The organism is Tropicimonas sp. IMCC34011, assembly GCF_003390865.1.
GTDB lineage: Bacteria > Pseudomonadota > Alphaproteobacteria > Rhodobacterales > Rhodobacteraceae > Tropicimonas_B.
On the sequence record NZ_QMEJ01000003.1, the window covers coordinates 168,168 to 277,910 of the forward strand.

Annotated in this window: 117 protein-coding genes (2 of these 117 running past the window's edge); 65 read left to right on the forward strand and 52 right to left on the reverse strand. The window is 68.5% G+C overall.

Annotated elements, in window-relative coordinates:
* The 5 genes from DQG15_RS10210 to uvrC all read left to right on the forward strand — a co-directional run.
* Positions 1-254, forward strand: partial view of a S49 family peptidase gene (locus DQG15_RS10210; protein WP_116084990.1) — the 3' portion only. It extends 550 nt beyond the left edge of the window; 254 of the gene's 804 nt are visible here — the last part of the coding sequence; its start codon lies off the left edge, out of view; the stop codon is at positions 252-254.
* A gap of 1 nt (position 255) precedes the next feature.
* Positions 256-435 carry a hypothetical protein gene (locus tag DQG15_RS10215; RefSeq protein WP_116084991.1) on the forward strand — a complete coding sequence of 60 codons (180 nt, stop codon included), beginning with the start codon at positions 256-258 and terminating at the stop codon, positions 433-435.
* Between the two features lies 1 nt (position 436).
* The gene (locus DQG15_RS10220; protein ID WP_116084993.1) at positions 437-1,390 is read left to right on the forward strand and encodes a calcium/sodium antiporter; all 954 of its coding nucleotides are present in this window, start codon (positions 437-439) and stop codon (positions 1,388-1,390) included.
* Positions 1,387-2,166, forward strand: a complete 780-nt coding sequence (locus DQG15_RS10225) for an SDR family oxidoreductase (protein WP_116084994.1) — start codon at positions 1,387-1,389, stop codon at positions 2,164-2,166. Before DQG15_RS10220 ends, DQG15_RS10225 begins: the two co-directional genes overlap by 4 nt.
* Positions 2,167-2,493: 327 nt before the next feature.
* Positions 2,494-4,371, forward strand: a complete 1,878-nt coding sequence (gene uvrC / locus DQG15_RS10230) for an excinuclease ABC subunit UvrC (RefSeq protein ID WP_116085572.1) — start codon at positions 2,494-2,496, stop codon at positions 4,369-4,371.
* A 67-nt stretch (positions 4,372-4,438) separates the two neighbouring features.
* Here uvrC and DQG15_RS10235 read toward each other — a convergent pair whose 3' ends face one another.
* From DQG15_RS10235 to ilvD, 3 genes are all read right to left on the reverse strand, one after another.
* Positions 4,439-4,816 carry a hypothetical protein gene (locus DQG15_RS10235; protein ID WP_116084996.1) on the reverse strand — a complete coding sequence of 126 codons (378 nt, stop codon included), beginning with the start codon at positions 4,814-4,816 and terminating at the stop codon, positions 4,439-4,441.
* Positions 4,817-4,827: 11 nt separating this feature from the next.
* Positions 4,828-5,601 carry a DUF6478 family protein gene (locus DQG15_RS10240; RefSeq protein ID WP_116084998.1) on the reverse strand — a complete coding sequence of 258 codons (774 nt, stop codon included), beginning with the start codon at positions 5,599-5,601 and terminating at the stop codon, positions 4,828-4,830.
* A gap of 84 nt (positions 5,602-5,685) precedes the next feature.
* Positions 5,686-7,449, reverse strand: coding sequence for a dihydroxy-acid dehydratase (gene ilvD / locus DQG15_RS10245; RefSeq protein ID WP_116084999.1), 1,764 nt, complete (start codon positions 7,447-7,449; stop codon positions 5,686-5,688).
* Positions 7,450-7,718: 269 nt separating this feature from the next.
* Between ilvD and DQG15_RS10250 the strand changes: the two genes are divergently transcribed.
* On the forward strand, positions 7,719-8,585 hold the full coding sequence (locus tag DQG15_RS10250; protein WP_116085001.1) for a type II CAAX prenyl endopeptidase Rce1 family protein: 867 nt from the start codon (positions 7,719-7,721) through the stop codon (positions 8,583-8,585).
* Between the two features lie 2 nt (positions 8,586-8,587).
* Here DQG15_RS10250 and DQG15_RS10255 read toward each other — a convergent pair whose 3' ends face one another.
* On the reverse strand, positions 8,588-9,949 hold the full coding sequence (locus DQG15_RS10255) for a mechanosensitive ion channel family protein (RefSeq protein WP_232830799.1): 1,362 nt from the start codon (positions 9,947-9,949) through the stop codon (positions 8,588-8,590).
* 91 nt (positions 9,950-10,040) lie between these two features.
* The gene (locus DQG15_RS10260) at positions 10,041-10,223 is read right to left on the reverse strand and encodes a hypothetical protein (protein ID WP_116085004.1); all 183 of its coding nucleotides are present in this window, start codon (positions 10,221-10,223) and stop codon (positions 10,041-10,043) included.
* Positions 10,224-10,569: 346 nt separating this feature from the next.
* On the opposite strand from DQG15_RS10260, the gene leuC reads away from it, so the two are divergent.
* From leuC to DQG15_RS10325, 12 genes are all read left to right on the forward strand, one after another.
* The gene (gene leuC / locus DQG15_RS10270; RefSeq protein WP_116085007.1) at positions 10,570-11,973 is read left to right on the forward strand and encodes a 3-isopropylmalate dehydratase large subunit; all 1,404 of its coding nucleotides are present in this window, start codon (positions 10,570-10,572) and stop codon (positions 11,971-11,973) included.
* A 181-nt stretch (positions 11,974-12,154) separates the two neighbouring features.
* Positions 12,155-12,670, forward strand: coding sequence for an HdeD family acid-resistance protein (locus DQG15_RS10275; RefSeq protein WP_116085009.1), 516 nt, complete (start codon positions 12,155-12,157; stop codon positions 12,668-12,670).
* Between the two features lie 64 nt (positions 12,671-12,734).
* A complete protein-coding gene (locus DQG15_RS10280) occupies positions 12,735-13,652 on the forward strand; it encodes a Gfo/Idh/MocA family protein (protein WP_116085011.1) in 918 nt (305 codons plus the stop codon).
* A 74-nt stretch (positions 13,653-13,726) separates the two neighbouring features.
* A complete protein-coding gene (gene truB / locus DQG15_RS10285) occupies positions 13,727-14,632 on the forward strand; it encodes a tRNA pseudouridine(55) synthase TruB (protein ID WP_116085013.1) in 906 nt (301 codons plus the stop codon).
* Positions 14,629-15,147: a DUF1643 domain-containing protein gene (locus DQG15_RS10290; protein WP_116085014.1), complete on the forward strand. Its 519-nt coding sequence runs from the start codon at positions 14,629-14,631 to the stop codon at positions 15,145-15,147. The genes truB and DQG15_RS10290 overlap by 4 nt, the downstream gene beginning before the upstream one ends.
* Before the next feature lie 124 nt (positions 15,148-15,271).
* The gene (locus DQG15_RS10295) at positions 15,272-16,522 is read left to right on the forward strand and encodes a calcium-binding protein (RefSeq protein WP_116085016.1); all 1,251 of its coding nucleotides are present in this window, start codon (positions 15,272-15,274) and stop codon (positions 16,520-16,522) included.
* A gap of 242 nt (positions 16,523-16,764) precedes the next feature.
* On the forward strand, positions 16,765-17,034 hold the full coding sequence (gene rpsO / locus DQG15_RS10300) for a 30S ribosomal protein S15 (protein WP_116085017.1): 270 nt from the start codon (positions 16,765-16,767) through the stop codon (positions 17,032-17,034).
* A 268-nt stretch (positions 17,035-17,302) separates the two neighbouring features.
* The gene (gene pnp / locus DQG15_RS10305; protein ID WP_116085019.1) at positions 17,303-19,435 is read left to right on the forward strand and encodes a polyribonucleotide nucleotidyltransferase; all 2,133 of its coding nucleotides are present in this window, start codon (positions 17,303-17,305) and stop codon (positions 19,433-19,435) included.
* 225 nt (positions 19,436-19,660) lie between these two features.
* Positions 19,661-21,235: an alkaline phosphatase gene (locus DQG15_RS10310; protein ID WP_116085021.1), complete on the forward strand. Its 1,575-nt coding sequence runs from the start codon at positions 19,661-19,663 to the stop codon at positions 21,233-21,235.
* Positions 21,236-21,339: 104 nt separating this feature from the next.
* Entirely contained in the window at positions 21,340-21,759 is a 420-nt protein-coding gene (locus DQG15_RS10315; protein WP_116085022.1) for a hypothetical protein, read from the forward strand.
* 4 nt (positions 21,760-21,763) lie between these two features.
* Positions 21,764-22,441, forward strand: coding sequence for an ABC transporter ATP-binding protein (locus DQG15_RS10320; RefSeq protein ID WP_232830800.1), 678 nt, complete (start codon positions 21,764-21,766; stop codon positions 22,439-22,441).
* Positions 22,438-23,751, forward strand: coding sequence for an FtsX-like permease family protein (locus tag DQG15_RS10325; RefSeq protein WP_116085026.1), 1,314 nt, complete (start codon positions 22,438-22,440; stop codon positions 23,749-23,751). Before DQG15_RS10320 ends, DQG15_RS10325 begins: the two co-directional genes overlap by 4 nt.
* On the opposite strand, the gene DQG15_RS10330 is transcribed toward DQG15_RS10325, so the two are convergent.
* On the reverse strand, positions 23,748-24,968 hold the full coding sequence (locus DQG15_RS10330) for a UbiH/UbiF/VisC/COQ6 family ubiquinone biosynthesis hydroxylase (RefSeq protein ID WP_116085027.1): 1,221 nt from the start codon (positions 24,966-24,968) through the stop codon (positions 23,748-23,750). The genes DQG15_RS10325 and DQG15_RS10330 overlap by 4 nt on opposite strands.
* 96 nt (positions 24,969-25,064) lie before the next feature.
* Here DQG15_RS10330 and DQG15_RS10335 point away from each other — a divergent pair, with 96 nt between their 5' ends.
* The 5 genes from DQG15_RS10335 to DQG15_RS10355 all read left to right on the forward strand — a co-directional run bounded on the left by DQG15_RS10335 (position 25,065) and on the right by DQG15_RS10355 (position 32,604).
* Positions 25,065-26,402, forward strand: a complete 1,338-nt coding sequence (locus DQG15_RS10335) for an amidase (RefSeq protein ID WP_116085029.1) — start codon at positions 25,065-25,067, stop codon at positions 26,400-26,402.
* 153 nt (positions 26,403-26,555) lie between these two features.
* Positions 26,556-27,740 (forward strand): aminotransferase class I/II-fold pyridoxal phosphate-dependent enzyme, encoded by a 1,185-nt coding sequence (locus DQG15_RS10340; protein WP_116085031.1) that lies wholly within the window; start codon positions 26,556-26,558, stop codon positions 27,738-27,740.
* Between the two features lie 14 nt (positions 27,741-27,754).
* Complete coding sequence (locus DQG15_RS10345) at positions 27,755-30,676, forward strand: DNA translocase FtsK (RefSeq protein WP_116085032.1); 2,922 nt, start codon at positions 27,755-27,757, stop codon at positions 30,674-30,676.
* A 116-nt stretch (positions 30,677-30,792) separates the two neighbouring features.
* Positions 30,793-31,407: an outer membrane lipoprotein carrier protein LolA gene (locus tag DQG15_RS10350; protein WP_116085034.1), complete on the forward strand. Its 615-nt coding sequence runs from the start codon at positions 30,793-30,795 to the stop codon at positions 31,405-31,407.
* 174 nt (positions 31,408-31,581) lie between these two features.
* The gene (locus tag DQG15_RS10355) at positions 31,582-32,604 is read left to right on the forward strand and encodes a TRAP transporter substrate-binding protein (protein WP_116085035.1); all 1,023 of its coding nucleotides are present in this window, start codon (positions 31,582-31,584) and stop codon (positions 32,602-32,604) included.
* Between the two features lie 12 nt (positions 32,605-32,616).
* On the opposite strand, the gene DQG15_RS10360 is transcribed toward DQG15_RS10355, so the two are convergent.
* Both DQG15_RS10360 and DQG15_RS10365 read right to left on the reverse strand, forming a co-directional pair.
* Positions 32,617-33,186, reverse strand: a complete 570-nt coding sequence (locus DQG15_RS10360) for an RsmD family RNA methyltransferase (protein WP_116085037.1) — start codon at positions 33,184-33,186, stop codon at positions 32,617-32,619.
* A gap of 4 nt (positions 33,187-33,190) precedes the next feature.
* Positions 33,191-34,414 carry an NAD(P)/FAD-dependent oxidoreductase gene (locus DQG15_RS10365; RefSeq protein ID WP_116085038.1) on the reverse strand — a complete coding sequence of 408 codons (1,224 nt, stop codon included), beginning with the start codon at positions 34,412-34,414 and terminating at the stop codon, positions 33,191-33,193.
* Positions 34,415-34,494: 80 nt separating this feature from the next.
* Here DQG15_RS10365 and DQG15_RS10370 point away from each other — a divergent pair, with 80 nt between their 5' ends.
* Complete coding sequence (locus DQG15_RS10370) at positions 34,495-34,983, forward strand: peroxiredoxin (protein ID WP_116085573.1); 489 nt, start codon at positions 34,495-34,497, stop codon at positions 34,981-34,983.
* Between the two features lie 51 nt (positions 34,984-35,034).
* Here DQG15_RS10370 and DQG15_RS10375 read toward each other — a convergent pair whose 3' ends face one another.
* Together DQG15_RS10375 and DQG15_RS10380 are read right to left on the reverse strand one after the other, a co-directional pair.
* Positions 35,035-35,544: an ATP-binding protein gene (locus DQG15_RS10375; RefSeq protein WP_116085040.1), complete on the reverse strand. Its 510-nt coding sequence runs from the start codon at positions 35,542-35,544 to the stop codon at positions 35,035-35,037.
* Positions 35,545-35,548: 4 nt separating this feature from the next.
* A complete protein-coding gene (locus tag DQG15_RS10380) occupies positions 35,549-35,908 on the reverse strand; it encodes an STAS domain-containing protein (protein ID WP_116085041.1) in 360 nt (119 codons plus the stop codon).
* 79 nt (positions 35,909-35,987) lie between these two features.
* Here DQG15_RS10380 and DQG15_RS10385 point away from each other — a divergent pair, with 79 nt between their 5' ends.
* The gene (locus tag DQG15_RS10385) at positions 35,988-36,458 is read left to right on the forward strand and encodes a GAF domain-containing protein (RefSeq protein ID WP_116085043.1); all 471 of its coding nucleotides are present in this window, start codon (positions 35,988-35,990) and stop codon (positions 36,456-36,458) included.
* A 37-nt stretch (positions 36,459-36,495) separates the two neighbouring features.
* On the opposite strand, the gene DQG15_RS10390 is transcribed toward DQG15_RS10385, so the two are convergent.
* On the reverse strand, positions 36,496-38,088 hold the full coding sequence (locus tag DQG15_RS10390; protein WP_116085044.1) for an alpha-amylase family glycosyl hydrolase: 1,593 nt from the start codon (positions 38,086-38,088) through the stop codon (positions 36,496-36,498).
* Positions 38,089-38,389: 301 nt separating this feature from the next.
* Here DQG15_RS10390 and DQG15_RS10395 point away from each other — a divergent pair, with 301 nt between their 5' ends.
* Positions 38,390-39,061, forward strand: a complete 672-nt coding sequence (locus tag DQG15_RS10395) for an RluA family pseudouridine synthase (RefSeq protein WP_116085046.1) — start codon at positions 38,390-38,392, stop codon at positions 39,059-39,061.
* Positions 39,062-39,299: 238 nt separating this feature from the next.
* Positions 39,300-39,956, forward strand: coding sequence for a peroxiredoxin (locus DQG15_RS10400; protein ID WP_116085047.1), 657 nt, complete (start codon positions 39,300-39,302; stop codon positions 39,954-39,956).
* A gap of 37 nt (positions 39,957-39,993) precedes the next feature.
* Here the strand turns inward: DQG15_RS10400 and DQG15_RS10405 are convergent, their stop codons facing one another.
* Entirely contained in the window at positions 39,994-40,626 is a 633-nt protein-coding gene (locus tag DQG15_RS10405; RefSeq protein WP_116085049.1) for a DedA family protein, read from the reverse strand.
* Between the two features lie 162 nt (positions 40,627-40,788).
* On the opposite strand from DQG15_RS10405, the gene DQG15_RS10410 reads away from it, so the two are divergent.
* From DQG15_RS10410 to DQG15_RS10425, 4 genes are all read left to right on the forward strand, one after another.
* Positions 40,789-41,274 (forward strand): RimK/LysX family protein, encoded by a 486-nt coding sequence (locus tag DQG15_RS10410; RefSeq protein ID WP_116085051.1) that lies wholly within the window; start codon positions 40,789-40,791, stop codon positions 41,272-41,274.
* Positions 41,271-42,176 (forward strand): 30S ribosomal protein S6--L-glutamate ligase, encoded by a 906-nt coding sequence (gene rimK / locus DQG15_RS10415; RefSeq protein WP_116085052.1) that lies wholly within the window; start codon positions 41,271-41,273, stop codon positions 42,174-42,176. The genes DQG15_RS10410 and rimK overlap by 4 nt, the downstream gene beginning before the upstream one ends.
* On the forward strand, positions 42,176-43,219 hold the full coding sequence (locus tag DQG15_RS10420; protein ID WP_116085575.1) for a succinylglutamate desuccinylase/aspartoacylase family protein: 1,044 nt from the start codon (positions 42,176-42,178) through the stop codon (positions 43,217-43,219). The genes rimK and DQG15_RS10420 overlap by 1 nt, the downstream gene beginning before the upstream one ends.
* A gap of 123 nt (positions 43,220-43,342) precedes the next feature.
* Complete coding sequence (locus tag DQG15_RS10425) at positions 43,343-43,909, forward strand: L,D-transpeptidase (RefSeq protein WP_116085054.1); 567 nt, start codon at positions 43,343-43,345, stop codon at positions 43,907-43,909.
* Positions 43,910-44,021: 112 nt separating this feature from the next.
* On the opposite strand, the gene DQG15_RS18605 is transcribed toward DQG15_RS10425, so the two are convergent.
* The 5 genes from DQG15_RS18605 to DQG15_RS10450 all read right to left on the reverse strand — a co-directional run bounded on the left by DQG15_RS18605 (position 44,022) and on the right by DQG15_RS10450 (position 47,635).
* Positions 44,022-44,177: a Trm112 family protein gene (locus DQG15_RS18605; protein WP_232830824.1), complete on the reverse strand. Its 156-nt coding sequence runs from the start codon at positions 44,175-44,177 to the stop codon at positions 44,022-44,024.
* 86 nt (positions 44,178-44,263) lie between these two features.
* A complete protein-coding gene (locus DQG15_RS10435; RefSeq protein ID WP_116085058.1) occupies positions 44,264-44,911 on the reverse strand; it encodes an LON peptidase substrate-binding domain-containing protein in 648 nt (215 codons plus the stop codon).
* Between the two features lie 26 nt (positions 44,912-44,937).
* The gene (trxA, locus tag DQG15_RS10440) at positions 44,938-45,864 is read right to left on the reverse strand and encodes a thioredoxin (protein WP_116085059.1); all 927 of its coding nucleotides are present in this window, start codon (positions 45,862-45,864) and stop codon (positions 44,938-44,940) included.
* Between the two features lie 86 nt (positions 45,865-45,950).
* Entirely contained in the window at positions 45,951-46,739 is a 789-nt protein-coding gene (locus DQG15_RS10445) for an exodeoxyribonuclease III (RefSeq protein WP_116085061.1), read from the reverse strand.
* A gap of 209 nt (positions 46,740-46,948) precedes the next feature.
* The gene (locus DQG15_RS10450) at positions 46,949-47,635 is read right to left on the reverse strand and encodes a response regulator transcription factor (RefSeq protein ID WP_116085063.1); all 687 of its coding nucleotides are present in this window, start codon (positions 47,633-47,635) and stop codon (positions 46,949-46,951) included.
* Positions 47,636-47,808: 173 nt separating this feature from the next.
* Here DQG15_RS10450 and ribA point away from each other — a divergent pair, with 173 nt between their 5' ends.
* Together ribA and DQG15_RS10460 are read left to right on the forward strand one after the other, a co-directional pair.
* Positions 47,809-48,882 (forward strand): GTP cyclohydrolase II, encoded by a 1,074-nt coding sequence (ribA, locus tag DQG15_RS10455; RefSeq protein WP_116085064.1) that lies wholly within the window; start codon positions 47,809-47,811, stop codon positions 48,880-48,882.
* A complete protein-coding gene (locus DQG15_RS10460; protein ID WP_116085066.1) occupies positions 48,879-49,373 on the forward strand; it encodes a L,D-transpeptidase in 495 nt (164 codons plus the stop codon). The genes ribA and DQG15_RS10460 overlap by 4 nt, the downstream gene beginning before the upstream one ends.
* Here the strand turns inward: DQG15_RS10460 and DQG15_RS10465 are convergent.
* On the reverse strand, positions 49,370-49,903 hold the full coding sequence (locus tag DQG15_RS10465) for an acyl-CoA thioesterase (RefSeq protein WP_116085068.1): 534 nt from the start codon (positions 49,901-49,903) through the stop codon (positions 49,370-49,372). The two genes, DQG15_RS10460 and DQG15_RS10465, sit on opposite strands and share 4 nt — an antisense overlap.
* Positions 49,904-50,045: 142 nt before the next feature.
* Between DQG15_RS10465 and DQG15_RS10470 the strand changes: the two genes are divergently transcribed.
* The 3 genes from DQG15_RS10470 to DQG15_RS10480 all read left to right on the forward strand — a co-directional run bounded on the left by DQG15_RS10470 (position 50,046) and on the right by DQG15_RS10480 (position 53,757).
* On the forward strand, positions 50,046-50,333 hold the full coding sequence (locus DQG15_RS10470) for a YggT family protein (protein WP_116085070.1): 288 nt from the start codon (positions 50,046-50,048) through the stop codon (positions 50,331-50,333).
* A 122-nt stretch (positions 50,334-50,455) separates the two neighbouring features.
* On the forward strand, positions 50,456-52,510 hold the full coding sequence (gene recQ / locus DQG15_RS10475; RefSeq protein ID WP_116085071.1) for a DNA helicase RecQ: 2,055 nt from the start codon (positions 50,456-50,458) through the stop codon (positions 52,508-52,510).
* A 77-nt stretch (positions 52,511-52,587) separates the two neighbouring features.
* Entirely contained in the window at positions 52,588-53,757 is a 1,170-nt protein-coding gene (locus DQG15_RS10480; protein ID WP_116085073.1) for a MalY/PatB family protein, read from the forward strand.
* A 3-nt stretch (positions 53,758-53,760) separates the two neighbouring features.
* On the opposite strand, the gene DQG15_RS10485 is transcribed toward DQG15_RS10480, so the two are convergent.
* The 4 genes from DQG15_RS10485 to hspQ all read right to left on the reverse strand — a co-directional run bounded on the left by DQG15_RS10485 (position 53,761) and on the right by hspQ (position 56,643).
* The gene (locus tag DQG15_RS10485; protein ID WP_116085074.1) at positions 53,761-54,111 is read right to left on the reverse strand and encodes a hypothetical protein; all 351 of its coding nucleotides are present in this window, start codon (positions 54,109-54,111) and stop codon (positions 53,761-53,763) included.
* 143 nt (positions 54,112-54,254) lie between these two features.
* Positions 54,255-54,812 carry a precorrin-8X methylmutase gene (locus tag DQG15_RS18610; protein WP_232830825.1) on the reverse strand — a complete coding sequence of 186 codons (558 nt, stop codon included), beginning with the start codon at positions 54,810-54,812 and terminating at the stop codon, positions 54,255-54,257.
* A 977-nt stretch (positions 54,813-55,789) separates the two neighbouring features.
* A complete protein-coding gene (locus DQG15_RS10495; RefSeq protein WP_116085076.1) occupies positions 55,790-56,020 on the reverse strand; it encodes a DUF6732 family protein in 231 nt (76 codons plus the stop codon).
* 296 nt (positions 56,021-56,316) lie between these two features.
* Positions 56,317-56,643 (reverse strand): heat shock protein HspQ, encoded by a 327-nt coding sequence (hspQ, locus tag DQG15_RS10500; RefSeq protein ID WP_116085078.1) that lies wholly within the window; start codon positions 56,641-56,643, stop codon positions 56,317-56,319.
* A gap of 235 nt (positions 56,644-56,878) precedes the next feature.
* Between hspQ and DQG15_RS10505 the strand changes: the two genes are divergently transcribed.
* The gene (locus DQG15_RS10505) at positions 56,879-57,448 is read left to right on the forward strand and encodes a transglycosylase SLT domain-containing protein (protein ID WP_116085578.1); all 570 of its coding nucleotides are present in this window, start codon (positions 56,879-56,881) and stop codon (positions 57,446-57,448) included.
* A gap of 78 nt (positions 57,449-57,526) precedes the next feature.
* On the opposite strand, the gene map is transcribed toward DQG15_RS10505, so the two are convergent.
* On the reverse strand, positions 57,527-58,339 hold the full coding sequence (map, locus tag DQG15_RS10510) for a type I methionyl aminopeptidase (RefSeq protein WP_116085079.1): 813 nt from the start codon (positions 58,337-58,339) through the stop codon (positions 57,527-57,529).
* A gap of 78 nt (positions 58,340-58,417) precedes the next feature.
* On the reverse strand, positions 58,418-59,125 hold the full coding sequence (gene sfsA / locus DQG15_RS10515; RefSeq protein ID WP_116085081.1) for a DNA/RNA nuclease SfsA: 708 nt from the start codon (positions 59,123-59,125) through the stop codon (positions 58,418-58,420).
* A 68-nt stretch (positions 59,126-59,193) separates the two neighbouring features.
* Here sfsA and DQG15_RS10520 point away from each other — a divergent pair, with 68 nt between their 5' ends.
* Together DQG15_RS10520 and DQG15_RS10525 are read left to right on the forward strand one after the other, a co-directional pair.
* Positions 59,194-59,925 carry a molybdopterin-binding protein gene (locus tag DQG15_RS10520; protein WP_116085083.1) on the forward strand — a complete coding sequence of 244 codons (732 nt, stop codon included), beginning with the start codon at positions 59,194-59,196 and terminating at the stop codon, positions 59,923-59,925.
* The gene (locus tag DQG15_RS10525) at positions 59,922-60,641 is read left to right on the forward strand and encodes an N-acetyltransferase (RefSeq protein WP_116085085.1); all 720 of its coding nucleotides are present in this window, start codon (positions 59,922-59,924) and stop codon (positions 60,639-60,641) included. The genes DQG15_RS10520 and DQG15_RS10525 overlap by 4 nt, the downstream gene beginning before the upstream one ends.
* A 76-nt stretch (positions 60,642-60,717) precedes the next feature.
* On the opposite strand, the gene DQG15_RS10530 is transcribed toward DQG15_RS10525, so the two are convergent.
* The 7 genes from DQG15_RS10530 to DQG15_RS10560 all read right to left on the reverse strand — a co-directional run bounded on the left by DQG15_RS10530 (position 60,718) and on the right by DQG15_RS10560 (position 68,325).
* On the reverse strand, positions 60,718-61,761 hold the full coding sequence (locus tag DQG15_RS10530) for a 3-carboxy-cis,cis-muconate cycloisomerase (RefSeq protein WP_116085087.1): 1,044 nt from the start codon (positions 61,759-61,761) through the stop codon (positions 60,718-60,720).
* Positions 61,758-62,537, reverse strand: coding sequence for a 3-oxoadipate enol-lactonase (gene pcaD / locus DQG15_RS10535; protein ID WP_116085088.1), 780 nt, complete (start codon positions 62,535-62,537; stop codon positions 61,758-61,760). The genes DQG15_RS10530 and pcaD overlap by 4 nt, the downstream gene beginning before the upstream one ends.
* A complete protein-coding gene (locus tag DQG15_RS10540) occupies positions 62,534-63,373 on the reverse strand; it encodes a 3-keto-5-aminohexanoate cleavage protein (protein ID WP_116085090.1) in 840 nt (279 codons plus the stop codon). The genes pcaD and DQG15_RS10540 overlap by 4 nt, the downstream gene beginning before the upstream one ends.
* Positions 63,370-63,750, reverse strand: a complete 381-nt coding sequence (pcaC, locus tag DQG15_RS10545; protein WP_116085092.1) for a 4-carboxymuconolactone decarboxylase — start codon at positions 63,748-63,750, stop codon at positions 63,370-63,372. Before pcaC ends, DQG15_RS10540 begins: the two co-directional genes overlap by 4 nt.
* A gap of 184 nt (positions 63,751-63,934) precedes the next feature.
* Positions 63,935-64,780 (reverse strand): 4-(cytidine 5'-diphospho)-2-C-methyl-D-erythritol kinase, encoded by an 846-nt coding sequence (locus DQG15_RS10550; protein ID WP_116085094.1) that lies wholly within the window; start codon positions 64,778-64,780, stop codon positions 63,935-63,937.
* The gene (locus tag DQG15_RS10555; protein ID WP_116085096.1) at positions 64,767-66,479 is read right to left on the reverse strand and encodes a tetratricopeptide repeat protein; all 1,713 of its coding nucleotides are present in this window, start codon (positions 66,477-66,479) and stop codon (positions 64,767-64,769) included. Before DQG15_RS10555 ends, DQG15_RS10550 begins: the two co-directional genes overlap by 14 nt.
* A gap of 193 nt (positions 66,480-66,672) precedes the next feature.
* Positions 66,673-68,325: an electron transfer flavoprotein-ubiquinone oxidoreductase gene (locus DQG15_RS10560; protein WP_116085097.1), complete on the reverse strand. Its 1,653-nt coding sequence runs from the start codon at positions 68,323-68,325 to the stop codon at positions 66,673-66,675.
* A 204-nt stretch (positions 68,326-68,529) separates the two neighbouring features.
* On the opposite strand from DQG15_RS10560, the gene greA reads away from it, so the two are divergent.
* Together greA and DQG15_RS10570 are read left to right on the forward strand one after the other, a co-directional pair.
* Entirely contained in the window at positions 68,530-69,000 is a 471-nt protein-coding gene (greA, locus tag DQG15_RS10565) for a transcription elongation factor GreA (RefSeq protein WP_116085580.1), read from the forward strand.
* A gap of 51 nt (positions 69,001-69,051) precedes the next feature.
* Positions 69,052-70,173 carry a hypothetical protein gene (locus DQG15_RS10570; RefSeq protein ID WP_116085099.1) on the forward strand — a complete coding sequence of 374 codons (1,122 nt, stop codon included), beginning with the start codon at positions 69,052-69,054 and terminating at the stop codon, positions 70,171-70,173.
* Here DQG15_RS10570 and DQG15_RS10575 read toward each other — a convergent pair.
* On the reverse strand, positions 70,170-70,751 hold the full coding sequence (locus DQG15_RS10575) for an N-acetyltransferase (protein ID WP_116085100.1): 582 nt from the start codon (positions 70,749-70,751) through the stop codon (positions 70,170-70,172). The two genes, DQG15_RS10570 and DQG15_RS10575, sit on opposite strands and share 4 nt — an antisense overlap.
* Positions 70,748-71,335: a molybdenum cofactor guanylyltransferase MobA gene (mobA, locus tag DQG15_RS10580; RefSeq protein WP_116085102.1), complete on the reverse strand. Its 588-nt coding sequence runs from the start codon at positions 71,333-71,335 to the stop codon at positions 70,748-70,750. The genes DQG15_RS10575 and mobA overlap by 4 nt, the downstream gene beginning before the upstream one ends.
* A gap of 48 nt (positions 71,336-71,383) precedes the next feature.
* Here mobA and DQG15_RS10585 point away from each other — a divergent pair, with 48 nt between their 5' ends.
* Positions 71,384-72,103 carry an AzlC family ABC transporter permease gene (locus DQG15_RS10585; protein ID WP_116085104.1) on the forward strand — a complete coding sequence of 240 codons (720 nt, stop codon included), beginning with the start codon at positions 71,384-71,386 and terminating at the stop codon, positions 72,101-72,103.
* Positions 72,100-72,447 (forward strand): AzlD domain-containing protein, encoded by a 348-nt coding sequence (locus tag DQG15_RS10590; protein WP_370454178.1) that lies wholly within the window; start codon positions 72,100-72,102, stop codon positions 72,445-72,447. Before DQG15_RS10585 ends, DQG15_RS10590 begins: the two co-directional genes overlap by 4 nt.
* Before the next feature lie 26 nt (positions 72,448-72,473).
* Here DQG15_RS10590 and DQG15_RS10595 read toward each other — a convergent pair whose 3' ends face one another.
* From DQG15_RS10595 to DQG15_RS10615, 5 genes are all read right to left on the reverse strand, one after another.
* Complete coding sequence (locus DQG15_RS10595) at positions 72,474-73,088, reverse strand: hypothetical protein (RefSeq protein ID WP_116085583.1); 615 nt, start codon at positions 73,086-73,088, stop codon at positions 72,474-72,476.
* Between the two features lie 11 nt (positions 73,089-73,099).
* On the reverse strand, positions 73,100-73,240 hold the full coding sequence (locus DQG15_RS10600) for an aa3-type cytochrome c oxidase subunit IV (RefSeq protein ID WP_116085105.1): 141 nt from the start codon (positions 73,238-73,240) through the stop codon (positions 73,100-73,102).
* Positions 73,241-73,365: 125 nt separating this feature from the next.
* The gene (locus tag DQG15_RS10605; protein ID WP_116085107.1) at positions 73,366-73,860 is read right to left on the reverse strand and encodes a DUF6173 family protein; all 495 of its coding nucleotides are present in this window, start codon (positions 73,858-73,860) and stop codon (positions 73,366-73,368) included.
* Positions 73,857-74,909: an MBL fold metallo-hydrolase gene (locus tag DQG15_RS10610; RefSeq protein WP_198665144.1), complete on the reverse strand. Its 1,053-nt coding sequence runs from the start codon at positions 74,907-74,909 to the stop codon at positions 73,857-73,859. Before DQG15_RS10610 ends, DQG15_RS10605 begins: the two co-directional genes overlap by 4 nt.
* Positions 74,899-76,596: an acyl-CoA dehydrogenase gene (locus DQG15_RS10615; RefSeq protein WP_116085110.1), complete on the reverse strand. Its 1,698-nt coding sequence runs from the start codon at positions 76,594-76,596 to the stop codon at positions 74,899-74,901. Before DQG15_RS10615 ends, DQG15_RS10610 begins: the two co-directional genes overlap by 11 nt.
* Positions 76,597-76,754: 158 nt before the next feature.
* Between DQG15_RS10615 and DQG15_RS10620 the strand changes: the two genes are divergently transcribed.
* The gene (locus DQG15_RS10620; RefSeq protein WP_116085111.1) at positions 76,755-77,699 is read left to right on the forward strand and encodes an L-threonylcarbamoyladenylate synthase; all 945 of its coding nucleotides are present in this window, start codon (positions 76,755-76,757) and stop codon (positions 77,697-77,699) included.
* Between the two features lie 26 nt (positions 77,700-77,725).
* Here the strand turns inward: DQG15_RS10620 and DQG15_RS10625 are convergent, their stop codons facing one another.
* Positions 77,726-78,292, reverse strand: a complete 567-nt coding sequence (locus DQG15_RS10625) for a YqgE/AlgH family protein (protein WP_116085113.1) — start codon at positions 78,290-78,292, stop codon at positions 77,726-77,728.
* Between the two features lie 116 nt (positions 78,293-78,408).
* On the opposite strand from DQG15_RS10625, the gene DQG15_RS10630 reads away from it, so the two are divergent.
* Positions 78,409-79,215, forward strand: coding sequence for a protein-disulfide reductase DsbD domain-containing protein (locus DQG15_RS10630; RefSeq protein ID WP_116085115.1), 807 nt, complete (start codon positions 78,409-78,411; stop codon positions 79,213-79,215).
* Between the two features lie 3 nt (positions 79,216-79,218).
* On the opposite strand, the gene DQG15_RS10635 is transcribed toward DQG15_RS10630, so the two are convergent.
* From DQG15_RS10635 to DQG15_RS10655, 5 genes are all read right to left on the reverse strand, one after another.
* Entirely contained in the window at positions 79,219-82,608 is a 3,390-nt protein-coding gene (locus DQG15_RS10635; RefSeq protein WP_116085116.1) for an efflux RND transporter permease subunit, read from the reverse strand.
* A 5-nt stretch (positions 82,609-82,613) separates the two neighbouring features.
* Complete coding sequence (locus DQG15_RS10640) at positions 82,614-84,128, reverse strand: efflux RND transporter periplasmic adaptor subunit (RefSeq protein WP_116085118.1); 1,515 nt, start codon at positions 84,126-84,128, stop codon at positions 82,614-82,616.
* Between the two features lie 119 nt (positions 84,129-84,247).
* Complete coding sequence (gene moaB, locus DQG15_RS10645) at positions 84,248-84,790, reverse strand: molybdenum cofactor biosynthesis protein B (RefSeq protein ID WP_116085120.1); 543 nt, start codon at positions 84,788-84,790, stop codon at positions 84,248-84,250.
* Positions 84,775-85,365 carry a metallophosphoesterase gene (locus tag DQG15_RS10650; RefSeq protein WP_116085121.1) on the reverse strand — a complete coding sequence of 197 codons (591 nt, stop codon included), beginning with the start codon at positions 85,363-85,365 and terminating at the stop codon, positions 84,775-84,777. The genes moaB and DQG15_RS10650 overlap by 16 nt, the downstream gene beginning before the upstream one ends.
* Before the next feature lie 79 nt (positions 85,366-85,444).
* A complete protein-coding gene (locus DQG15_RS10655; protein ID WP_116085123.1) occupies positions 85,445-86,245 on the reverse strand; it encodes a uracil-DNA glycosylase in 801 nt (266 codons plus the stop codon).
* Between the two features lie 104 nt (positions 86,246-86,349).
* Between DQG15_RS10655 and DQG15_RS10660 the strand changes: the two genes are divergently transcribed.
* Genes DQG15_RS10660 through DQG15_RS10680 form a run of 5 tightly spaced genes read left to right on the forward strand, consistent with a single transcriptional unit; the run spans position 86,350 to position 90,176 of the window.
* Positions 86,350-87,297, forward strand: coding sequence for an aspartate carbamoyltransferase catalytic subunit (locus DQG15_RS10660; protein WP_116085125.1), 948 nt, complete (start codon positions 86,350-86,352; stop codon positions 87,295-87,297).
* Positions 87,294-87,812, forward strand: a complete 519-nt coding sequence (locus tag DQG15_RS10665) for a hypothetical protein (RefSeq protein ID WP_116085127.1) — start codon at positions 87,294-87,296, stop codon at positions 87,810-87,812. The genes DQG15_RS10660 and DQG15_RS10665 overlap by 4 nt, the downstream gene beginning before the upstream one ends.
* Complete coding sequence (pyrC, locus tag DQG15_RS10670; RefSeq protein ID WP_116085128.1) at positions 87,812-89,095, forward strand: dihydroorotase; 1,284 nt, start codon at positions 87,812-87,814, stop codon at positions 89,093-89,095. Before DQG15_RS10665 ends, pyrC begins: the two co-directional genes overlap by 1 nt.
* A 32-nt stretch (positions 89,096-89,127) precedes the next feature.
* Positions 89,128-89,787: a glycerol-3-phosphate 1-O-acyltransferase PlsY gene (gene plsY / locus DQG15_RS10675; protein ID WP_116085130.1), complete on the forward strand. Its 660-nt coding sequence runs from the start codon at positions 89,128-89,130 to the stop codon at positions 89,785-89,787.
* The gene (locus DQG15_RS10680) at positions 89,787-90,176 is read left to right on the forward strand and encodes a DUF805 domain-containing protein (RefSeq protein ID WP_116085585.1); all 390 of its coding nucleotides are present in this window, start codon (positions 89,787-89,789) and stop codon (positions 90,174-90,176) included. Before plsY ends, DQG15_RS10680 begins: the two co-directional genes overlap by 1 nt.
* A 17-nt stretch (positions 90,177-90,193) precedes the next feature.
* On the opposite strand, the gene DQG15_RS10685 is transcribed toward DQG15_RS10680, so the two are convergent.
* Positions 90,194-91,177 carry an asparaginase gene (locus DQG15_RS10685; RefSeq protein WP_116085132.1) on the reverse strand — a complete coding sequence of 328 codons (984 nt, stop codon included), beginning with the start codon at positions 91,175-91,177 and terminating at the stop codon, positions 90,194-90,196.
* 189 nt (positions 91,178-91,366) lie between these two features.
* Here DQG15_RS10685 and DQG15_RS10690 point away from each other — a divergent pair, with 189 nt between their 5' ends.
* The 3 genes from DQG15_RS10690 (at position 91,367) to DQG15_RS10700 (ending at position 94,310) form a co-directional block, all read left to right on the forward strand.
* Entirely contained in the window at positions 91,367-91,891 is a 525-nt protein-coding gene (locus tag DQG15_RS10690) for an invasion associated locus B family protein (RefSeq protein ID WP_116085133.1), read from the forward strand.
* A gap of 161 nt (positions 91,892-92,052) precedes the next feature.
* The gene (rlmN, locus tag DQG15_RS10695; RefSeq protein ID WP_116085135.1) at positions 92,053-93,231 is read left to right on the forward strand and encodes a 23S rRNA (adenine(2503)-C(2))-methyltransferase RlmN; all 1,179 of its coding nucleotides are present in this window, start codon (positions 92,053-92,055) and stop codon (positions 93,229-93,231) included.
* 11 nt (positions 93,232-93,242) lie between these two features.
* Complete coding sequence (locus DQG15_RS10700) at positions 93,243-94,310, forward strand: transporter substrate-binding domain-containing protein (RefSeq protein ID WP_116085137.1); 1,068 nt, start codon at positions 93,243-93,245, stop codon at positions 94,308-94,310.
* A 116-nt stretch (positions 94,311-94,426) separates the two neighbouring features.
* On the opposite strand, the gene DQG15_RS10705 is transcribed toward DQG15_RS10700, so the two are convergent.
* On the reverse strand, positions 94,427-95,275 hold the full coding sequence (locus DQG15_RS10705) for an LOG family protein (RefSeq protein ID WP_116085138.1): 849 nt from the start codon (positions 95,273-95,275) through the stop codon (positions 94,427-94,429).
* Positions 95,276-95,378: 103 nt separating this feature from the next.
* Between DQG15_RS10705 and dapD the strand changes: the two genes are divergently transcribed.
* The 7 genes from dapD to DQG15_RS10740 all read left to right on the forward strand — a co-directional run bounded on the left by dapD (position 95,379) and on the right by DQG15_RS10740 (position 100,819).
* Positions 95,379-96,206 carry a 2,3,4,5-tetrahydropyridine-2,6-dicarboxylate N-succinyltransferase gene (dapD, locus tag DQG15_RS10710; protein ID WP_116085140.1) on the forward strand — a complete coding sequence of 276 codons (828 nt, stop codon included), beginning with the start codon at positions 95,379-95,381 and terminating at the stop codon, positions 96,204-96,206.
* A 7-nt stretch (positions 96,207-96,213) separates the two neighbouring features.
* The gene (locus DQG15_RS10715) at positions 96,214-97,050 is read left to right on the forward strand and encodes a hypothetical protein (protein ID WP_116085141.1); all 837 of its coding nucleotides are present in this window, start codon (positions 96,214-96,216) and stop codon (positions 97,048-97,050) included.
* A gap of 159 nt (positions 97,051-97,209) precedes the next feature.
* Positions 97,210-97,536: a hypothetical protein gene (locus DQG15_RS10720; RefSeq protein WP_116085143.1), complete on the forward strand. Its 327-nt coding sequence runs from the start codon at positions 97,210-97,212 to the stop codon at positions 97,534-97,536.
* A gap of 4 nt (positions 97,537-97,540) precedes the next feature.
* Positions 97,541-98,593 carry a TIGR00341 family protein gene (locus tag DQG15_RS10725; protein WP_116085144.1) on the forward strand — a complete coding sequence of 351 codons (1,053 nt, stop codon included), beginning with the start codon at positions 97,541-97,543 and terminating at the stop codon, positions 98,591-98,593.
* 50 nt (positions 98,594-98,643) lie between these two features.
* Positions 98,644-99,792 (forward strand): succinyl-diaminopimelate desuccinylase, encoded by a 1,149-nt coding sequence (gene dapE, locus DQG15_RS10730; RefSeq protein ID WP_116085146.1) that lies wholly within the window; start codon positions 98,644-98,646, stop codon positions 99,790-99,792.
* Positions 99,789-100,220 carry a GNAT family N-acetyltransferase gene (locus DQG15_RS10735; RefSeq protein ID WP_116085147.1) on the forward strand — a complete coding sequence of 144 codons (432 nt, stop codon included), beginning with the start codon at positions 99,789-99,791 and terminating at the stop codon, positions 100,218-100,220. Before dapE ends, DQG15_RS10735 begins: the two co-directional genes overlap by 4 nt.
* A 23-nt stretch (positions 100,221-100,243) precedes the next feature.
* Positions 100,244-100,819 carry a TIGR04282 family arsenosugar biosynthesis glycosyltransferase gene (locus DQG15_RS10740; protein WP_116085586.1) on the forward strand — a complete coding sequence of 192 codons (576 nt, stop codon included), beginning with the start codon at positions 100,244-100,246 and terminating at the stop codon, positions 100,817-100,819.
* 34 nt (positions 100,820-100,853) lie between these two features.
* Here DQG15_RS10740 and DQG15_RS10745 read toward each other — a convergent pair whose 3' ends face one another.
* From DQG15_RS10745 to DQG15_RS10755, 3 genes are all read right to left on the reverse strand, one after another.
* The gene (locus tag DQG15_RS10745; RefSeq protein ID WP_116085149.1) at positions 100,854-101,300 is read right to left on the reverse strand and encodes a TspO/MBR family protein; all 447 of its coding nucleotides are present in this window, start codon (positions 101,298-101,300) and stop codon (positions 100,854-100,856) included.
* Complete coding sequence (locus DQG15_RS10750) at positions 101,301-101,765, reverse strand: cytochrome c family protein (protein WP_116085150.1); 465 nt, start codon at positions 101,763-101,765, stop codon at positions 101,301-101,303.
* Between the two features lie 114 nt (positions 101,766-101,879).
* Complete coding sequence (locus tag DQG15_RS10755) at positions 101,880-102,920, reverse strand: Ldh family oxidoreductase (RefSeq protein ID WP_116085152.1); 1,041 nt, start codon at positions 102,918-102,920, stop codon at positions 101,880-101,882.
* 245 nt (positions 102,921-103,165) lie between these two features.
* On the opposite strand from DQG15_RS10755, the gene DQG15_RS10760 reads away from it, so the two are divergent.
* Together DQG15_RS10760 and DQG15_RS10765 are read left to right on the forward strand one after the other, a co-directional pair.
* Entirely contained in the window at positions 103,166-103,867 is a 702-nt protein-coding gene (locus DQG15_RS10760) for a cytochrome c oxidase assembly protein (RefSeq protein WP_116085154.1), read from the forward strand.
* Positions 103,861-104,373, forward strand: a complete 513-nt coding sequence (locus DQG15_RS10765; RefSeq protein WP_116085155.1) for a CopD family protein — start codon at positions 103,861-103,863, stop codon at positions 104,371-104,373. Before DQG15_RS10760 ends, DQG15_RS10765 begins: the two co-directional genes overlap by 7 nt.
* Here DQG15_RS10765 and DQG15_RS10770 read toward each other — a convergent pair.
* Positions 104,343-104,867, reverse strand: coding sequence for a DUF2231 domain-containing protein (locus DQG15_RS10770; protein ID WP_116085588.1), 525 nt, complete (start codon positions 104,865-104,867; stop codon positions 104,343-104,345). The two genes, DQG15_RS10765 and DQG15_RS10770, sit on opposite strands and share 31 nt — an antisense overlap.
* 129 nt (positions 104,868-104,996) lie before the next feature.
* On the opposite strand from DQG15_RS10770, the gene DQG15_RS10775 reads away from it, so the two are divergent.
* From DQG15_RS10775 to DQG15_RS10785, 3 genes are read left to right on the forward strand one after another with little or no spacing between them, the layout of a single operon-like run.
* Positions 104,997-105,554 carry a cytochrome c oxidase subunit II gene (locus DQG15_RS10775; RefSeq protein ID WP_232830801.1) on the forward strand — a complete coding sequence of 186 codons (558 nt, stop codon included), beginning with the start codon at positions 104,997-104,999 and terminating at the stop codon, positions 105,552-105,554.
* Complete coding sequence (ctaD, locus tag DQG15_RS10780) at positions 105,551-108,022, forward strand: cytochrome c oxidase subunit I (RefSeq protein WP_116085157.1); 2,472 nt, start codon at positions 105,551-105,553, stop codon at positions 108,020-108,022. The genes DQG15_RS10775 and ctaD overlap by 4 nt, the downstream gene beginning before the upstream one ends.
* Entirely contained in the window at positions 108,019-108,339 is a 321-nt protein-coding gene (locus tag DQG15_RS10785; protein WP_116085159.1) for a hypothetical protein, read from the forward strand. The genes ctaD and DQG15_RS10785 overlap by 4 nt, the downstream gene beginning before the upstream one ends.
* Positions 108,340-108,352: 13 nt before the next feature.
* Here DQG15_RS10785 and DQG15_RS10790 read toward each other — a convergent pair whose 3' ends face one another.
* A complete protein-coding gene (locus DQG15_RS10790; RefSeq protein WP_232830802.1) occupies positions 108,353-109,243 on the reverse strand; it encodes a DMT family transporter in 891 nt (296 codons plus the stop codon).
* Positions 109,244-109,743 carry the 3' portion of a PIG-L family deacetylase gene (locus DQG15_RS10795; RefSeq protein WP_116085160.1) on the reverse strand. 1,882 nt of this gene lie beyond the right edge of the window, so only the last 500 of its 2,382 coding nucleotides appear in the window; its start codon lies off the right edge, out of view; it ends in the stop codon at positions 109,244-109,246.

The window sequence follows — 109,743 nt, forward strand, 5'->3', positions numbered from 1 at the left end:
TGACCAGCGACGAGGACCTGTTCACAGGTGAGTTCTGGACCGGCAAACGTGCCGTCGAGCTCGGCCTCGCCGACGGGGTGGGGCACCTCGTGCCGGAGATGAAGCGTCGTTTCGGCGACAAGGTCCGGTTCAACGTGCAGGCGCCCAAGCGCAGTCTCTTCCGGCGGATCGGCCTCGGTGCGGCGACGGAGCTGCTGTCCGCTGCCGGCGACCACGTGGAGGAGCGGGCCCAGTGGGCGCGCCTCGGCCTCTGAGATGATCGTCAAGATCGTCACCATCTTCCTCGTCGCGATGATCGTCCTTGCGATGTTCGGTCGCCTGCGCTGGCCCGGCCATGCGCATCGCAGCGCCCGAAAGCCCGCGCGCCCGCCGAAATGCCGCGCTTGCGGCGCGCCCCGCATCGGCACCGGCCCGTGCCCCTGCGGAGAAAAGTGACATGATCGTCGATATCCTCCTCGTCCTCGTCGGGCTGGCGGTGCTCCTCTTCGCGGGCGACGCGCTCGTGAAGGGCGCCGTCAATCTCGCGCTCAGGATCGGCATTCCTGCGCTGATCGTCTCCCTCACCGTCGTCGCCTTCGGCACATCGGCGCCGGAGCTTCTGATCTCCGTCGCCGCGGTTCTCGACGATGCGGCCGGACTGGCGCTCGGCAATGTCGTCGGCTCCAACATCGCCAATGTGCTCCTTGTGGTCGGCGTGCCGGCGCTCGTCTTCGGGATGAGCTCCATGGGGCCAGACTCGAAGCGGTCGTTCGTCGTGATGCTGGGGGCGACGGCGATCTTCATCGCGATGGCCTTCACTGGGCCGTTCACCTGGATCCACGGCCTGATCCTTCTGGCGCTCCTCGCAGCGGTGCTGACCGACTCCGCGCTCGATGCGCGGCGCCACCGGAAGGCAAGTAAGGCGAAGGCCCCCGAGGAGGATCTTGAAGGTGCCGATGCGTCGATGTCCGGCAAGAAAATCGCGCTCTACCTCGTCATCGGCCTCGTCGGCCTTCCCATAGGCGCGCAGATCCTCGTGACATCCGCCGTCTCCATCGCCGAGACGCTGAATATCCCGGACACGGTGATCGGCCTCACGCTCGTTGCCATCGGCACGTCGCTGCCGGAGCTCGCGACGACCTTCTCCGCGGTGAAACAGCGGCAGGCGGACGTGGCGATCGGCAACGTGATCGGCTCGAACATCTTCAACCTGCTCGGCATCATCGGCGTCGCGGCTCTCGTCGGCCCGATCCCCGTCGACCCCCAGATGCTGCGGGTGGACCTCTGGGTCATGGCGGCCGCCGCGCTCCTGCTCCTGCCGGCCGTGATGTGGCAGAAACGCATGGGCCGCGTCTTCGGCGGCGTGCTCCTCGTTCTCTACGCCGCCTATCTCGTGGCCGTCGTGGCATGAAGCGCGCGCTTGTCACAGGCGCCGGCCAGCGGCTCGGCCGGGCGATGGCGCTCTACCTCGCGGGGCGGGGCCTCGACGTTGCTGTTCACTACAACGGCTCCGGGCAGGAAGCGGAGGCCGTGGCGGGCGAGATCCGCGCAATGGGGCTGACGGCCGTGACCGTCCAGGCGGACTTCCTCGATCGCGCAGCCGTCCGCGGCCTCGTTCCGGATGCCGCCGACGCCCTTGGGGGGCCGCTCGATCTTCTGGTGAACAACGCCTCGATCTTCGAGTATGACCGCCTTGCAAGCGCGACGCCCGAGAGCTGGGACCGGCACATGCGCTCCAACCTCGAAGCACCTTTCTGGCTTCTGCAATCCTTCGCGGAGCGTGCTTCCAAGGCGGAAACGGATGCGGCCGGCGAGCCCGTCTCCCGCGCGCTATGCGTGAACATGGTGGACCAGCGCGTCCGCAAGCTGACGCCGCATTTCGCGACCTACACCCTCGCCAAGGACGCACTCTGGACGCTGACCCGAACGGCCGCGCGGGACCTCGCGCCGGATATCCGCGTCAACGCCATCGGCCCCGGGCCGACGATGAAGGCCGCCGGCCAGTCCGAGGAGCACTACCGCCGTCAGCGGGCTGCCACGATCCTCGGGCGCGGGGCCGATCCGGACGATATCTGCGCGGCGCTGGGGTATTTTTTGGACGCCAAGGCGGTGACCGGCCAGCTTCTCTGCGTCGACGGGGGACAGCATCTCAACTGGCGAACGCCGGACATGGCTGGCGGCGACTAGCCGGTATCCGCTGCCCCGACGGCAAGAAGTTGCCAAGACGGCAGAAGGGCGTCCTCGCGGACCCGTTTATTGGCAAATCTTTACAATAGGTTAACGCCAACTGGATAATAAATGACATGGAATCAATGACTTGTGTTTGGACCATCTGTCACAGAACCGTCACTTAGCGCTTGACCCGGGCGGCGCGATGAGGCTGGGGCGGGCGTTATCCCCCGGCTTATCCACAGAATCTGTGGGTGGCTTCCAGACTTGTCCCCCGGCCTTTGATCTGGCCCTTCAGGATTGGAGCACGCGATGACGGATCCCCGCGCCACCGGCGAAGCGCCCATGACCGAGGACAGCCGCCCGGCGCCCGACGGCCCGCGTGGGTATGAGTGCGTCAAAAGCTATCTCAGGACGCTGGACAGCTCTCCCGGCGTCTACCGCATGCTCGATTCCGAAAGCCGCGTTCTCTATGTCGGGAAGGCGCGGAACCTCAAGGCGCGGGTCTCCAGCTACTCACGCCCCTCACCGCAGCACTCTCCCCGGATCTCCCGCATGATCCTGGACACCGCCGCGATGATGTTCCTCACGACGCGGACGGAGGTGGAGGCGCTGCTGCTCGAGCAGAACCTCATCAAGCAGCTCAAGCCCCGTTACAACGTGCTGATGCGGGACGACAAATCGTTCCCGAACATCCTCGTCTCGAAGGACCATGCCTTTCCGCAGATCAAGAAGCATCGCGGCGCGCGGACGGAAAAGGGCTCGTATTACGGCCCCTTCGCGAGCGCCGGCGCCGTGAACCGCACGCTGAACCAGCTGCAGAAGGTCTTCCTGCTCCGCAACTGTTCGGATTCGGTGTTCGAGAGCCGCACGCGTCCATGCCTGCTGCACCAGATCAAGCGCTGCAGCGCTCCCTGTACCGGTCATATCGACGCCGAAAGCTATACCGGCCTCGTCCGCGATGCGGAGCGCTTCCTTCAAGGCAAGAGCACCGACGTGCAGGGCCAGCTCGCGAAGGAGATGGCGGAGGCATCCGAGGCGATGGAGTTCGAGCGCGCAGCCGCGATCCGGGACCGGATCCGCGCGCTCACGCAGGTGCAGGGCGTTCAGGGGATCAATCCAAGGGGCGTCGCTGAGGCCGATATCGTCGCGCTGCACATGGAGGGAGGGCAGGCCTGCGTGCAGGTCTTCTTCATCCGTGCGCACCAGAACTGGGGCAACCGGGACTACTATCCCCGTCTCGGCGGCGTGGAGAGTCCGACAGAGGTCCTCGAAGCGTTCCTCGGCCAGTTCTATTCCGGCAAGGAGCCGCCCCGGCAACTCCTGCTGTCGCACGACATCGAGGAGCGGGAGCTGATGGAGACGGCGCTTGGGGAGAAGGCCGGCCGCAAGGTCTCCATCCTCGTGCCGCAGCGCGGTGAAAAGGCGGAGCTCGTCGAGAGCGCGTCCCGCAACGCCCGCGAGAGCCTGGCTCGGCGCATGTCCGAAAGCGCGGCGCAGACGAAGCTTCTCGCCGGGCTGGCGGAGGCGCTGGACCTGCCGGCGCCGCCCTCCCGCATCGAGGTCTACGACAACTCTCACATTCAGGGCACGAACGCCGTCGGCGGCATGATCGTCGCGGGGCCGGAGGGCTTCCTGAAGAGCCAGTACCGCAAGTTCAACATCAAGGGCACCGAGCTGACCCCCGGAGACGATTTCGGGATGATGAAGGAAGTCCTGACACGTCGGTTCCAGCGCCTCCTGAAGGAGGACCCGGACCGGCAGGGCGAGACCTGGCCGGATCTTCTGCTGATCGATGGCGGCGCGGGGCAGGTCTCTGCAGTGGCCGAGATCATGGCCGACCTCGGTGTCGAGGATGTGCCCTTCGTCGGCGTGGCCAAGGGCATCGACCGCGATGCCGGCAAGGAGGAGTTCCACCGGCCGAGGGGCCGACCCTTCGCGCTCCGCCACAACGATCCGGTGCTCTACTTCGTGCAGCGGATGAGGGACGAGGCCCACCGCTTCGCCATCGGTGCGCACAGGCAGAAGCGGGCCAAGGGCGTCGGCGCGACCCCGCTCGACGATATCCCGGGCGTCGGCGCGGGCCGCAAGCGCGCGCTGCTGACGCATTTCGGATCGGCGAAGGCTGTCTCCCGCGCGGACCTTGCCGATCTGAAAGCGGTGGACGGGATCAGCGCTGGCCTCGCGGAGAAGATCTACGACTTCTTCCACGAGCGCGGCTGATCAGGCAGCGCGCCTGCTTCGTCATGCGGAGCGAAAGACGCTCGCCGACGGCACGAAAGAGGCGCGCCTAGTCCGTGCTCTCGAGGCAATGCCGGCGGAAGGCCCGCTTCAGCATGTCCAGTTCCGCGCGCAGAAGATCGATCTCGGCGCGCAGGTCCTCGTCGAGCGGCGCGCCGGCGACTATGGCGAAGCTTGCGAGCATGTCACCCGTCTCCTCGTCCCGCACGACGATGGTTCGCACGCCGTCCGACAGCAACTCGGCGGGGATGGCCAGCCGCGCCTCCCAGGTGCCGGGGCGGCCGGGATCCGCGGTCACGTCCGGTGCGGGCAGCGCGTCGCCGGCGCTTTTAGCGGCGAGGCGCGGCGGATCGGTGCGGCCGTTCCCCTCGAGGGTCGCGATCCAGGTTCCGGCGCGGAGGGCGGACGCGCCCAGCGTGAGGGTCATGGCAGGTCCTTTCAGAGCTCGGCGCGGCGGCGACGGGTGAAGGTCAGGTCCCGGATCAGGATCTGGTTCAGTTCCGGCCCCTCGAAGATCAGATCGATCCAGGCCTGCTCCACCCTTTTCTCGTTCAGGTCGGAATATGCGAGGTCGAACTCCACCATCGCCTCGTCCCGGCCGAGCGGAATCTCCCGTACGAGCTGCTCGGTGTTGGGCCCGTGGCGCACGTTGAGGCGCGCGAACAGCTCGAGCGGCTTCTCCGTCTCGGCCGCGATGCGAAGACCGAGGAGGTGGCGGCGGGTGAGGCCGCTGGCGGCGTCTCGAGGCAGGTTCAGGACGAGGCTGAGGAAGGAGCCGTCGAAGGCGAAGACGTCCATCCTCAGACCGAACCGCGCGAGGTCGAGAGCGCCGGTATTGCGGACCTGACGCAGGCTGAGCTCGCTGACGCGGCAGTCGTGGAAGACCGTGAGTTCGGAGCCGACCGCCTGCCGGCTCTCGATGGCGGCGAGGCCGGGCGGATGGACCGGCCCGGTCCAGAGTTCGGGGCGCCAGGCCCAGTCCGTTCCGAGCGGCTTTTGGATCGCACCGTGCGCTTGCCCGCTGAGGCCCAGCCGTCCCTCGGCTGCGTGCAGGACGCGGTCGAGCTCGCGGCGCAGGACCCGCGCTTCGCTGCGCGCCCGTTTGAGCTCGGCGGGCTCCATGGTCGGGGCGGTCTCGGCGGCCCGGCGCCAGCGCCTGAGAGCGCGCTGTCCCGCGATCCGGTCGAGTCCTGAGCCGAACCTGCCTGCCATGCCGCCGCGCCTTCACCGCATTGAGACCGATCTTGCGCGGGTGCCTCGCAGAGCCGCGCAAGATCGGAGGGTAACGTGAGCCTCTTAAAGGTCCATGTAAACGTGGGTCTCGGCGGACGCGCCGGGATGCGTGACCGCGCCGTACCGCGCTCCGCCGACGAGCTGGGCGAACTTGAAGAGCGCGCCGGAGGCGTAGTTGGTCGGCTTCGGCCCGGCCCACTCGTCCTTCCGCGCGGCGAGGTCGGCCTCGGAGAGGTCGACGTCGATCTTCCCGGTCACCGCGTCGATGGTGATCATGTCACCTGTCTTCAGCAGAGCGATGGGGCCGCCATGGGCCGCTTCGGGTCCGACGTGACCGACGCAGAAGCCGCGCGTGGCGCCCGAGAAGCGGCCATCGGTGATGAGCGCGACCTTCTTGCCCATGCCCTGCCCGGAGAGGGCGGCGGTGGTGGACAGCATCTCGCGCATGCCGGGGCCGCCGGCGGGGCCCTCGTTGCGGATCACGATGACCTCGCCTTCCTCGTACTCGCGGTTCTGCACGGCCTCGAACGCCTCTTCCTCGCATTCGAAGACGCGGGCGGGGCCGGTGAAGACCTGCTCTTCGGCGGACATGCCGGCCACCTTCACGATCGCCCCGTCGGGAGCGATATTGCCGCGCAGCCCGACGACGCCGCCGGTCTTCGTGATCGGGGTCTCGATCGGGTAGATCACCTTGCGGTCGGGCTCGCCGGCGGTGCGGTCCAGCTCTTCGCCGATGCTCAGGCCGGAGGCGGTGATGCAATCCTCGTGGATGAGGCCGGCCTTGCGCAGCTCCTTCATGACGACCGGAATGCCGCCGGCATTGTAGAGATCCTTCGCGACGTACTGGCCGCCGGGCTTGAGATCCACGAAGTAGGGGGTGTCGTGGAAGATCTCGCAGACGTCGAAGAGGTCGAAGTCGATCCCGGCCTCGTTGGCGATGGCCGGCAGGTGCAGGCCGGCATTCGTCGATCCGCCGGTGCAGGCGACGACGCGGGCGGCGTTTTCCAGGCTCTTGCGGGTGACGATGTCGCGGGCGCGGATGTTCTTCTCGATGAGGGACATCACCGCTTCGCCCGAGGCGGTCGCATACTGGTCCCGGCTCTCGTAGGGCGCGGGCGTGCCCGAGGAGTTGAAGAGCGCGAGGCCGATGGCCTCGGAGACACACGCCATCGTGTTCGCGGTGAACTGTCCGCCACAGGCGCCGGCCGACGGGCAGGCGACCCGCTCGAGGATGGCGAGAGCGGCGTCCGACAGGGTGCCGTTCTGGTGACGGCCGACCGCCTCGAACATGTCCTGCACGGTCAGGTCGCGGGTCGCGAAATCCTCGGGCACGTCGGCGCCGGCGGGGACTTTCCCGGGCAGGATCGAGCCGCCGTAGATGAAGACCGAGGGAACGTTCAGGCGGACCATCGCCATCATCATTCCGGGCAGGGACTTGTCGCAGCCGGCGAGGCCGACGAGCGCATCGTAGCAATGCCCGCGCATGGTCAGCTCGACCGTGTCGGCGATGGCCTCGCGGGAGGCGAGCGAGGAGCGCATGCCCTCATGGCCCATCGCGATGCCATCGGTGACGGTGATCGTGGTGAACTCGCGCGGCGTGCCGGCGGCGGCCTTGACGCCGAGCTTCACTGCCTGCGCCTGACGCGACAGGGAGATGTTGCAGGGCGCGGCTTCGTTCCAGCAGGTGGCGACGCCGACGAAGGGACGGTCGATCTCCTCCTCGCTGAGACCCATCGCGTAGTAATAGGAGCGGTGTGGGGCGCGGGACGGTCCTTCCGTCACATGCCGGCTGGGCAGTTTGGACTTGTCGCTCTTGCTCTTCAGCATGGCTCGGCTCCCCGGGGTCTGACGCTCTCGTATGATCCCGCGTGGCATAGACCCGGCCTCCAAGCGGAGCAAGCGCGAAGGGGGGAGGGCAGGGGCGATCCGGCCGGACGGCGGCCCGATGGCCCGTCCGGACGACCGCGATGCGACATGCGGACGGCAGGCCGGGATCGGATCGCCCGCGGTTCAGGCGGAGGCCGCGCCCCGGCTGACATGTCCCGGCCGCCAAAGGCCCGTTGCCGCGCCGGCGCCGCTCGCCTAGGCATCGGCGGATGAGACACCGCCGCCTTCGAGATTTCGCCGCACCTGCGCGCCAGGCCTGCGCGCCGTGGCAGACGGTGGCCGGCGCGCTGATTGCGATCCTGTCGGGAATCGCGCTCGTCCAGCTTCTGATCATGACGCTGACGTCCCTGACGGCCGGCTCGGCGCAGGGCTGGTTCACCGGGCCGGGACCGATGCCGGCTGTCATCAATATTTCGCTCTTCGGTCTCTTCGCGGCCGGGCTCGCGATTTCGCTCCGCGCGATCCACGACCGGGGGCTGCTCTCCGCCGCCGGCTCCCTGCCCGACGCGCTCGACGATGCCCGGCGGGTTGCCGTGCCGGTGGCGTTTCTCGTGGGGCTGGTGCTGCTCCTGCCGCAGGCGGGCGGAACGGCGCGCACGCCGCTTCCCTTCGGGGCCTGGCTCCTGCTTCTGCCGCTGTCCCTCGCCGCCGTGATGCTGCAGGCCGCGACGATGGAGATCTTTTTCCGTGGCTACCTCGCGCAGCAGATCGCCGCGCGCTGGCCCGAAGGTCCGTGGTGGGCCGTGGTGCCCGCGGCGATCTCCGCGCTGGCCTATCTGCCCTCCGGCGGGCCGCCCGAGGCGGCGTGGCTGGGACTGATCTGGGGCGGCGCCTTCGGCCTTGCCGCGGCGGATCTGACCGGGCGGACGGGGACGATCGGGGCGGCCGTGGCGCTGACCGCGGTGGTGAACGCGGCGGGACTGGTCTTCGTGACGTCGGGCGCGTCGATGTCCCCCCTCGCGCTCTGGCATGCGGGGTCCGCGCTTCAGGAGGCCGGTGTGGTCCTGACGGCGGCGACGGACCTCACGCTCCTTCTCGTGCTGTGGCTGGCGGCGCGGCTGGCCCTTCGGGTCTGAGCCTAGTCGAGCGCTCCCCCGCGGGCCGGCCCCACGCCGTCGCTTGTCCCGTCGCCCGCTTCCGTCCGGAGCGTGGAGCCTTCGAGCACGCGGACCTCCCGCTGCGGGAAGGGAATGGTGATGCCGTTGTCCTTGAAGGCGTCCCAGAGTGCCAGGAAGACGTTGCCGCGGATGTTCGTCAGACCGCCGGTCGGATCCATGATCCAGAAGCGCAGGATGTAGTCCACGCTCGAATCGCCGAAGCCGACGATGTGGCAGACGGGCGGGCGCGCGGAGATCACCCGCTCCGTCCGTGAGGCGGCCTCGATGGCGAGGCGACGCACCAGATGCGGATCGTCCCCGTAGGAGACGCCGAAATAGACGTCGAGCCGGACGAAGTTGTTGGTATGGGACCAGTTCACCACCTGCTGGGTGATCAGGTCCTCGTTGGGAATGAGGTATTCCTTTCCGTCCCGCGTGGTGATCGAGACGTAGCGGGCGCCGAGAGAGTTGATCCAGCCGAAGGTGTTGCCGACGGTGATGACGTCCCCCGGCTTGATCGACTTGTCGAGCAGGATGATGATGCCGGAGACAAGGTTGGAGACGACCTTCTGCAGGCCGAAGCCGAGACCGACGCCGATGGCGCCGGACAGGACGGCAAGGCCGGTGAGGTCGAACCCGACGGCCTTGAGCCCGATGAAGAGCGCCGCGCCATAGAGCGCGACCTGCAGGAACTTCACCGCCAGAACCTGCATCGAGGGGCTGATCTCCTCGTTGCGACGGATCCGGCCCGAGATGGCGCCGGCTATGAACCGCGCGGCCGCGATCAGCAGGCCGACAATCGCCACCGCCTTCACGATCATCAGAAGGGAGAGGCGGAACTGCCCGAATTCCAGCGCCATCCCGTCCAGTACGCTGGACGCGATGTCGAGCAGGCCGAGGTAATAGAGCGTCACGACGATCCACGCGCCCCACGCCACCAGCCGCCGCAGCACCACGTTGCGGATGAGCCGCGCGGCGAAGCCGACGACGAGCCAGGCGGTCGCGATGGAGGCGGTGAGCTCCAGCAGGTAGCGGGAGGACGGCCAGGGGCTGATCTCCGCGACGACGAGGTTTGCGACATAGATCATCGCGACGAAGGAGATGATCCGGATTCGCTGCTGGATCGTGAGGAGGACGCGCAGGCGCCACTTGGTTTCGCCCTCGAGGGTGCGCATCCAGGACCGCATCCTGGGCGAGAGCCACATGCGGATCAGCTGCGCGATCAGCGCGAGGACGGCGATTACGCCGATCTGGTAGAGCTGCTTTCGCCCCGTGAGCGTGCCGGCGAAGCCCGAGATGTCGGACCACGCGCTCAGAAGGAGCCTGGAGAAGTCGCTGTCCATCTGAGGTCCGGCTCCCCGCATTCCACATGTCGAGCGCTCTGCGGAGTTAGCCTGCCACGAGCGGCGCGCAATGCTCAAGCGCGGGAACGGATCAGCGGGGAGCTTGCTCGGGCGCCGTGACCGTGCTGTCGGCGGGAAGCGGCGCCAGCGCCTCCGGACCCTGCACCGGGCCGCGGCGCTGCCACGCCCCGTTCGTCACCGCCACGACGCAGGCGCCCGCGACGAGACCCGCGATCAGCACGACATGCGTGAGGTTGTAGACGTGCCTCGTCATGGGGGCGGGCTCCGGTGCGCTCGTGTCCTTCTGAAGACGCAGTCTAGCCGACGGGCGCGCCTGTGCGCCAGCGCGCGGCCCTGCGGCGGGCTGTCCTCCGCCCGCCGGCGCCCTTGCTCGCGGGCGTTTTGCCGCCGGTCGCGGGACGCCCCTTGATGATGAGGGGCGAAGGGCGTATTTCCGCCGGCCATGACACGCGTCTTCGACATGGATGACCGCGCGCGCCTGCCTTGGCGCTTCTACGGCGCGCGCCTGACGATCCTCGCGCACCTATGAGACAGGTGCGGCCCCTCGCGTGCCGCCCGATCGCCTTAGCCCAAAGCCAGCCAATTCCGGGAGAGGACCGATGTCCCCCAAGACGCTCTATGACAAGATCTGGGATGCCCATGTCGTCGACGAAGCCGAAGACGGCACCTGCCTGCTCTACATCGACCGCCATCTCGTCCACGAAGTGACGAGCCCGCAGGCCTTCGAAGGCCTGCGCATGGCGAACCGCAAGGTGCGCGCGCCCGAGAAGACGATCGCCGTGCCGGACCACAACGTCCCCACGACGCTGGACCGCGCCGGCGGCATCCAGAACGAGGAGAGCCGCATCCAGGTCGATGCGCTCGACCGCAATGCCCGCGACTTCGGGGTGAACTACTATCCCGTCAGCGACGTGCGGCAGGGCATCGTGCACATCGTCGGCCCCGAACAGGGCTGGACGCTGCCGGGCATGACCGTCGTCTGCGGCGACAGCCATACCGCGACGCACGGGGCCTTCGGCGCGCTGGCGCACGGGATCGGCACCTCCGAGGTGGAGCACGTCCTGGCGACCCAGACGCTCATCCAGCAGAAATCCAAGAACATGAAGGTCGAGATCACCGGGAAGCTCGCGCCGGGCGTCACGGCCAAGGACATCACCCTGTCCGTGATCGGCGAGACCGGCACCGCTGGCGGCACCGGGCACGTCATCGAGTATTGCGGCGAGGCGATCCGCTCGCTCTCCATGGAAGGGCGGATGACCGTCTGCAACATGGCGATCGAGGGCGGCGCCCGCGCCGGCCTGATCGCGCCGGACGAGACCACCTACGCGTATGTCGAAGGTCGCACCCACGCGCCGAAGGGCGCCCAGTGGGACGCCGCGCTCGCCTGGTGGAAGACGCTCTATTCCGACGACGACGCGCACTGGGACAAGGTCGTGACGATCCGTGGCGAGGACATCGCCCCCGTCGTGACCTGGGGCACCAGCCCCGAGGACGTGCTGCCGATCACCTCCACCGTGCCGGACCCGTCGAGCTTCGAGGGCGGCAAGGTCTCCGCCGCGCAGCGCGCGCTCGACTACATGGGGCTGAAGGCCGGCCAGAAGCTGAGCGACATCGAGATCGACACGGTCTTCATCGGCTCCTGCACCAATGGCCGGATCGAGGATCTGCGCGCCGCGGCCGCGATCCTGAAGGGCAAGAAGGTGAAGGACGGGCTACGCGCCATGATCGTTCCCGGCTCCGGGCTCGTGCGCGCCCAAGCGGAGGAAGAGGGCCTCGCGGACATCTTCACCGAGGCGGGCTTCGAATGGCGCCTCGCCGGCTGTTCGATGTGCCTCGCGATGAACCCCGACCAGCTCTCCCCCGGCGAGCGGTGCGCGGCGACGTCCAACCGCAACTTCGAGGGTCGACAGGGCCGCGGGGGTCGGACGCACCTGATGTCGCCCCAGATGGCTGCGGCCGCCGCGCTCACCGGGCGTCTGACAGACGTGCGCGATCTGATGTGATCAGATGACAGCGGGCGCGTCCGGCGCGCCTTCCTCATCAAGAGGGCCGGTCCGTTGCCGCGGACCGGCCCTTTTCATTGGGCGTCCCCCTCGGAGCCGGTCGCGGTCCACTGCGTCACGTGGAGATGGCCATTGGCCGCTTCCCTCCGAGGCCTAGGTATCGCGGCAAAGGAGACGTCCCATGCTGTCCTGGAAACGCTGGCTGTTCGCGGGCATCCTGTCCTCGGCGTTCGGCATCGTTGCCCTCGCGAACGTGATGGCGGCCGCCATCGCCGCAGTCACGCTGACGGGCGTCCTTCTGATGCTCGCGGGCGCGGCGCAGATCTATGCCGCCTTGGCAGGCAACGACAACCGGGCCGTCTCCCTCATCCTGGGAAGTCTGACCTTCTGTCTCGGCGCTCTGCTCATCGCCGATCCCTTCGCCGGCACGTTCACGCTCGCGCTTCTGTTGACGGCGATCCTCGGGGTTGCGGGGGGCGTGCGCCTCCTCCTCGCGTGGAGCATGCGGCGTACCCGGATCTTCTGGATCTTCCTGCTGACCGGTGCCGCCTCCGTCCTGATCGCGGGCGTGATCCTGGCCAATTTCGCTGAGGTCTCTCCGATCCTCGTCGGCATCCTCTTCGGCGTCGAGCTTCTGGGCAACGGAATCGCGCTGATCGCGCTGTCGCTGTTCCTGAGATTGGGCGGTTCGCGCTGATCGCGGGGAACCCGCCGCGCGCGCTTCGGTTGATCGCCGGTTCCAGAACAAACAGGCGCAGCACATGACGGATCTCATTCTCGTCGGGATCGGCGATATCGCGAAGAGCAAGCACGAGCCGGCCATCGCGGCCTCCGAGGACTTCACCCTGCGCGCCGCCGTCTCCCGTCATCACACCGTCGAGGGCGTGGAGAACTGGAGCGATTACGACGACTTCCTGGTCGATGGCCCGGAGGGCGCCCTCTCTCTGACCGCTCCGCCCGAGGCGCGCCTCGCGATGACGCGCAAGGCCATTGCCGCAGGGCGGGACGTGATGATGGAAAAGCCCCCGGCGCCGACCGTCTCGGCCGCGCTCGATCTGGCGCAGCGCGCCCGGAAGGCGGGAACGGCGCTCCTCGGGAGCTGGCACATGCGCCACGGTATCGCCGTGCTCGAGGCGCAGCGCTGGCTCTCCGGACGGCGGATCCGGCGCGTCGACGTCGAGTGGTCCGAAGACGTGCGCAAGACCCATCCGGGGCAGGACTGGGTGTTCGAGGCGGGCGGCTTCGGGATCTACGACAACGTGACCAACGCGTTCTCACTGATGACCATCCTGCTGCCGGATGCCCTTTGCGTCACGTCCGCGACGCACGAGATCCCCGAGAACCGCTCGCAGCCGATCCGCACCGACCTCGAGATGGAAGCGGGGGATGCCCCGGTTGCGCTGAAGGCAGACTGGCGACACGAGGGCGAGCGCATCTTCCGGATCGAGATCGAGACCGACCGCGGCACGCTCGTTCTGCCCGATGGCGGTCACGCGCTTCAGGCGGACGGAAAGACGTTGGTCGAGAAGGGAGAGGATCGGGAGTATCAGGCGCTCTACGCATCCTTCGCCGGCGTCCTTGCCGAACGCCGCGTGGACGTGGACGTCCGCCCGCTTCAGCTCGCCGCCGACGCGTTCCTTCTCGCGGCCGCGACCCGGACCGACGCCTTCGACTTCTGAACCTTCGGCCGGAGATTGACCACGTACCGCCCGCCGCGCTATCGCCGCCGCTCCGATCTGCAAGGGAAGGTGTCATGGCACGTCGACGCAAGGGACGCGATATCTCCGGTTGGCTGGTGGTGGACAAGCCCGCCGGCCCCACCTCGACGGACGTGACGAACCGTCTGCGCCGCCGTCTCGACGCGAAGAAGGCCGGACATGCCGGTACGCTCGATCCCGCCGCGACCGGGATCCAGGCGATCGCGTTCGGCGAAGCGACGAAGACGCTGCCCTTCGTGGCCGATGCGGACAAGACCTACCGCTTCTGCGTCCGCTTCGGGGCGCGGACCGAGACCGACGATGCGGAAGGCCGGATCATCGAGAGCTCCTCCTCGCGCCCTTCCATCGAGGCCATCGCCGAGGCCCTGAAGGGCTACGAGGGGGAGATCATGCAGATCCCGCCCGCCTATTCCGCGGTGAAGGTCGAGGGCGAGCGTGCCTATGCCGTCGCCCGCGGCGGCGGTGAGGTGGACCTCGCGGCGCGCCCCCTGTGGATTGAGGAGATGTCCCTTCTCGAGCGGCCCGATCCGGATCATGTCATTCTGCGCATGGTCTGCGGCAAGGGCGGCTACGTCCGCGCCATCGCCCGCGACCTTGGACAGGATCTCGGCTGCCTTGGCCATGTCCTGTGGCTCCGTCGGGAGGAGGCCGGACCCTTCGCCGAGGAGGACGCCCTGACGATGGAGGAGATTGAGGCGGCGGAGGATCCCGCGTCCCTTCTCCTGCCGCCCGAAGCGGCGCTGGACGGCATTCCCGAACTCCGGGCGACGGCCGAAGGCGCGGTTCGGCTGCGCAACGGCAATCCCGGTGCCGTCCTTCCGGGCGATGCGGAGTACGGGGATACCGCCTGGGCCTCTTATGACGGTCGCTGCCTGGCCATCGGCGAGTTTCGGGGCGGGATGCTGCATCCCACGCGCGTTCTCAACCAGCCCGGAGAATGAGCGGCGTCGTTCTCAGGCGCTTCGTCTCGGATGGTGTCGAGAGCGAGGCCTCCTATTCCCCCTGCGAGCTCTACCGCTACCACCTGGAGCGGCGCTGGGCGGAGGGGCGGCGGCTCTGCGCCGTCCTGCTGAACCCCTCGACCGCGACCGAAACGAAGAACGACCCGACCATCGAGCGCTGTGTCCGCCGGGCGCGGAGTCTTGGCTATGGCGCGATCCGCATCTGCAATCTCTTCGCCCTGCGCGCCACCCGGCCGCAGGATCTCAAGGCGCACGGCGATCCCGTCGGCGGCGCGGCTGCGGATTCGGCACTGCGAGCGGGAGCGGCTTGGGCGGACGACGTGCTGTGCGGCTGGGGCGCGCATGGCGCCCATCTGGGGCGCGGGGAAGAGGTCGCGCAGCTCCTCGCGACATGCGGCCGACCGCTTCTCGCCCTCGGTGAGACCAAGGCAGGCGCGCCGAGGCACCCGCTCTACGTGGCCTATTCGGTCCACCCCGCGCCCTGGCGCCGTTAACTATCTGTCCCGAATAGAGCGGATGTCGGAGGGGAACGGCGCCATAGTCCCGTAAGCGGCAACATCGAATTCAGATTCGTCTGCGGATGGTTGTCGAGGGGGCTACTGCAGAGGGAGCGGGCAGATGCTGGCGCTATTCGGTGCAATGAGCGCGCTCGTCGCGGGGGCTTTCATCCCACTGACGTTCGGCGGAAATGATGATGAGGACGAACCCGACACCGATGAGGTGCAGGTGCGGACCGGCGGCATTCCGGGCAATGAGACGGATGGCGGGTCCGGCGGCGGTGACCTTCTGGACAGCCTCGAAGGCCCGGACGCGCCGGGCGATGTTGCGGCAGACCCTGCAGGAGCGGACGACGATCTCGACATGCTCGGGGAGGACCTCGACGTCGCCAGTCTCGACCCGACCGCGGCGGCGGAGGACGGGCCCGTTTCCGGTGTCATCTCCATCGGTACGACAGATCCGGATGGTGACGCCGACGAAGACATTCCGGTCGGTCTCGATCCGACCTTGTTCGAGGATGCGGCGTCGGTCGACACCGGTGATAGCTCCGATAGCGACAGCGGAAGCATCGACCCCGAGGCCGTTCTCGATCCGATCTGGGACGAGGACGGCGCGCCTGAGGATCCCGGAACGGCCGATACCTTGGGGGGCACGGACGGTGCGGACAGCATCGATGGCGGCAAGGGAGCGGACGACATCCGTGGCGGCGCCGGCCGCGATTCGCTCCGCGGTGGCGAGGGCGACGACACGATCCGCGGCGATGAGGGGGACGATTATCTCGACGGCGGCCACGGCGACGATACGCTCACCGGCGGAGCCGGGAGGGACTCGCTCAAGGGCGGGTTCGGGGACGACCACCTCGACGGCGGCGCGGGTGCGGATACCATGAGGGGCGGCGCCGGTGACGATCGGCTGGACGGTGGCGACGGCAACGATGCTCTGTCCGGCAATCATGGGGATGACGTTCTAGACGGCGGCGCCGGGATGGACGTGATCTCCGGCGGCGACGGGGATGACGTGCTCATGGGCGAGGAAACCGGGAGCACCCAGATTGTGGACTTCCTGAACGGCGGGGCGGGGAACGATACCCTTGTCCTCGGCGCTGGGGATGTCGCGACCGGCGGCGACGGTGCCGATGTCTTCGAGATGGCAGCGGAATCGGACGGCGACGTGATGGAGATCATCGACTGGACGCCGGGCGAGGACAGCATCGTCGTGGTCTACGACGTCATGGGTGGCACCCTGCCGGAACTGAGCCTTTCGGAAGACGGCACTGCAACCTTCGTGGAGGCGGATGGCGTACCTCTCGCCCGCGTCGAAGGCGGGGCGCTCTCGCTGGAGGACATCATGCTCGTCGGCACCGTAAGCTGACACGGGGGTGCGTTGCCCCGAGCGCCACATCGGCTCTCTGACCCTACGCCGGTCCGGTCATCCTCGGGCCGGCGCATCGCGTTTCAAGTCATGGCGATCCCGCTTTCCTTTTCGCCAATTTTCCCCTATACGCCCCCATCCGCCGCGCTCCCGGTTCGCGGGATCGGCGGTCACTCTCCATGGGCCTTGCTGGACGACATCCCGGCTCGCGCCATCCACACGAACTCACGAAGGAGCCCCCGATGTCGATTACTGTCGAAGAAAAGCAGCGCGTCATGACCGAATATGCGACCAAGGAGGGCGACACCGGCTCTCCCGAGGTCCAGGTCGCGATCCTCACCAGCCGTATCGTTACGCTGACCGAGCACTTCAAGACGCACAAGAAGGACAACCACTCGCGTCGTGGTCTTCTGAAGCTCGTGGCCCAGCGCCGCAAGCTCCTGGACTACCTGAACGCGAAGAGCCCCGAGCGCTATCAGGACCTGATCAAGCGCCTCGGACTGCGCCGCTGATGGCCAGCGGGGCGACCGGTATGGCAGGGCCGCTGAGCGGCCGGGCCTTGCGCCGCCCCACGTGATATTCTGGTGTCGGGCGCCCCGCGGGGCGCCCGTGCCGTATGAGCGCCCCTTTTGCTGGGGAGCCGAACGACACACCCAGCCGCCGGGCCCCGCGGCGCGGGTGCCACGAGGAGGGGGCCTCGCGCGATCCGCAAGGTGCGGCGCGCGGACGTGATACGGCCGCGGCGGGGATACGCCCCGGCGGCCGGAACAAGGATACGAGATGTTTAACGTTAGCAAGAAATCCATGCAGTGGGGCGACGAGACCCTCACGCTCGAGACGGGCAAGGTCGCCCGCCAGGCCGACGGCTCCGTCATCGCGACGCTGGGCGAGACCTCCGTCATGGCGAACGTCACGTTCGCCAAGGAGCCGAAGCCCGGTCAGGACTTCTTCCCCCTGACCGTGCACTACCAGGAAAAGTACTACGCCGCCGGCAAGGTCCCCGGTGGTTTCTTCAAGCGCGAGGCCCGGCCGACCGAGAAGGAAACGCTGACCTCCCGCCTGATCGACCGTCCGATCCGGCCGCTGTTCGTGTCGGGCTTCAAGCACGAAGTTCTGGTCATCTGCACCGTGCTCAGCCATGATCTCGTCAACGATCCCGACATCGTCGCCATGATCGCGGCCTCCGCGGCCCTGACGATCTCCGGTGCGCCGTTCCTCGGCCCGATCGCCGCGGCCCGCGTCGGCTTCTCGAACGGCAACTACGTTCTGAATCCCGACGTCGCCGACATGGACCAGCTGCGCAACAATCCCGAGCAGCGGCTCGACCTCGTGGTCGCCGGTACGAAGGATGCGGTGATGATGGTCGAATCGGAGGCCTACGAGCTTTCCGAGGACGAGATGCTGGGCGCCGTGACCTTCGCGCACGAGCAGATCCAGCCGGTCATCGACCTTATCGTGGACCTCGCCGAGGATGCCGCGAAAGAGCCGTTCGACTTCCAGCCGCCCGAATACGGCGCGCTCTACGAGACCGTCCGGGCCGCTGGCGAAGACAAGATGCGCGCAGCCTACGGGATCACGGACAAGCAGCAACGCGTGGCCGCCGTGTCCGCCGCGCGCGAAGATATCCGTGCGGGTCTCACGGAAGAGCAGCTCGAGGATCCGAACCTCGGCTCCGCCCTGAAGAAGCTCGAATCCGCTGTCCTGCGCGGCGACGTCGTCCGCAACGGTCGCCGGATCGACGGCCGGGCCCTCGACGAGGTGCGCCCGATCGTCTCCGAGACAGGCTTCCTTCCGCGCACCCATGGCTCCGCCCTCTTCACCCGCGGCGAGACGCAGGCCCTCGTGGTCTCGACCCTCGGCACCGGCGAAGACGAGCAGATCATCGACGCGCTGCACGCCAATTACCGCTCGAACTTCCTGCTGCACTACAACTTCCCCCCCTACTCGGTGGGTGAGGTCGGCCGGTTCGGCCCTCCGGGACGCCGCGAGATCGGCCACGGCAAGCTGGCCTGGCGCGCGCTTCAGGCGGTTCTCCCCGCGGCGACGGATTTCCCCTACACGATCCGTCTCGTCTCCGAGATCACCGAGTCGAACGGCTCCTCCTCGATGGCCTCCGTCTGCGGCGGTTCGCTGTCGATGATGGATGCGGGCGTTCCGCTCAAGGCGCCGGTCGCCGGTGTCGCGATGGGTCTCGTGCTCGAGGATGACGGCGAATACGCGATCCTGACGGACATCCTCGGTGACGAGGATCACCTCGGCGACATGGACTTCAAGGTCGCCGGGACCGAGAGCGGCATCACCTCGCTGCAGATGGACATCAAGGTCGCGGGCATCACGCCCGAGATCATGAAGGCCGCCCTTGCCCAGGCGAAGGCCGGTCGCATGCACATCCTCGGCGAGATGGCCAAGGCCCTGACCGAAGCGCAGGACTTCTCCGTCCACGCGCCGCGCATCGAGACGATGCAGGTCCCGACCGACAAGATCCGTGAAGTGATCGGCTCGGGCGGCAAGGTCATCCGGGAGATCGTCGAAGTCTCCGGCGCCAAGGTCGACATCAACGATGACGGCATCGTCAAGATCGCGTCCCCGAACGGCGAGGCCATCAAGAAGGCCTACGACATGATCTATTCGATCGTGGCGGAGCCGGAAGAGGGCAAGGTCTACAAGGGCAAGGTCGTGAAGATCGTCGACTTCGGCGCCTTCGTGAACTTCTTCGGCAAGCGCGACGGGCTCGTGCATGTCAGCCAGATCGAGAACCGCCGCCTGAACCACCCCTCCGACGTTCTGAAAGAGGGTCAGGAAGTCTGGGTCAAGCTGCTCGGCTTCGACGATCGCGGCAAGGTCCGCCTGTCGATGAAGATGATCGATCAGGAGACCGGCGAAGAAACGAAGAGCGAGGAGACCGCCGAGTAAGGCGTTCTCTTCCTATCGGATCGAGGAAGGCCCCGGCAGAAATGCCGGGGCCTTTTTCGTTTGCTGGTCCAAAGAGGACTATCGTTAAAAAACCGTTACGATATACAGTAACTTATTGAGTGCATTGGAAAAAGGTCACCCGGTCTTTCCCTCGTTCACGGCAGTGTCACATCGCGGCCCTATCCCGGCGCCGATAACAATCGCCGCATATCCGGGGGACTTCCGATGAAAGCGACACTCACCGCCATGGCTACCGTCCTGGCCGCCACCGCTGCCGGCGCGCAGGACCTGCCGCAGGCCGACAGCCAGTGGTACACCGATGCCCAAGGCGTCCTGAACGACATGATCGAGCGCCAGCAGAACACGAACCGCGCGCTCAACGTGATCCTCTTCGTCGCGGACGGCAACGGTGTCGGCACCAACTACGCCACGCGCATCTTCGCCGGCCAGGCAGAAGGCAAGCTCGGCGAGGAGCACGTCCTCCCCTACGAGACCTACCCGAACCTCGCCCTCGCCAAGACCTACAACATCAACGCCCAGACGCCCGATTCCGCGCCGACCGCCGGCGCGATGAACACCGGCGTCAAGCAGGTCTTCAACACGATCAACCTCAGCGAAGAGGGCATTCACGACCAGTGCGAGTCCGAAGAGGGCAACAAGCTGACGACCTTCGCCGAGCTGGCCTCGGACGCCGGCAAGTCCGTCGGCATCGTGACCTCGGCGCGCATCACGCACGCGACCCCCGCCGCGGTCTTCGCCAAGACGGCGAACCGCAACTGGGAAGGCGAGGCCCCCGAGGGCTGCTCCGACATCGCGACGCAGCTCCTCGAATCCATGCAGTCCGGCGTGGTCGACATCGCGCTCGGTGGTGGTGCCCGCGCCTTCGCCCCCGAGGGAACGGATCTCGGTGACGGCATGATGGGCAGCCGCGCGGACGACGTCGATCTCGTCGCGATGGCGAAGGAAGCCGGTGCGGCTTTCGCTTACAATCTCGAGACGCTTCAGGCGATCAACCTCGAAGAGGGCGCCCCTGTCCTCGGCCTGTTCGGCGCTTCCCACATGTCCTACGAAGTGGACCGCCCCGAAAGCGAGCCGTCCCTCGTGAACATGGTCGAAACCGCGATCGAGTACCTCTCGAATAATGAAGACGGCTTCTACCTCGAGATCGAATCGGGCCGCGTCGACCATGCCAACCATGCCGGCAATGCCTATCGCGCGCTGACGGACGGCGTCGAATTCGCGAATGCCGTGGCGCTGGCCGACGAGATGACGGACGACTCCGACACGCTCATCATCGTCACCGCCGACCACGAGCACTCCATCGCATTCAACGGCTATTGCGGCCGCGGTACGCCGATCCTCGGCCTCTGCATGGACATCGCGGCGGGCCAGGTCGAGCATTCGGGTGAGCCCGTGCTGGCCGATGACGGCCTGCCCTACACGGTCATCGGCTACCTCAACGGCCCGGGCTCCGTGCTGAAGCCGGAGATGGACGCCGATGCCGGCTCCGAGGCCGAGACCGCCGCTGACGTTCAGGCGAGCCAGCCCACCGACGAAGCCGAGGCCGAAGAGCCGCAGGTTCCGGTCTTCTCCGGCTCCCGCGGTGAGCTGACGCAGGAGGATGCGACGGATATCGACTACCTCCAGCAGGCGCTGATCCCCAAATCCTCCGAGAGCCACTCGGGCGAGGACGTGGCGATCTACGCCAAGGGCCCCTGGGCGCACCTGATCGACGGCACCGTGGAGCAGAACTACATCTTCCACGTCATGCATCACGCCGCGATGGGCGCTGACCAGTAACCACGCCGCTTCGGCGTGACGACACCGGGGGAGGGGCGCCGCGCGCGGTCCTCCTCCGCTTCCGTTCCGGGCAGATGCCTCCCGCACCCCAAGAGGATCCCGACATGTATCGCAGAACCCTCCTTGCCAGCGGCATCGCGACCCTCGCCATGCCACGCCTCGCCCGTGCCGCCGAGACCGTGAAGCTGAGGGATCTCTACCGAAAGGACGGCAGTTTCACGGATCTCGCCCTGTCCCACGAGGGGAAGCGCGTGACGGTCGAGGGGTTCATGGCCCCGCCCCTCAAGGCCAACTCGCAGTTCTTCGTCCTGACCAAGCGGCCGATGGCGGTTTGTCCGTTCTGCGAAAGCGAGGCGGAATGGCCGGACGACATTCTCGCCGTCTATACCAAGCGCATCGTGAACCCGGTCTATTTCACAGTGGACATCGCGGCGACCGGTGTGCTCGAACTCGGCGCGATGACGGATGAGGAGACCGGCTTCGTCAGCCGCGTCCGTCTTGCAGATGCTGCGTGGAGCGCCTGATCCCGTGCCACTTTCCCTCGAGATCAATGACCTTGTCGTCCGGGGGCGACGCGGCGGTCGCGAACTGGTCCACGTGCCTCGCCTCGTCATCGCCGCCGGTGAAGCGGTCGGGGTGCGCGGGCCGTCCGGCGCCGGGAAGTCATCGCTTCTGTTCGCGCTCGCCGGGCTTTCACCGTTCGTCGAGGGGGAGGTGCGCTGGGGCACCGAGAACATCGCCGCGATGAGTTCCGCCCGCACCGCCGCGTTCCGGCGAAGCCATGTCGGCATGATTTTCCAGGATCACCTTCTCTTCGAGGAGCTGGGGCCGGAGGCGAACGCCTCCATTGCCGGGGCCTTTGCGCGGCGAGCGGAAAGGGCAGGGCGCCGCGAGCGCGCGGCCGCGGCCCTCCGTCGCCTCGCCGTTCCGGAGGGCGCGCGCAACGTGGAGACGTTCTCGGGCGGCGAGCGTCAGCGCGTGGCCGTGGCCCGCGCCCTCGCCGGGGCGCCGTCGATCCTGCTTGCGGACGAGCCGACCGCCAGCCTGCCGCGGGAGGCCTCGGTGAAGCTGACCGAAGATCTTCTCCATGCCGCGCGGGACAGGGGGGCGACTCTGATCGCCGTGTCCCATGATCTCGCTCTTCTCGATGCGATGGACCGTGTGATCACGATCGAGCACGGCCGGATCCTGGAGACGGCGCAATGACCGATCTATGGTTTTCCCTTCCTGCCTTTGCGCAGGATCTGTTGATCCTCGTAGCGCTCCTCCTGCCGGCGATTCTCACGGGCGCCGTCCTCTGCGTCGGCTTCGCCCCCGGTCCCCTTGTGCGGGCGATGATCGGGCGGTTCCGCTGGGTGTCCCTCGCCTTCGTCCTGCTCATCGCGGTCTCGGTCGGGATGGGCACCGGCCTGACCTCGCAGGAGCGCAGCCTCCGCACCGGCCTCGCCGCCGCGGCCGACAAGTTCGACATCATCGTCGCGCGCCCCGGCAGCGACATCACGGCGCTTCTCGCCGCCGTCTATCTTCAGCCGTCCGATATCGGCCTGATCGGCGGGGAGGCGTATGACCGCGTCGCCAGTCATCCGAGGGCCGAGATCGCCGCGCCGCTGGCCTTCGGCGACAGTTTCAAGGGCGCGCCCATCGTTGGCACGACGGAGGATTTCGCTCTTTACCTTGCGGACGGCGCGCTGGCCGAGGGGCGGATGTGGGAAGATGTGCCCGAAGCGCTGGCGGGGGCCCGCTCGGGCTTGGCGATCGGCGATATCATCGTGCCGTCCCACGGCCACGGTGCCGCGGCCGATTCGGAGGCCCACGCAGCCGTCGAGATCGTCGTGACCGGGCTGCTGCCGCCCTCCGGCTCCCCGTGGGATACCGCGATTCTGGTGCCCGTGGAGCAGGTCTGGGAGACGCACGGTCTCGTCAACGGACACGCCATCGGGGAAACGCATCTGGGCCCGCCCTTCGACCCCGCGAGCTTTCCCGGAACGCCGGCCATCGTCGTTCATGCCGCGGACCTGGCCTCCGCCTACGGACTGCGGCAGACCTTCGACAATCAGGACGAGACGATGGCGTTCTTCCCGGGCGCGGTGCTGACCCGGCTCTATGCGATCATGGGGGACGTGCGGCAGGCGATGTCCCTGATGGCCGTGACGACGCAGGCGCTCGTCGCGGCGTCGATCCTCCTCGGGCTCTTCATCCTGTCGCGGCTCTTCCGGCGGCAGGTCGCGCTCCTCAGGGCGCTCGGTGCGCCGTCCCGGTTCATCCTCGCGGTGGTCTGGTGCTTCGGTGCAGCGCTCATCCTTGCGGGAGCGCTCATAGGGTTGGCCCTGGGCGTCGGTGCGGCGCAGGTGCTCTCCGCCATCGTCGCGGCGCGCACGGATGTCGCGATGGCGGCTGGGATCGGCTGGCCGGAGCTGCACCTCGTTGCGGGCTTCCTTTCGCTGGTCTCGCTCGTGGCGCTCCTGCCCGCATGGGCGGTGCTGCGCCAGCCCATTGCCGCATCCCTCAGGGGCTAGGCGGAGAGGCCCTGCATCAGGCGGGGTCGGTCGCCCGAGAGGCCGGCCGCCTCCCGCATCACCGCGCGGCGCAGGCCCGGCACCCGCGTGACCGCTTCCATGCCGAGGTCCCGGAACGCGCGCAGGAACGGATCGTCGTTGGAGAACAGGCGCACGAAGGCGTCGGTGGCCGTCGCGAGCGCCGCCCGGTCGAAGGAGCGCCAGCGGCGGTGCCGTTCCAGCACGTCCGCCGCGCCGATATCCTCGCCGCGCCTGCGCGCCTCCGCGATCACCTCGACCAGCGTGGCCACGTCCCGCAGGCCCTGGTTCAGGCCCTGTCCGGCAATGGGGTGAACCGATTGCGCGGCTTCCCCGACAAGCGCCAGCCGCGGCTCAACGATCCGGTTCGCCAGCGACAGCGCCAGCGGGAACGCGGCCCGCGCGCCTTCGATCGAAAGCTCGCCGAGGAACCCGCCGACGCGGGGGCGAAGGGCGGCGAGAAAACCCGGGTCGTCCAGCGAGGCGAAATGCTTCGCGATCCCCTCCGCCTCCGACCAGACGATGGCGCTCCGCCGTCCCGTCAGGGGCAGGATCGCGAGCGGCCCGCCGGGCATGAAGAACTGGTGCGCGATGCCCTCGTGGTCCCTCTCGTGGGAGATGGTGGCGACGAGGGCCATCTGGCGATAGCGCCAGCCGGTGCGGCTGATCTTCGCGCGCGAGGCGACACCGCTTTTGCCGCCATCGGCGCCGACGAGAAGGGCGGATGAGAGCGTCCGTCCGTCCGCGAGCGTCACTGTGGCGCGGGAGCCGTCCGTCGACTGGGAGCTGATCTCGACGCCGGTGATGACCTCAATGCCCTCTGCCGCGTCGATGGTCTCCCAGAGCGCCCGGCGCAGGACCGCATCCTCCACCATGGCGCCGAAGGGACCCTCCTCCAGCTCTCCCGAATCGAGGATGAGCGCGAGGGGAGAGGCGCCTTCGCCGGCGCGCCCGTCGCTGGCGCGGACGCCGAGGATGGGCTGCTGGCCGTCGCCGGTGCGGGACCAGACGCCGGTGGCGCGCAGCACGTTCACCGATCCATGCGCGAGCGCGTAGGCACGTGGGTTCTCCCCGGCCTGCCGGGGGTTCGCCTCCCGGTCGATCAGGGTGACGGTCAGCCCCGCATCGGCGGCGGCGAGGGCGAGGGCGGGACCGTTCAGGCCACCGCCGACGATGATGAGATCCGAGTCGGTTTTCATGGCGGTGATACCTACGCCGGGTGCCGGGATTGTCCATGCACCCGTGCGCCGGTACCGTCAGACCCTCGTGAACAGAAGCAGGGAGAACACGGGCGCATGGCGGCGAACTGGCAGGACATGACCGCATCAGGGCTCGGACGCGGGATCGAGGCGGGCCAGATCGATCCGGTGGAGCTGACGGAGATGTACCTGTCCACCATCGAATCGCATCCCGAAGGGGCGCGCATCTACGCCCGCCTCACGCCGGAGCGCGCCCGCGCCGAAGCGGAGGCCGCAAGCCTGCGGGCGCGACAGGGGGTCAGGCGGCACTTCCTCGACGGCGTCCCGCTGAGTTGGAAGGACCTGTTCGACAGTGCGGGGACGGCCACGGAAGGCGGAAGCGCGCTTCTGAAAGGCCGCGTGCCGGAGCGGGATGCGCAAGTTCTGGCCACGGCAACGGCAGGTGGGTCCGTCTGCCTCGGCAAGACCCACCAAACCGAACTCGCCTTTTCCGGGCTCGGCGTGAACCCCTCGACGGCGTCCCCGCCGAATGCGCTCGATCCAGGCCGTGTCTCCGGCGGGTCGTCCTCCGGCGCGGCCGTGTCGGTGGCGCTGGGGCTCGCGCCGGGCGCCATCGGCTCCGATACCGGCGGCTCGGTTCGCGCGCCGGCGGCGTTCAACGGCCTCGTTGGGCTGAAGACGTCCGTGGGCGCGCTGCCCATGGAGGGCGTCCTGCCCCTCGCGCCCCGGTTCGACAGCATCGGTCCGCTCGCCCGGTCGGTGGAGGATGCGGCCGCGATCCTGTCGCTTCTCTCCGGCCGCAGGGCGCCGGATCTTTGCGGGGCGAGCCTTTCGGGCATGCGCCTCCTGATCTGCAGAGAGGTGGCCTTCGACGGGATCGAGGACGGACCGGCGGAGGGATTCGATCATGCGCGGCGCGCCTTCGAGGCCGCCGGAGCCCGGGTCGAGGAGGGAGAGCTGCCCTTCGTGCGAGACGCTGCCGGACTTTCGCCGAAGCTGTTCGCGCCGGAGGCCTACGGTGTCTGGAAAGACGCGATCGAGGCCGATCCGGAGGCAATGTACCCGCCGATCCTCGAGCGCTTCCGCGGCGGGCGGGACCTTCCGGCGGCGGAGTACGTGGCCGCCTGGCGGGAGCTGGACCGGATTCGCGCCGAATGGACGGCCGCGACGGCCGGATACGACGCCGTGATCCTGCCCACCGTTCCGATTCTGCCGCCCCTGCTGAAGGACATGCTCGCCGATGAGGAGGCTTTCGCGGAACGCAACCAGCTGAGCCTCAGAAATACCCGGATCGGCAACCTGATGGGATCCTGCAGCCTCACCCTGCCGGCGGGCCCAGCGATGACCGGCGTCTCGCTCCTGATGCCGCCGGGCAGCGAAGCGCGGCTCCTGAGGCTCGGTGCCGCGGCGGAGCGGGCCATCGGCGCGCGCTGATCCGGACCCCGGCCTGTCGGCCCGAAAGCAACAATCTTATCGCGGGGGGTGCCACAATTCTGGACCGGCGCCCCGCGCCCGGTTACTTTCCTCACAAAGAGCGGGGCGCAAACGATCCCGCATGAGGCAGACAGCAGTGACGCAGTATAGCGCATGACCTTCCCCGGGCGCTTCTCAAGCTTGCCGGATTACGTGTTTCCGCGGTTGCGGAAGCTCCTCGACGGACGTGCGCCCGGCGCCGAGCCGTTCGACATGACCATCGGCGAGCCGCGCCACGGGATGCCCGATTTCGTCGCGGAGATCATGGCCGAGGAGGTCGGCGGCTTCGCGCGCTACCCGAAGAACGAAGGCACCGAGGCGCTCCGCGAGGCGATCGCGGGCTGGCTCGGGCGGCGCTACGGCGCGGCCCTCGACCCCGATAGCCAGATCATCAGCCTCAATGGCTCCCGCGAAGGCCTTTTCCACGCCGCCCTCGCGCTCTGCCCCGAGGAAAAGGCCGGCCAGCGCCCCGCGATCCTGACGCCCAATCCGTTCTACGGCGCCTACACGCTCGGTGCGCCGGTGCTCGGCGCGGATCTCCATTTCGTTTCCGCGACCGAGGAGACAGGCTACCTTCCGCGCTTCGATGCGCTGCCCGAAGAGCTTCTGCAGCGCACGGCGCTCGTCTATGTCGGCTCGCCCTCCAACCCGCATGGCGCGGTGGCGAGCATGGATTACTGGGAGGCGCTTCTCGGCCTCGCGGAGCGGCATGGCTTCACCGTGCTGGCGGATGAGTGCTATTCCGAGATCTATCGCGATGTGCCGCCCCCCGGCGCGTTCGAGGCGATGCAGCGGGCCGGGACCGATCCCGAGCGGCTCGTCGTCTTCAATTCGCTGTCCAAGCGGTCGAACCTGCCGGGACTGCGCGCTGGCTTCGCCGCGGGCGGCAAGGACGCCATCGCGCGCATGAAGCTCCTGCGCGCCTGGGGCGGTGCGCCCTTGCCCGGCCCGATCCAGGCCGTCGCCGCGCGCGCCTGGTCGGACGAGACGCATGTGGAAGGAAACCGGCTTCTCTACAGGCAGAAGTACGACCTTGCGGACGAGATCTTCGGCGAGGTTCCGGGCTACGCGCCGCCGGAGGCCGGCTTCTTCCTCTGGCTTCCGGTGGACGATGGCGAAGACGCCGCGATCCGGGCGTGGGAAGGCCAGGGACTGCGCATTCTTCCGGGCGCGTATTTCGCGCGGGGCGATGCGGACGGCGTGCTTCCGGGGACCGGTCGGGTCAGGGTGGCTATGGTCGCCCCGGTCGATGATCTTCGCGGCGCGCTGCACCGGCTGCGCGACGTGCTCTACGACTGAATCGAGGGACGGGAATGGCTTATCAGGCAAAACACCGCGATCCGCTGTTCGACAGCACGATGCAGGAAGCCATCGAGCGGCGCGGCCGTGAGCTCGTCGGTCTGGTGCTGATCGGGCTCGCCCTCGCCGGCGCCGCCATGCTCATCAGCTACGCCCCCGACGATCCGTCGTGGATGTCCTCCATCGATGCGCCGGCGCAGAACTGGCTGGGCCGCGCGGGCGCCTCCGTCTCGGCGGCGCTGATGATCGTGGTGGGGCAGGGCGCCTGGGTCGCCGTCATCGGCGCCTTCGCCTGGGGCATACGGACGATCCTGCATCGCAGCACGGATCATGCGCTCGGCCGGGCCATCTTCACACCTCTCGCGCTGGCGACGGCATCCGTCTACGCCGCGACGTTGACCCCGTCCTGGTCGCATTCCTTCGGCTATGGCGGTCTCTTCGGGGATACGGTCCTCGGCGCGCTGATCACGCTGGTGCCGGACTGGGCCCCGCTCGTCGTGCGCCTGCTCGCCGTTCCGCTGGGATTGCTTGCGCTTGTCGCGCTGCTCTTCGTCTGCGGCGTGACGCGGGCCGAGGCGCGCCGCTTCTGGCATTACGTCACGCTGGGCATCATCCTGATCTACGCCGGGATCGTGAAGCTCCTCGGGCGCGGCGCCGGCAGCGCGGCGGGCGCGGCGCGCGCAGCGGCGCAGCGCCGGCGCGAGGCGAAGCTGGCGGTTCGCCCCGCCGGGGCTGTCTCCGACGATCTGATCGACAGCGATGACACGGACGACGCGCCGGCGCCGAAGATCGGCCTGCTGTCTTCCGTCTCGACGCTGGTGCGTCGTCCGGTGGAGCGGACGCCGGAGCCGGAGATCGTCGATCCCGAACTACCCGATTACGATGGCGTCGAAGCGCCTGAGGAAGACCGTATCAAGGAACGCATCAACGACGCGATCCGCCTCCGCGCACGCGGCGCCCGGCGCGTTCTCGCGCCCGGTGCATCCGAAGGCACCGCCCAGGGCGGCCTGACGGGTGGCCGCCGGCATCGCCGCGAGCCGCTCCTCGTCTCCAAGGTGCCGGGCGCTGTGCCGTCGGCGCCGATGGCCGAAGTCGAAGTGCCGGATCTCGACGCCCCCGGACCGCTCGTCGCGCCGGCCCCGATCGCAGCGCCCCGCTCCGCTCCGCAGCCCGCACCCGAGGCCCGCGCCGATGCCGTTGTCGAGCCGGATGAGAGCGACGAGTTCGACCCGCTGGAGGCGGCGCCGGCCTCGGTGCCCTCTCCGGAGGCCGCGCCGCGCCAGACGACCGTCGTGCCCCGCGCCGCGCCGCCCGAGACCCGCTCCGTGGTTCAGCACCCGGTCCGCAAGCCCGTTCAGGCCTCCACCCGCGCGCGGGCCGAGGCGCAGCCCTCCCTGTCCTTCGAGGACAAGGTGGACGAGTACGAGGTGCCGCCGCTCTCCCTCCTGACCAACCCCGACACCATCGCCCGGCATCACCTCTCCGAAGAGGCGCTTCAGGAAAACGCCCGGATGCTGGAGAACGTGCTCGACGATTACGGCGTGAAGGGGGAAATCGTTTCGGTCAGCCCCGGCCCCGTCGTCACCATGTACGAGCTGGAGCCGGCGCCCGGTCTCAAGGCCTCCCGCGTCATCGGTCTCGCGGACGATATCGCCCGCTCCATGTCCGCCCTCTCCGCGCGGGTCTCGACCGTGCCCGGCCGCTCCGTCATCGGCATCGAGCTGCCGAACGCCAACCGCGAGAAGGTGGTCCTGCGGGAAATCCTGTCCGCGCGGGATTACGGCGACAGCTCCCAGAGCCTGCCGCTCGCGCTCGGCAAGGATATCGGCGGCCGCTCCATCGTCGCGAACCTGGCCAAGATGCCTCACCTGCTGATCGCGGGGACGACCGGCTCGGGCAAGTCCGTGGCCATCAATACCATGATCCTCTCGCTGCTCTACCGGCTGAGCCCCGAAGAGTGCCGCCTGATCATGATCGACCCCAAGATGCTGGAACTCAGCGTCTACGACGGCATCCCTCACCTGCTCTCCCCGGTCGTCACCGATCCCAAGAAGGCCGTCGTGGCGCTGAAATGGGTCGTGGCGGAGATGGAGGACCGCTATCGCAAGATGTCCAAGATGGGCGTGCGGAACATCGAGGGCTACAACAGCCGTGTCCGCGAGGCGCTGTCCAAGGGAGAGCTGTTCTCCCGCACCGTGCAGACGGGCTTCGATGACGAGACCGGAGAACCCGTCTTCCAGACCGAGGAATTCCAGCCCGAGACGATCCCCTTCATCGTCGTGGTCGTGGACGAGATGGCGGACCTGATGATGGTCGCCGGCAAGGAGATCGAAGCCTGCATCCAGCGCCTCGCGCAGATGGCGCGGGCCTCGGGCATCCACCTCATCATGGCGACGCAGCGCCCGTCGGTCGACGTGATCACCGGCACGATCAAGGCCAACTTCCCGACCCGGATCTCCTTCCAGGTCACGTCCAAGATCGACAGCCGGACCATCCTCGGGGAGATGGGGGCGGAGCAGCTTCTCGGCATGGGTGACATGCTCTACATGGCCGGCGGCAGCCGCATCACCCGCGTGCACGGTCCCTTCGTCTCGGACGAGGAAGTCGAGGAGATCGTCAACCACCTCAAGAGCTTCGGCCCGCCCTCCTATGTCGGAGGCGTGGTCGAGGGCCCGTCCGACGACAAGGAAAGCGACATCGACGCGGTGCTCGGGCTCTCCACCGGCGGCAACACCGACGGCGAGGACGCGCTCTACGACCAGGCCGTCGCCATCGTCATCAAGGACCGGAAGTGCTCCACCTCCTATATCCAGCGCAAGCTGGCCATCGGGTACAACAAGGCCGCGCGTCTCGTTGAGCAGATGGAGGACGAGGGGGTCGTCTCCGCCTCGAACCATGTCGGCAAGCGCGAGATTCTCGTCCCCGAGGTGCAGTAAGGAGGCAGGCCCCCCGCGGGGCCCCGCCCCCTCCCCTGCCGGACGCGCGCGAAATTGAGCGGACCGTGAAGAGACGTGGGATGAAACCCGAGAGCCACTTGCGTAGTTTGGGGCTCATGAACAGACGCATGTTGATCACTGCCGCCTTCGCTGCTGCCGTTGCAGTCGGGTCGGCCGTCCCCGCCGCCGCCAAGGCGTCGCTGGGAGAGCTGTCGAGCTACCTGAACTCGATTCAGAGCGCGACCGGGGAATTCACACAGGTCAATCCGGATGGGACGATCTCCACCGGCCAGATCTATATCAAGCGTCCGGGCCGGGTTCGGTTCGAATATGCGCCGCCGACCCCGAGCCTCGTCATGGCTGGCGGCGGTCAGGTCGCGGTGTTCGATCCCAAGTCGAACCAGCCGCCCGAACAGTATCCGCTGTCCCAGACGCCGCTGAACCTCATTCTGGCGCAGAATGTCGATCTCAACCGCGCCAACATGGTCCGCTCGCATACCTCGGATGCAACGACGACCACGGTTCTCGCTCAGGACCCGCAGCGCCCCGAGTACGGCACGATCGAGCTGAAGTTCACCGACAGCCCCGTCGAGCTTCGCCAGTGGATCATCACGGACAGCTCCGGCGCCAAGACGACGGTTATTCTCGGCGGTCTGAAGAAGGTCGGCGATCTGCGCCCGTCGCTCTTCAACATCGTCCAGGAAGCCCAGAAACGCGGCTTCCGCGGCTAAGGCGCGCTTCTTTTGAATTGAGGAAGGGCTCGCGGCACCGTGCCGCGAGCCTTTTTCGTGAAAATGGGTGGCGCAAAGATCGGATAAGGCGCCGTCCGGCCCTATCCCGCAATTGCCCGAAAGCGTTCCCCTCGCCTAGAAAGGGGCAATCGATCCCTGGAGACCGTCCGCCCCATGAAAACCATCCTCGCAGCTGCCGCGTTTCTCGCGCTCCCCGACCTCGCCGCCGCAGAGGAGTTCACCCTGCGGATCCAGCACTTCGTCTCCAACAGCTCGTCCAATCCGAAGTACTTCCTCATCCCCTGGGCTGAGAAGATCGAGGCGGAGTCGGGCGGCCGGATCGACGTGGAGATCTACCCCCTCATGCAGCTCGGCGGGAAGGCACAGAGCCAGTACGATCTCATCCGCGACGGAGCCATTGATGCGGGATGGGTCGTTCCGAGCTATCAGCCGGGCCGCTTCCCGGAAGCCGAAGCGCTGGAGCTGCCCTTTCTCACGCCAAAAAGCGCCGAGGTCGCGAGCCGCGCGGCCTGGCATTTTGCCGAAGAGCACCTGATGGACGATTTTGCCGACGTGCGCCTGATCGCGGCGCACATGCACGGCCCCGGTATCGTTCACAAAAAAGGGGGCGCGCTGGAGACCGCGGAGGATTTCGACGGTCTGAAGCTGCGCGGTCCCTCCCGCCCGGCGACGCTCCTGCTCGAGAAACTGGGCGCCGTGCCGATCGGTATGCCGGTGCCGGCCTTCCCCGAAGCGCTGGCGCGCGGGGTTCTCGACGGGGGCGTGATCACGTGGGAGATGGCGCCCTCCCTCAAGCTCGACGAATTGGCGGACAGCCACACCGACGTCGCGGGGGATCGCTCCTTCTACAATCTGTTCTTCATCTGGGCGCTGAACGAGGAATGGTACCAGTCGCTCCCGGAGGACCTGAAGGCCGTGATCGATGCCAATTCCGGTCTGATGGCCAGCGAATGGGCCGGGCGGGCCTATGACCAGGGGGATATCGAAGCCCGGGCCATGCTGGAGGCCGCGGGCAACACTGTCGCCGAACTCGGCGAGGCGGAAACGGAGATCCTGCGCGAGCTTGGCCGCGAGGTGACCGACGCATGGATCGAGGATGCGACCGGGCGAGGGCTTGATGGGGCCGGTCTCGTCGCCGACGCAAGACGGCTGATGGACGCGTCCGAGGCCGAGTAGGGCAAAGCGGGATCACGCCCCGCCCGGCGCCCTCAGGATCGTGACATGCGTGGTGCCCCAGCTACGGGTGTCGAGCAAGTCCCATCCCGGTGGCGCGTCCATCGCGGCGTCCTCCTCCCATGACACGAGCGCGCCCCCGGCGATCCAGCCGCCTGCGAGGGCGGCCTGGAGCGCCTTCGCGCCGAGGTCCTTTCCATAGGGCGGATCGAGAAAGACGAGGGAGGCGGCCGGCCCGGTTCGCTGCCCGAGCTTGAGCGCATCCCGTGCGACGATCTCCGCCTCTTCGCCGAGACGCAGCTTCTCCGCGTTCCGCCGGATCAGGCCGAGCGCGTCGCGCCCCTTCTCCACGAAGATCGTCCGGGCTGCCCCGCGGGACAGCGCCTCGAACCCCATCGCACCCGTTCCGGCGAAGAGATCGAGCACGGTGCTGCCTTCCGAAGGCGCGCCGTGGCCTGCGAAGAGCATGGAGAAGAGGGCCTCCCGCACGCGGTCCGGCGTCGGGCGGAGCCGCAGCGCCTCCGCCGCGCCCTTGCCCGGGCCGGTCAGCGCCGTCCCCCTGAACCGTCCCGCGACGATGCGCATCCCGTCAGGCCATCAGGGTCTTGAGGTCGGTGGATGGGTCCGCCACCGCATCCGGCGCAGGGCTTCTGCCCGCCTCCAGCAGACGCTTGCCGACCATGTAGGCGCGCGGGTCGTTCATCGCCTCGACCGACAGGAGCGTCTCCCCCGAGAAGTACCAATGGGACAGGCCCGAACCATTGCGCACGATCACCCGGTCATGCCTGCCGCCGAGGCCGACGATCTGCAGCTTGGTGTCAAACTGGTCGGACCAGAACCAAGGCATCGGATCGTAGGGCGCGCCGGCGCCGAGCATGTTGCGCGCCGCGGCCTCCGCCTGGTCGATGGCATTCTGCACGCTTTCGAGCCGGATGCGGCGCCCGCGCCACGGGAAGGACGCGCAATCCCCGGCGGACCAGATCGCCGGATCGGACGTCCGGCCCTCCGCGTCCACCGCGATGCCGTTCTCGATCTCGAGGCCGGCCGCCTCGGCCAGCGCGGTGCCGGGGGTGATGCCGATGCCGACCACGACGGCGTCCACGGGGATTTCGGTCGCGTCCGCAAGTTCGTTTCCGCTGACGATCCGCGCCCCCGCAACCCGGCCCGCTTCTTCGTAAAGGCGGTCCAGACCGGCATTCTCCAGGATGTGCACGCCGGCATCCTTGTGCAGATTGCGGACGTATTCGGAGGTTTCCTCGCAGGCCACGCGTCCGAGGATCCGCGCGCCGGCCTCGAGAAGCGTCACGTCCATGCCGAGGGTGCGGGCGACCGCCGCCGCTTCGAGCCCGATATAGCCGCCGCCGACGACGAGAAGATGCCCGCCCGGCCGCACCTCCTGCGCCAGCGCGTCCGCATCGGCGAGGCTGCGCATGGTGAACACGCCGGCGATCCGGCCGCCCATCGCCTCAGGCAGGGTCTTCGGTGTCGAACCGGTGGTCAGCGCGAGTGCGTCGTAGGGGAGGCGCTCGCCGCCTTCGAGCAGGACGTGGCGGGCGTCCCTGTCAATGGCGACGACCCGCGCGCTCATGCGCAGGTCGATGTCCTTGTCGGCGTAATAGCTTTCGGGCCGCAGGAAGAGCCGCTCCCGGTCGAGCTTGCCGAGCAGGTAGCCCTTGGACAGCGGTGGGCGCTGGTAGGGCGGGGCGGGCTCCTCGCCAACGAGCGTGAGGCGGCCGTCATACCCTTCCGCGCGGAGCTTCGCCACGAGGGCGGCGCCGGCCTGACCCGCTCCGATGACCACGATGTCCTGCATGACGCCTCTTCCCTGCTGGCGCGTGAAGAGCAAGATCCTACATGCCCCCCCGTTCGAGAACAACAATGGGACCTTTCGACATGGCCATCACCACAGGCGACACCCTGCCCGGAGCGGCGCTCTTGAGGCTCGGCGAGGAGGGACCGGAGACGGTCCGGCTTGAAGAGAAGCTGAAGGGCCGCAAGGTCGCGATCTTCGCGGTGCCGGGCGCGTTTACCGGCGTCTGCACCACCGCGCACATGCCGAGCTTCATCAGAACCAAGGAGCAGTTCGCCGAGAAGGGCGTCTCCGACGTCCTGTGCATCTGCGTCAACGATCCCTTCGTGGCGCGGGCCTGGGCGGAGGCGACCGGTGCGACGGAGGCCGGGATCGAAGTTCTGGCGGATCCCGAAGGGGCGTATACGGCGGCGATCGGCATGGATTTCACCTCTGCTGCGGCGGGCCTCATAGGGCGCTCACGGCGCTACGCGATGCTTGTCGACGACGGCACGGTCACGGCGCTCCATGTCGAGGAGAGCCCCGGCACCTGCGAGGCGACGGCAGGTGAGGCGCTTCTCGCCGAACTCTGACGCGAGGGCAGACCGCCCGGACCGCCGGGCGGCCTCTGCGCCCGGCCGGCGTCACTCCACATCCCCCGTCGCGGCGACGGTGAAGAAGAGGCGGTTCCTGTCGCTTCTTCTTTCGTAGCTGAGATCCCGGGTCAGGCTGCGGATGAGAAACCATCCGTAGCCCCCCTCCGACAGCTCCTCCAGCGGGCAATCGACGCTCTGCCCGTGGCCGGGGGGCAGAGCGAGGCCCGGCATGGGGGAGCCGCGGTCGATCACGCGACATCTCACATCGCAGCCCGCCCTCACGGTCACGTCGATGGGAGCCGCGAAATCTGGCCGGGCGTGTTCCAGGATGTTGTTCAGCACTTCGGCGAGAACAAGCTCCGTCGAGGTTCTGAGCTCTTCGCAGACCTCCGAGCGATCCATCCACTTCTCGAGGGCGACGAGAAAATCCCGCACGGCGGGGGGATGACTGGCAAGACGTGCGCTCAGGAGCCCGCTGCGGAAGACGGCGATCACCGGGGGCAGGCGCGCCTCTCCATCCGTCCGATGCAGAACCGTCGATGCCGGACAGGGGGCCATCGGCTCAAGCCGCGTCCGTCGCGCCGGCCGTGTCGCGCGCGCTGCCTGGGTCGGGGATCGGGGTCACGATTTCGAACACGGTATCCATGCGCGTCAGCCGGAAGACCTTCTCGACGGCGGGAGTCACCCCCGACAGCATCAACCGGCGGTCCGGCTGGGCGCACTTCAGCACCGCGACGAGCGCGCCGAGGCCGGAACTGTCGAGAAAGCGGACGGAGGACAGATCCAGAAGAACCTCGCGCGGTGCCGCGGACAGAATCTCCCGCATCCTGTCCTTGAAGCCGATGGCGACCGGAGCATCGAGGCGCTCGCAGGTGCAGGCGACGGTATAGGGCACCGCGCCTGAATCGATCTGCAGGTCCATGTCATTCTCCCGTGCGGTGGACGTCGCTGAGAGCCTAGGGCAAGAGCCGTGAAGGACCGGTTAGCAGGAGACGGGCAGGATGGACGATCGCTGCGATTATGACGACCTTGGTAAACGCATTGCGGCCCTGACAGAGGGCGAGACCGACGAGGTCGCGCTGATGGCGACCCTCGCCTGCGAGATCCACCATTCGGACGCGCGCTTCGACTGGACCGGGTTCTACCGCGTCACCGAACCCGGCCTTCTCAAGATCGGGCCGTACCAGGGCGGCCATGGCTGCCTCGTGATCCCGTTCGAACGCGGCGTCTGCGGCGCTGCCGCGCGCACCGGGGAGGTTCAGCTGGTCGAGGACGTGGACGCCTTCCCGGGGCACATCGCCTGCGCGTCCTCCACCCGCTCGGAGATCGTCCTTCCGGTGACGGACGGGGCAGGGCGGCTGATCGCGGTGCTCGATATCGACAGCGACCGGCCCTCCGCCTTCGACGCGCGGGATGCCGAGGCGCTGTCAGCCATTCTCGGATCGGTGTTCGGGGGGCGGGCGCTGACCTGAGGACGCCCTCACCCTTCCCGTGTCGCCCTCGCCCGCTTCAATCCTCCTCGATCCAGATCGCGCCGGTGCGCGCGGGCAGGTTGCCGGTGACGGGGCCCGAGGCGATATCCGGGACGCGGTCGATGGGGGTCTCGAACTCGCCGGGGCCGAAGTTGAAGACGCAGAGCATGCTTTCCTTGACGCCGTCCTTCTCCCCCGAGCGGCGCAGGATCAGGACCTGATCGGTTGCCTTCACCACCGTGCAGCCCGAGCCGCGCAGGGCGGGACGCTTGCGGAACTCGATCAGTCGCCGGAAGAAGGACAGGGCGGAGACGGGGTCGTCCTCCTGCTGCTGCACCGGGATGCCGGCACGGCGCACCATGGAAAGCCAGGGCGTTCCCTCGGTGAACCCGTGATGCGTCTTGTCGTCGTCCCAGGGCATCGGGACGCGGGTGCCGTCCCGACCGGGATGGACGGGGTAGAAGAACCGGTCGTAGAGGTCGATGATCTCGTTCCGGGTCAGGTCCGCCTGCGGCAGACCGAGCTCGTCCCCCTGCCAGAGAATCCACGGTCCCGGCATCGCGGCGGCCACGAGGCCGAGGAACTTGGCGTCTCCGATGGAGCCATCGCCCTGAGCCGTCACGATCCGGGGGGTATCGTGGCAGCCGAAGCAGAAGGCGTAGGCATTGTCCATCTGCCGCTCTTTCAGGACCTTCGCGATGTTCTTCGAACTGATCCCGCCGGCGCTGAACTCGACGCCGTAACAGGCGTCCATCTTCTCCTCGCCGGAATGAAGCTCGCAGAGTTCGACGCCGCGGATCAGGCTGTTCATCTCACCCAGCATGTACATCTCGGGCCCCGCGGCCTTGCGCAGGCGACGGGCGACGTCCTGTCCGCGCTGGGGAAGCATGTCCCACTCGTGAAGCTGCCAGGCGAAGACATTCTCGAGGCCGACCTGCATGGAGGCGCGTTGCTCTTCCGTGGCGGGCGGGTTGTCCTTCAGCTCGGGGTCCGTGATGAACGAGCCGAGCGCGTCGAAGCGGAACCCGTCGATGCCGCGGGCGGCCCAGAAGCGGACGATCTCATTCTGCTGCTCCTTCACCTCGTCATGTTCGAGGTTCAGCGAAGGCTGCGATTCAGCGTATTGGTGCAGGTAGTACTGGCGGCGGTACGGGCTCCACGTCCAGGCGGGACGGCCGAAGATCGTCACCCAGTTGTTGGGCGCCGTGCCGTCGGGCTTCGGATCGCGCCAGACGAACCAGTCGGCGTACTGGTCCTCCCCCTCGACCGATTTCTGGAACCAGGGGTGCTCCGAGCTCACATGGTTCAGAACCTGATCGATCATCACCTTCAGGCCCAGGTCGTGAGCCGTCTCCACCATCTCGTCGAAGTCCTCGAGGGTGCCGAACCGGGGATCGACGGCGAGGTGGTCCGAGATGTCGTAACCGCCGTCCTCCATGGGCGAGCAGTAGAACGGCGCGACCCAGATCGCATCGACGCCGAGGGAGGCGACGTAGGGCAGCTTCTCGGTGATCCCCTTCAGATCCCCTTCGCCGGAACCGGTGCTGTCATAAAAGGATCGCGGGTAGATTTCGTAGATCAGGGGGTTGCTCGGCCACCCGTCCCGCTTCGGTGTGTAACGCTCTGACATCTTGCCCCTGGTCCTGCACTGCTCGGTTGCCGGATCGGGTCCTCTGCCCGTCGGCCCGGCTCATCTAGCGCGCGAGACCCGCGCGTCCCGCGACCGATTGACCGGGGGGGCGGCGGCGAGCGCCGGCCCGAAGACGTGAAGCAGCGAAGCGGCGCGGGACATACGCTTGCACGGACAGCCTCCACGCCCGATACCGGCTGGGCATGGTCCCGGTCCTGTTGGCTCGGCGCACCGCCATTTCGGAGATGTGAGACTTGGACAGCAGGGGACGCACCGCCATCCGGCTCGCAGGGCGCCCGGTATGAGGATCGCGCCGCCTGGCGGTGGGGTCTATACGCCGCCCCACGGCCCTATCCATATCCTCCACGACGATGCCGCGCTTCTCGCCGTCTCCAAGCCGCCGGGACTGCTCTCCGTGCCGGGGAAGACACCGGACCTCGAGGACTGCCTCCTCTCCCGGCTATTTGCCCTGCGCCCCCGCACCCTCATCGTGCACCGCCTCGACCGCGACACCTCGGGCGTCATGGTCTTCGCTCGCACCCCGTCCGCGCAGCGCGACCTCAGCGCTCAGTTCGAGCGACGGGGCGTGTCGAAAACCTATCTCGCGGTCACTTCGGCGCCGCCCGCCCACCGGTCCGGCATCATCGACAGGGCCATGCGGTCCGACTGGCCGAACCGGCCGAAGCAGATGGTGCACCCCGAGGGGCGACGGGCGGTCACGCGGTTCCGGGCCCTCGGCACGGGCGGAGGCGGAACGCTCCTCGCGCTCAGGCCGGAGACCGGCCGCACCCACCAGCTCCGCGTCCACCTCGCGGCCATCGGCTGCCCCATCGACGGCGACCCGCTCTATGGCGGAGCCGCCGCCCCGCGCCTGATGCTGCATGCATGGCGACTGAGGCTGACGCATCCGGTGACGAAGGAGCGGTTATGTCTCACGGCGCCCTTTATGCCCGGGTTCGCCCTGAGGAGGTGATCGGGCGCCCGCTTCGGTCGTCATCGCCATAAAAGAACAGCCTTCCGCCCTGATCGCGGCAGCCGAACGAGCGTCCTGCCCCGGCGCGACCCCGCGAAACGCACCGCCCCCCGGCCGCCCGCACCCCGCCGCCGCCGTTCCCGCCGAAAGGCATGGCGGGATACCGCGCACCCTTTCATCCCCGGCGTGCCGGCATATCTTGCCGGGCGAGACATCACACGACGAAGGGCCAAGCATCATGGCATTGCGCATCAACGACACCGTTCCCGACCTCGCCTTCGAGACGAACGAGGGCCGGATCGAAAGCTTCCACGACTGGATCGGCGACAGCTGGGCGATCCTCTTTTCGCACCCGAAGGACTTCACGCCCGTCTGCACCACCGAGTTCGGGGCCGTGGCGACCCTGAAGGACGAATGGGAGAAGCGCGGCACAAAGGTGATCGGCGTTTCGGTCGATGGCGTTGACGACCACCGCAAGTGGATCGGCGATATCGAGAAGTCGTCCGGCGGATCGGTCTCCTTCCCGATCGTGGCCGATACCGGTCTCGAGGTCTCCAAGGCGTTCGACATGCTGCCCGCCGAGGCCTACCTGCCCGATGGCCGCACCCCGAACGACAGCGCCACCGTGCGCTCCGTCTTCATTATCGGGCCGGACCGGAAGCTGAAGCTGTCGATGACCTACCCGATGACCGTCGGCCGCAACTTCGGCGAGATCGTCCGCGCTCTCGACGCCCTCCAGGCCACCGCGAAGCACGGCGTCGCGACGCCGGCAGACTGGACCGTGGGACAGGACGTGATCATTCCGCCGGCGGTAAACGATGAGGACGCCAAGGCGAAGTTCGGCAGCTTCGATGCCGTCCTGCCCTACCTGCGCAAGACCAAACTCCCGGCCTGACCGGCCGCAAGACCAGCTCGACGCGCGGCGCGGAGGATCAGTCCTCCGCGCCGCCTTCCGTTCGGGAGAGGGGAACCCGGCGGCGATAGGTGGCCACCCGGTAAAGGTAGATCGCCACGATGATGACGACGACGCCGGTCGAGACGGGGTTCAGCCACGCGGAGACGCGCTCGTACTGCGATTCCAGCATGTACCCCGCCACTGCGAGGAGCGACGTCCACGCCACGGTGCCGACGGCGGAGTAGGCGAGGAATTTCGACAGCGGCATTCCGGACACGCCGGCGGGCACGCTGATGAAGGTCCGCACCGTGGGGATCAGGCGGCCGATCAGGACCGCTTCGCCGCCATGCCGCGCGAACCAGTCATTTGCCTGATCGAGCTCGTCCGGGCTGATCGTCAGCCAGCGACCGTGCTTCCGGGTCAGTGTCTTCAGCCGGTCCATCCCGATCTTCTGGCCGATCCAGTACCAGAGCCACGCCCCCGCCAGCGAGCCGAGCGATCCCATGATGATCACGGCGACGATGGACATCTCCCCCCGCGCCGCGTTGAAGCCTGCAAGCGGCATGACGAGCTCGGAGGGGATCGGCGGAAACACGTTCTCCACGAACATGAGGATCGCGACGCCGAACGAGCCGACCGCGTTGATGATACTTGAAATCCAGTCAAACACGTGCGTCCCGTCCTGTTCGTGGTGCGGGCGGTGCCGCTGTCTTGCTCGGGCAACCGTTTCCGAAGGCTGTCAGTTCCGGGCAAGCTTGGCGCGCGCTCCCGATACACTATCGTTGAGACGCCCCTCGACGAACGGGGGACGTGCGAAAGGACAGACGGCCTCATGCCGACACGACCGACCACCCCGACCGTGATCGGCTGGCGCGAACGCGCCGGACTGCCGGATCTCGGCATTCCCGAACTCATCGCCAAGATCGACACCGGCGCCCGGACATCCGCGATCCACGCGACCCGCATCGTTCCCTTCGAGAGAGACGGTGAAGCCTGGGTGCGCTTCCACGTGCCCCATGCCGGTCTGCCGCGCGCCTTCGATTGCGAAGCGGTTTTGCTGGATCGGCGCGAAATCACCAATACGTCGGGAAGTCCCGAGCTGCGCCATGTCATCTCGACAGGGCTCGTCATCGCCGGTCGGCGGTGGAAGATAGAGCTCTCCCTTGCCCATCGCGGCGGGATGCGGCATCCGATCATTCTCGGTCGAACCGCGATCCGGAAGCGAAACATTCTCGTGGATGCCGGCCGGTCTTTCATGACCCGCCCCCGCCCGACGCACAAAGCCAAGTCACCCTCCGACGCGAAGGACGCGATATGAAGCTCGCCATGATGGCCGTTAACCCCAAGCTTTACTCCCATACGCGCCTCGTCGAGGCCGCAGAGGCGCGGGGGCACGAAATCCAGGTGATCAACACGCTGCGCTGTTACATGAACATCGCGTCTCGGCGCCCGGAGGTCTGGTACAACGGGGAGAAGCTGCCCCGCTTCGATGCGGTGATCCCGCGGATCGGCGCGTCCGTAACGTATTACGGCACGGCTGTCCTGCGGCAGTTCGAGATGCAGGGCGTCTTTCCCCTGAACGAGAGCGTCGCCATCGGGCGCAGCCGGGACAAGCTGCGCTCCATGCAGCTCCTTGCGCGGGACGGGATCGGCCTTCCGGTCACGCTCTTCGCCCATGATCCGAAGCAGACCGAGGAGGTGCTGAAGCTCGCAGGTGGCGCGCCGATGGTCATCAAGCTTCTCGAAGGCACGCAAGGGATCGGCGTGGTCCTCGCCGATACCGACCGGTCCGCAAAATCCGTGATCGAGGCGTTCCGCGGCGCCGGCGTGAACATCCTCGTGCAGGAATTCATCAAGGAAGCCGGCGGCACCGACATCCGGGCCCTCGTGGTCGGTGGCAAGGTCGTCGCGGCGATGAAGCGGACCGGGGCCGAAGGCGAGTTCCGTTCCAACCTCCACCGCGGCGGCAGCGCGGCGCAGGTCAAGATCAGCCCGGAGGAGCGCTCGACCGCGATCCGCGCGGCCAAGACGATGGGCCTGAATGTCTGCGGCGTGGACATGCTTCGCTCGAACCACGGCCCCGTCGTGATGGAGGTGAACTCCTCCCCCGGTCTCGAAGGTGTCGAGAAGGCCACCGGCCTCGATATCGCCGGCAAGATCATCGACTTCATCGAACGCACCGCGAAGGAGGGCAAGACGCGCACGAAGGGTCGCGGATGATGCCCAAACGCGGCGATTTCGTCATCGCGGGTCACTCCGTCGCCCCTGGAACGCGGGCGACGGTGGAGTTGCCCGTGGCGGTGATGTCCGACCATACGCCGGTGACGATGTCCGTCCATGTCGTCCATGGGCGCAGGCCCGGCCCGGTGATCTTCGTCTCCGCCGCGATCCACGGCGACGAGGTGATCGGCGTCGAGATCGTGCGGCGACTGCTGAAGTTGCGTCAACTCGGGTCGATCGCCGGGACGATCCTGGCGGTGCCCATCGTGAACACGTTCGGTTTCCTCAACCACTCGCGCTACCTTCCCGACCGGCGCGACCTGAACCGCTCTTTTCCCGGCTCCGCCGGCGGTTCGCTGGCCGCACGGCTCGCGCATCTGTTCCTGACCGAGGTGGTGATGCGGTCCGATATCGGGATCGACCTGCATTCCGCCGCGATCCACCGGATGAACCTGCCGCAGATCCGCATCGCCGGACAGGACGAGCAACTGATGGAGCTCGCGGAGACCTTCGGCGCGCCGGTGATCCTGACGTCCGGCCTGCGGGACGGCTCCCTCCGTGCGGAGGCGGCGAAGCGCGGCCGGCCGATCCTGCTCTACGAGGCGGGGGAGGGCCTGCGTTTCGACGAGATGGGCGCGCGCGCCGGCATGCGCGGCATCTTGCGGGTGATGCACAAGATCGGAATGGTCGGCAGCCGGGGCGTGTCGAAGCCACGCTCCGCGCCGCTGCGCTGCCGCAAGTCCGAATGGCTGAGGGCGCCGCGTGGCGGCCTTCTGCGGGCGTTCCGCACCACTGGAGATATTGTCGGGGAGGGGGACGTGATCGCCGCTGTCGCCGACCCGTTCGGCACCGTGGAGAGCGAGATCCTCGCGCCGCGGAAGGGGATCATCGTCGGTCGGGCCAACATGCCCGTGGTCAACGAGGGGGACGCAATCTTCCACCTTGCCGAGATGCAGTCCATTGCCCGGGCCGAAAGCGCGATGGAGCAATACTCCGCCCAGCTCGAGGCGGACCCCCTCTTCGACGAGGACGAGATCATCTGAAACGCTGCGATCGGACGACGGTTCGCCCTGTCAAGATCAGTTTCAGGAACTTTGTGGACACTTCGGCATTAACGACTCAAAGAGCTGCCAGACTCTGACATTCGATCTGCCCGGAGACATGTGATGATCCCCCGCCGACATTTCCTCGCCACCGCGGCCGCTGCCGCGACGACCCTTCCCGCCGCCGCACGCGCCGCCACCTCCCAGGGCTTCACCCTGCCGGATGTGTACAAGGCGCAGGTCGTGGAGGTTCTTCCCGAGTTCCGCCCCGGCACGCTGCATGTCGATGTGCGGAACAAGGTGATCTACTGGATCACGGGCGAGCGTCAGGCGATCCGGTACGGCGTGGCCGTGGGCGAGCAGGGCCGCAACCTCAGCGGCACCGTCACGGTCGGTCGCAAGGCTGAATGGCCGAGCTGGACGCCGACGGCGAACATGATCCGCCGCGAGCCGAACAAGTACGCCCAGTTCGCTGGCGGGATGCCGGGTGGTCCCGAGAACCCGCTCGGGGCGCGTGCGCTCTATCTCTATCGCAACGGCCGCGACACGATGTACCGCGTCCACGGAACGCCGCAGCCGTGGTCCATCGGCCAGTCCGTCAGCTCCGGCTGCGTCCGTCTGATCAATGCGCATATCGAAGATCTCTACGAGCGGGTGCCTGTCGGAACCCAGGTGACCATTCACTCGTAAGATTTGACAGCTGTCAGATCGAAGAAGGCCGGGGCATCTCCCGGCCTTTTTTCGTGTCGTCTTTCATGTGGTCAGGTTGCCGGCCATGCGGCCCGGCTTGGCGTCAACCGGATCAGTCGTCGAGACGCCGTGCTTCGTCGACCAGCATGATCGGAATGCCGTTGCGAACGGGATAGGCGAGGCCCGCGTTCTTCGAGACGAGCTCCATCGTCTCCGCGTGCCATGCAAGCTGCGCCCCCGTCTGGGGGCATACCAGCGCTTCCAGCATCTTGCGGTCGAAGCCGGGGCTGGACACGTCGCCCTCTTCGGGCCCATCGATCACCGGGCCCGCCTCGGGCCCTCTGATTTCGGTCGTCATTGCAGCATCTCCTCGCCACCGTCGCCCCGCCGTAGCGCAAATTCCATCAGCGTGACCAGAGTTTCCCGGCGCGTCGCCAGGGTCGGTGCCTCCAGAAGGGCCTGCTTCTCCTCCACATCGAAGGGGCAGAGCATGGAGAGCGAGTTGATCAGAAGCTCGTCCTCGGCGTCCTTCAGGCTGTCCCAGTCCGTCGAGAGACCGCGCGCATCGAAGAAGCGATTGAGCTTTGACATGAATTCCGGGCGCGAGAAGCGCGGATCTGTCTCGGCGTGGCCAAGATCGCGGGCGAATGGCGTCCACTCGACATCGGCCGTGAGATAGGGCGCGAAGCTGTCGTTCTCGGACAGGATGCGGAAGCGCGACACGCCGGTAAGCGTGATCATGTAGCGCCCGTCCTCCGTTTCCGAGAAGCCGGTCAGGCGCCCGGAGCATCCGATCCGGTGAAGCTTGCGCGCCTCACCGCCGGGCACCTCGCGAGGCTGGACCATGCCGATGAGACGGTGGGACGTCTTCATCGTATCCTCGAGCATCTGCAGGTAGCGCGGCTCGAAAATATGGAGCGGCAGCCGGGCGCGCGGCAGCAGCAGCGCGCCCGGAAGCGGGAAGATCGGGATCGTCTTTGGAAGGTCGCTGGCTGATAGCATGGCTCAGACCTAGCGGGACGAGGGCGTCAGGCAAATATCATCGAAGAGAGCCGCCGACGGCCCTTCTGTACCACGGGATCCGTCGGCTTGAGGCTGTCGAAGATGGTGAAGAGCTGCGTCTTCGCGGCGCCGTCGTTCCACTCCCGATCGCGCCGGAACAGCTCGAGGAGTTCCTCCACCGCCGCCTCGGTCTCGCCGCCGGCCTGCAACGCCGTCGCCAGGTCGTAGCGGCCCTGATGGTCATCGGGGTTTGCCTCAACCTTTGCGCGCAGGTCGGCGACGGGGCCGGCATTCTCGGCCTGCCGCGCGAGGGCCACCTGTGCGCGGGCCGCTTCGAGGGGGGCGGACTTGAAGATCGCGTCGGGCGCGGTGGACAGAACCCCCTCGGCCTTGTCGATATCGCCCATCGCCAGATGCGCGCGGGCCAGGCCGCCATGGGCCTCGGCGTTCTCCGGCTCCTCGCCGAGCACGGCGGCGAAGGTCTGCGCGGCATCCTCGGCGGCCCCTTCGGCCAGCATCGCCTCCGCAGCCTCGACGGCCTCGGCCAGACCGCCGCCCTCTTCAGCGCCGCCCGCCATGTCGACGAGCCGCTTCACGAAGGCCTGGATCTCGGATTGCTGCACGGCGCCCTGGAAGCCGTCCACGGGTTGCCCCTGGAAGAACGCGTAGACCGTGGGGATCGACTGCACGCGAAGCTGCGCGGCGATCTGCTGGTTCTGGTCGACGTCCACCTTGGCCATGCGGACCTTGCCGCCGGCGGCGCGCACGGCCTCTTCCAGCATCGGGCCCATCGTCTTGCACGGGCCGCACCAAGGCGCCCAGAAATCGACGATGACGGGGATGGTCTGGCTCGCCTCGACCACCTCCGCCATGAAGGTTGCTTCGGTGACGTCGCGGATGACGTCGTCCGCCGTGTTGGCCGCATCCTGCGGCGAATTGCCGAAACCGATCATGGGGATCCTCGCGTGGCGTTGAACGCCGCATTAGATGGAGCAGCAACCCCCGTCTTGCAACCCGGCCGCGTCAGCCCGCGGCCCTGTCAGAGATCGAAACTCGCGAAGACGGGCGCATGGTCCGACGGCTGCTCCCAGCCGCGCACGGGGCGCAGGACGCGGCTCGAATGCGCGGCGCCGGCGATATCCGCGGTGGCCCAGATGTGATCGAGCCGGCGCCCCTTGTCCGCCGCATCCCAGTTCGGGGAGCGGTAGGACCACCAGGAGTAGAGCTGACCGTCGGGGATATGTGCCCGCGTGACGTCGACCCAGCCGCCGGCCTCCTGCGCCTGTCTCAGATGCTCCACCTCGATGGGTGTGTGCGAGACGACCTTGAGGAGCTGTTTGTGGGACCAGACGTCGTCCTCCCGCGGGGCGATGTTCAGATCGCCGACGAGGATCGCCTTTTCGGGACGTTCGGCGCGGAACCAGTCCCTCATCTCGGTGAGGTAGTCGAGCTTCTGGCCGAACTTCACGTTGCGCTCCCGGTCCGGCACGTCGCCGCCCGCCGGGACGTAGAAGTTGTGGATCGTCACGCCGTTCTCGAGCCGCCCGGCAACGTGCCGCGCATGGCCGAGCGAGGCGAAATCCTTGTCCCCCACATCCTCGATGGGCAGTTTCGAGAGGATGGCGACGCCGTTGTACCCCTTCTGACCCCGCGCGATCATGTGGGTGTAGCCAAGCGCATGGAACGTCTCCGCCGGGATCTTCTCCACCGGCGACTTGCACTCCTGCAGGCACAGGATGTCAGGCACTTCCTCCGTCAGCAGCCGCGACACCAGCGCGGCCCGCAGACGGACGGAATTGATGTTCCAGGTGGCGAGGGTGAAGGACATCGGCGCGCGCTCCTCTGGCAAGGCGGGAGGCGCTACGTATCCCCGTCCGGGCGGGAAGGTCTAGCCGGGAGGGTCGGCTCGGGGGCGTCCACCGGTCTGGCCCGCGCAGGAGATGCGGAGCGGCGGCCGGTGAGGGGGCGGCCGCCGCCCTGGAGGGAACCGCGCCGCCCTCTCCGGGCGACGCGCGTGGTCTCTGGCCTCGATCTGCCTCAGGCGACCAGGCGGTATCCGCCGCTTTCGGTCACGAGGAGGCGGGCGTTGGACGGGTCCGGTTCGATCTTCTGGCGGAGGCGGTAGATGTGGGTCTCGAGCGTATGGGTCGTGACCCCCGCATTGTAGCCCCAGACCTCGTGCAGGAGGACATCCCGCGGGACCACCCCCTCGGGGGAGCGGTAGAGGAACTTCAGGATGTTCGTCTCTTTCTCCGTCAGGCGGATCTTGCGGTCGTTCTCGTCGGTCAGGACCTTCATCGAGGGACGGAAGGAATAGGGCCCGAGCTGGAAGATCGCGTCTTCGGACTGCTCGTGCTGCCGAAGCTGGGCCCGGATGCGCGCCAGAAGCACCGGGAACTTGAAGGGCTTGGTCACGTAGTCGTTCGCGCCGGCGTCGAGGCCGAGGATCGTGTCAGCGTCGCTGTCCTGCCCGGTGAGCATCAGGATCGGGCACTTCACCCCCTGCTTGCGCATCCGGCGGCACAGTTCGCGGCCGTCGGTGTCCGGCAGGCCGACATCAAGGATCACGAGATCGTAGAGCCCCTCCTTCGCCTTCTCCATCGCCTGGGCGCCGTCTGCGGCCTCGAACACGTCGAAATCCTCGGTCGACACGAGCTGCTCGCTCAGCGCCTCGCGCAGGTCCTCGTCGTCGTCGACGAGCAGGATCTTCTTGAGCTGTGCCATTACTGCTGCCTCGCATTTTTCCTGTTGTGATCGTGATGTCGGCGTGAAGCGCGGACCCGGCAAGAAATGCTGCAACCATCTCACACCGATGTGTCGCAGAGGTGGATAATGTTTCAAATTGTGTCGGATCGGCATAGGACAGCGACGCAAGACCCCCTGAACGAGCTGTCGCCATGAGCCTTAATCCCACCCCGCTGGAACTCAGAGCCCGCGCTCGCGCCGACCTGCGCCTCGGCCTCGCCGTCGCCCTGCGCTCGAGGGGAGAGACCGCGCTCGTCGCGGCGGTGGAGACGGTCACGGAGACGCGCTTCGAGGGGATGCGGGAGGCCGGCGGCGCGACGCTCGCGATCACGGCCCGGCGGGCGGAGACGCTGAAGGCCCGGGCCTATGACGGCGATCTCGCGCGTCTCGCGTTCCCGCGGACGGCCGGCGTTGCCTGGGCGCGCGCCGTGGCCGACCCGTCCGGGGATCTCGAAACGCCGATGAAGGGCCCGTTCACGTCCGAGCGGGGCGGCGAAGCGACGCTCCACCGGGCCGCCATCGCTCTCGCGAAGGAAGCGCGCCTCCTGCCTGCCGCCCTCGTCCTGCCGCTAGAGGGGGCGGCCCCGGAGGATGTCACGCTGCTCGATCTCGACGTCGCGCCGGCCCGCCATGGCCCGCCGGACTTCGACCGTGTCGTGTCTGCGCGCCTTCCGATGGCCCTCGCCGGGGCAGGGCGCCTCCATGTCTTCCGGCCGACCGATGGCAGCGAGGAGCACTACGCCATCGCTGTCGGAAAACCGGACCCCGCACGGCCCGTGCTCACGCGTCTGCACTCCGCCTGCTTCACCGGCGATCTCCTCGGCTCCCTCAAGTGCGATTGCGGTCCCCAGCTCCGCGGCGCGCTGGCCGCGATGGGAGAGGAGGGGGCTGGCATCCTGCTCTATCTCAACCAGGAAGGCCGCGGCATCGGACTGGCCAACAAGATGAGGGCCTACGCCCTTCAGGATCAGGGCTTCGATACCGTGGAGGCGAACCACCGCCTCGGCTTCGAGGACGACGAGCGGGACTTCCGCATCGGCGCGGCGCTCCTCGATCGCCTCGGGATCCCGGCAGTGCGGCTGATGACGAACAACCCCGCCAAGGTGCGGATGATGGAGGATTGCGGCGTGACGGTGACCGAACGCGTCCCCCTGATCCGCGGCGCGACGGCGGAAAACGCAGCCTATCTCGCGACGAAGGCTGCCAAGTCGGGGCACCTCTTGTGAGCCCCCGCGACCTCGTCCTGACGCCCCGGGGCTTGCGGTTCGCCGGACGCCTCTGGCCCTGCAGCATCGGCAGGGGCGGCGTCACGGGACAGAAACGCGAGGGAGACGGCGCAACGCCCCGCGGCACGCACCGCGTCGTCGGCATGGCCTATCGCCCGGACCGCATCCCGCGCCCGGCGCACTGGGCGAGACCGATCGGTGCCCGCGACCTCTGGTGCGACGATCCGGGGCACCCGGCCTATAACCGCCCGGTGCGCGCGCCCTTCGATGCTTCACATGAAACACTGCGCCGGGCGGACCCGCTCTACGATCTCGTCCTGATCGTGGATTGGAACCTGACCGCGCCTGTCCCTGGCGGCGGCTCCGCGATCTTCATCCACCAATGGAGACGTCCGGGCTATCCGACGGAGGGCTGCATCGCGCTGGAGCGGACAGATCTTCACGAGATCGCCGGCCGCATCCGTCCCGGCGCACGGCTGATCGTCCCTTAGGCGCCCATGGTCGGCGGCCATGGCCGGGCGGCATCCGCGTCGCCCCACGCCACGACCCAAGGGGGCAGCTCCGGCGAGGCGCCGAGACCGAGCTCGCTCGCCACCTCCGTCGCCGCCTTCATCCGCCCGCCTGCGAGGATGGCGACCCGCAGGAGCGCGTGGCTTGCGCAGTCGCCCCGGCTCCACGCGCCCTGCTCGACATAGAGGAACCGCGCGTCCCAGCCGATCACGCGGGAGCGCAGTTCGAACCGCTGGAACATGGTCAGCCGCTTGCGATACCGCACGCTCGCGCCGGCAATCGCAGCCCCCCAGCCATGCTCCCGCATCCGCTTCACGGCGCCCGACCGGGTGAACAGCCCGATCCGTCCGAGATCATAGAGCGTCAGCGTCCGCCCGTTGTTCAGTTCCTTCCAGGGATCGATGTCCCACGGCAGCACGACGTGGTGGGAGACATGCATACCGTCCATGCCGAGCGGCGGCATGCGGCGGGCGCGCAGAACTTCTCTGGCAAGGCGGACAAGGGGATACATGTCACCGACCTGTCCTGCGCCCCGGCGAGCGGTCAAGCGTGACGACGCGTCGAATTGCGCAGGTCCCGCTGTTGCGCGGCCGGGCCCGCGGGCTTACCTACGACCGGCCCGAACATGCCATGCCCGAGGAGCCGTCCTGCCCATGTACGCGATCTACGAGATTCTCCAGCTCATCCTCGGCGCGATCTACTTCATCATGATCGTCCACATCATCATGAGCTGGCTGCTCAATTTCGACGTGCTGAACTATCGCCAGCCCCTCGTCGGCTCGATCTGGACGGGTCTGAACAAGCTTCTCGAGCCGGTCTATACGCCGATCCGCCGTGTTCTCCCGGATACCAGCCCGCTGGACCTCGCGCCCCTCGTGGCCTTCCTGATCGTGATCGCGCTTCGCACGATCATCCTGCCTGCTGCCTTCGGCCTGCGCTGACGTCATCCTCCGCGGAATACTCCGGGGGGAAGCTGCCGCGCCGCAGACGGGGGCGCTCTTGCCCCTTCCGCGCCCGCGTGTGACAGAAGGCCCGCCCCTCCCAGACCCCGGCTCCCCATAGCATGACCGGCACAGCAGACCTTCTTCGTTCCGTCTTCGGATTCGACGATTTCCGCCCCGGTCAGGGGGAGATCGTGACCGCCGTGGCGGAGGGGGAGAACGTCCTCGCCATCATGCCGACGGGTGGCGGGAAATCCCTCTGCTACCAGCTTCCCGCGCTCGTCCGGGATGGTCTCACGGTCGTCGTCTCCCCCCTCATCGCGCTCATGCGAGATCAGGTCCGCGCACTGAAGGCCGCCGGCGTCGAGGCCGGTGCGATCACGTCGGCCAGCACGGAGGAGGAGCGGGACGAGATCTGGCGCGGCCTGGAGGAGGGCACGCTCAAGCTCCTCTACCTCGCGCCCGAACGGCTGGGGTCGGCCGGGACGGAGCGAATGCTCCGGCGCGCGGGCGTCTCCCTCATCGCGGTGGACGAGGCGCATTGCGTCAGCCAGTGGGGCCACGATTTCCGCCCCGATTACCTCCGCATCGGCGCCTTGCGCGAAAGCCTCGGCGTGCCGCTGGCCGCCTTCACGGCGACCGCCGATGCCGAGACAAGGGCGGAGATCGTCACCCGCCTCTTCGCCGGGATCGAGCCCGTCACGTTCCTGCGGGGCTTCGACCGGCCGAACATCCACCTCGCCTTTGCCGCCAAGAACAGCCCCCGTCGCCAGATCCTCGATTTCGCCGCCGCCCGTCCGGGACGTGCCGGCATCGTCTATTGCGGCACCCGTGCGAAGACGGAATCCCTGTCGCAGGCCCTGCGGGAGGCCGGCCACGAGGCCTGCTGCTACCATGGAGGGATGGACGCGGAGCCCAGGCGCCACGTGGAGGAGCGGTTCCAGACGGAGGACGGCCTGATCGTCGTCGCCACGGTCGCCTTCGGAATGGGCGTGGACAAGCCGGACATCCGCTGGGTCGCCCACGCCGACCTGCCGAAGAGCATCGAAGCGTATTACCAGGAGATCGGCCGCGCCGGGCGGGACGGTGCGCCGGCCGAAACCCTGACGCTGTTCGGCGCCGATGACATCCGCCTCCGCCGCAGCCAGATCGACGAGGGCCTCGCTCCGCCCGAGCGCAAGGAAGCCGATCACGGGCGGCTGAATGCCCTGCTCGGACTGGCCGAAGCCCTCGAATGCCGCCGCCGCACGCTCCTCGGCTATTTCGGGGAGGAGGTGGATGCGCCCTGCGGCAATTGCGATCTGTGCGACAAGCCTCCGGCGACGTTCGACGGCACCGACGCCGTCCGCAAGGCGCTCTCGGCGATCCTGCGCACCGGCGAGAGTTTCGGCGCGGGACACCTGATCGACATCCTCACCGGCAACGAGACCGACAAGATCCGCCAGCGGCAGCATGACGCGCTCCCGACCTTCGGCGTCGGCCGTGACCTCGGCAAACCGCAATGGACCGCCGTCTTTCGCCAGATGATGGGCCGGGACCTTGTCCGCCCCGATCCGACGCGCCACGGCGCGCTGCGGATGACCGAGGCCGCGCGGCCCGTGCTGCGCGGCGAGGCGCCCGTCACGCTCCGCCGGGACGCCATGGAACGCAAATCCTCCGGCCCCGTCGTGCGTGCGCTGGTCGCCGATGAGGATGCGCCGCTCCTGTCCGCCCTCAAGGCCAAGCGTCGTGCGCTGGCGGAGGCGCAGCGCGTCCCGGCCTATGTCGTCTTCAACGACCGGACCCTGATCGAGATGGCGCAGACCCGGCCCGAGAGCCTCGACGCGATGGCCCGGATCGGCGGTGTGGGGGAGAAGAAACTCGAGCGCTACGGTGCCGAGTTCTTGTCCGTCATCGCCGGCGAACGGGCGCCCGATGCGCTCCACCCCCAGCGCATGCGCCTGGCCGGCCGCCCCGAGGGGGAGCTCTTCGACCGCCTCCAGGACGTTCAACTCCGCCTTGCCCGTGGGGAGGACGGCTCCGGCAAGTACCTGACCCTCTCTCCCGCAATCCTGCGCCGTATCGCCGAGCGCCGGCCCGCGAGCCTCGATGATCTGGAGCGCGTGCCGGGAATGGATGCCGCCAAGACCGAGCGCTTCGGAGCCGCTCTCCTGTCCGAGATCGACGCCGGGGCCTGAGCGGCGCTCCCTTGTGCCGGGCGCCCCGTCCGCTAGGGTCCGGCGACAACGACAGCACGAGCAGACGGAGACCTCTCATGTCCTTCGACGATCCCATCGAGCGGCGCGGCACCCATTCGGCGAAGTGGGACATGATGGAGAAGGTCTACGGCGTCTCCCCGACGGACGGCATCCCGATGTGGGTCGCGGACATGGATTTCCGCCCGCCCGACTGCGTGCGCCGGGCGGTCGCCGACATGGCCGATCACGGGGTCTTCGGCTATTACGGCGATGACGCGTCCTACCGCGATGCGATCACTTGGTGGATGGGCGAGCGCCACGGCTGGACCGTCGATCCCGCGCACATCCTGACCACGCACGGCCTCGTCAACGGCACCGGCATCTGCGTCCAGAGCTTCACCGCTCCGGGGGATGCCGTCGTCCTGATGACGCCCGTGTATCACGCCTTCGCCCGCGTCATCGAAGCCGCGGGGCGCAGCGTCACCGAATGCGACATGACGCTGACGGATGGTCGCTACACCTTCGATACGGATCAGTGGGAGGCGACGCTGACCGGGCGGGAGACGATGTTCGTCCTCTGCTCCCCCCACAATCCCGGTGGCCGTGTCTGGACGGCGGAGGAACTGGAGGCCATCGCGGAGTTCTGCCGCAAGCATGACCTCATCCTGATCAGCGACGAGATCCACCACGACCTCGTCTTCCCCGGCCGGACGCACATCCCGATGGCCACGCTGCCGGGCATCGAGGACCGGCTGGTGACCATGACGGCGACCACCAAGACGTTCAACATCGCCGGCAGTCATACCGGCAACCTGATCGTCGCGGATGAGGCCCTGCGCGCCAAGCTCTCGGGCACGCTCGCCGGCCTCGGCCTCTCTCCCAACTCCTTCGGCCTGCACATGGCGGAAGCGGCCTACTCTCCGGAGGGCGCGGCCTGGGTCGACGAGCTGATCGCGTATCTCGACGGCAACCGGAAGATCTTCGACGCCGCCATCGCGGACATTCCCGGCCTCGCCTCGATGCCGCTCGAGGCAACCTATCTCGCCTGGGTGGATTTCGGCGGGGCTGGAATGAGCGCCGAAGAGGCCGCGTCCCGCGTCGAGGGTCAGGCCCGCATCGCGGCGAATCACGGACCGACCTTCGGCTCCGGCGGCGGCAGCTTCCTGCGGTTCAACTTCGCCACGCGCCGCGCCCTCGTCGAAGAGGCGGCGGAGCGGCTGAAGAGCGCGTTCTCGGACCTTCAGTAAGCCTTAGTAGCCAGGCAGAAGCCCCGCTGGCGGCTCCGGCGCATCGGCGAAATCGGCCGGCGGCGCGGTCATGGCGGTGGTGGAGGACTTGATCTCGAAGATGCGCTCTCCGTCCGCTTCGGCGCTGCTCATCACGAGCGCGCGCAAGACGTGGGCCTGTCCGTCATAGAGGTCGACATGGCCGCGCAGGCCGGGTGCCTCCGTCGCATCGAGGGAGAACCCGCCATCCCAATGGCGCAGGATCCTGAAGGTGCGGTCGCCTGCCTTCACCCGCATCCGGGAAGATTTGAGTGACCGCGCGCGCCGCGCCTCGTCGAGCCCGCGCAGGACTGCATCTGGAAGAATATCGTTCATGGCGTGACCTCCCCCCGAATTCGCGGCCCGCTCCGCCGCTACTCCCTTTGAAAATGCGCGCCATGATTTTTGAGTCAAGCTTCCACCTTCAAGTTTCATGGAAGGTTCACACGAGGGCGTAAACGTCGGGTAAATGATCGCGGTCAGCCGTCCAGGCCGCGGCCCATCGCGATCACCGCTGCGGCGGCCATCGCGGCCCCGCCCCGCCTGCCTCGCAGCGTGATGAAGTCGCAGCCCCTCGGCCGGGCCGCGAGCTCCGCCTTGCTTTCCGCGGCTCCGACGAACCCGGCCGGAAAGGCCAGGATGACGGCGGGCCGCGGCGCCCCTGAATCCAGCGCTTCGAGCAGCTTGAAGAGCGCCACCGGATCACTGCCGATGGCGACCACGGCGCCGCCGAGTTGGTCCGGCACTATGCCGGTTCGGGTCTGGGCCGTCGGAAGGCCGGCGCGGATCCCGGCCGCCACCATCTCGCAATCGCAGAAGACAGGCGCTTGGTCCGTCATCGCCGCTCTGCCCTGGGTCGCCGCACCGCCCGAGAAGGCGAGCCGGTCAGCCACTTCCGCCATGCCGCAAGCCTCGATCAGACGCACGACCACGGCCTGCATGTCGGCTCCGAAGTGTTCCAGGCGCGCCTCCGACCGTATCGCGGAAAAGCTCTTCGCCCGGATCGTCGCCGGATCGGTATCGTAGCGCCCGGCCACGCCCTCGGCGGGCCCCGGAATGGGCGCCGGCCGGTCGATGGCGGTCTGCAGGGCCGTCTCATGGCCCAGACCGAGGATGCTCGCCTCCTCCCGAAGGGCCTTCCGCGGTAGCTCGGCGCGCTCTTCCAGCATGCGCGCCAGCCGCCCTTCGAGATCCAGCCGCGCGAATCCGCGCGAGAGAGCGGCGACCTGCGCCGCATCGAGGGGCCTGCCCGTCAGCGCAGGCACCTTCACCATGGATGGGTAGATTTCCACGAAAACAGGAGCGAGATCCTCGCCCGCGCCGTTCGTCTTTCCCGAAATACCCCCGCCGGAGGCTCCCGCGGCCTCGGATAGCTCCCCCGCCAGCACCTCCTCGAACGGCCAGACGAGGGCGCCCATCTCCAGCCGGATACGCTCGAGCGCGGCGATTCCCGTCAGGGTCTGCCCGCCGACGGAGCCGATACCGTTCAGCTTCCAGACCTCCTGAGACCCGGTCGCGCGCGCCTCGGCGTGACGCAGGCGCGGCAACGGCCCGGCTTTCGGGCGTGTTCGCGGCAGCCCGTCCACATCGCGCTTGAGCCCGTTGCCCCAGAACGGCCCGTCTCCCTCGAATGCGCCGTTCAGACGCGCGGCGAAATCGAAGCGGTCGTTCGCGTTCGCGGGGCCGTCGGTCAGGCCTGCGGCGATGGCGGACCAGACGCCGCGCCAGTCCCCGCCGAACGGGGCCGCGAACCCTTCGGGGTAGCCGAGCGCGAAATCGAATCCCGCGAGGACGCGTCGGCCAGCGCGCCGTTCCTCCGCGATCATGGCGAGGATCCGGTCCGTCGCCTCCGCCCGCGTTGCGGGGTTCTCCAGCTCCGGCCGGACCTCGCCCGCTCTCAGGCGGGCGATCCAGATGCTGTCAGGCCCGGTACGAGGCTGCGCGGCAGCGGACCAGTCGACCATGAGGTAGGCGCCGAAGACCTGCACCGTGCCGGCTCTCCCGCCGGTCCGGCTCAAGCGCCCCGGTTGTCGGCGGTCTCCCTGGCTTCCTCGGCCTCCTCGGCGCGCCGCGCCTTCACTTCCCGCCAGACACCCCAGGCGAAGAGCGCGATCGCGATCCCGATGGCCGCGCCAGCGATCCAGTGGTCATGCCCGGCGGACGTTTCGGCGATATGCCCCGGATGGGCCCCGGCGGCGGTCGGCAGAAGGAGGGCGGCGGGAAGTGCGAGTGTCGTGCGAATCATGGCATCCTCTTGGAGCGAAGCCGCGGCGACGGGGGAGGTGTCACGCGTGCGCGCGGCGGGCCCGCCGATCTAACGACAAGTCCGTCGCGGTCGCAAACGGCTTCGTCCCCGTTCGGGCAGGCCTGCATGGATTAACTACCGTCATCGGCGCACTTGCCCAGACATTGCCCGATTGCGAGCATCAAAAGGTCCGGGGTGACGTAGAGACAGGGGGCGTAGCTGCTAAGGCTTCCCTCGGTGCCGCGTCGTTATAGCCCCCACCCAGTGCGCGGCGCCGAGGACTTCCCTCCGGGACGTCAGTTCAGCTGGAAGTGCAGCGGATAGATCCCGTCCTCGAGGTCCCCGAAGAGCTCGGGCAGGTCGGGATGGTCGACGGGTTCGCCGGAATTGTCCGGCTCCAGATTCTGCTCCGAGACATAGGCCACGTAGTAGCTCTGATCGTTCTCAGCGAGCAGGTGGTAGAAGGGCTGTTCCTTCTTCGGACGGTTGTCCTCGGGAATCGAGTCGTACCAGTCCTCGGTGTTCGAGAATTCGGGGTCCACGTCGAAGACCACACCGCGGAAAGGATGCTTGCGATGCCGGACGATCTGCCCGAGATGATATTTCGCGCGGCTGTGTTCCATCGTGCCCTTCTGCACCGGTTGCTGTTGATGTTTATTAAACCGGTTCAATAATTCGACCACGTTTGGCGGCCGAAAACAATGTGCTTGCGCGGTTCGACGCGCGACCGTCAAAATCGTGAGCGAGCAGGGCGTTCCAAAGTGCGATGTTTGGCGCTAAGCTCACCGGCAATCACAAACGGACGATGCCCGTCCAACGAGGCGGGCCAACGAGCGGGCAGACATGAAACTTCTTCCGATGCTGACGATACTCGCAGCGCTCGTCCTGACGGGCTGCGCTGGCGACAAGACACCACCGAGCCGGCTGGACAACGCCTGTGCAATCGTCGCCGAGCGCCCCGCCTACCTGAGGGCCATGCGTGCGACGCAGCGCAAATGGGGCGTTCCGGTCTATGTCCAGATGGCCGTGATCCACCAGGAAAGCAAGTTCGACGGCGATGCCCGGACGCCCTACCAGTGGGCGCTCGGCGTGATCCCGATGGGACGGCAAAGCTCGGCCTACGGCTACAGCCAGGCGCTGGACGGAACGTGGGACGAGTACCGCGAAGAGGAGCGGCGGCGTCGGGCCAAGCGCGACAAGATCCAGGACGCGACGGACTTCATGGGCTGGTACATGAACAAGACCGTGCAGCGGAACGGCATCCCCCTGACCGACGCGCGCAACCAGTATCTCGCCTACCACGAGGGCCATTCGGGCTTCCGCCGCGGGACCTACAACAGCAAGGGCTGGCTCGTGGGCGTAGCGGACAAGGTCCAGTCCCGCGCCTACATGTATCGCGGTCAGCTCGCCTCCTGCGGCAAGCTCTGATCCGGTGAATGCACGCGGCTGCCCTTGGGCGGCCGCATCGCTCTTCGGCTCGTCCCGGCGCGGGGGCCGGAGGCCGCGTCAGGCGGGCCGGGTCGGATGAAAGAGGCCGCCGGGCGAGAGGGTGAAGATCTCCGCGCCGTCCGACGTAATCCCGATGGAATGCTCGAACTGCGCCGACAGGGACTTGTCCCGCGTCACCGCGGTCCAGTCGTCCGCCAGAACCTTGGTTTCCGGGCGGCCGAGGTTCACCATCGGCTCGATCGTGAAGAACATGCCTTCCTCGAGCACGGGACCGACGCCGGCTCGCCCGTAATGCAGCACGTTCGGCGGGGCGTGGAACACGCGGCCGAGGCCGTGGCCGCAGAAGTCGCGAACCACGGACATGCGATGCCCCTCGACGAAGGTCTGGATCGCGTGACCGATATCGCCGAAGGTATTGCCTGGCCGTGCCGCTTCGATCCCGATCATCAGCGCATCATGGGTGATCTGGATCAGCCGCTCCGCCTTCCGGGACAGCTTGCCCGCGACGTACATCCGGCTCGTGTCGCCATACCAGCCGTCCACGATCACGGTCACGTCGACGTTCAGGATATCCCCGTCCTTCAGCTTTTTGTCGCCCGGAATGCCGTGACAGACGACATGGTTGAGCGAAATGCAGGAGGCGTGCTGATAGCCCTTGTAGCCGATCGTGGCCGAGGTCGCTCCGGCGTCCTCGATCATGCCGCGGATCGCGTCGTCGATGGCACCGGTGGTCTGGCCCGGTTCGATCATCGGGGCGATGCGGTCGAGGATGTCGGCGGCAAGGCGACCGGCCGCATGCATCCCGGCGAAATCCTCTGGCGCGTAAAGGCGGATGCCGTCCTTCGTCAGTGTCGTGCGGAGATCGTCCACGCCGGGCCTCGTCGGTGCTGATTGGTCGGTGGCAAGATAAGGCCGCGGTCCGCAGATTGCCAGCCGACAGCGCAGGCCTCAGCGCTCGACGGGGAGGGCGGGGCCGAACTCGACCCCTTCGGGGGTGATCGCCGTGCCATGGCAGAGCATCTCCACCCCCGCATCGCGCGCCCGGTCGAACGCGGCGCCGTAGCCGGGATCTATGTCCCGGGCGAGGGCCATGGCGTCGCAATCCGTTCGCTGCACGATGTAGAGCATCACGGCGCGGGCGCCCGCCCTGGCAAGGGCCGCAAGCTCGTCCAGATGCCGGGCGCCCCGCGCCGTGACGCAGTCTGGAAACTCCGCCAGCGTTCCGTCCCGCGAGAGGTGCACGTTCTTCACCTCCACCCACGCGTCCGGCAGGCCCGGCTCGGACAGCAGGAAGTCGATCCGGCTCTTCTCCCCGGTCCGGACTTCGGGCCGCACCCCCGTATAGGCGGCAAGCGCTGGAACGGCTCCGGCCATCAGGGCTTCCTTCGCCACACGGTTCGGCACGGCGGTGTCGATCCCGGCCCAGTGCCCGCCTGGAAGCTCGACGAGGCGCCAGCCGTGGGACAGTTTCGCCGCGGGGTTTCGGTTCGGCTCCAGCCAGACGCGCATCCCTTCGCCCGCAAGCCCGGTCATCGCGCCCGGATTGGGACAGTGGGCTGTGATCACCTCCCCCGTCTCCTCGAGGCGCACGTCCGCGAGGAAGCGCTTGTAGCGGCGGATCAGGCGGGCGGGGACGAGGGGGCTTTGAAAGCGCATGATGCGCGCCCTATACCTCTGCGGGGCCGACACGCCAATCGGCGCCAGACCAAGAGGGAGCTTTCGTCATGGCCAATCCGCGCGCTGCAATGCTGGTCATCGGGGACGAAATCCTCTCCGGCCGGACCCGCGATTCGAACATGCACCATCTCGCAGGGGAGTTGACCGCCCGCGGGATCGATCTTGTCGAGGCACGCACGGTGCCTGACGTGCACGACACGATCCGCGACTCCGTCCGCGCGCTGTCGGACGCCCATGACATCGTCTTCACCTCGGGCGGCATCGGTCCGACCCATGACGACATCACCGCCGATGCCGTGGCCGATGCGTTCGGCGCGGCGATCGACGTGCGCGAGGATGCCCGTGCGATCCTCGCGGCCCATTACGACGCGCGGGGGACCGAGCTGAACGAGGCGCGTCTGCGGATGGCCCGCATCCCGGACGGCGCCGCGCTGATCGAGAACCCCGTCTCCGCCGCGCCCGGCTTCATCCTGCGCAATGTTCACGTGATGGCCGGCGTCCCTGCCATCTTCCAGGCGATGCTCGCCTCGGTCCTGCCCGGCCTGACGGGCGGTGCGCCGCTGATGTCCCAGTCCCTGCGGATCTATCGCGGCGAGGGGGATATCGCCGGGCCCTTGCGGAAGATGGCGACGGAACATCCGGATCTCTCCTTCGGCTCGTATCCCTTTCAGAAGGACGGCGTGCACGGCGCGCAGGTCGTCGTGCGCGGAACCGATGCGGGACAGATCGCCGATGCGATGACGTGGCTGTCCGATACGTTCGGCGGCGACACCGAATGAACACGGGTGCCCTCTGGCGCGCGGCGGCGGCGACCTGGCCTCCCGCCCGGGTGCTGGAGGTCGAGGGCTGGCAGGTGGCGGACGGGCAGGGCGGCGGCAAGCGGGTCTCTTCGGCGCGGCCCCTCGCCCCCGGTGCCGTGCCGGAGCTTGCCGCGATGGAGCGTGCACAGGGCGCGCTCGGACAGAGGCCCCTCGTGCAGGTGAGGGACGGAGAGGATGCGCTCGATGCCGTGCTGGAGGCTGCCGGTTACTCGGTCGTGGACCCGACGCGCCTTCTCGTTGCCGATGTCGCGGCGCTGCCGACGGACGGCGAGCCGGACGGGCGTTACATCATCGAAGATGCGCCGCTGCCGCGCCAGCGCGAGATCTGGGCCGACGGCGGGATAGGAGCGGCGCGCCTTGCCGTCATGGCCCGCGCCGCCTCTCCCCGTGCCAGCCTGATGGGGCGGGTGGAGGACGACGTGGCCGGCACAGCCCACATCGCCGCCGCCGAGGGCATCGCCGTGGTTCATGCACTGGAAGTCGCTCACGAGTATCGCCGTCGCGGTGTCGCCGCACAGATCATGGAAGCCGCCGCGATCTGGGCCGAGGAGCAGGGGGCCGAACGGCTCGCCGTCCTCGTCACCTGTGCCAACGGCCCGGCGAATGCGCTCTACGAGGGGCTCGGGATGACCGAAGCGGGGCATTATCACTACCGGATCAAGCCAGCGGCCTGACCCCGGCCAGCTGCTTGGGGGAGGAGCTCATGACCCACATCGCCGCGCTGCTCCGCGCCGCTCTCCGGACGGACGTCTAGGCGGGCGTCGCGCCCTCCGCGAGCCGGGTGGCGACTGCGAGGGCCCGCGCGCTCGCCTGTGCGAGGCCGGGTAGCACCATCCATTCGAGCGCCCAGGCGCTTCCGGAGCGCTCCTGCTCGTGACGAAGCGCGTGATGAAGTGCGGGAAGCTGCGTCGCGGCGTAGCCCGCCAGGGTGATCAGGAGTTCCGCATCCACCGGGTTTCGCTTGTGCGGCATGCCGGAGGAGGCTCCGCCGCCGGGCAGCGCGATGTCCGAGATTCCCTGCTGCGCCATCAGGCAGATATCCGTGCCGATCTTGCCGCAGCTTCCCGCGATCATGGACAGAAGCCCGCCATACTCGGCGATCCCGTCCCGCTCGGTATGCCAGCAGGGCCCGCCCGCGAGGCCGAGGGCGTCCGCGACATGCCGGGCCATCGTCTCCGCATCCGGTTCCAGCTCCTGACGATCGCCGACGACGCCGCCGACCTGGACGATCTCGACCCTCGGGCGAAGATCCGCAAGCCGCGCGCGATGGCGGGCAAACGGCTGGGCCCAGGCCGCGATCCGGTGCCCCGCCCGGATCGGGATCGCCGCCTGCATCCGTGTCCGTCCCATGATTTCGGCCTCACCGAACCGGTCCGCGAGGCCTGAAAGGGCGGCGTCCAGCTCGCAAAGGCGCTGGTCCAGCAAAACCGACATGTCCTTCAGCGTGAGGGCGAGGGCGCTGTCCATCACGTCCTGCGAGGTCGCGCCCCGATGCACGCCATCCTCCGCGGAGCCGGCAGCCTCCCTCAAAGCGCGGGTAAGGGCAGGCACGGGCACGCCGTCCAGCGCGACGCCCTCGCGGATCGCCGCGACATCCGGCGTCCAGCTCTCCACCGCCGCCGCCGCACGCTCCGCCACATCGGGGGACACGCGTCCGCAGGCGCCGAGCGCACGGGACCAGGCGGCCTCGAAGGCCAGCATGTGCGACATCTGCCGCTCGCCGGACCAGATCTCCGCCGACGCCGCATCGCCGAAGAAGCTGCCGAGCCAAGGATGGCCGAAGATCTCGCTCACGCCAGTCGCCCGTAGGTCCGCTGCACGAGATCCGCCACGCGCTCCGGGCTCTCGATGGAGGGCAGGTGGCCAACCCCGTCCAGCTCTTCGTACGTCGCGCCGGGGATCGCATCTGCCAGCGCACGCACGAGGGCGGGGGGCGTCGCAATGTCCGCGCCACCGGCGATGCAGAGCGTCGGCACGGCGATCTCTGCCGCCCGGCCGGACAGGTCGGTGTCCCGTATCGCCTCGCAGGCGGCGGCGTAGCCGGCCTTCGGCGTGCGGGTCAGCATGGCACGATACCCCTCCACCTCGTCGGGATTGGACGTCCGGAACCCGTCCGAGAACCATCGAGACAGGACGCCGTCTGCCATCCCCTCCAACCCGCTCGTTTCGAGAGCGTCGAGCCGGGCGGTCCAGCTTTCCGGGTCGCCGATACGCAGACCGGTATTCGACAGGACGAGTCCGCCCACGAGGTCCGGGCGCCGAAGCGCCAGCGTCTGCGCGATCAGCCCGCCGATGGACACGCCGCAGACCAGCGCGTCCGCCATGGCGCAGCGATCCATGAGGGCGGCGACATCCTCGGCAAACGTCTCCATCGTCGCCGGCGCGGTCTCGCTCAGGCCATGTCCGCGCTTGTCGAGAAAGAGGAGAGGGATGTCCTTCGGCAGACGACCCGCGGCGCTCTCCCAGATCCGATGATCGGTGCCGAGCGAGTTGAGGAAGACCACGCCTCGCCCTGTCCCCTCGCGATGGAGGTAGTGAAGGACCGCTCCGTTCACCCGCGCGAAGCTCATCGGGCCAGTCCCAGAATCGCGCGCGCTTCGGCAGGGGTGGCGACGCTGCGTCCCGCCTCGGCCACGATCCCCGCGGCGCGCGCCACGAGGGCGGCGTTCGACGGGGCGAGGGTCTCCCTGTCCATCCGGATGTTGTCCTCCAGCCCGGTTCTGAGATGCCCGCCCGCTTCGGCGGCCCAGCGGTTCAGCTCGGCCTGATGCCGCCCGATCCCGGCGGCGCACCACGGAGCGTCCCCGAAGAGTTCCCTCACCGTGTCCACGTAGAAGTCGAAGACGCGGCGGTCGGCCGGCATCGCGTTCTGCACGCCCATGACGAACTGGACATAAGGGGTGCCCTCGATCTCCCCCCGGTCGGCCATCGCCCGGGCCTGGTAGATGTGGCTGAGGTCGAAGGCTTCGATTTCGGGCTTCACGCCGTAGGTGCGCATCTCGCCGGCGAGCCACTCCACGAGGTCGGGCGGGTTCTCGTAGACGCGGGTCGGAAAGTTGTTCGACCCGACGGAGAGGGAGGCCATGTCCGGTTTCAGGGGCAGCATTCCGCCCCTAGCCCGCCCCGCGCCGGAGCGGCCTCCTGTGGACAGCTGGACGATCATGCCGGGGCAATGCGTCTCGATCCCCTCCTTCAGGCGGGCGAAGCGCTCGGGGTCCGAGGTCGGCTTTCCGTCGTCGTCCCTGACATGGCAGTGCGCGATGGTGGCCCCGGCCTCGAACGCCGCGTGGGTGCTCTCGATCTGCTCGGGAACGGTGATCGGCACGGCCGGATTGTCGGCCTTCGTGGGCAGGGACCCGGTGATCGCGACGCAGATGATGGCGGGGTGTGCGGAGCCCTCTGTCACAGATCCACTCCCATGTCCTTGTACGTGTCCTTGGCGATCTTCAGCGCGTGGTTGGCCCGCGGCACGCCCGCGTAGACCGCGACGTGCTGCAGGGCCTCGCGGATGTCTTCCGGGCTCGCTCCGGTGCGTGCGGTCGCGCGGACATGCATGGCGACCTCGTCGAAGTTTCCGAGCGCCGCGAGGAGCGCGATCGTCAGCATCGAGCGCTCCCGTCGGCTGATCCCGTCCGACGCCCAGACGGTGCCCCAGGCGCCTTCGGTGATCATGTCCTGAAAGGGCGCGTCGAACGGCGTCTTCGCCGCTTCCGCGCGGTCCACATGGGCGTCGCCCAGAACCTCGCGCCGGACCTTCATCCCGCTATCCCGTCGCTCGCTCACGGCGTCGCTCCCCTCGTCTGACAGGCCTTGGCTAAGCGTGGAGAACGACCGAGGCAAGCTCGGCGGCCAATTCGCGCCGACCCTTTCACCCATGCCGTGAGCGGCGACAATTCGGCTCGCTCTGGCCGTTCGCCCGACCTCGTTGGGGGCGTCCTTCCGGCGGGAACGAGGGGGGACGCTCCTTTCAGCTGAGGCGGCCGGCTCGGCACCACCATTCGGGATGCGCCGCGCCGAGGGAGGTGGCGGCGGCGTCGGCGTCCTCTTGCCCGGCGAACAGTCCGAAGCAGGTCGCGCCGGAGCCGGACATGCGCGCCAGAAGGCAGCCGGGCCGGACCGTCAGCGCTGCGAGCACCTCCCTGATCTCGGGCGCGAGCGACAGGGCGGGGGCTTCGAGATCGTTGCGTCCGTCCGACAGCCAGTCCGCGAGCTCCGCGGCCGAAGTCCAGGCGGGCAGCGCGTCCATCGCCGCATTGTCCCGATTCTCGAGCGCTCCGAAGACCTCGGGCGTCGAGACGGCGCAGCCGGGATTGACGAGGACGGCGTGAACTTCGGGTAACGGGGGCAGCGTCTCGATCTCCTCCCCGATGCCGCGCATCCGGAGCGCGCGGGCTTCGAGGCAGGCCGGAACGTCGGCGCCGAGCGTGAGGATCTCGTCCGGGCCCGGCAGCGGAACGGACCAGAGGGCCGACAGCGCAGACAGCGTTGCCGCCGCATCTGAGGATCCGCCGCCGATGCCCGAGGCGGGGGGCAGGTCCTTCGTGAGGGTGATCGCGGCGCCGGCCGTCGGCGCTCGCGCCGCCATCAGGTCTGCCGCGCGCAGCACGAGATTGTCCCCACCCGAAGGGACGGAGTCCGCAAACGCACCTCTGACGGCGAAGGACAGGCCCGGCGCGTCCGCGACCTCTACCCTGTCCCCCACCGTAGAGAAGGCGACAAGCGAATCGAGAAGGTGGTAGCCGTCATCCCGGCGGCCGGTGACGTGCAGCGTCAGGTTGATCTTGGCCGGGGCGCGGCGCTCAATCCTCGCCATCGGCCATGTCGAGCGGGTCCGCGCCTTCTTCCTCCAGCACCTCGTCGAGGCCGACCTCGAGCTTGCGGCGGATGCGCTCCGCCTCATCGGGGTCGGGATCGAAGGACAGGGCGCGATGCCACTGGAACTGCGCCTCGATCTCCCGCCCGACGGCCCAGTACACGTCCCCGAGGTGGTCGTTGATGATCGGATCCACCGGGGTCAGGGCGGCGGCGCGCTCCATGTGGCCGACGGCCTCGTCATACCGGCCGAGGCGGAAGAGGCCCCAGCCGAGGCTGTCGGTGATGTAGCCGTCCTCCGGCCGCGCGGCGACGGCCTCCTCGATCATGTCCATCGCCTCGTCGAGGTTCTCGTTCTTCTCGATGTAGGAATATCCGAGATAGTTGAGGACCTGCGGCTGACCGGGGTTCAGCTCCAGCGCCATGCGGAAATCGGGCTCCGCGGAGGCGAAATCGTCGATCCGCTCGTAGGAAATGGCGCGCGCGTAATAGACGATCCAGTGGGCGGGCTCCGGCTCGCCGAACAGCTCGATCGCGCGGTCGTAGGCCTCGACCGCCTCCGCGTAGCGCTCCTCGCTGCGAAGCGAGTCCCCCAGCGTCACCCAGACGGGGGGCTGGTCGCCGCGGGCTTCGGACAGCTGCTCCAGCACCTCGATGGCCGCATCTGTCTTGCCTTGCGCCGACAGCGCGGCCGCGCGCCCGATTTCGGCAGCGTGAAAGGCCGGATCGTCGCGCGGGACGCGGTCATATGCTGCGGTGGCCAGCGCGTGGCGGTCCTGCGCTTCGAGGAGGGCGGCGCTGAGCAGGATCGCGTCGACGTGATCGGGGCGGAGGAATTCCGCAATGCGGGTGTAGAGCAGGGTGTAACTGTCCGTCGCCTCGCCGTTGAGCGCGCCGGCAACGGTATAGAAGACCTCGGCCAGTCCGTCCTTCGCATCCCCGATAAGGGTGAACGGCACCGTATCGCCGCTGTCGAGCCTCGACCGGAGCTCTGCCAGGCCGGGGTCGAGATCGTCGCCGAAACCGCTGTCGATCAGTTCGATCGCGTCCGCGTTCCGTCCGAGCTGGCTCAGGATCTGAGCCTGTGCCATCGCGCCGCGGCGGGTCAGGCGCAGCGGGCTGCCCGACTCGCCGGACAGGATGGTCTGCGCCGCTTCGAAGTCGCCGATCACGGCAAGGGCGAGCGCCTTGTGGTAGAGGCCGAAGGATTGCAGTCCGGTGGTCGATGCCGCCTCGTCGAAGGCCGGGAGTGCCGCGTCCGTGTCACCGGTCCCGATGTCCGCCCACGCGGTGACGAGCCCGTCCACGAGCGGCCCGACCGTCGCGCCGTCCGCGATCGCTGCGAGGGCGCCCTCGTAATCCTCGTCGCCGAGCTGTTCGGTCAGCAGGATCATGCTGGAGATCTGGCTGTCGGTGCCGCTGTCCTGAAGTTTGCGCGCGAGCGGCACGGCCCGGTCCACCTGCCCCAGGCCGACATAGGCGAGCATCGCGTTCTCGATCAGCTCGGCATTGCCGGGATCGCGGGTCAGGGCGCGGGTGTAATAGGTGGCCGCGGCCTCGAAATCGCTGAAGGCGCTGGCATGGCGCGCGGCGAGATAGGCGCCGGCAAGGCCTCGATCCTCCTGTGCGGAGATCGGCAGTGCGGAAAGACCGAGCGCGGCGGCGACGAGCACGGAGCGAAGGCGAGACGCGGAAGACATTGGCACGGAATACCGGTCCTTTGACGAACAAATCGGGGCTGAGCGTAGCCCCGCACCCGTTGCGAGACAACAACGGGCCGGTCCGGGCGGTTCGGTTCGCACGAAATGGTGACGATGGGCGGGGGCGTTTCAAGCACAAGCGCGTCTCGGAAAGCCGCCCCCCGGGCAAAAGGGCCGGGCGGGCGGCGCCGGGTCACATCCCCGAGTAGTTCGGCCCGTCGCCGCCCTGGGGCACGGTCCAGACGATGTTCTGCCGCGGATCCTTGATGTCGCAGGTCTTGCAGTGGATGCAGTTCTGGAAGTTGATGACGAAGCGGGGATCCGCGCCGTCCTCCTCCACGAACTCGTAGACGCCTGCGGGACAATACCGTGCCGAGGGGCCGGCATAGACCGGGAGGTTCACCTTCACCGGGAGCGCGGGATCCTTCAGCTTGAGATGGCAGGGCTGGCTTTCCTCGTGGTTCGTCGCGGTGAAGCTGACGGAGGTGAGCCGGTCGAAGGAGAGCTTGCCATCGGGTCTGGGATACTCGATCGGCGCGAAGTCCTTCGCCTCGCCCGTGCATTCGGCATCGGACTTGCCGTGCTTCAGCGTGCCGAAGATGCCGCCGCCGAAGATGTTGTTCAGCCACATGTCGACGCCGCCGAGCGCGAGGCCGCCCGCGAGACCGTAGCGGGACCACAGCGGCTTCACGTTGCGCACGCGGCGGAGATCCTTGCCGACGGGGCCGTCCCGAAGCTCAGTGTCGTACGCCGTCAGTTCGTCGCCCTCGCGACCTTCCTTCAGCGCGGCATGGGCCGCCTCGGCCGCCGCCTTGCCCGAGAGCATGGCGTTGTGGTTGCCCTTGATCCGCGGGACGTTCACGAGACCGACGCCGCATCCGAGGATCGCCCCGCCCGGGAAGACCGCCTTCGGCATGGACTGGAACCCGCCTTCCGAGATCGCGCGTCCGCCGTAGGAGATGCGCTTGCCGCCTTCCAGGAGCTCGGCCACCATCGGGTGATGCTTGAAGCGCTGGAACTCCATGTAGGGATAGAGATGGGGGTTGGCGTAATTCAGGTGGACGACGAAGCCGATCAGGATCTTGTTGCCCGGCGCGTGGTAGATGAATGAGCCGCCGCCGGCGTTCTTCCCGAGCGGCCAGCCCATCGTGTGGACGACGCGGCCCTCGTGGTGCTTCTCGGGGGGGATCTCCCAGATCTCCTTCATCCCGAGGCCGAACTTCTGGGGGTCGCGGCCGTCCTGAAGGCCGAACTTTGCCATGGCCTCCTTCGTGAGGGACCCGCGCACGCCCTCGGCCAGCATGACGTACTTGCCGTTGAGGACCATGCCGGGCTCGTAGCCCTCGCCGGGCGTGCCGTCCGGGTTGCGGCCGAACTCGCCGGCGACGACGCCGGTGACCCGACCGTCCTCGCCGTAGACCAGCTCCGAGCACGACATGCCCGGGAAGACCTCGACCTCCAGCGCCTCGGCCTGCTCCGCCATCCAGGCGCAGACCTCGCCCATGGAGACGATGTAGTTGCCGTGGTTGCTCATCAGAGGGGGCATCGCGATGTTCGGGACGCGCAGCTTGCCCCCCTCACCGAGGACGTAGAAGTGATCCTGCGTCACCTCCGTCTTGATCGGCGCGCCCTTCTCCCGCCAGTCGGGGATCAGTGCATCGAGGCCCGAGGGGTCCAGGACGGCGCCGGACAGGATATGGGCGCCGACTTCCGAGCCTTTTTCCAGCACCACGACGGACAGCTCGGGGTCCAGCTGTTTCAGGCGGATCGCGGCGGATAGACCGGCTGGTCCCGCTCCCACGATCACCACGTCGTAGTCCATGGACTCGCGTTCGATGTCGGCCATTCGTTCCTCCAGCTTGCGTTGCCCGCATTCTTTTCTGTTAACCCGCGCAATGGCAAACGGGTTCGCACGAGACGTTGCGCTCCGGGCGATGGGTCCCCTGCTTGACTTTGCGCCTCTGCCGCACTTGATGGACGAAAGCTGCCCACGCTCCGGGCCGGACGATCCGGCCCGCGGCGTCCCGCAACCGAACGATGAAGGGGCATGATGGAAAAGATACCGATGACGCGCGGGGGCTACAGCAGCCTCGACGCCGAACTGAAGCACCTGAAGCAGACCGAGCGTCCGGCCATCATCCGAGCGATCGCGGAAGCGCGCGAGCATGGCGATCTGTCCGAGAACGCCGAGTACCACTCCGCCCGCGAGAAGCAGTCATTCATCGAGGGCCGCATCAAAGAGCTGGAGGGCACGCTGTCCGCCGCTGAGGTGATCGACCCGACGAAGCTCTCGGGCTCCATCAAGTTCGGTGCGACCGTCACCATCGTCGACGAAGACACCGATGAGGAGAAGACCTACCAGATCGTCGGCGAGCCCGAAGCGGATCTGGAGCGGGGCCTTCTGAACGTCCGCTCCCCCATCGCCCGTGCCCTGATCGGCAAGGAGGAGGGCGACAGCGTCGACGTCGCCACGCCTGGCGGCGGGAAGAGCTACGAAGTCCTCACGATCAAGTACATCTAAGCCTCCGGACGTCGGAGGCAGAGCGCAGCCGGGTGCGGCGCGGAGGGCGACATGGCAGCCAGCAACGCGAGTTCCGAACGCGGCAGCGCCAACCCTGCGCGGCCCCAGGCTGCATCGCATCGGTCAGCGCCGGCGCACTGGATTGCACGGCTCGATCGGGCGGACTGGATCGCGTGCGGCGTCTCGGCCGTGTGGATCGTGGTGTCGCTGATCGCGCTCGTTCTGATGCCGCGCGATGCCGCCGCGGGAGCGGCCGGCGCTGTCATGACGGTGCTGGCGATCGCGATGCCCGTCGCGTTGATCTGGGTTCTGGCGATCTCGGCGCGCAATGCCCGGATCGTACGTGCCGAGGCGCGGCGGTTGGCGGCCGGCGTGGATGCACTCCATCGTGCCTACCTGAAGCAGTCCCCGGCCCGAAGCGGCGAGGACCCCCAGATCGCGGATACCGGGATTGCCGAGCGACTGGAGGCTCTGGCCGAGGGCCAGGAGAAGCTGGCGGAGGCGCTGGAGGCCATCCGCCGCGCGCCACCGCCATCTGCGCCAGTCGAGGCGCCGAAGCCGGCTGCGACGGCGTCCGTAAGGGCACAGCCGCCCGCCGCGTCCCAGCCGCCCCGTCATCGAGGGCCGGCGCGCGGCGTCTCTCCCGTCCGGGAACCGCAGCAGACCGCGCTCGCGCTCGGAACACCGCCCGCGCCTTCGGAGCCGATCTCCGCCGCCGACTTCGTTCTTGCGCTGAATTTCCCCGAAGATGCCGAGGATACCGAAGGGTTTCGCGCCCTCCGCCGCGCCCTGCGGGATCGTGACAGTTCCGGCCTCGTGCGCGCCGCGCAGGACGTGCTGACGCTCCTGTCCGAGGACGGGATCTACATGGACGATCTGTCGCCCGACCGTGCCCGGCCCGAGATCTGGCGCCGGTTCGCGGAGGGCGAGCGCGGACGCGCGATCGCAGCGCTCGGCGGGATCCGGGACCGGGAGGCACTTGCGCAGGCGGCCGGTCGCGCCCGTCAGGACCCGATCTTTCGCGATGCGACCCACCACTTCCTGCGCAAGTTCGACCACACCGTGTCGGCTTGGACTAAAGAGGCGAGCGACGAGGAGATCGCGGCGCTGGCCGAGACCCGGTCCGCCCGCGCCTTCATGCTGCTCGGCCGGATCTCCGGCACGTTCGACTAGAGGTCCCGCGTCATCCGCAGAAACGCGGGCACGCCGAGAACGGGGCCGAGAAGGCCGGCCGATTTGCGCCCGCGATCGATGAAACCTTCGCGCCGGTAGAGATCCCGCGCCCGGACGTTCCACTCCGCCACGTCGAGCCCGACGCGGGACAGGTTCCGCGCCCGCGCCTCTTTCATCGTGGCTGCGATCAGCTCGGTCCCCGCTCCACGGCCGCGCATGGACGGGCGCACGAAGAGGCCGTCGATCAAGAGCTCGCCCGGCGCGGCCGGACGGTCCGTCATGTCGAGAAGCGGCCCACGCCAAAGCGCGCCGAAGCGTCCGTAATGCCGTGCGAGATCGAGCGCGGTGGCCGACAGAAGCCCGCCCCTGGTATCCTTCAGCCCCGCGATCCCGATGAGCGCGCCGCCGGGCGCCTCCCGCGCGGAGAGGGCGAAGCGGGGATCGAGCGCGCTTGCGATGAAGGGCAGGGCATTCGCTTTCGGAGACAGGAGGCGATCGAGCTTCCGGCCGAACGCATCCCAGAACATCGCGGCGACCTCGGCCCGCTCGCTGCCCGCAAAGCCCGGCTCGACGATCACGAGGCGCTCCCCTCGGCCAGCATCTTCTCGGCGCGGGCGAGATCCTCGGGGCGATTGATGTTGAGAAACGCGTCCTCATCCGGAAACGCGCAGATCGCGGCGCCCTCTGCCAGCGCCCATGCCCCGAGCCTGCGCTCGCCTGCGATCAGGGCGTCCCTCAGGGCGCCGGCCAGCGAGACGGGCCAGAGCGCGCAGGCGGGATGATGACGGAGGGGCGCGCCGGCGGCGGCGATGGCGAAGGGGCCGGACGCCGCGAGCCGCGCGCCGAGATCCGGGGGAAAGAAGGGGGTGTCGACCGCGACCGTCAGCACCGACGTCCTGCCTTGCCGCGCCGCCTCTTCCAGTCCCGCGAGCACCCCGGCGAGGGGGCCGAGACCGCCCGGGAGGGGGTCGGGCAGAACGCCCAGGCCGCCGAACCGTGCAGGATCGCCCCCCGCGGACACGGCCAGCGCGCCCGTCTGCGGTGCGAGGCGCGTCGCCGCGTGGGCGAGCAGTGTCCGCCCGCCCAGTTGGAGAAGCGCCTTGTCCGCGCCGCCCATCCGGCGGCCGCCGCCACCTGCGAGGATCAGTCCGAGCCGCGTCACATCCGTCCCATGTTGCAAGCCCCCCGCAGCTGGCCTAAGCGCGTTTGCATGAGCCTGTCAAAGCCCCAGCGTTCCGCGTTCGTCGACGGCCTCAGGGCCGGCGCCCCGCATCTTCTGGTCATCGCGCCCTTCGGCATCCTCTTCGGCGTCGTGGCGACGGAGACCGGATTGCCTCTGGCACAGGTCATGGGGTTCACGGTCTTCATCGTTGCCGGCGCCGCGCAGTTCACCGCGCTTCAGCTCCTGAACGACGGCGCGCCGCTCCTGATCATCATCGCGACGGCCCTGGCGGTAAACCTGCGCATGGCGATGTATTCCGCCGGGCTCGTGCCGCACTTCGGATCGCTTCCGCTGAGGACGCGGGCGGTGGCGGCGTATCTGTGCATCGATCAGAGCTTCGCGGCCTCCGCCTACCAGTACGAGCAGCATCCCGAGATGACCGCGAGGGAGAAGGCGGCGTTCTTCTTCGGCGTCGCGCTCTGTCTCGTGCCGGTCTGGTACGGCTCGACCTTGGCGGGCGCGCTTGCCGGGCAGGGCATTCCGGACAGCTTCGCGCTCGATTTCGCCCTGCCGATCACCTTCATCGCCCTGATCGCACCCGCGCTGCGGACCCGGCCGCACGTCGCTGCGGCGGTGTCAGCCATCGTGCTGTCGCTGCTCCTCAGGGGCCTGCCTTACAATACCGGGCTCCTCGTCGCCGGCATCGCCGCGATGATGGTTGGGGCGGAAACGGAGCGGCGACTGGCCCCCGCGGAGAGAGCGTCGTGAGCGGGCTCGAGGGCACGATGCCGGCGGATGCGCCGGTCTGGACCGTGATCCTCGTGGTCGGCTTAGGAACGTGGCTGCTGCGATTCTCGTTCACGGGTCTCATCGGGGACCGCCCGCTGCCCGGCTGGATCCTGAGGCACCTGCGCTACACGGCCGTCGCCGTGATCCCGGCCCTGATCGCGCCACTGGTGTTCTTCCCGGCCGCCGGCGGCGGCGCACCGGAGCCCGCGCGTCTCATAGCCGCCATCGCCGCCACGGCAGTGGGCATCGCCCTGCGCAGCGTGCTCGGCTCCATCCTCGCGGGGTTCGCCGTTCTCTACGCGATGCTCTGGCTTCTGGGGTAGAGGGACGGCGGTCCCTCCGGCCGTGATCAGCCGGGGACGTATCTGAGCGCGCCGCGATTGTCCTCGCTGTCGTCGTAGATCCGCGTCGTGACGACGCCCGGAACATCGGCGAATTGCCTCATCAGGTTCCTCGGGAAGAACGTCGAGTTGATGCTCTCGAAGCCGGGGATCTGTTTGAGGATGCCGGAGGTCGCGGAGGCGCAATAGGCCTTGGGCGCGGCGCCGTTCTCCTCGATCAGGCGCAATGCGATGGCGGCCTGCTCGGGCGTGACCTGCACCTCCTGCTTGACGACATGGTGCGTCTGCCGGGCGTGGTAGTCGATGTAGATCTCTTCCGCCCGCGGGGTCATGCCGTAATGCACATCGTTGCGCTCGGGCAGCGCGGGGGACTTGAAGGTGCCCGCCGGGTCGAAGATCGCGCGCTGGTCCGCACTCACCATGAAACCGGTATGCGCGCCCTCGTTGGAGCGGTTGTTGATGACGGTGAAGAGCGTCAGCGTCTTGGGGCCGGGATGCGTGTAGGCCGCGCGCTGCACCTCGGGCGCGGGCGCCCAGACCGGTTCCGCGCCGCAAGCGGCGAGGGCGAGCGGAAGAAGCAGCGCAGCGAGGAGGCGGCGGGCGGCGGGGGCGAGCCTCGCCATGCAGGGCGCCATCATCCGTTCAGCAGATAGAGCAGGATGAGAAGGACGACGATGACCGTGGCGGCATAGCTCACGATCCGGACGAAGCCTTCGAAGGTCCTCTCCTGATCGGTGATGTCCATGGTTCCCGGTTCGTGCTTGTGTTCCGCCATGCCCAGTCCTCGGCCCGCAAGTGTTCAATCAGGGTCGCTGATAGCCCAACGAGGGCGGGCTGCAAAGGCCGGACTTGGCCTAGGCTCAGGGCATGTGGTCACATGAGGCGGCGGGGCGGCACGCCTCAGGCTGGTCCGTCCTCTTCGGCTGCATCCGTCGCGGCGTCCCCGTCCAGCGTCCCCGTCAGGCGGAAGCCGATGCGCTTCGGCGGGGCGTCCGGCCTGGCCTTCGGAATCGCGCGCAGCATGACGCCGAGCTGGGAGACGTGCTGGATGAGCTGGGCGCGGATGCCGCGCGGGTCCATGCCGTAGAAGGTGACGATATCGGGATCGAAGTACCCGATCCCCCTGATGCGCATGAGGTCGCCGCCGCTGCCGGTGATCGCGATGGCCGCCTCGTGGTCCTCGTCCAGGCCCTCCTCGAACTTGCGGATGTAGAGGGCCAGCCGTTCGTAGGCCCAGCGGGCCGGGCTCTTGCGCTCGGGCGGGGTGGCGGACATGGCAGCGGGAAGCGGCTCGTCCTCGATCCCCGGATCGCCGTCCTCTGTGCGGATGGCAACGGCGCGGGGGAGGGCGGCGGCCTCTTCGGCTTCGGCGGCGGTTTTGATGTCGTCTGTCATGATCGGGAAAAGAGATAGGCCCCGTCCGCGCGACGTCGACGCACCGCGCGGCCCGATTGATGCAGGCAGTTGAGATGCGCCATCGCCTCCGAGATCGCGAGACCGTATTCCGCCGGCCCGATCGTGCGCTTGAAGAGCGGCGCGAAGCATTCATGGGCGGTCCGCGGTTCGGAGAGGTGCGCCTCCAGCCGCTCGAGAGCGCCCTCGTGGTTGGCGATGAGCGCCGCGATGCGGGCGGGCAGGCCGGTGAACGGCAGCTTGTGCCCGGGAAGGACAAGCTGTTCGGGCGTCGCATGGGGGGCGAGGCGATGGCAGGAGGCGAGGAACTCCGCGACGGGATTCGCCTCCGGCTCCGTCGGGTGGACGCCGAGATTGGGGGAGATCGTCGGCAGGAGCTGGTCCCCGCCGATCACGACCTCGCCCGCCTCGTCGAACAGGCAGGCATGCTCGGGCGCATGTCCGTCCCCGCAGCGCACGATCCAGCTCCGTCCCCCGAGGTCGATGCGATCCCCTTCGGCGATTCGCCGGAATCCCAGCGGGATCGGAGCGACGGCATCGGCAAAGTTGAAGGGCCGGCTTGCCTGACGCTCGGCAAGGGTGTCCGCGTCCATGCCGACGGAGCGCCAGAACCGGACGGTCTCGGGCGGCGGCGTTTCCTGCTCGTCCAGCCGGAGCATCCGCGCATAGAGATAGGCGGTTCGCGTCGTGACGATCTCGGCGCCGTCCTCGGCGAGGCGGCCGGCAAGGCCGACATGGTCGGGGTGGTGATGCGTGAGGAGGACGCGTCTGATCGGCCGGCCGGCCAGCGGGCCATCGCGAAACGCGTCCAGCGCGGCGCGGCAGGGCGCCGTGTTCACCCCGGTATCAACCAGCGTCCATCCGTCCGTCTCTTCCAGCGCGTAGATGTTGACGTGATCGAGCGCCATGGGCAGCGGCAGTCGCGCCCAAAGGATGCCGGACGCGACCTCAACGGCCTCCCCCGGTCCCGGCGGTTCGGAGAACGGGTAGCGCAGCGGGTCCGGCGGACGGGAGGCGTGTTCAGGCCGCAAGATCGTCCAGACTGAGCGCGTAGAGCGTCCCGGCACCTTCCTTTGCTTCGGCAAGGAGCGACTCGTGTTCGGGCAGGAGCCGGGAGACGAAGACCTGGGCCAGCGCCGCATGTGCGCCGCCCGCCCGCGCGGCGCGCAGGTGGCAGTGACCGCCCAGCACGCGCGCGAAGGCGCGCAGGAACGGCGTCGCGCCGGCGAGACGGTCCTTCCCCTCGAGGGCAACCATCGCCTCGACCCCTTCGCGCAGGTTCTCGGCGGCGTGCCAGACGGGTTCGGCAAGCTCCGGCATCTCGGCCCGCGCCGCTTCGGCCTCTGCGGAGATCTCGTCGATCAGGGCCAAGGCTGCCTCGCCGTTGTCGGCCATCTTGCGGCCGACGAGGTCCATGGCCTGAATGCCGTTGGTGCCTTCGTAGATCGCGGTGACCCGCACGTCCCGGAAGAACTGGGACGCGCCCGTTTCCTCGACATAGCCCATGCCGCCATGGACCTGGATGCCGAGGTCCGAGACGGCGATGCCGGTATCGGTGCCGTAGGCCTTGGTGATCGGGATCAGGAGCTCGGCGCGCGCGCGCCAGCCGCCGTCCCCAGTGGCGCGGGCCATGTCGAGCGCGACGGCGTTCATCAGCGCGATGGACCGGGCCGCCCGGATCTCCGCCTTCATCAGGGACAGCATTCGGCGCACGTCGGGATGCTCGGCGATGGTGCCGGTGCCCTCCGCGCGACCCTGCTTGCGGTCCATCCCGTAGCTCAGCGCCTGCTGCCACGCCGCTTCGGCCACGCCGATGCCCTGTGCCCCCACGCCGAGGCGTGCGTTGTTCATCATGGTGAACATCGCCGCCATGCCGCCCTGTTCGGGGCCGACGAGCCAGCCCTTGGCGTCCTCGTACTGCATGACGCAGGTGGGAGAGCCGTGCAGACCGAGTTTCTCCTCGAGGCTGACCACGGAGACGCCGTTCGCGACACCGGCATTACCGGCCTCGTCCGGCAGGCGCTTCGGCACGAGAAAGAGGCTGATCCCCCGTGTGCCCTTCGGCGCGTCGGGCAGCCGGGCGAGGACGAGGTGGCAGACATTTTCGGCGAAGTCGGTGTCGCCCCATGTGATGTAGATCTTCTGACCGCTGATCCTGTAGGCGCCGTCGCCGTCCGGAACCGCCTTCGTCGTCAGCGCGCCGACGTCGCTGCCCGCCTGAGGCTCGGTCAGGTTCATCGTTCCGGTCCATTCGCCGGAAATGAGCTTCGGCAGGTAGAGCGCCTTGATCTCGTCCGAGGCATGGGCAGCGATCGCCTCGATCTGGCCTTGGGTCAGGAGCGGGTTGAGCTGAAGCGACAGGCACGCGCCGCTCATCATGTCGTTGACGGCTGTCTGGATGGCGATGGGCAGGCCCATGCCGCCGTATTCGGGATCTGCGCTGAGGGAGACCCAGCCGCCGTCGGCAATCGCGCGGAAGCCGTCCCCGTAGCCGGGGCTCGTCCGGACGACGCCGTTCTCGAGCCGTGCGGGATGCGTGTCGCCGGGGCGCTGGAGCGGGGCGAGGATTTCGGTGCAGACCTTGCCGGCCTCCTCGAGAATGGCCTCGGTCACATCCGGGCCGGCGTCCTCGTAATGCCCGGTCTCCCGGACCCGGTCGAAACCGGCAACCTGTTCCAAAAGGAAACGGATATCGTGCGTCGGGGCGCGATAGGGCATGGGCTGGTCACTCCTCCTTCGTCATCCGTTCCCCAGCGGCGGTCCCTCCCGGCTTGGCGCCGGAGACCCAGTGGCTTAAGAGCGGATGATCCGAACCCTAGCACCCGTCCCCGGCCTCGCTAGGGCAAACGCAGCGTCACGACCGCGAGGCACCGACGATGGACCGGAAGACCGCGCTCCTTGCGTCCGATGCCTCCGGGATCACCCGCGCGGCAGAGCTTCTGCGGCAGGGCGGGCTCGTCGCGCTGCCCACCGAGACGGTCTATGGCCTCGGCGGCGATGCGACGAACGGTGAGGCCGTCGCCGGCATCTTCGCGGCCAAGGGACGGCCCAGCTTCAACCCGCTCATCGTGCATCTGCCGGACGCGTCCGAGGCAGGTCGCTACGCCGTCTTGTCCCCCGAGGCGGAGGCGCTGGCGGAGCGGTTCTGGCCGGGCCCGCTGACCCTGGTCCTGCCGATGCGGGCGGACACGGAGCTTTCGCCCCTCGTCTCCGCCGGCCTGCCGAATGTCGCGCTCCGGGTGCCGGCGCTGGAGCTGGCCCGTGGGCTGCTGCGCGAAACCGGGCGGCCGGTGGCCGCGCCCTCCGCGAACCGCTCGGGGCGTGTGAGCCCTACCCGGGCGGCGCATGTGATGGACGGGCTCTCGGGCCGCATCGATGCTGTGCTCGACGGCGGCCCGGCGGATGTGGGTGTGGAATCGACCATCGTCGGGCTCTGGGACGTGCCTCGCCTCCTGCGGCCCGGTGGGCTCCCGGCCGAGGAGATCGAGGAGGCGCTCGGCCGCCCTCTGGCCGGGCCGCCGGACGGAGGGGCGCCCGCCGCGCCCGGCATGCTCGCCTCGCATTACGCGCCCGGCGCATCGGTGCGTCTCGGAGCCACGGGGATCGAGGTGGGCGAGGTTCTGCTCGGGTTCGGGGACGCGCCCGGGGCAGCACTGAACCTCTCGCCCGCGGGAGATCTGCGGGAGGCGGCGGCGAACCTTTTCGGTTATCTTCGTGATCTCGACGGAATGGCCCCGGTCATCGCCGTGTCGCCCATTCCGGAGACGGGCCTCGGGCGCGCGATCAACGACCGCCTCCGCCGGGCCGCCGCGCCGCGGTGAGCGCGGCACGGATCGCGCTCAGAGGATCAGGCGTGGCCCGCCATCGACGACAGCATCCGCGGGTCGACGCCCATGGTCTCCACCGCCAGCTTCCACTTCGCCTCGCTGTCCTCGGCGAAGACAAGGTCCGGCGTCGCGTCGCAGGTCAGCCATCCGTTCGAGGCGATCTCATGCTCGAGCTGACCCGGCCCCCACCCGGCATAGCCGAGCGCGAGGAGCGCGCGCCCCGGTCCGTTGCCGCGGGCGATGTCCTCGAGAATGTCGAGCGTCGCGGTCATGCCGTAGCCGTCGCCGACCGGCATGGTCGACTCGCTCTCGACGTAATCGCCCGAATGGAGGACGAAGCCGCGACCGTGCTCCACCGGACCGCCGACATGGATGCGGATGTCCCGCTCGGGCGGCGTGGGGGAGAGGTCGAGCTGCTCCAGCAGGTCGACGAAGTCCAGCTCGTCCGCCGGCTGGTTGACGACAAGTCCCATCGCGCCCTCGTCCGAATGGGCGCAGACGAAGATCACGGTCTTGTCGAAGCGGGTATCGCCCATGCCCGGCATGGCGATGAGGAGTTTGGCGGTCAGGTCGGTCATTTCGGTCATGGTGACAAGGATGGGCCTCGGAACGTGTCGCGGCAAGGGCACCCCGGCGAAAGGTGTCAGCCCCGTAGCCGATTTGTGAGTTTCCCGTGCGGGGGCGGGCCGCTAGCTTCGCGCCCATGATCAAGCCCCGCCTCCTTCGTTCGGCCCGTGCCGCACTGGCCGCCGCCTGTCTGTCCCTTGCCGCACTGCCCGGCCACGCGAACGGTCCCGAGGAGGGGCTTCGTGCCGCGCGCATCCTGCCGGGGTGGGTGGAGGCGGACGGGCGCCGGATCGTCGCCCTCGAACTGGATCTCGCGGAAGGGTGGAAGACCTATTGGCGCAGCCCCGGCGAAATGGGCCTGCCGCCGCGCTTCGACTGGACAGGATCGGGCAACCTCGTGCGCGCCGAGCCGCTCTGGCCGGAACCCACGATCTTTCCGAGCAGGCTCGGGGATGTGATCGGCTACAAGGGCGAGGTGATTCTCCCCATTGCCCTTCAGCCGGCGGAGCCCGGCGCCCCGATCGAGCTCGACGCGCTGGTGGAAATCGGCGTCTGCGCCGAGGTCTGCGTTCCGGTGTCGATGCATCTGGCCGCGCGGCTGGACGGGCACGGCGCTTCCGATCCCCGCATTCGGGCCGCTCTCGCCGACCGTCCGGCGCGGATAGCGGCCGATGCGCGCTGCAGGATCGATGCCGCGGGGCGCGATCTCGCGCTGACGGCCGCCATAGCGGCGCCCGATCTCGGCGGGGAAGAGACGGCGATCGTGGAGACGGGCGATCCGCACCTCTACGCGATCGGCACGGAATCGGAGCGCCGGGGCGGGACACTCCACGTCCGCTCGACGCTGGCCGGAGGCACCGCCGGGGTCAACCGGGGCGCGCTGCGCTTCACGCTGGTGGGCGCGGGCGGCGCGGTCGAGATCCTGGGCTGCACCGCGAACTGAGGCTCATGCGGCGAGCCGGCGCCGCCCCGCGATGGCGATGGCTGCCATCGCGATCAGGTAGACCGCAGCCACGATCCCGAACGTGCCCGCGATGAAGAGGCCGAGCGCCGCGCCGGATCCTGCGCCCTCCATCCCGGTGGCTGTCGCGAGCGGCGGCCAGATCACGCCCCGTACGAGCGCGTGCCCGAGCGTCGCGGCGAACAGCGCGAGCGTGCCAAAGCCCGCGAGCGCGACCGCCGCAGTGACGCTCCGCCCCCGGCCCGGCCGGCCGACGGCGCGCCTGAGCGCCACTTGCTGCCGGCGCAGGTCATGCTGCACCGCCAGCATCGCCGGCACCGCGATCAGGACGAGAATGACGCCGAAGCCGAGGCCGTAGACCAGCGTGACGACCGTCGGTTTCAGGAACTGCGCCTGGCTCGACGGCTCGTAGAGGAGGGGCATCAGGCCGAAGACGGTTGTCAGCGTCGTCAGCATCACCGGGCGGAGCCGATCCACCGCGCCGTCCACGATGGCGGGACGGAGGCCGCGCTCGGCGGAATATTCGTCCACCGTTGTCACGAGCACGATGGAGTCGTTGATGATGATGCCGGACATTCCGATCAGGCCGACCACGGTGAACATCGACATCGGGATGTCCCACGCCGCATGCCCGTAGATGGCGCCGATCAGACCGAAGGGGATGACGGCCATGATCAGGAGCGGCCTCGTCCAGGAGGAGAAGACCCAGGCGAGGGTGAGGAAGATCCCGAGGAGGCAGAGCCCGAAGCCGAAGGCCGCATCCGCGAGGAAGCTGCGCTCCTGCTCCGCGAGGCCGGACAGGTTCCAGCCCACGCCGAACTCCGATTCGATGCGGGGCAGGATGTCCTCCTCCAGCGCGCGCGTGACCTCGGCGGCGGCGGCCGGGTCGTCATCGGCGATCTCGCCGAAGACCGAAACGACGCGCAGACCGTTCTCACGCCGGATGGAGGAAAAGCCGCTTTGCCGCTCGACGTTGACGATGTCGGCGAGGGGAACGTAGGCGCCCTCCGGCGTCCTCAGAAGCGTCCGGTCGAGGAAGTCGGCGGTCAGCTCGTCCTCCGGCAGCTCGACCCGGATCGTCGCGCTGCGATTGCCGTCCGGGTAGGTCGCGGCCTCGATCCCGTTCAGGCGATTGCGCAGGACGAGGCCCAGCCCGTCGATGGTAAAGCCAAGAGCGGCGCCTTGCGGCGTCAGATCGAGGATCTGCTCCTCCTTGTCGTAGGAGAGCGTATCCTCGAGGCCGGAGACCTCCGGGAAGGCGCCCGCCTCTTCCTTGAGCCGCTCCGCCGCGGCCTTCAGGGTCGCCGTTTCCGCGCCGTAGAACTGCACGTCGAGGGAATCTCCGCCGGGGCCGCCGTAATTGCCGCGGAAGCTGATCGTCTCCAGCATCGGGTGGCGCTCCACCGCGTCCTGAAGGCGGCCGACGAACTCGAAGCTGGAATAGGGGCGGGCGTCGGCATCGATCAGCTCCACGGCGATCGAGCCGAGCTGATAGCTTTCCTTGGTCTCGGTGGAGGCAAGGCCGCGGCCGGTATTCCCGCCGATCTGCGCGATGGCGTAGTCCACCGGGTTGGTGCCGAACTCCTCCTCGTAGCCTGCACCGACCGCCTCGACTGCGGCCTGGATCGCGCGCATCTGGTCCAGCGATTCCTCCCGCGTCGCGCCCGGCGCCATGGCGAAGTTCCCGTCCACGGAGCCTTCCTCCGGCGCCGAGAAGAACCGCCACTGCACGGATCCCGCCACGAGTTGCGACATCTGGAGCGCCAGGAGGACGACGAGCGCCGCGAGGACCGGGTACCGCGCCCAGAGGACGAAGCGCATCACCGGGCGGAACGCGCGCTCCTTCACCCAGTCGAACCCGCGGTTCACCTGGCGCGACGGCCAGTCGTACCAGCGGTCCGGCCCGCCGACGGAATGGGCCATGTGGTTGGGCAGGATCACGAAGCACTCGACGAGCGAGGCCACCAGAACGACGATCACGGTATAGGGGATGTCCGCGATCATCTCTCCGAAGCGCCCGCCGATGGCGGTGAGGCCCATGAAGGCGATGATGGTGGTGATGGTGGCGGAGAAGACCGGCCCCGCCATGCGGGAGGCGGCGGTGGCGGCGGCGACGTCCGGTGGTTCCCCGAGCGTCCGGGCGCGGAAATCGGCGTGCTCGCCGACGACGATGGCGTCGTCCACCACGATGCCGAGGGTCAGGATCAGCGCGAAGAGCGAGATCATGTTGAGCGTGAGACCGGCGGTATACATCAGGAAGATCGCGGCGCACATGGCGACGGGGATGCCGGCCGCCACCCAGATCGCGGTGCGCGCATTCAGGAACAAAAACAGCAGTCCGACGACGAGGGCGAGACCCGTCAGGCCGTTCTCCAGCAGGATGTCGAGGCGGCTGGAAATCTGCTCCGACCGTGTGCGGATGAGGTCGATGGTAACGCCGCGGGGCAGCGTGGTCTCGAGTTCCGCCGCAACCTCCTCGACGGTGCGCTGGATGCCGATCGCATCTCCCGTGGCGGAGCGGGCAACGCTGACGGAAAGCGCCGGATTGTCCCCGACGAAGTAGCCGATGTCGCGGGCGGCGCCCTCCACGGTGATCTCCGCGACGTCCCCGACCGTGAGCTGCGAGCCGTCCGCGTTGGAGCGCAGGACGATGCCGGCAATGGCCTCGGGCGTGCGTTTCGCGGTGCCGGTGCGGACGCGGGCATTGGCGCCGGCAACGTCCCCGGCAGGGCTCGCGTCGGCCTCAGCGGCGATGGCGGCCGCGATCTCCTGCATGGTCACGTCGTTGCGGATGAGCGAGGCCGTCTGAACCTCGATCAGCGTGTTGGGTGCGGCGATGCCCCGAATCGACGTGCGCGTGACGCCTTCGGCGAAGAGGCGGGTGATGAGCGTGTCGGCGATCCGGCCGAGCTGCTCGACGCCGATGGGGCCGGCGATGATCGTGTCCGTCACCCTGTCCCGCCAGGCGGAGCGGGAGACAACGGGCTCGTCCGCATCGTCGGGCAGGTTGGTCACCCCGTCCACCGCCTGCTGCACGTCGTCGGCCGCGCGGGACATGTCCCAGCCGGGCTCGAATTCCAGCTCGATGCGGGCGCGGCCCTCGGAGGCGCGGGATTCGCTCTCAGCCACGCCTTCGACGGCGAGAAGGGCGGGCTCCAGAAGCGCGACGATGGCGCGGTCGACATCTTCCGCGCCGGCTCCGGACCATGTGACGTTGACGTCCACCTCGTCGCTGACGATATCCGGGAAATACTGCGCCCGCATGTTCGGGAAGGCGGCGATGCCGGCCGCGATCATCAAAACGAGGATCAGGTTCGCCGCGGTGCGATGGCGGGTGAAATAGCCGAAGAAGCCGCCGCCGCGTTCTGTCGCCATGGCGTTCAGCCTCCCGTCCGGGCTTCGATGCGCGCGACGACGGAGGCGGGCACGCTCTCCTGCTGCAGCTGCGCAAGAACGCGGGCGCGGGCCTCCTCGGGCATGGCGCCCATGTCTTCCACCGCCGCGATCAGGGCGGCGCGGCGCTCGGGCGTCAGGGGGATGGTGCCCTCGTCTGCGCCGGGCTCCGCTCCGCCCGTGCCGCGGGAGGCGATGTCCCCGGCCGGACGCGTCCCGCCCGCGGCCTCGCGCTCGGCGGTGAGGTCCCGGACCTTGATGCCGGGGCCGACGAGCGGGGTCCGCTCGGCCACGACGCGAAGGCCGGCCAGATCGGGGGCGCTGACGATCACGTCGTCGCCCTGACGCCGGAGCAGATCCACGGCGGCGAGAACGAGCCGCTCCTCCTCGTCCAGGACAAGGACCGTGTCGTCGGACGCGAGCGCGGTGGAGGGCAGGCGGGAGACGTTTTCCAGCGCCGGTTCCTCGACGTGGACGGTGACGAAGTCCCCCGGCCGGAACCCCGCGAATTCGGACAGGCGGGCGAACAGGAGCCGCCCGGTGACCCCCTCCCCCACGGCAGCGCTGACGCGGGAGAGCCGGCCTTGCGCCTCGAGCCCGAGACCGAGGACGTCGAGCGTGACGCGCACCTCGGCATCCCGCAAACCGCCACTTTCGTCGAGGAGGCGGGCATATTGCGCGGTGGAGATGCGGAAGGCGACCTCAAGCGCGTCGGGGTCGATCAGCGTGGCGATCTGCTCGTTGGCAGTGACGAGCCCCCCCTCCACGACGGCGACATCGGCGAGCGTGCCGGTGAAGGTCGCGCGGATCTCGGTATCCTCGACGGCGCGCTCGGCGACAGCGAGGGCCAGTCGGGAGCGGGAGAGGGCGTTTCGGGCGGTTTCGACCCGCGCTTCCCCGTCCGCCTCGGATTGTCGCCGCGTGAGGACGGACTGGCGCGCGCTCGATTCGGCGAGCGCCGCCTCCTCGACGGCGGCCGCCGTGCCGATCCCGCGATCCTGAAGGTCCTGCTGGCGCTGGAGCGCGGCCTGCCTCAGCTCGGCCTGCGCCTCGGCGGCGGCGCGCTCGTCACGCGTGATCTCCACCGCGCGCTCGGCCTCCCGAAGCTCAGCCTCCGCCTCCGCGAGATCGGTGCGGGCGTTGTCGAGCGCGGTCTCGGCATCGAGCGGGTCGATCCTGGCCAGGAGCTCCCCTTCCGTCACCGTCGCGCCATCCTCGAAGTTGTCCGCAAGTTCCACGATCCGCCCGGCGAGGCTGGCGCGGATCTGAAGGGTGCGGCGGCTCTGGACGTTGCCGAAGGCGGTAAGCGTCGGCGCGATCACCTCCGGCACGATCTCCGCGGTGTTGACGGCGATCACGGTTTCCTGCCCCGGCCTCTGGCGAACCTCGCGGTTCATCCGCTCCTCCACCGCGCCGCGCAGCAGGCCGCCCGCATAGGCCAGCAGGCCGAGCGTCGCGGCGAGCAGGAACAGGCCGGTCAGGGAACGTCCGAGAAAGCGCATGTAATTCCGTCCTTCCGAATGCAGCGCAAGGGTAGAGGTGGCTGCGGGCAGGTCATAGCCCTGACGTGATCAACGCACGGACACGTCAACTCCGTCGCGAACTATGCCTCGGGATCGGTTTACTTTCTGCGAAGATGTTCATCGAGGCGGGGCATGATCTCGACGAAGTTGCAGGGCCGGTGCCGGTAATCCAGCTGGGCGGCGAGGATCCTGTCCCACCCGTCGCGGCAGGCGCCGGGGCTTCCGGGCAGCGCGAAGAGGAAGGTGCCTCCCGCCACGCCGGCGCAGGCCCGGGACTGGACGGCGGAGGTGCCGATGCTCTCCATGCTGACGAGGGTGAAGATCGTGCCGAAGGCGTCGATCTCCTTTTCGTAGACGTCGCGATGCGCCTCGACCGTCACGTCCCGGCCCGTCAGCCCGGTCCCACCGGTCGAGATGATCGCCTCGACCGACGCATCCGCGATCCAGCTCCGGAGTTGCCGCGCTATGGCGTCCCGGTCGTCCGCGACGATGGCACGCGCGCAGAGGACGTGACCGGCGGCTTCGATGCGCTCGGCCAGGGTATCGCCGGACCGGTCATCCTCAGGGGTTCGCGTGTCCGAGACGGTCAGGACGGCGATCCGGACGGGAATGAAGGCGCGGTCGCTCACAGCTCGAACCATGTCGGCGCCGGGCCGAGGTTGTTGACCGAGGTCGTGCCGATGGACCCCGAGCGGCCCCAGCAATCGTGGATATGACCACAGACCACGAGCCTCGGCTGGATGCGTTCGATGGCGTCGCGGAGGGCGACCGAGCCGACGGAGCCTTTGCCGTCGACCACGTCGGCGACGCCCTTCGGCGGTGAATGCAGGACGAGGATGTCCGCGCTCCCGATCCCGGCGAGCGCCGTTTCCGCCTCCTCCTCGGTCAGGTCCCACGACCCCCATGGCAGCGGGGGCAGGGGCGGGATGCCGCCGCCGAGGCCTGCGATCGTGACGCCGCTTTTGGTGCAGGTCTCGCCATGCAGCACGGTTGCCGTCGTCGCATCTCGCAGGGCGCTCAGCGACTCGTTGTTGCCGGGCACGAAGACGGCCTTGGCGGCGAGGGGGGCGAGCGCGTCCATCACCTCCGTCAGCCCCTCGTGGGAGGTGGCGAAGTCTCCCGCGCCGAGGACGAGATCGGCCTCCTCGGCGGCCCTGATCAGCCCGGCGCAGGCTTCCAGATCTCGGTGAACATCGGAAAAGGCGAGGATTCGCATGTGGATCGCTCCTGGGGGATCGCGCCGCGCGGGCGGCTCGCCCGAGAGACTATGCCGCCGTCGGCCCCTGTCCAGCGCCTCAGCCGCGCAGGCGGGCCTGAAGCGACAGAAGGTCGGACCAGGCCTCGCGCTTCGCCTCGGGCGTGCGCAGCAGATAGGCGGGGTGGAACATCGGCAGGGCGGGCCGCCCCTCCACCTCCGTCCAGCGGCCGCGCAGGCGCGACACGCCCCGGCGGCCCATCAATGCGTGGCAGGCGATGTTGCCCGCCAGGACGATGACGTCGGGGTCCGCAAGTTCGACATGCCGCTTCACGAAGGGCACCATCATGGCGATCTCCCCCGCATCGGGGTCGCGGTTCTGCGGCGGGCGCCAGGGTAGGATGTTGGTGATGTAGAGGCCGTCGGGTCCGTCCGTCTCCCGCGAGCGGCCGATGGCGGCGAACATCCGGTCGAGCAGTCGGCCGGCCTTGCCGACGAAGGGGCGGCCTGCCTCGTCCTCCTCCCGGCCCGGCGCTTCGCCGATGACCATGATCCGGGCCGCGGCGTGTCCGTCCGAGAAGACCGTGTGCCGCGCACCCTTCTTCAGATCGCAGAGCTCGAAGGCCTCGAGCGCCCCCCGGAGCGCGTCCAGATCGCTGGCGGCCGCGGCGGTGTCCCGCGCGGCCTGGACGGGGTCCACCTCCGGCTGGACGAACGGCGCGGGCGGCGCCTCCGCCTTCGCCTCGGCACGGGTGGGCGGCGCGGCGGCTGGTTTCGGGGCGCTCGGTTCCTCCAGCGCGTACCGGTCGATCGGGGACTCGGAGATCGCCTCGTCGACCCCGAGTTCGACCTGCCAGGCCAGCGCCGCGAGCGCGGCTTCATATGTCAGACCTTGATCCACGCCCTCACCGCTAGCTCATCTACGTCGGCGCTGGAAGCGGGCCGTTGCCCCGGCCGCCCGGCTTTGACATAAGCTCGGACCGAGCCGACAGACGGGGACGCCTGATGACCTTCCGCGCCAGACATCTGCTCGGAATCGAGCATCTCGCGCCAGACGAGATCACGGCGATTCTCGATCTTGCCGATGACTACGTGTCCCTCAACCGCTCCACGCAGAAGCATGGCGACGCGCTGGCCGGTCTGACCCAGATCAACATGTTCTTCGAGAACTCCACCCGGACGCAGGCGAGCTTCGAGCTGGCCGGCAAGCGTCTCGGGGCGGACGTGATGAGCATGGCGATGGCCGCCTCCTCGATCAAGAAGGGCGAAACCCTGATCGACACGGCGCTCACGCTGAATGCGATGCATCCAGACATCCTCGTGGTGCGGCATCCCAATTCGGGGGCGGTGAACCTGCTCGCGGAGAAGGTTGCCTGCGCCGTCCTGAATGCGGGAGACGGGCGCCACGAGCATCCCACGCAGGCGCTTCTCGATGCGCTCACGATCCGCCGCAAGAAGGGCCGGCTGCATCGGCTGACCGTCGCGATCTGCGGCGATGTCGCCCATTCGCGGGTGGCCCGGTCGAACATCCTGCTTCTGGGGCGGATGGAGAGTCGCGTGCGCCTCGTCGGACCGCCGACGCTGATCCCCTCGCAGGCGCGGGACTGGGGGGTCGAGGTCACGCACGACATGGAGACCGGCCTGAAGGATTGCGACGTGGTGATGATGCTGCGCCTCCAGAAGGAGCGGATGGACGGCGGCTTCATTCCCTCCGAGCGCGAATACTACCACCGCTTCGGGCTCGACGCCGAGAAGCTCGCCCATGCCAGGGAGGACGCCATCGTGATGCATCCCGGACCCATGAACCGCGGTGTCGAGATCGACGGGACCATCGCGGACGACATCAACCGCTCGGTCATCCAGGAGCAGGTGGAGATGGGCGTGGCCGTGCGAATGGCGGCGATGGACCTCCTGGCCCGGAACCTCCGCGCAGAGCGGAGCGCGGCGGCATGAGCGGGCGCGTCGATGTACCGGCCGGAGAGACCGGCGTGATCCGAGTCTTCGCGGTGGACGGCACGGCGGGCACGCCGTTCTCCGCGCAGGAGGCCGAGGCGGCGCTGGGCGGCGACACGCTCGACAAGAGCAGGCTGGAGGTGGTGAACCTCGAGGATCTCATGGGGGTCGGGCTGACGGGCTACCTGATCGAAGGGCTGGGGGCCGATCCGGACGAGGTCGCGCCAGACCGGCAGAAGCTCGACAACCTGTCGGGGCAGGCCGTGATCGTGCCATCCTCCGCGTTCGAGGGGCGGGCGGTGACGCTGGAGCCGCGCGCTCCGCTCACGGAAATCGGGGCCTACAGGGAGATCGAGGCGACGCCCGCGACCGGCCCGATCGAGAGCGAGTCGGCATCGGGCTCCATGGCGCGTCCGGACCGCGGCTCCCGCGCGCCGAGGCTCGCCACGCCGCTGGCGGCTCTGATCCTCGTGCTCGTCGCGCTCGGCGTTCTTATCTGGCTCCTGGCAAGCTGATGGCGCGCACGGTTTTCAACGACGCCCGACTGATCGACCCGGTTGCCGGCACGGACTCGCGCGGCTGGCTCCTCGTGGAGAATGGTCGCATCGTCGCGACGGGGCAGGATGCGGCGCCCGAGCCGCAGGGCGGCGAGACGCGGATCGACTGCGGCGGGCGCGCCCTGGCGCCGGGGATCGTGGATCTCGGCGTCAAGGTCTGCGAGCCGGGCGAGCGTCACAAGGAGAGCTTCCGCTCCGCCGGCCGCGCGGCCGCGGCGGGAGGCGTGACGACGATGGTCACGCGGCCGGATACGCTGCCCACCATCGACAGCCCGGAGACGCTCGAATTCGCCCTGCGCCGCGCGGCCGAGGCGGCCCCGGTGCGCATCGCACCGATGGCGGCGCTGACCAAGGGCCGCGAAGGGCGCGAGATGACGGAGATCGCCTTCCTGCGCGATGCCGGAGCGGTGGCCTTCACCGACGGGGATATCGTGATCGCGAATACCCGCGTCCTTTCCCGCGCCATGGCCTATGCGTGCGAGCTTGGCGCGCTCATCGTGTCCCACCCGCAGGAGCCGGGGCTCTCGGCCGGCGCGTCCGCGACCTCCTCGGCCTTTGCCGCGCTCCGGGGCCTGTCGATGGTCTCGCCGATGGCGGAGCGGATGGGGCTCGACCGGGATATCTCCCTCGTGGAGATGACGGGCGTGCGGTACCATGCCGACCAGATCACCTGCGCCCGCGCCCTGCCGTCCCTCGAACGGGCAAAGGGCAACGGGTTCGACGTCACCGCCGGCACCTCGATCCACCACCTCACGCTGAACCTGATCGACGTCGGGGATTACCGCACCTTCTTCAAGATCAAGCCGCCGCTGCGCTCCGAGGAGGACCGGCAGGCCATCGTGGAGGCGGTGGCATCGGGCCTGATCGATACCATCTCGAGCTTCCACACGCCGCAGGACGAGGAGAGCAAGCGCCTGCCCTTCGAGGAGGCCGCGTCCGGCGCCGTTGGGCTGGAGACGCTCCTGCCCGCCGCCATGCGCCTCTATCACGCGGGCGCGCTGAGCCTGCCGCAGCTCTTCCGGGCGATGTCCACGAACCCCGCCAAACGTCTCGGCCTCGAGGTCGGGCGGCTGTCGAAGGGCGCTCCCGCGGATCTCGTCCTCTTCGATCCCGATGCGCCGTTCGTGCTCGACCGGTTCGCCCTGCGCTCCAAGTCCCGCAATACTCCGTTCGACGGCACGCGGATGGAGGGCCGGGTCCTCGGCACGTGGGTCGGCGGCCAGCGGATTTTCGGCGAATGATCCCCTCCGCCAGCGTCTCAGGAGCCTGAGCCATGCCCGTGATCGATACGCCCCTTCTCTGGCTCGCCGTGACGGCGGTGCTGTCCTACCTCGCAGGCTCCGTGCCGTTCGGGGTCGTCATGGCGCGAGTGTTCGGGCTGGGGGACCTGCGCAAGGTCGGGTCCGGCAATACCGGCGCGACGAACGTGCTACGCACCGGGAACAAGGGCGCAGCGGCGCTCACGCTGCTGCTCGACGGGGCCAAGGGCGCGGCGGCGGTCCTAATCGCGCGAGCGCTGATGGGGGAGGACGGCGCCCAGGTCGCGGCCCTCTTTGCCTTCGCGGGGCACATCTGGTCGGTGCTGCAACGCTTCAACGGCGGGAAGGGCGTGGCGACGTTTCTCGGCGTGATGCTTGCCCTGGCATGGCCCGTCGGCCTCGCCTGCTGCGCGACGTGGCTCGTGGTGGCGGCGACGACGCGCTATTCCTCCCTCGCGGCGCTCGTCGCGGCGGCGCTTTCGGCGATCTACGTGCTGTTTCTCGACAACGGTGAGAGCGTGTGGCTTTCCATCGCGCTTACGATCTTGATTTACATTCGTCATGCGGCGAACATTTCGCGGCTGAAGCGCGGGACCGAACCGAAGATCGGTCAGAAAAGCGTTCCGCAGGCACCCCATGGCGAGCACATGAGCAAGGAAAGTGATCGACTATGATGAGCATGGAAGAGTCCGTCCGGACCTGTCTGGCGAAGTACATCGTCATCTCCGGCCGCGCGCGCCGGAGCGAGTACTGGTGGTTCGCCCTCTTCGTCTTCGCGGTGTCGATCGTGCTCAATCTCGTCGAGACCCTCGTTCTGCAGGGCCTGACCTTCGGCCTTCTGTCGCTCCTGTGGTCCCTGGCCGTGCTCCTGCCGGGCATCTGCGTCGGCGGGCGGCGTCTGCATGATCGGGACATGTCCGCCTGGTGGCTGCTGCTCGCACTGATCCCGGGGATCGGCGCGATCATCCTTCTGGTGCTGTTCTGCCTGCCCGGCACGAACGGGCCGAACCGCTTCGGGCCGGATCCGCTCGGCCGGACGCCGAGCGGCATGGCCGCCGCCTGACCCTCCGGACGGCGTGATCAGGTGAGGCTCACCCGCGCCGTCCCCGTCTCGATCCCGCGCCAGTTCGTCATCACCGGCGCCATGCGGCGCCTTGCGGCAGGGTCTGCTGCATCGAGGATCCCGTAACGCACGAGGAGAGCGGCGATCAGGGCCTCGGCGGCCCGCGTCGCTCCGTCCTTCACCTTCAGCGCGATGCCGAGGCGCTTCTCGGGAATGATCGCGACGAAGACGCCCTCGGCGCCGGTCTTGACCGCGGCGCGCCCCTTCGCGGCCTCCATCAGCTCGGTGCAGCAGCGCCCCTCACCGGCAACGAGGAGGGGATGCGCCATCATCGCATGGACGAGACGGGCCTGCGCCTCCGCCCGCGCGCCGCTCCCTACGCCGTCCGCGGCCGCGGCGAAGCCCGCCATGGCGCGGGCGATTCCCTCAAGCGAGGCGGCGAAGTTCGGCGCGGAGCAGCCGTCGATCCCGTAGCCGGGGCTGTCCTCCTCCGTGACCTCCTCGAAGGCCGCGCGCACCGCGCGCTGAACGGGATGATCCGGCTCGACATACTCGGTCCCGCCGCCGAGGCGCCGGTTCAGCGTGAGAAACCCGGCATGCTTGCCGGAGCAGTTGTTGTGCGTCTGATCCGGGCGGCCGTCCGAGCGGACGAGCGCGTTCGACGTTGCCCTGTCCTGCGGCCAGTGCGCGCCGCAGCGCATGTCCGCCTCGGCCAGCCCCTCGGCCCCGAGCCACTCGCGCACGAGCGACGTATGCGCCGGCGCGCCCTGGTGGCTGGCGCAGGCGAGGGCGAGGTGCCGCGCCTCGAGGCCCGCAGCCTCCGCCGCGCCGCTCTCGATCAGGGGCAGCGCCTGGATCATCTTTACCGAGGAGCGGGGCAGCACCGTGCGCGCGGGATCTCCCCACGCCTCGACGAGGCCGTCCCCGTGCCGCCAGACGGCGACGAGACCCTCGTGCACCGATTCGTCAAAGGGGCCGCGGGTCAGCGTGACCCGCGCCATGTTCTCAATTGTTCCGTCCAACATCACGATCCCGGCAGTTTTCCGCCGGATCATCTTTCGGAACCGGCCAATTCTGCGTTACAGTAACGCCATCGGGTTGCTTTCCCACCCGCTTTTCCGATGAGAGTCCACAAGGACCGCGAGGGGCGGACAGACATGAGGCAGAGACAGCTGGAGGCTGCAAGACCAATGACGTTTCGGATCGTATCCGGTGCGCTCGCCATGGCGGTCGCACTCGGCGCGGGCAATGCCACCGCTCAGGAATCTACAAACCGTGTCGCCGCGGAGACCGACTGGTCGGTGTTCGTGGAGGACAACCCAACCGAATGCTGGGGCGTCTCGGCGCCCAAGGAGACGGTGAACACGCGGGACGGTCAGGTCGTGGCCGTGCGCCGCGGGGACATCCTTCTCTTCGTCACGTTCCGGCCCGGTGCCGGCGACGGGGAGATCAGCTTCACGGGCGGATACCCGTTCGCCAACGGCTCCACCGTGACCATGGATATCGGCGGGACGGCATACGAGCTGTTCACCGAAGGGGAGTGGGCCTGGCCCGCATCAGCCGAGGACGATGCCGCGATCATGGCGTCGCTCCGCCGCGGCGCGGAAGCCGAGCTTACGGCGCGCTCCAGCCGCGGGACGCAGACGCAGGACACCTTCTCGCTGATGGGCTTCACGGCCGCGATGCAGGAAGCCGAAACCCGCTGCAACCAGTAGCGCCCGGCCCGGGGCGGGGCGCCTGATCGCCCCGTGATATCGCTGACATCGCCGCATCCCGTGCGGCTCGCGCGCCGATCCTCTTTGGACTCGGCGCGTCAAATCGTTTATGTAACCCGCTTCGCAACCGCCCTTCCGGGCCCATCCGGGGATGTGCCGCCATGACTGTCACCACGCCGATCACTCAGGACGTCCTGACCATCCCCCGCAAGGTCGAGGCCGGCGAACGACTGAACCTCGTCGGCCTGACGCGCGATGGCCTGCGGGAGGCGCTCATCGCCGCCGGCACCCCCGAGAAGCAGGCGAAGATGCGCACCGGCCAGCTCTGGCAGTGGATCTACCAGAAGGGCGTGCGGGACTTTGGCGAGATGACCAACCTCGCGAAGGCCTACCGTGCCGAGCTTGCCGAGCACTTCACCATCGAGATCCCTGAGATCGTCAGCCGCCAGGTCAGCTCCGACGGGACGCGGAAGTACCTCGTCCGCATCGCCGGGGGGCACGAGGTGGAGACGGTCTACATTCCCGAGGAGTCCCGCGGGACGCTCTGCATCTCCAGCCAGGTCGGATGCACGCTCACCTGTTCGTTCTGCCATACCGGCACCCAACGCCTCGTGCGCAACCTGACCCCCGGCGAGATCGTGGGGCAGATCATGCTGGCGCGGGACGATCTCGGCGAATGGCCGGAGCCCGGCCGTCAGCCGAAGGACGAGCAGCGGCTCCTCTCCAATATCGTTCTGATGGGTATGGGCGAGCCGCTCTACAATTTCGAGAACGTGCGGGACGCGATGAAGATCGCGATGGACGGCGAGGGCATCAGCCTCTCCCGCCGGCGCATCACGCTCTCCACCTCCGGCGTCGTTCCCGCCATCGCGCGGACGGCGGAGGAGATCGGCTGCCTTCTCGCCGTTTCCTTCCACGCGACGACGGACGAGGTGCGCGACACGCTCGTGCCGATCAACAAGAAGTGGAATATCGAGGAGCTGCTGGCGGCCCTGAAGGCCTATCCCAAGCTCTCGAACAGCGAGCGGATCACCTTCGAATACGTCATGCTCGACGGCGTGAACGACAGCGACGAGGATGCGCGGCGGCTCGTGAAGCTGATCGAGGGCATCCCGGCCAAGATCAACCTCATTCCGTTCAACCCGTGGCCCGGCGCGCCCTATGGCCGCTCGTCCAACAACCGGATCCGCGCCTTCGCCGACATCGTCTACAAGGCCGGATACGCCAGCCCGATCCGCACGCCGCGCGGGGAGGACATCATGGCCGCCTGCGGCCAGCTCAAGAGCGCGAGCGAGCGCGCGAAGCGGGCGCGGCCCGGCGCCGAGGCGGCGGCATCCTGAGGACCGGCTGCATGCGTGTTGCGCTGATCGTCGTCGCCCTTCTGGGCCTTGCCGGCATGGCTGCGGCGCAAGAGGATAGTGGCCGGGCAGACCGGCCCGTCCGCGTCGGCGTGACCGAGATGGCGCCCTACGCCACCCGGACGGGGGACGAGGCCTGGATGGGGCTCGCTCCCGAGATCTGGCGGCTGATCGCCGAGCGGGAGGGCGTGGCCTACGATCTCGTGCCGCTCGAGCCCTCCGAGATCGTCGGGGCCGTGGAGGCGGGCGACGTCGATCTAGCCATGCCGATCCCGGCCTCGCTGTCCGTGCTCGACCGGATCGACGTGTCCCTCCCGATCCATACAGCAAAACTTGGCCTTGCGACGCCGGAGCGCTCTTCGATCCTGCCCGTCGTGACGGGGTTGCTCTCCCTGGACTTCCTGCGCGTCGTACTTGCCCTCTCCGCGCTGCTTCTCGCCGTCGGCGCGGTTCTCTGGGCCATCGAGCGGCGCAAGAACGAGGAGATGTTCAGCCGCAGGCCGCTCCGGGGCCTCGGGGACGGGTTCTGGTGGGCCGGCGTGACGCTCACGACCATCGGTTACGGGGACAAGGCTCCGATCACCTTTACCGGGCGGGCCGTCGCGATGCTCTGGATGCTCGTCGGTCTTGCCGTGAGTTCCGCCCTGACGGCCACCATCGTGACGCTGGCCGATACCGGCGGCACGAACCTGTCCAAGAACCTTCCCGGCCGCACCATCGGCGTGATCGAAGGCAGCAACGCCGAGGCATTCCTCGAAGACCGCGTGGACGACCTGCGCCCCTACACCGACATGACCCTGATGCTGGAGGCGCTCGACGCGGGCGATATCGAGATCGCCGCCGGCGAGCGTCTGGGGCTGGAGGCGAGCATCGACGACGGCGGCTTCAGCTTCGACGTCCAGGCCACCGTGCTCGATCCGGTCATGATCGGCTTTGGAACGGCGAAGGGGTCCGACCTGTCCGGCGTGATCGACCGCGTTCTTCTCGAGACGATCAACGGGGAGGCCGGCTGGCGAACCCTGCACGGGTATGTCGCGACGGACGGAACCGGGCTTTTCTGACGGAGCGGCGGGACGGATCCCTCCGCACCGCCCATCCAGTGCACGCCCGCTTCACCCCTAAGGCCCCACAGGGCATCGCTCGGCCGGCGCACTCCACCGGCTGAGGCCGTATCGGTTCAGGTCCGACCGGGAACGTGGCTGCGCTTCGTGCCGGCGCCTTCCCATGTGTCCATCGCCTCGATCGCCTCTTCGGCCGTCTCCACGATGCGGAAGAGGTCGAGATCGGCCTCGGCGATGGTGCCTGCTTTCACCAGTGCGTCGAAGTTCACCACGCTTTCCCAGAACTCCCGACCGAACAGAAGGACGGGTACGCGCTTCATGCGGCCGGTCTGGATCAAGGTCAGCGTTTCGAAGGTCTCGTCCAGCGTGCCGAAGCCGCCGGGGAAGACCGCGATCGCCTTCGCGCGCATCAGGAAGTGCATCTTCCGGACGGCGAAGTAGTGGAAGTTGAAGCACAGCTCGGGGGAGACATAGGCGTTCGGCGCCTGCTCGTGCGGCAGCACGATGGACAGGCCGATGGACTTGCCGCCGGCCTCCTCGGCACCGCGGTTGCCCGCTTCCATGACGCCCGGCCCACCGCCGGTGCAGATCACCTCTTCGCGGCCGCCGGACTTCATCGAGCGCTCCGTCACCGCCTTCGCGAAGAGCCGCGCGACGCGATACCAGCGCGCCATGCCGGTTGCCTCGACCTCCTCATCCTCGCTTGCCGGGCGCGGAACGCGGGCGCCGCCGAAGAGCACGACGGTGCTTTCGACGCCCGCCTCGGTCATGGCAAGTTCCGGCTTCAGGAGCTCGAGCTGGAGCCGGACCGGGCGCAGATCGTCCCGGCAGAGGAACTCGTCGTCGGCGAATGCGAGCCGGTAGGCCGGCGCGCGGGTCTGCGGAGTATCCGGCACGCCACGGGAGGTCCGGATGTCCTCGCCGGCGTCGCGGAAGCCGCTCTGTCTGTCGTGGCGATCTGTCATGGTTCGTCCCCTGCACTGCTCCGGGAGGCGCGGGCTCGCGTTGCGCGCCCGGGAGGCAAGGTCTATAGCCTCCGCCGGACCGAGGCCAGAGGAGAGCGGAGCGATGGGACACGCAGATCTCGAACGGGCGATCGAGGCGGCATGGGATGCCCGCGCCGACATCACCCCCACCACGGGCGGCGAGACGCGGGAGGCCATCGAGGCCACGCTCGAAGCGCTGGATAACGGCAGCCTGCGGGTCGCCGAGCGCGGTGACGGTGGCGACTGGACGGTGAACCAGTGGGCCAAGAAGGCCGTGCTCCTCGGTTTCCGGATCCGCGACATGGAGCAGCAGCCCGGCGGCCCGCAAGGCGGCGGCTGGTGGGACAAGGTGGACAGCAAGTTCGCCGGCTGGGGCGAGAACCGCTGGCGCGACGCTGGCTTCCGCGCCGTTCCGAACGCCATCGTCCGCAAGTCCGCCTACATCGCCCCCGGCGTCGTGCTGATGCCCTCCTTCGTGAACCTCGGCGCCTATGTCGACGAGGGCACGATGGTTGACACGTGGGCCACGGTCGGGTCCTGCGCCCAGATCGGCAAGGGCGTTCACCTGTCCGGCGGCGTCGGCATCGGCGGCGTGCTCGAGCCGCTTCAGGCGGAGCCGACGATCATCGAGGACAACTGCTTCATCGGCGCCCGGTCCGAGGTCGTGGAGGGGGTGATCGTGCGCGAGGGCTCCGTGCTCGGCATGGGTGTCTATCTCGGCCAGTCCACCAAGATCTTCGATCGCGAGACGGGAGAAGTCTCCTATGGCGAGGTCCCGCCCTATTCCGTCGTCGTCTCCGGCTCCCTGCCCTCCAAGGGCGGCGTGAACCTTTATTGCGCGGTGATCGTGAAGCGCGTGGATGAGAAGACCCGCGCCAAGACCGGCATCAACGAACTCCTGCGGGACTGAGGAACGCTTGGGCAGGGCCGTCATCGCGCAGATCGTCTCCGGGCTCGGGAATCAGCTCCTCGAGTTCGGGACGGCCTATGCGGTCGCGAAGCGCCTGAGCGTGCCCCTCGATCTCGACCTGACCTGGCATGCGAAGAAGGAGCGTGCCGGCCAGACCGGCCGGGCGCAGGAACTGACCGCGCTCGTTCCGGAGAGCTTCTACCGCCGGACCCGCTATTACGCGCCGATCAACAAGCGGCTCGATCGGCTTCGCAAGGCGCTGACGGGCCGGGAGACGCGCTTCGGTCTGCCGATCTGGGATGCCAACCCCGCCGAGCTCGAGGAGGCCGACGCGATCGCGGCCCCCGTCTACGCGCGGCGCGTCTGCACCGACACCCGGATCATGGCGCCCTGCCTGCCGGAGCTGTTGCCTGCGATCCGGGAGCGTCTGTTCGCGGCCCGCACGGCGCCCCGGGAGAACCGGGCGTTCGTCCATGTCCGCCTCGGCGATTACCGGACGCCCGAGGTGGCCAAGGGGTTCGTTTCCCTAGGGCCCGACTGGTACGGCAGGGCGATGCGGGCCTACGAGGAGATCGCAGGCCCCACGCGGTGGGTGCTCTGTTCCGACGAGCCTCAGGACGCGCTGGACATGCTGCCGGACGGCTTCGACGTCACGGTCAGCCAGGCCACGGACACCCTCGGAGATCTCGCCGTGATGGCGGCCTCGCGAGGCGGCGTGACCGCCAATTCCACCTTCTCCCTCTGGGGCGGCCTCCTGAGCGAAGGGGGGCCGGTGGTGGCGCCCGAAGTCTGGCGCATCAAGACGCGGTCGCCGATCCTGCCGCCGGACTGGGTTCTCATCTGAGATGGCGACCCTCGCCGCCCCCCTCTACAACGGCGAACTCGACCTTCTCGCTCTGGGGCGCGCATCGCCGGTGCTGCCGGAACACTGGACGCTCCTGTGACTTGCACCCTCGTCTCTACCGCCCGATAGAAGGGCCGTCATAATTTCGGAAGGGCTCTCATGGCGAAGCGCGAGCAGCAGGTCTTCACGCTTCTTGTGGAGGTCGGACGCAAGTCCGGCGACGGACTTCCCGATGGCGCCACGGGGGCCGCGCTGATGTGCTTCGCCTCCGGCGTGGACGAAGCGGAGGCGGTGCGGGAGACCGTGGCGACCCTCAAGCAGGCCGATCTCGCCCCCCTCGACGTCTCCGGCTACGGAACGCTCGACGAGCGGCTGGCCGAGGGCCACGAGATCTCCGGCGAGGAGCGCGGGCTGATGGCGCGGGCGCTTGAAGAGAACGCTGTCATCGTCGCCCAGATGACGCCGTTCTTCGGCGACGAGGACTGACGCCTTGGCCTATCGCATGTTGTTGCTCAACGTCGCTCCGGATCGCTCGGACGGCGTCGAGGACGTGATCAAGGAGATCGAGCCGCGCACCTGGTGGCGTTCGGAGGCGCAGAACGGCGAGGACATCGTCCAGTATTACGTCGTGCTGCACGAAAGCCGCTCCCAGGTGCTTCAGGACAAGCTGTCCGAGGAGTTCGAGGAAGACCAGTTCCGGCTCGTGACCCTCGCGCTCGAGAGCGTCCTTCCGCAGATCGACAACGAGGAAGAGCAGGAGCGGCTCGAACAGACCGAGACCTCGAGCGCCCGTGCCGAGATCTACGACGACGTGCTGAACAACGCGCTCCTGACGTGGGATTTCCTCATCCTGACGGCCGCGGCCGCCTTCGTGGCCGCCATCGGACTGACGAGCGGACAGGTCGCGGTGGTCATCGGGGCGATGGTGATCGCGCCGCTTCTGGGACCGATCCTCGCCTTTGCCTTCGGGGCGGCGCTCGGCAACCGCCGGCTGCTCCTCATCAGCCTTCGGGCGCTGGGGGCCGGGCTCGGTGTCGCCGTCGCTGTGTCGGCGGCGATGGGGACGTTCCTGCCGCTTCAGATCGACGACTCCATGGTGAACTTCTCCGAACCCCTCGGGCTCTCCACCGCCGCGCTGCCGCTTGCCTCCGGGGTCGCCGCGGCGCTGATGGTGGTGCAGGGGCAGGCCTCCGCCCTCGTCGGCGTGATGGTCGCCGCAGCGCTCCTGCCGCCCATCGCGGCGATGGGGCTGCTCGTTGGATCGGGCGCATGGTACCAGGCGGGACGGGCGGCCGTGACGGTCATCGCCAATATCGTCGCCATCAACCTCGCGGCGCAGGCTGTCTTCATGTGGCGCGGCATCCGCCCGCATCGCTGGCTGTCGGATGATTCGAAGGCCGGCCAATCCCGGATCTGGATGCTCGGCGCCTGGGTGATCCTGCTGGGCGCCCTTCTGGGCGGGATCCTCTTCGTTGAAGGCAGCTTCGCCCAGGGGGGCGATGACGAGGGACAGGAGACCGCCGCGCCCGCCGATCCCGGCTGAGGCGCGGCGCGAGCTTGAGGCGGTTCCGCGAACGCGCTACGCCGCTCCCCATGAGCCAGAGTGTAGATCCCGTACGCCTCACCGCCGACCTCGTCCGGTGCCCCTCCGTCACGCCGGAGGAGGCCGGAACCTTCGCCATCCTGGTACCGATCCTCGAGGCCGCCGGCTTCGAGTGTCATCGCTGCGACAGGGGCGGCGTGCCGAACCTCTATGCCCGCAAGGGACCGAAGGGCGCGGCTCGGACGCTGGCCTTCGGTGGGCATGTGGACGTGGTCCCGGTCGGTGACGAAGCCGATTGGTCCGTCGATCCCTTCAGTGCCGAGATCCGGGACGGCGTGCTCTACGGTCGCGGGGCGACGGACATGAAATCCGGCGTCGCGGCCTTCGTCGCGGCAGCGGTGGAGGCGGGGCAGGACCTGCAGCCGGGCACCGCGCTGTCGCTTCTGATCACCGGGGACGAGGAGGGGCCGGGCCGGGACGGAACGCTCGCGATCCTCGACTGGATGGAGAAGGCGGGGGAACGCATGACCGCCTGCATCGTGGCCGAACCCTCCTGCCCAGAGATCATGGGCGAGATGATCAAGATCGGGCGCCGGGGCTCGCTCAACCTCGTGTTCACCGTGAAGGGCGTTCAGGGCCACGTCGCCTATCCGCACCGCGCGAAGAACCCGGTGGACGGCGCCGCCGAGCTTGCCCACCGCCTCGCAACGCTCAGGCTCGATGAAGGATCCGATCATTTCGATCCCTCGACGCTCGCCCTGACCGGCATCGACACCGGCAATCTGGCGACGAATGTCATTCCCGGTGCAACCACCGTCCGCGCCAATATCCGCTTCAACGATCTGCACAGCGGCGCCTCTCTCATCGAGAGGATGCGCGGGATCGGGGACGAGGTTGCGGAAGCCCACGGACTTCAGATCACGCTCGATGCGCGGATCTCGGGCGAATCGTTCTTCACGCCTCCGGGCGAGCTGTCGGACCTCGTGGCCCGCATCGTGGCCGACGAGACGAAAGTGATCCCCGTCCTGTCCACCGGTGGCGGCACCTCCGACGCGCGGTTCATCCGGGCGCATTGCCCGGTCGTCGAATTCGGCCTCGTGGGGCTGACCATGCACCAGACGGACGAGCGCGTCGAAATTCAGCAGATCGAGACCCTCGCGCGCGTCTTCACCCGTATTGCCAAGGAGTTCGTGTCATGAGTGTCGAGATCGTCGAAGCGACGGAGGCGGCGGATATCGATGCGTGTTTCGCGGTCCGTCACGAGGTGTTCATCGGTGAGCAGAAGGTGACCGTCGAGCAGGACAGGGACGGCCGGGACGGCGAGGCGATGCATTTCCTCGCACGTGAGGACGGGCGCCCGGTCGGTGCCATGCGGGTGCGGATCGTCGGGGATGCGGGCAAGCTGGAGCGGGTCTGCGTCCTGAAGGAGCGCCGCGGTACCGGCGCCGGCGCCGCGATGACCCGCGCTGCACTGGCTAAGCTCAGGAGCATGCCCGGTATCGTGCGGGTGATCCTCGGGGCGCAGGTTCCGGCGATCCCGTTTTACGAGCGGCTCGGCTTCACCGCGCACGGCGAGATCTACGATGATTCCGGCATCGCGCATCGGAGCATGGCGCTGGAGTTGTGAGCGCGCGTCCCCGCGTCGTCCTGATGCTCAAGGAGCCGCGGCCGGGCCGGGTCAAGACGCGCCTTGCGCGGGACATCGGGCGGATCGAGGCGGCGTGGTGGATGCGGCGGCAGATTGCCCGCGTGCTGCGGCGATTGTCCGATCCCCGTTGGGACCTCGAACTTGCCGTGGCGCCGGACGGGGCGCTCGCGTCTCGCGTCTTTCCGGCCCACCTGCCGCGCCGCCCTCAGGGGCGCGGCGATCTCGGCGTCCGCATGGCCCGGCTTCTGGCGGATGGGACAGGCCCCGTAATCGTCGTGGGCGCAGATATTCCGGCGCTGGACCGGCGCCACGTCGCGGAGGCGTTCCGGGTCATGCGTGCGGCGGATGTCGCGATCGGCCCGGCGAGCGATGGCGGCTACTGGCTGATCGGGCGGAGCGCCCGGCGACGGTTGCCGATCGGCGCGTTCGGCAAGGTCCGCTGGTCCACCTCCCACGCCCTGAAGGACACGCTTGATACGCTGGACGGGCGGCGGGTGGCGATGCTGGAGACGCTTCGAGACGTGGACACCGCGGACGATCTGAGGGCGCCGGGCGTCGCGGCCGGGCGAAGCGGATAGACGCTTTCTCCCGGCCGATGCTCTCGCGGCGCCGTCAGTTCAGGCGCAGGATCGCGACGTTCAGCGCGAAGGCGTAGGTCAGCCAGGCGAGATAGGGCAGGATCAGCGCACCGGCCAAGGTGTCATGCCGCCAGAAGGCGATGCAGGTGCAAAGTGCTGCGAGCCACAGAAGACCGATGACGACGGCGCCGGCGCCCATGCGGTGCGCGCCGAAGAAGACCGGCGTCCAGAGCGTGTTGAGCGCGATCTGGATCGCCCAGAAGCCTAACGCATGCGCCGTCCCCGGCATCACGGCGACGCGGGCCGCCGCCCAGGCGATGATCACGTAGAGGATCGGCCAGACGATGGGGAAGGCGAGGTTCGGCGGCGTCCAGGACGGCTTTGCCAGCTCCTGATACCACGTCCCCGGCTTGAAGATGGATCCGGTCGATCCGGCCGCGGCGCAGGCGAGGAGGAAGAGAAGAAAAACCGTCCAGGGCATCTAGTTGTCCGTATCCGAAGCTGCATCCTCGGGGTCCAGCGAGAGGAGGAAGGAGTAGACGTCCGCCGCCTCCTCTTCCTCACGCAGGCGGAAGGACATCTTGCTTCTCGCCCGGCCGTCACCCGTCACCTCGCGCAGGTAGCCCGTCGGGTCCTGAAGGTAAGGGATCATCTCGGCCGCGCCCCAGTGGAGACCGTGCTCTGCGCCGGCCTCGACGAGGGATGTGCCGTACTTGAAGCCCTCCCGCGTGCCGGCCTGGGCGTTCGCGATGCCATAGAGGTTGGGCCCGATCTTCCCGTTCCGCCCGGCGAGGGTCTCGCCCTCCGGGGTCTGGATCACGTGGCAGGAGACGCAGCGGCGCGCGAAGATCTTCTCTCCGGCAGCGGCATCGCCCTCCTCCTGCGCCCCCGCGATGCCGGCAGGCAGAAGAAGAAGGGTAGCGAGAAGGGGCAGGGACCGTGGCATGGGACTGGCTTTCCGTGACTGCGTGAGTGCTACAGATGTGCGCCCGGATCCCGGGGCGGGCAAGGCGGCGAGTTGTCCCGGCCCGGGGACGTCATGGATGCTCGCCGTGTCGGCTCATGCCCCTCCGCCGAGTGCCCTGATCTCTTCCACGAGAGAGGCGTCCAGTCTGACGCCCTCGGTCCGCGCCGCGCGGAGCCGTGCCAGCTCGCGATCCCCCGGAACCATGACCGGGCGGGACGGATCGCTCGCCGGCGTCTCGCGCAGAAGGGACGTCGCATCCCGCATCCGCTTCGCCAGCCAGTCGGTCGAGCCCAGCTTGCCCGTGTCGATCAGGATGAAGACATGTCCGATCTTCTGCTCCGCCTCGGGATGATCCACCCATGAGCTGACATGGGTCAGATAGGTCGCGCCGGACAGCACGCCGCAGAGCATGTCCACCGCAAGGGACAGGCCGTAGCCCTTGTGCCCGCCCATCGGTTGCAGGAAGCCCTTGAGAGCCTCGGCGGGGTCGCTGGTCGGGCGGCCGTCGCGGTCCGTCGCCCAGTCCTCGGGTATCGATTTGCCCTCCTTGAGCGCCGCGCGGATCTTGCCCCGTGCGGCGACGGAGATCGCCATGTCGATGAGGACCGGATCGCCGCCGGGATCGGGGAAGCCGAAGCCGATCGGGTTGTTGCCGAGCCGCGCCTCGGCCCCGCCGGTCGGCGCTATGGTGACGGAGGCGTTGGTCGCGATGATCGAGGCGAACCCCTGCTCAGCGGCGAGGAGGGAATAGGGCGCGATGGCGCCGAAGTGACTGGAGCCCTTGCAGAAGGTCGCGGCGATGCCGGTCTTGCGCGCGGCCTCCATGGTCAGTTCCAGCGCGGTGATGCCGGTGACGGGCCCGAGCCCGGCATGCCCGTCCACGCGGGCGAGGGCGGGGGCGAGGGTCTCGATCTCGGGTTCCGCAGCGGCGTCGATGCCGCCGAGGCTCATCCGCTCGCAGTAATTCACGACGCGCAGAAGGCCGTGGGTGTGGATGCCCATCATGTCGCCGAGGGCCAGGATCTGCGCGGTCACGCGGGCGCGGTCCGGTGCGACGCCCTGTGCCTCAAAGGCGCGGGAGGCGAGGGCGACGAGCTCCTCCTCTTTCAGGAGCGGTGCGGTTGCTTCGGTCATTCTTGTCTCCCGGACGGCGGCATGCCTTGTGTCCCGCTGGATACCAACACGGGGCATGTTCCCCAAGGGAAAAGACGAGGGGATGAATGACGGGCGCGAGCTTCGCCCCATGCGCGAAGGGTCGATGTGCCCGCCATTTCCATGACGCGCAGGGTGTGACATGTATCCGGCGTATGGTGGAACCGCCCCCGCACTCAGTCGTTGCGCGCGCGGGTGGTGAGCGAATTTCAGGGGCGCATTCAGTGATGGACAGGACCTATTGCGGCCCGCCGCCGCTTCCGGCTGAGCTCTGGACAAGCTGGAACCTCGATCCCTTCCTGCTGATCGCGCTCGCCGTCCTTACGATTGCCGTGCGGCGGGAGCCCGCCGGTCTCGCGGCGGTTGCCGTTCTGATCGTCGCCTTCGTTTCTCCCCTTTGCGCCCTCTCCGCTGCGCTCTTCTCCGCGCGGGTCGTGCATCATGTTCTCCTCGTCGCCGGGGCAGCGCCGCTTCTGGCCGTGGCGCTCGGCGGGCGGGCGCGGGGCGGGATCGCGATGCCCTTCGCAGTCTCGGCCCTCATCCTCTGGGCGTGGCACGCCCCCGCGGCCTACGACCTCGCCCTGTCCAACGTGGCGGTCTACTGGCTGATGCAGATCACGCTTCTCGGGAGCGCCGTCTGGTTCTGGCATTCGGTCATCGCGGCCGATGGCGCGCCGGTGGAGCGGCTGGTCTTCGTCATCGCATCCTTCGCCCAGATGGGGATGCTGGGTGCGGTCCTGACTTTCGCGCCCGATGCGCTCTACACGGCCCATGCCGTCGCGCCCTTCGACTGGGGCCTGTCCCCGCTGCGCGATCAGCAACTCGGCGGGCTCATCATGTGGGTGCCCGCGGGGCTGCCCTACGCCGCCACCGCGATCGTCCTGGCGCGGCAGAGCTGGGCCGGCCTGAGAGACAACCGCGCGTGGTAGACTGGGTCGTCAACCTCGTGCCGATCTTCAAGGCGCTGCACATCGCGGCCCTCTCGCTCTGGTGCGGGGGGCTTCTGGTCCTGCCGTTCATGCTGGCGCGCCACGATCCGAACATGCTGGCGGAGGATTACCGCATCATCCGCCGTGCGACGCATATCACCTACACGACCTTCGTGACCCCCGCCGCCGTGATCGCGGTGATCGCGGGGACGTGGCTGATCTTCATGCGGGAGGTCTTCGTTCCGTGGCTCTTCGCCAAGCTCGCCTTCGTCGCGCTGCTCGTCGTCGCCCATGCGTGGATCGGCTACATCCTCGTGCGCGTGGCCGAGGAGCCGGGGCACCACAAGCCGCCGCACCCGGTTCTGCCGGGCCTTGCCGTGGCGATCCCGGCCGTCGCGATCCTCTTCATCGTTCTCGCCAAGCCGGCCTTCGACTGGCTTACGTTCCCCGACTGGCTGCTCGAGCCGAGGGGCGGTCAGCTGCCCTTCGACGTGCCGAGCCGGTAATCGAAGACAAGTTTGCCACCATGCCATCCCGTGAATCCCACGACGCAGACGCACAGAGCCGACATGAGGATGCCGTAGGGCAGCACCGCGTCCTCGAAGCCGTAGAGCCTCAGGCCCCAGTTCGCGCCGAGGAGTGCGAGGAGCGTCACCGCGATGATGAAGTGGGTCCAGGCCGGTGCGCGGGCGCGGATGCCGGAGACGAGCAGCAGTTCCGCCGTTCCGGAAAAACCGGCGAGCATGCCGAACAGGAAGCCGGTTCCCGCAGCCCAGAGCGCGGCGCGGGCCCAGAACGCGTCTCCCGTCCACCAGTAGAGCATGTCCGCCCCGAGGGCGCAGAAGGTCAGCGCCACGGGGAACGCCACGCTCATCGCGTGGATCGGGTGTCCGAGCACCGCGATCCTGGATTCGGTCTGATCGAAGCCCGGCTGTTCGGCGATCGGGTCGATCAGTTCCTCATGCTCGTCGCGCGCTTGTTCGGTCGTGTCCGCCGCCATCTGAAACCCTTCCCTGCCCCGATTGTCGCCGCCCTAACGCTTACAGCGCTCGGCGGTTGCGAGGGAGTCCTCTCGACGGTTGACCCGGCGGGCCCCGCGGCCCGGACGATCGCGCAACTCTGGTGGGTGATGCTGGGTGGCGCGGCCCTGATCTTCGCTCTCGTGATGACGCTTCTTGTCCTGCCCTTCCTGCGCCGCGGCAGGGCGGGGAGCGATGGCAGCCGTGTCAGGATCTGGATCGTCGGGCTCGGGCTCGTCTTCCCGATGGTCGTCCTCGCCGCGCTTCTCGCCTACGGGCTGGTGGTGGGGGAGAGGCTGCTGCCGCGGGAAGCGGACGACGTCGTCCGCGTCGGGGCCGAGGGCCGCCTGTCCGCATGGACGTTCAGCTACGAGGATGCGCCGGGCCGCGCGACCGAGGGCGTCCTGCACATTCCCGCCCGGCGTCCTGTCGATGTGTCCATCACCACGGCGGACGTCATTCACAGCTTCTGGGTTCCGCGCCTTGCCGGCAAGCTCGACGCGATCCCGGGCTACGTCAACGTCCTGCGGATCGAGGCGGACGCGCCCGGCACCTACGAGGGCGTCAGCGCCGAATTCAGCGGCCCGGGCTACGACAGCTTCACCTTCGCCGTCACCGCGCATGACGCGGATGGCTGGGAGGCCTTCCTGAGAGGCGAGACCCAATGAACGCACTCCAGCGTCACCGCAGGCTGACCGAGATCTGGGCGTCCGACCCCGGCTTCCGCGGCTGGTTCTCAACCGTGAACCACACCGACCTCGGCCGCATGTTCCTCGCGACGGCATTCTTCTTCTTCATCGTGGGCGGCATCCTGTCGATGCTGATCCGGGCGCAGCTCGCGACGCCGCATTCGGCGTTCGCCGGGCCGGAGATCTACAATCAGATCTTCACCATGCACGGCACGATCATGATGTTCCTCTTCGCCATCCCGACGTTCGAGGGGCTGGCGATCTATTTGCTGCCCAAGATCCTCGGCACCCGCGATCTCGCCTTTCCGCGGCTCACCGCCTACGGGTTCTGGTGCTATGTCTTCGGCGGGACGATGCTGCTCGTCTCGATGCTGCTCGGCATCGCGCCGGACGGCGGGTGGTTCATGTATCCGCCGCTGTCGGGGCCGCTCTTCTCCCCCGGCATAAACACTGATTTCTGGCTGATCGGGATCACCTTCGTGGAGATCTCCGCAATCGCGGCCGCGGTGGAACTGACCGTCTCGATCCTGAAGTACCGCGCGCCCGGCATGTCTCTCGACAAGATGCCGATCTTCGCCTGGTATGCCCTCGTCACCGCCCTGATGATCCTGACGGGCTTCCCGCCCCTGATCCTCGGGTCCGTCCTGCTGGAGCTCGAGCGTGCCTTCGGCCTGCCGTTCTTCCAGGTCGACCTCGGCGGCGACAGTCTTCTGTGGCAGCACCTCTTCTGGCTCTTCGGGCATCCCGAGGTCTACATCATCTTCCTGCCGGCGGCCGGAGTGATCTCCACCGTCCTGCCGGTGATGTGCCGCACGACGCTTCTCGGCTACGGCTGGATCGTCGCGGCGGCGGTTGCGCTGGCATTCCTGTCCTTCGGGCTCTGGGTGCACCACATGTTCACGACCGGCATCCCGCATATGGGGCTGGCCTTCTTCTCAGCCGCGTCGACGCTGGTGGCCGTGCCGACGGGGGTGCAGATCTTCGCGTGGATCGGCACGATGTGGAAAGGCCGGCCGGAGCTGCATCTGCCGATGCTGCACATCCTCGGCTTCTTCTTCACCTTCGTCATCGGCGGGCTGACCGGCGTCATGGTCGCCGTCGTTCCGTTCGACTGGCAGGCCCACGACACCGCCTTCATCACCGCGCACCTGCATTACGTGCTCTTCGGGGGGTTCGTCTTCCCGATTTTCGCCGGCATCTACTACTGGCTGCCGCATTTCACCGGCCGAAAGCGCTTCTTCCGGCTCGGTGAGCTCGCCTTCGGACTGATCTTCGCGGGCTTCCACGTCACGTTCCTCGCCATGCACTGGGTGGGCCTTCTCGGGCAGCGGCGGCGCATTCCGACCTATGCGCCGGAGGACGGGTGGACGACGATCAACCTGATCTCCTCGGTCGGGAGTTTCGTTCTGACCATCGGCATCGCTGTGCTGCTGATCGACGTGATACTGCACGTCCTGACTGCCGTGCGGGGGCGGCGCAATCCGTGGAACGCGGGGACGCTGGAATGGGCGATGATGACTCCCGCGCCCGCCTACAACTTCGCGTCCCTGCCGCACGTGACGAGCCGGGAGCCGGTGGCCGAGGATCCAGAGCTTTGCGTCGCCCTGGCCAGGGGGCAGGGTTATCTCGGCGAGCCGCGGCATGGCTGGCGGGAGACGCTGACCGTCGACATCGCGAGCGGCACGCCGGATTACCACGTGATCTACCCGGCCAACACGCGCCTTCCGATCCTCATGTCCGCCGTGACGGGGGTGTTCTTCCTGTCGCTCCTGCTGAAGTTCTACTGGACGATCCCGGTTGCGATGATCGGCGTCGCGATCCTTGCCTGGAGATGGGTGTGGGGACTGGGCCTCAAGGAGGATATTCCGCCGCAGGGCATCGGGCGGGGGCAGGAGGTGCCGCATGCCGCGTCCGTTGCCCGCTCGCCGGGCTGGTGGGGGACCACGTTCCTGCTGACGGCCAACGCGACCTTCTTCGGCTCGCTTCTCTTCGGCTTCGCCTTCCTCTGGACCGTGGCACCCGGCTGGCCGCCGCCTGAATGGCTTGCGCCGTCGGCCCTTGAGCTCGGCATCGGCCTTGCCGGGATCGTGGCCGCGCCCATCGCCGCCCGCCTCGCGCGGAGAAGCCAAGCGCCGCTGCCGTTCCTCGCCATCGCTGGTGCCGGCATCCTCGCCATCGGGGCGGTCTGCGCCGCTCTGATGCTGCGCACGCCGGATCCCACGGGGCACGCCTATGGCGCGACGCTTCTCGTCCTCGGCGGCTACGGGCTTTTCCACGCGGCTCTCGCCGCGCTGATGGTCGCGTTCCTCGCCGCGCGGGTCCGTCGGGGCTTCGTCTCGCCCCTGCGGCGCGCCGAGCTTCCCATCGTCGGCCTCTGGATCGATTACCTCGCGACGATCGCCCTGCTGATCCTGCTCGCGGGGCATCTGCCGGGGCTGCTGTCGTGAGGGATATCATCCGCATCCTGATCTCGCCCCTTGTCTGGCTGGCGGCGTTCAGCGCGGTCTACGGCCTGCACGGTCTGATCTGCGGGCACGGGATCGACGGGGAGGCGTTCGGCCTGCCGCTCCCGCGGCTCCTCCTCGTGGCGGCCTATGCCGCTGCGATCCTCGTCCAGCTGCCGATCCTCTGGGCGCTCTACTCGCCCCGCTTCGCCTCTCCCTCGCCCTTCGTGCGGTTCGTGAGCCGGGCGACCGGGTGGGTCGGCCTCGTTGCCACGGTCTGGTCGCTGCTCCCCGTGGTGATGACGAGCTACTGCGGCTGAGGGCGGGCGCGGCTCACGTCCGCCCCTCGGGCCGCCGCAGGTTCAGGGCGGCCCCTGCGATGACGAGCGCGCCGCCCGCCGCAAAGACGAGGCCGGGGCGCTCGCCGAAGACGATCCAGCCGGCCGCCGTCGCGAAGAGCAGCGAGGCGTAGGAGACGGGCGACAGGACCGAGGCCCGGGCGGCCCGGTAGGCGCGCAGGAAACAGAGCTGTGCTATCTGCGCGAGAAGACCGATGGCGAGGATCGGCAGGTAGGACCCGGGCGCGACCGGCTCCCAGACGAGGAATGCAGGCCCGCCGGTAAAGAGGCAGAGGCCCGCGGTGTAGAACAGCATCATCACCATGGTATCCTCGTGGCGGAGGGCGCGGGTCTGGACCGTGGCCATGGCGCCGAAGAGGACGGCGAGCGCCGCCGCGCCGAGGCCGATCACCGGAACGGGCCCGAGGGCGGTCTGCCCCGGAGCCGCGATCAGTGCGACCCCGCAGAGCGCGAGCGCAAGGCCCGCCCATTGCCGCCGCGCGATGTCCTCCCCAAGGAGCAGCGCCGCAAGGATCATCGCGACGAAGGGCCGGGTGAACCCCACCGCGTTCACGAGCGCCAGCGGCAATTGCGTCAGGGCGTAGAAGGTCAGGCTGAGCGCGGCGGCGTTGCACGCCACCCGCCCGGCATTGCGCCACGGGGACGTCATCCGCCGCAGCTGTCCGCGCCTGACCCATACGAGCGGCAGGATCACCGCAAGACCGATGAGCGCCCGCAGGAACACCAGTTGCAGGGCAGGGAGGGACTGGCCCTGCAGCTTCACCAGTACGTTCACGCCTGTCACCAGCGCCATGTCGGTCAGGAGCCAGGCGATGCCGATGGCAGGGTCGTTCCGATCGGTGGCGGGGGACGGCTTGTCCGGCACCTAGCGCTCTGGCCGGACGATATTGGCCAGCAGGCGGAACGCGCCGGGGACCATGCGATCGAGCTGGTGATGGAGCACGAGAGAGACGTGCGTGTGCCGGCCCTTGCCGATCGCCGCCGAGACGAGAGCGCCGGTGAGCGGCGCCTCCCCGGCGTCGGACATCGACAGAAGCGGGCTGTAGGCCTCGTCCCATTCGGCGGCGAAGTAGAGACCGCGTTCCTTTTCCCAGCCGGCCCAGTCCTCCTCGCCGATCGTGTTGGGCGTGGTGAGGATTGGGTGCGCTGGCTCGAGGACGGTGACCTCCGCCGCTTCGTCCGTGACGCGCCAGCGCAGGGAGGGCGTTCCGATCTTCAGGCGCTTCGGCGGCACCGTTTCGGGATCCCAGCCCTGATCGGGGCGCTGATAGAGGGTCACGAGCGTACCACCTTCGCGGACGAAGGCATGAATCGCGGGCAGGTGCGCGAGGACGTCCGGCCGGGAGGCGAGGGCGACGACACCGA

Coding starts and splice junctions, on each gene's coding strand:
- DQG15_RS10215 (WP_116084991.1), top strand. CDS start 256: ATGATCGTCAAGATCGTCACCATCTTCCTCGTCGCGATGATCGTCCTT.
- DQG15_RS10220 (WP_116084993.1), top strand. CDS start 437: ATGATCGTCGATATCCTCCTCGTCCTCGTCGGGCTGGCGGTGCTCCTC.
- DQG15_RS10225 (WP_116084994.1), top strand. CDS start 1,387: ATGAAGCGCGCGCTTGTCACAGGCGCCGGCCAGCGGCTCGGCCGGGCG.
- uvrC (WP_116085572.1), top strand. CDS start 2,494: ATGACCGAGGACAGCCGCCCGGCGCCCGACGGCCCGCGTGGGTATGAG.
- DQG15_RS10235 (WP_116084996.1), bottom strand. CDS start 4,816: ATGACCCTCACGCTGGGCGCGTCCGCCCTCCGCGCCGGAACCTGGATC.
- DQG15_RS10240 (WP_116084998.1), bottom strand. CDS start 5,601: ATGGCAGGCAGGTTCGGCTCAGGACTCGACCGGATCGCGGGACAGCGC.
- ilvD (WP_116084999.1), bottom strand. CDS start 7,449: ATGCTGAAGAGCAAGAGCGACAAGTCCAAACTGCCCAGCCGGCATGTG.
- DQG15_RS10250 (WP_116085001.1), top strand. CDS start 7,719: ATGAGACACCGCCGCCTTCGAGATTTCGCCGCACCTGCGCGCCAGGCC.
- DQG15_RS10255 (WP_232830799.1), bottom strand. CDS start 9,949: ATGGACAGCGACTTCTCCAGGCTCCTTCTGAGCGCGTGGTCCGACATC.
- DQG15_RS10260 (WP_116085004.1), bottom strand. CDS start 10,223: ATGACGAGGCACGTCTACAACCTCACGCATGTCGTGCTGATCGCGGGT.
- leuC (WP_116085007.1), top strand. CDS start 10,570: ATGTCCCCCAAGACGCTCTATGACAAGATCTGGGATGCCCATGTCGTC.
- DQG15_RS10275 (WP_116085009.1), top strand. CDS start 12,155: ATGCTGTCCTGGAAACGCTGGCTGTTCGCGGGCATCCTGTCCTCGGCG.
- DQG15_RS10280 (WP_116085011.1), top strand. CDS start 12,735: ATGACGGATCTCATTCTCGTCGGGATCGGCGATATCGCGAAGAGCAAG.
- truB (WP_116085013.1), top strand. CDS start 13,727: ATGGCACGTCGACGCAAGGGACGCGATATCTCCGGTTGGCTGGTGGTG.
- DQG15_RS10290 (WP_116085014.1), top strand. CDS start 14,629: ATGAGCGGCGTCGTTCTCAGGCGCTTCGTCTCGGATGGTGTCGAGAGC.
- DQG15_RS10295 (WP_116085016.1), top strand. CDS start 15,272: ATGCTGGCGCTATTCGGTGCAATGAGCGCGCTCGTCGCGGGGGCTTTC.
- rpsO (WP_116085017.1), top strand. CDS start 16,765: ATGTCGATTACTGTCGAAGAAAAGCAGCGCGTCATGACCGAATATGCG.
- pnp (WP_116085019.1), top strand. CDS start 17,303: ATGTTTAACGTTAGCAAGAAATCCATGCAGTGGGGCGACGAGACCCTC.
- DQG15_RS10310 (WP_116085021.1), top strand. CDS start 19,661: ATGAAAGCGACACTCACCGCCATGGCTACCGTCCTGGCCGCCACCGCT.
- DQG15_RS10315 (WP_116085022.1), top strand. CDS start 21,340: ATGTATCGCAGAACCCTCCTTGCCAGCGGCATCGCGACCCTCGCCATG.
- DQG15_RS10325 (WP_116085026.1), top strand. CDS start 22,438: ATGACCGATCTATGGTTTTCCCTTCCTGCCTTTGCGCAGGATCTGTTG.
- DQG15_RS10330 (WP_116085027.1), bottom strand. CDS start 24,968: ATGAAAACCGACTCGGATCTCATCATCGTCGGCGGTGGCCTGAACGGT.
- DQG15_RS10335 (WP_116085029.1), top strand. CDS start 25,065: ATGGCGGCGAACTGGCAGGACATGACCGCATCAGGGCTCGGACGCGGG.
- DQG15_RS10340 (WP_116085031.1), top strand. CDS start 26,556: ATGACCTTCCCCGGGCGCTTCTCAAGCTTGCCGGATTACGTGTTTCCG.
- DQG15_RS10345 (WP_116085032.1), top strand. CDS start 27,755: ATGGCTTATCAGGCAAAACACCGCGATCCGCTGTTCGACAGCACGATG.
- DQG15_RS10350 (WP_116085034.1), top strand. CDS start 30,793: ATGAACAGACGCATGTTGATCACTGCCGCCTTCGCTGCTGCCGTTGCA.
- DQG15_RS10355 (WP_116085035.1), top strand. CDS start 31,582: ATGAAAACCATCCTCGCAGCTGCCGCGTTTCTCGCGCTCCCCGACCTC.
- DQG15_RS10360 (WP_116085037.1), bottom strand. CDS start 33,186: ATGCGCATCGTCGCGGGACGGTTCAGGGGGACGGCGCTGACCGGCCCG.
- DQG15_RS10365 (WP_116085038.1), bottom strand. CDS start 34,414: ATGCAGGACATCGTGGTCATCGGAGCGGGTCAGGCCGGCGCCGCCCTC.
- DQG15_RS10370 (WP_116085573.1), top strand. CDS start 34,495: ATGGCCATCACCACAGGCGACACCCTGCCCGGAGCGGCGCTCTTGAGG.
- DQG15_RS10375 (WP_116085040.1), bottom strand. CDS start 35,544: ATGGCCCCCTGTCCGGCATCGACGGTTCTGCATCGGACGGATGGAGAG.
- DQG15_RS10380 (WP_116085041.1), bottom strand. CDS start 35,908: ATGGACCTGCAGATCGATTCAGGCGCGGTGCCCTATACCGTCGCCTGC.
- DQG15_RS10385 (WP_116085043.1), top strand. CDS start 35,988: ATGGACGATCGCTGCGATTATGACGACCTTGGTAAACGCATTGCGGCC.
- DQG15_RS10390 (WP_116085044.1), bottom strand. CDS start 38,088: ATGTCAGAGCGTTACACACCGAAGCGGGACGGGTGGCCGAGCAACCCC.
- DQG15_RS10395 (WP_116085046.1), top strand. CDS start 38,390: ATGAGGATCGCGCCGCCTGGCGGTGGGGTCTATACGCCGCCCCACGGC.
- DQG15_RS10400 (WP_116085047.1), top strand. CDS start 39,300: ATGGCATTGCGCATCAACGACACCGTTCCCGACCTCGCCTTCGAGACG.
- DQG15_RS10410 (WP_116085051.1), top strand. CDS start 40,789: ATGCCGACACGACCGACCACCCCGACCGTGATCGGCTGGCGCGAACGC.
- rimK (WP_116085052.1), top strand. CDS start 41,271: ATGAAGCTCGCCATGATGGCCGTTAACCCCAAGCTTTACTCCCATACG.
- DQG15_RS10420 (WP_116085575.1), top strand. CDS start 42,176: ATGCCCAAACGCGGCGATTTCGTCATCGCGGGTCACTCCGTCGCCCCT.
- DQG15_RS10425 (WP_116085054.1), top strand. CDS start 43,343: ATGATCCCCCGCCGACATTTCCTCGCCACCGCGGCCGCTGCCGCGACG.
- DQG15_RS18605 (WP_232830824.1), bottom strand. CDS start 44,177: ATGCTGGAAGCGCTGGTATGCCCCCAGACGGGGGCGCAGCTTGCATGG.
- DQG15_RS10435 (WP_116085058.1), bottom strand. CDS start 44,911: ATGCTATCAGCCAGCGACCTTCCAAAGACGATCCCGATCTTCCCGCTT.
- trxA (WP_116085059.1), bottom strand. CDS start 45,864: ATGATCGGTTTCGGCAATTCGCCGCAGGATGCGGCCAACACGGCGGAC.
- DQG15_RS10445 (WP_116085061.1), bottom strand. CDS start 46,739: ATGTCCTTCACCCTCGCCACCTGGAACATCAATTCCGTCCGTCTGCGG.
- DQG15_RS10450 (WP_116085063.1), bottom strand. CDS start 47,635: ATGGCACAGCTCAAGAAGATCCTGCTCGTCGACGACGACGAGGACCTG.
- ribA (WP_116085064.1), top strand. CDS start 47,809: ATGAGCCTTAATCCCACCCCGCTGGAACTCAGAGCCCGCGCTCGCGCC.
- DQG15_RS10465 (WP_116085068.1), bottom strand. CDS start 49,903: ATGTATCCCCTTGTCCGCCTTGCCAGAGAAGTTCTGCGCGCCCGCCGC.
- DQG15_RS10470 (WP_116085070.1), top strand. CDS start 50,046: ATGTACGCGATCTACGAGATTCTCCAGCTCATCCTCGGCGCGATCTAC.
- recQ (WP_116085071.1), top strand. CDS start 50,456: ATGACCGGCACAGCAGACCTTCTTCGTTCCGTCTTCGGATTCGACGAT.
- DQG15_RS10480 (WP_116085073.1), top strand. CDS start 52,588: ATGTCCTTCGACGATCCCATCGAGCGGCGCGGCACCCATTCGGCGAAG.
- DQG15_RS10485 (WP_116085074.1), bottom strand. CDS start 54,111: ATGAACGATATTCTTCCAGATGCAGTCCTGCGCGGGCTCGACGAGGCG.
- DQG15_RS10495 (WP_116085076.1), bottom strand. CDS start 56,020: ATGATTCGCACGACACTCGCACTTCCCGCCGCCCTCCTTCTGCCGACC.
- hspQ (WP_116085078.1), bottom strand. CDS start 56,643: ATGGAACACAGCCGCGCGAAATATCATCTCGGGCAGATCGTCCGGCAT.
- DQG15_RS10505 (WP_116085578.1), top strand. CDS start 56,879: ATGCTGACGATACTCGCAGCGCTCGTCCTGACGGGCTGCGCTGGCGAC.
- sfsA (WP_116085081.1), bottom strand. CDS start 59,125: ATGCGCTTTCAAAGCCCCCTCGTCCCCGCCCGCCTGATCCGCCGCTAC.
- DQG15_RS10520 (WP_116085083.1), top strand. CDS start 59,194: ATGGCCAATCCGCGCGCTGCAATGCTGGTCATCGGGGACGAAATCCTC.
- DQG15_RS10525 (WP_116085085.1), top strand. CDS start 59,922: ATGAACACGGGTGCCCTCTGGCGCGCGGCGGCGGCGACCTGGCCTCCC.
- pcaD (WP_116085088.1), bottom strand. CDS start 62,537: ATGAGCTTCGCGCGGGTGAACGGAGCGGTCCTTCACTACCTCCATCGC.
- DQG15_RS10550 (WP_116085094.1), bottom strand. CDS start 64,780: ATGGCGAGGATTGAGCGCCGCGCCCCGGCCAAGATCAACCTGACGCTG.
- DQG15_RS10555 (WP_116085096.1), bottom strand. CDS start 66,479: ATGTCTTCCGCGTCTCGCCTTCGCTCCGTGCTCGTCGCCGCCGCGCTC.
- DQG15_RS10560 (WP_116085097.1), bottom strand. CDS start 68,325: ATGGCCGACATCGAACGCGAGTCCATGGACTACGACGTGGTGATCGTG.
- greA (WP_116085580.1), top strand. CDS start 68,530: ATGGAAAAGATACCGATGACGCGCGGGGGCTACAGCAGCCTCGACGCC.
- DQG15_RS10570 (WP_116085099.1), top strand. CDS start 69,052: ATGGCAGCCAGCAACGCGAGTTCCGAACGCGGCAGCGCCAACCCTGCG.
- DQG15_RS10585 (WP_116085104.1), top strand. CDS start 71,384: ATGAGCCTGTCAAAGCCCCAGCGTTCCGCGTTCGTCGACGGCCTCAGG.
- DQG15_RS10595 (WP_116085583.1), bottom strand. CDS start 73,088: ATGGCGAGGCTCGCCCCCGCCGCCCGCCGCCTCCTCGCTGCGCTGCTT.
- DQG15_RS10600 (WP_116085105.1), bottom strand. CDS start 73,240: ATGGCGGAACACAAGCACGAACCGGGAACCATGGACATCACCGATCAG.
- DQG15_RS10605 (WP_116085107.1), bottom strand. CDS start 73,860: ATGACAGACGACATCAAAACCGCCGCCGAAGCCGAAGAGGCCGCCGCC.
- DQG15_RS10615 (WP_116085110.1), bottom strand. CDS start 76,596: ATGCCCTATCGCGCCCCGACGCACGATATCCGTTTCCTTTTGGAACAG.
- DQG15_RS10620 (WP_116085111.1), top strand. CDS start 76,755: ATGGACCGGAAGACCGCGCTCCTTGCGTCCGATGCCTCCGGGATCACC.
- DQG15_RS10625 (WP_116085113.1), bottom strand. CDS start 78,292: ATGACCGAAATGACCGACCTGACCGCCAAACTCCTCATCGCCATGCCG.
- DQG15_RS10630 (WP_116085115.1), top strand. CDS start 78,409: ATGATCAAGCCCCGCCTCCTTCGTTCGGCCCGTGCCGCACTGGCCGCC.
- DQG15_RS10635 (WP_116085116.1), bottom strand. CDS start 82,608: ATGGCGACAGAACGCGGCGGCGGCTTCTTCGGCTATTTCACCCGCCAT.
- DQG15_RS10640 (WP_116085118.1), bottom strand. CDS start 84,128: ATGCGCTTTCTCGGACGTTCCCTGACCGGCCTGTTCCTGCTCGCCGCG.
- moaB (WP_116085120.1), bottom strand. CDS start 84,790: ATGGTTCGAGCTGTGAGCGACCGCGCCTTCATTCCCGTCCGGATCGCC.
- DQG15_RS10650 (WP_116085121.1), bottom strand. CDS start 85,365: ATGCGAATCCTCGCCTTTTCCGATGTTCACCGAGATCTGGAAGCCTGC.
- DQG15_RS10660 (WP_116085125.1), top strand. CDS start 86,350: ATGACCTTCCGCGCCAGACATCTGCTCGGAATCGAGCATCTCGCGCCA.
- DQG15_RS10665 (WP_116085127.1), top strand. CDS start 87,294: ATGAGCGGGCGCGTCGATGTACCGGCCGGAGAGACCGGCGTGATCCGA.
- pyrC (WP_116085128.1), top strand. CDS start 87,812: ATGGCGCGCACGGTTTTCAACGACGCCCGACTGATCGACCCGGTTGCC.
- plsY (WP_116085130.1), top strand. CDS start 89,128: ATGCCCGTGATCGATACGCCCCTTCTCTGGCTCGCCGTGACGGCGGTG.
- DQG15_RS10680 (WP_116085585.1), top strand. CDS start 89,787: ATGAGCATGGAAGAGTCCGTCCGGACCTGTCTGGCGAAGTACATCGTC.
- DQG15_RS10685 (WP_116085132.1), bottom strand. CDS start 91,177: ATGGCGCGGGTCACGCTGACCCGCGGCCCCTTTGACGAATCGGTGCAC.
- DQG15_RS10690 (WP_116085133.1), top strand. CDS start 91,367: ATGACGTTTCGGATCGTATCCGGTGCGCTCGCCATGGCGGTCGCACTC.
- rlmN (WP_116085135.1), top strand. CDS start 92,053: ATGACTGTCACCACGCCGATCACTCAGGACGTCCTGACCATCCCCCGC.
- DQG15_RS10700 (WP_116085137.1), top strand. CDS start 93,243: ATGCGTGTTGCGCTGATCGTCGTCGCCCTTCTGGGCCTTGCCGGCATG.
- DQG15_RS10705 (WP_116085138.1), bottom strand. CDS start 95,275: ATGACAGATCGCCACGACAGACAGAGCGGCTTCCGCGACGCCGGCGAG.
- dapD (WP_116085140.1), top strand. CDS start 95,379: ATGGGACACGCAGATCTCGAACGGGCGATCGAGGCGGCATGGGATGCC.
- DQG15_RS10720 (WP_116085143.1), top strand. CDS start 97,210: ATGGCGAAGCGCGAGCAGCAGGTCTTCACGCTTCTTGTGGAGGTCGGA.
- dapE (WP_116085146.1), top strand. CDS start 98,644: ATGAGCCAGAGTGTAGATCCCGTACGCCTCACCGCCGACCTCGTCCGG.
- DQG15_RS10735 (WP_116085147.1), top strand. CDS start 99,789: ATGAGTGTCGAGATCGTCGAAGCGACGGAGGCGGCGGATATCGATGCG.
- DQG15_RS10740 (WP_116085586.1), top strand. CDS start 100,244: ATGCTCAAGGAGCCGCGGCCGGGCCGGGTCAAGACGCGCCTTGCGCGG.
- DQG15_RS10745 (WP_116085149.1), bottom strand. CDS start 101,300: ATGCCCTGGACGGTTTTTCTTCTCTTCCTCCTCGCCTGCGCCGCGGCC.
- DQG15_RS10750 (WP_116085150.1), bottom strand. CDS start 101,765: ATGCCACGGTCCCTGCCCCTTCTCGCTACCCTTCTTCTTCTGCCTGCC.
- DQG15_RS10755 (WP_116085152.1), bottom strand. CDS start 102,920: ATGACCGAAGCAACCGCACCGCTCCTGAAAGAGGAGGAGCTCGTCGCC.
- DQG15_RS10760 (WP_116085154.1), top strand. CDS start 103,166: ATGGACAGGACCTATTGCGGCCCGCCGCCGCTTCCGGCTGAGCTCTGG.
- DQG15_RS10770 (WP_116085588.1), bottom strand. CDS start 104,867: ATGGCGGCGGACACGACCGAACAAGCGCGCGACGAGCATGAGGAACTG.
- DQG15_RS10775 (WP_232830801.1), top strand. CDS start 104,997: ATGCTGGGTGGCGCGGCCCTGATCTTCGCTCTCGTGATGACGCTTCTT.
- ctaD (WP_116085157.1), top strand. CDS start 105,551: ATGAACGCACTCCAGCGTCACCGCAGGCTGACCGAGATCTGGGCGTCC.